At 71.7% G+C, this 109,523-nt stretch carries 113 protein-coding genes, 2 pseudogenes and 1 riboswitch (1 of these 116 running past the window's edge); of the genes and pseudogenes, 58 read left to right on the top strand and 57 right to left on the bottom strand.

The genetic code is table 11. The annotated features are described in order from the left end of the window. From ACWEVP_RS24025 to ACWEVP_RS23990, 8 genes are all read left to right on the top strand, one after another. Positions 1–1,300: the 3' portion of a penicillin-binding transpeptidase domain-containing protein gene (locus ACWEVP_RS24025; protein WP_452064806.1), read on the top strand. It extends 317 nt beyond the left edge of the window; the window shows 1,300 of its 1,617 coding nt (coding positions 318–1,617); the start codon falls outside the window, past its left edge; its stop codon occupies positions 1,298–1,300. A 43-nt stretch (positions 1,301–1,343) separates the two neighbouring features. Further along, entirely contained in the window at positions 1,344–2,090 is a 747-nt protein-coding gene (locus ACWEVP_RS24020; RefSeq protein WP_452064805.1) for an ArsR/SmtB family transcription factor, read from the top strand. Positions 2,091–2,185: 95 nt separating this feature from the next. Then, entirely contained in the window at positions 2,186–3,664 is a 1,479-nt protein-coding gene (locus tag ACWEVP_RS24015; protein ID WP_452064804.1) for a potassium/proton antiporter, read from the top strand. Between the two features lie 336 nt (positions 3,665–4,000). Further along, the gene (locus tag ACWEVP_RS24010; protein WP_452064803.1) at positions 4,001–4,597 is read left to right on the top strand and encodes a M23 family metallopeptidase; all 597 of its coding nucleotides are present in this window, start codon (positions 4,001–4,003) and stop codon (positions 4,595–4,597) included. Between the two features lie 82 nt (positions 4,598–4,679). Next, positions 4,680–4,794, top strand: a riboswitch (SAM riboswitch). Positions 4,795–4,831: 37 nt separating this feature from the next. Next, a complete protein-coding gene (locus ACWEVP_RS24005) occupies positions 4,832–6,178 on the top strand; it encodes an aminotransferase class V-fold PLP-dependent enzyme (protein WP_452064802.1) in 1,347 nt (448 codons plus the stop codon). A gap of 16 nt (positions 6,179–6,194) precedes the next feature. Next, a complete protein-coding gene (locus tag ACWEVP_RS24000) occupies positions 6,195–6,836 on the top strand; it encodes a hypothetical protein (protein ID WP_452064801.1) in 642 nt (213 codons plus the stop codon). Between the two features lie 74 nt (positions 6,837–6,910). Then, positions 6,911–7,498, top strand: a complete 588-nt coding sequence (gene lspA, locus ACWEVP_RS23995) for a signal peptidase II (RefSeq protein WP_452064975.1) — start codon at positions 6,911–6,913, stop codon at positions 7,496–7,498. After that, the gene (locus tag ACWEVP_RS23990) at positions 7,495–8,424 is read left to right on the top strand and encodes an RluA family pseudouridine synthase (protein ID WP_452064800.1); all 930 of its coding nucleotides are present in this window, start codon (positions 7,495–7,497) and stop codon (positions 8,422–8,424) included. Before lspA ends, ACWEVP_RS23990 begins: the two co-directional genes overlap by 4 nt. Here ACWEVP_RS23990 and ACWEVP_RS23985 read toward each other — a convergent pair. Beyond that, positions 8,421–9,374 (bottom strand): AsnC family protein, encoded by a 954-nt coding sequence (locus ACWEVP_RS23985; protein WP_452064799.1) that lies wholly within the window; start codon positions 9,372–9,374, stop codon positions 8,421–8,423. The two genes, ACWEVP_RS23990 and ACWEVP_RS23985, sit on opposite strands and share 4 nt — an antisense overlap. A 232-nt stretch (positions 9,375–9,606) precedes the next feature. Here ACWEVP_RS23985 and ACWEVP_RS23980 point away from each other — a divergent pair, with 232 nt between their 5' ends. The 6 genes from ACWEVP_RS23980 (at position 9,607) to ACWEVP_RS23955 (ending at position 19,509) form a co-directional block, all read left to right on the top strand. Next, positions 9,607–14,562, top strand: coding sequence for a DUF885 domain-containing protein (locus tag ACWEVP_RS23980; protein ID WP_452064798.1), 4,956 nt, complete (start codon positions 9,607–9,609; stop codon positions 14,560–14,562). A 64-nt stretch (positions 14,563–14,626) separates the two neighbouring features. Beyond that, a complete protein-coding gene (gene fahA, locus ACWEVP_RS23975; protein WP_452064797.1) occupies positions 14,627–15,832 on the top strand; it encodes a fumarylacetoacetase in 1,206 nt (401 codons plus the stop codon). Positions 15,833–15,914: 82 nt separating this feature from the next. After that, positions 15,915–16,832, top strand: coding sequence for a YhjD/YihY/BrkB family envelope integrity protein (locus ACWEVP_RS23970; RefSeq protein ID WP_452064796.1), 918 nt, complete (start codon positions 15,915–15,917; stop codon positions 16,830–16,832). An 84-nt stretch (positions 16,833–16,916) separates the two neighbouring features. After that, a complete protein-coding gene (locus tag ACWEVP_RS23965) occupies positions 16,917–17,360 on the top strand; it encodes a MerR family transcriptional regulator (protein WP_452064795.1) in 444 nt (147 codons plus the stop codon). Positions 17,361–17,380: 20 nt separating this feature from the next. Then, positions 17,381–18,442, top strand: a complete 1,062-nt coding sequence (locus tag ACWEVP_RS23960; RefSeq protein WP_452064794.1) for an SDR family oxidoreductase — start codon at positions 17,381–17,383, stop codon at positions 18,440–18,442. 26 nt (positions 18,443–18,468) lie between these two features. Further along, positions 18,469–19,509 carry an LLM class F420-dependent oxidoreductase gene (locus ACWEVP_RS23955; protein ID WP_452064793.1) on the top strand — a complete coding sequence of 347 codons (1,041 nt, stop codon included), beginning with the start codon at positions 18,469–18,471 and terminating at the stop codon, positions 19,507–19,509. A 48-nt stretch (positions 19,510–19,557) separates the two neighbouring features. Here ACWEVP_RS23955 and ACWEVP_RS23950 read toward each other — a convergent pair whose 3' ends face one another. Next, complete coding sequence (locus ACWEVP_RS23950; RefSeq protein WP_452064792.1) at positions 19,558–20,142, bottom strand: class F sortase; 585 nt, start codon at positions 20,140–20,142, stop codon at positions 19,558–19,560. 226 nt (positions 20,143–20,368) lie between these two features. On the opposite strand from ACWEVP_RS23950, the gene ACWEVP_RS23945 reads away from it, so the two are divergent. Both ACWEVP_RS23945 and ACWEVP_RS23940 read left to right on the top strand, forming a co-directional pair. Next, positions 20,369–21,313: a Ppx/GppA phosphatase family protein gene (locus ACWEVP_RS23945; protein WP_452064791.1), complete on the top strand. Its 945-nt coding sequence runs from the start codon at positions 20,369–20,371 to the stop codon at positions 21,311–21,313. A gap of 40 nt (positions 21,314–21,353) precedes the next feature. Continuing rightward, positions 21,354–21,536: a hypothetical protein gene (locus ACWEVP_RS23940; RefSeq protein WP_452064790.1), complete on the top strand. Its 183-nt coding sequence runs from the start codon at positions 21,354–21,356 to the stop codon at positions 21,534–21,536. 4 nt (positions 21,537–21,540) lie between these two features. On the opposite strand, the gene ACWEVP_RS23935 is transcribed toward ACWEVP_RS23940, so the two are convergent. The 3 genes from ACWEVP_RS23935 to ACWEVP_RS23925 are packed head-to-tail and all read right to left on the bottom strand — an operon-like array spanning position 21,541 to position 25,055. Beyond that, a complete protein-coding gene (locus ACWEVP_RS23935; protein WP_452064789.1) occupies positions 21,541–23,949 on the bottom strand; it encodes a glycoside hydrolase family 65 protein in 2,409 nt (802 codons plus the stop codon). Next, complete coding sequence (locus ACWEVP_RS23930) at positions 23,949–24,677, bottom strand: HAD family hydrolase (protein ID WP_452064788.1); 729 nt, start codon at positions 24,675–24,677, stop codon at positions 23,949–23,951. Before ACWEVP_RS23930 ends, ACWEVP_RS23935 begins: the two co-directional genes overlap by 1 nt. 9 nt (positions 24,678–24,686) lie before the next feature. Further along, on the bottom strand, positions 24,687–25,055 hold the full coding sequence (locus ACWEVP_RS23925) for an ArsR/SmtB family transcription factor (RefSeq protein WP_452064787.1): 369 nt from the start codon (positions 25,053–25,055) through the stop codon (positions 24,687–24,689). A gap of 123 nt (positions 25,056–25,178) precedes the next feature. Here ACWEVP_RS23925 and ACWEVP_RS23920 point away from each other — a divergent pair, with 123 nt between their 5' ends. Continuing rightward, positions 25,179–25,685: a PaaI family thioesterase gene (locus tag ACWEVP_RS23920; protein WP_452064786.1), complete on the top strand. Its 507-nt coding sequence runs from the start codon at positions 25,179–25,181 to the stop codon at positions 25,683–25,685. Here the strand turns inward: ACWEVP_RS23920 and ACWEVP_RS23915 are convergent. Together ACWEVP_RS23915 and ACWEVP_RS23910 are read right to left on the bottom strand one after the other, a co-directional pair. Further along, entirely contained in the window at positions 25,669–25,983 is a 315-nt protein-coding gene (locus ACWEVP_RS23915) for a nuclear transport factor 2 family protein (protein WP_452064785.1), read from the bottom strand. The genes ACWEVP_RS23920 and ACWEVP_RS23915 overlap by 17 nt on opposite strands. A 51-nt stretch (positions 25,984–26,034) precedes the next feature. Then, positions 26,035–26,511 (bottom strand): MarR family winged helix-turn-helix transcriptional regulator, encoded by a 477-nt coding sequence (locus tag ACWEVP_RS23910; RefSeq protein WP_452064784.1) that lies wholly within the window; start codon positions 26,509–26,511, stop codon positions 26,035–26,037. Between ACWEVP_RS23910 and ACWEVP_RS23905 the strand changes: the two genes are divergently transcribed. Then, entirely contained in the window at positions 26,510–26,974 is a 465-nt protein-coding gene (locus tag ACWEVP_RS23905; RefSeq protein WP_452064783.1) for a pyridoxamine 5'-phosphate oxidase family protein, read from the top strand. The genes ACWEVP_RS23910 and ACWEVP_RS23905 overlap by 2 nt on opposite strands. A gap of 10 nt (positions 26,975–26,984) precedes the next feature. Here the strand turns inward: ACWEVP_RS23905 and ACWEVP_RS23900 are convergent, their stop codons facing one another. After that, on the bottom strand, positions 26,985–27,320 hold the full coding sequence (locus tag ACWEVP_RS23900) for a hypothetical protein (RefSeq protein WP_452064782.1): 336 nt from the start codon (positions 27,318–27,320) through the stop codon (positions 26,985–26,987). A 203-nt stretch (positions 27,321–27,523) separates the two neighbouring features. After that, positions 27,524–28,681, bottom strand: coding sequence for an ROK family protein (locus ACWEVP_RS23895; protein ID WP_452064781.1), 1,158 nt, complete (start codon positions 28,679–28,681; stop codon positions 27,524–27,526). A gap of 142 nt (positions 28,682–28,823) precedes the next feature. On the opposite strand from ACWEVP_RS23895, the gene ACWEVP_RS23890 reads away from it, so the two are divergent. Continuing rightward, positions 28,824–29,564 carry a DUF427 domain-containing protein gene (locus tag ACWEVP_RS23890; protein WP_452064780.1) on the top strand — a complete coding sequence of 247 codons (741 nt, stop codon included), beginning with the start codon at positions 28,824–28,826 and terminating at the stop codon, positions 29,562–29,564. 4 nt (positions 29,565–29,568) lie between these two features. Here ACWEVP_RS23890 and ACWEVP_RS23885 read toward each other — a convergent pair whose 3' ends face one another. After that, positions 29,569–30,849 (bottom strand): carotenoid oxygenase family protein, encoded by a 1,281-nt coding sequence (locus ACWEVP_RS23885; RefSeq protein ID WP_452064779.1) that lies wholly within the window; start codon positions 30,847–30,849, stop codon positions 29,569–29,571. Continuing rightward, positions 30,846–31,406: a hypothetical protein gene (locus ACWEVP_RS23880; protein ID WP_452064778.1), complete on the bottom strand. Its 561-nt coding sequence runs from the start codon at positions 31,404–31,406 to the stop codon at positions 30,846–30,848. Before ACWEVP_RS23880 ends, ACWEVP_RS23885 begins: the two co-directional genes overlap by 4 nt. 90 nt (positions 31,407–31,496) lie before the next feature. Here ACWEVP_RS23880 and ACWEVP_RS23875 point away from each other — a divergent pair, with 90 nt between their 5' ends. Beyond that, on the top strand, positions 31,497–32,009 hold the full coding sequence (locus tag ACWEVP_RS23875; protein ID WP_452064777.1) for a PadR family transcriptional regulator: 513 nt from the start codon (positions 31,497–31,499) through the stop codon (positions 32,007–32,009). Between the two features lie 31 nt (positions 32,010–32,040). Here the strand turns inward: ACWEVP_RS23875 and ACWEVP_RS23870 are convergent, their stop codons facing one another. Together ACWEVP_RS23870 and ACWEVP_RS23865 are read right to left on the bottom strand one after the other, a co-directional pair. Beyond that, positions 32,041–32,490 (bottom strand): hypothetical protein, encoded by a 450-nt coding sequence (locus tag ACWEVP_RS23870; protein WP_452064776.1) that lies wholly within the window; start codon positions 32,488–32,490, stop codon positions 32,041–32,043. After that, entirely contained in the window at positions 32,466–32,795 is a 330-nt protein-coding gene (locus ACWEVP_RS23865) for a hypothetical protein (RefSeq protein WP_452064775.1), read from the bottom strand. The genes ACWEVP_RS23870 and ACWEVP_RS23865 overlap by 25 nt, the downstream gene beginning before the upstream one ends. On the opposite strand from ACWEVP_RS23865, the gene ACWEVP_RS23860 reads away from it, so the two are divergent. Further along, positions 32,794–33,345, top strand: a complete 552-nt coding sequence (locus ACWEVP_RS23860) for a sigma-70 family RNA polymerase sigma factor (RefSeq protein WP_452064774.1) — start codon at positions 32,794–32,796, stop codon at positions 33,343–33,345. The genes ACWEVP_RS23865 and ACWEVP_RS23860 overlap by 2 nt on opposite strands. On the opposite strand, the gene ACWEVP_RS23855 is transcribed toward ACWEVP_RS23860, so the two are convergent. Genes ACWEVP_RS23855 through mgrA form a run of 3 tightly spaced genes read right to left on the bottom strand, consistent with a single transcriptional unit; the run spans position 33,342 to position 35,556 of the window. Next, complete coding sequence (locus tag ACWEVP_RS23855; protein WP_452064773.1) at positions 33,342–33,617, bottom strand: cyclic-phosphate processing receiver domain-containing protein; 276 nt, start codon at positions 33,615–33,617, stop codon at positions 33,342–33,344. The two genes, ACWEVP_RS23860 and ACWEVP_RS23855, sit on opposite strands and share 4 nt — an antisense overlap. Further along, positions 33,614–34,477 carry an LLM class flavin-dependent oxidoreductase gene (locus tag ACWEVP_RS23850; RefSeq protein ID WP_452064772.1) on the bottom strand — a complete coding sequence of 288 codons (864 nt, stop codon included), beginning with the start codon at positions 34,475–34,477 and terminating at the stop codon, positions 33,614–33,616. Before ACWEVP_RS23850 ends, ACWEVP_RS23855 begins: the two co-directional genes overlap by 4 nt. A 50-nt stretch (positions 34,478–34,527) precedes the next feature. Next, complete coding sequence (gene mgrA, locus ACWEVP_RS23845; protein WP_452064771.1) at positions 34,528–35,556, bottom strand: L-glyceraldehyde 3-phosphate reductase; 1,029 nt, start codon at positions 35,554–35,556, stop codon at positions 34,528–34,530. A 63-nt stretch (positions 35,557–35,619) separates the two neighbouring features. Between mgrA and ACWEVP_RS23840 the strand changes: the two genes are divergently transcribed. Together ACWEVP_RS23840 and ACWEVP_RS23835 are read left to right on the top strand one after the other, a co-directional pair. Next, positions 35,620–36,501 carry an AAA family ATPase gene (locus ACWEVP_RS23840; protein ID WP_452064770.1) on the top strand — a complete coding sequence of 294 codons (882 nt, stop codon included), beginning with the start codon at positions 35,620–35,622 and terminating at the stop codon, positions 36,499–36,501. Continuing rightward, on the top strand, positions 36,498–37,862 hold the full coding sequence (locus ACWEVP_RS23835) for a vWA domain-containing protein (protein WP_452064769.1): 1,365 nt from the start codon (positions 36,498–36,500) through the stop codon (positions 37,860–37,862). Before ACWEVP_RS23840 ends, ACWEVP_RS23835 begins: the two co-directional genes overlap by 4 nt. Here ACWEVP_RS23835 and add read toward each other — a convergent pair. Next, positions 37,840–38,805 carry an adenosine deaminase gene (add, locus tag ACWEVP_RS23830; RefSeq protein WP_452064768.1) on the bottom strand — a complete coding sequence of 322 codons (966 nt, stop codon included), beginning with the start codon at positions 38,803–38,805 and terminating at the stop codon, positions 37,840–37,842. The genes ACWEVP_RS23835 and add overlap by 23 nt on opposite strands. 137 nt (positions 38,806–38,942) lie before the next feature. Between add and ACWEVP_RS23825 the strand changes: the two genes are divergently transcribed. After that, the gene (locus tag ACWEVP_RS23825; RefSeq protein ID WP_452064767.1) at positions 38,943–39,155 is read left to right on the top strand and encodes an antitoxin; all 213 of its coding nucleotides are present in this window, start codon (positions 38,943–38,945) and stop codon (positions 39,153–39,155) included. A 1-nt stretch (position 39,156) separates the two neighbouring features. Here ACWEVP_RS23825 and recQ read toward each other — a convergent pair whose 3' ends face one another. Beyond that, positions 39,157–40,992 carry a DNA helicase RecQ gene (gene recQ, locus ACWEVP_RS23820; protein WP_452064766.1) on the bottom strand — a complete coding sequence of 612 codons (1,836 nt, stop codon included), beginning with the start codon at positions 40,990–40,992 and terminating at the stop codon, positions 39,157–39,159. Between the two features lie 68 nt (positions 40,993–41,060). On the opposite strand from recQ, the gene ACWEVP_RS23815 reads away from it, so the two are divergent. Beyond that, on the top strand, positions 41,061–41,498 hold the full coding sequence (locus ACWEVP_RS23815) for a DUF6314 family protein (protein WP_452064765.1): 438 nt from the start codon (positions 41,061–41,063) through the stop codon (positions 41,496–41,498). On the opposite strand, the gene ACWEVP_RS23810 is transcribed toward ACWEVP_RS23815, so the two are convergent. Both ACWEVP_RS23810 and ACWEVP_RS23805 read right to left on the bottom strand, forming a co-directional pair. After that, complete coding sequence (locus ACWEVP_RS23810; RefSeq protein WP_452064764.1) at positions 41,479–42,366, bottom strand: SDR family oxidoreductase; 888 nt, start codon at positions 42,364–42,366, stop codon at positions 41,479–41,481. The two genes, ACWEVP_RS23815 and ACWEVP_RS23810, sit on opposite strands and share 20 nt — an antisense overlap. Positions 42,367–42,379: 13 nt before the next feature. Continuing rightward, a complete protein-coding gene (locus tag ACWEVP_RS23805) occupies positions 42,380–43,120 on the bottom strand; it encodes an SDR family oxidoreductase (RefSeq protein ID WP_452064763.1) in 741 nt (246 codons plus the stop codon). Positions 43,121–43,358: 238 nt separating this feature from the next. On the opposite strand from ACWEVP_RS23805, the gene ACWEVP_RS23800 reads away from it, so the two are divergent. The 3 genes from ACWEVP_RS23800 (at position 43,359) to ACWEVP_RS23790 (ending at position 45,231) form a co-directional block, all read left to right on the top strand. Next, positions 43,359–44,045 (top strand): hypothetical protein, encoded by a 687-nt coding sequence (locus tag ACWEVP_RS23800; RefSeq protein ID WP_452064762.1) that lies wholly within the window; start codon positions 43,359–43,361, stop codon positions 44,043–44,045. A gap of 2 nt (positions 44,046–44,047) precedes the next feature. Next, positions 44,048–44,635, top strand: coding sequence for a hypothetical protein (locus ACWEVP_RS23795; RefSeq protein WP_452064761.1), 588 nt, complete (start codon positions 44,048–44,050; stop codon positions 44,633–44,635). A gap of 86 nt (positions 44,636–44,721) precedes the next feature. Then, positions 44,722–45,231 carry a mycothiol transferase gene (locus ACWEVP_RS23790; protein ID WP_452064760.1) on the top strand — a complete coding sequence of 170 codons (510 nt, stop codon included), beginning with the start codon at positions 44,722–44,724 and terminating at the stop codon, positions 45,229–45,231. On the opposite strand, the gene soxR is transcribed toward ACWEVP_RS23790, so the two are convergent. Beyond that, positions 45,228–45,707, bottom strand: coding sequence for a redox-sensitive transcriptional activator SoxR (soxR, locus tag ACWEVP_RS23785; RefSeq protein WP_452064759.1), 480 nt, complete (start codon positions 45,705–45,707; stop codon positions 45,228–45,230). The two genes, ACWEVP_RS23790 and soxR, sit on opposite strands and share 4 nt — an antisense overlap. A 97-nt stretch (positions 45,708–45,804) precedes the next feature. Between soxR and ACWEVP_RS23780 the strand changes: the two genes are divergently transcribed. Beyond that, the gene (locus ACWEVP_RS23780; RefSeq protein WP_452064758.1) at positions 45,805–46,398 is read left to right on the top strand and encodes an NADPH-dependent FMN reductase; all 594 of its coding nucleotides are present in this window, start codon (positions 45,805–45,807) and stop codon (positions 46,396–46,398) included. A 107-nt stretch (positions 46,399–46,505) separates the two neighbouring features. Here ACWEVP_RS23780 and ACWEVP_RS23775 read toward each other — a convergent pair whose 3' ends face one another. The 3 genes from ACWEVP_RS23775 to ACWEVP_RS23765 all read right to left on the bottom strand — a co-directional run bounded on the left by ACWEVP_RS23775 (position 46,506) and on the right by ACWEVP_RS23765 (position 49,107). Then, positions 46,506–46,994, bottom strand: a complete 489-nt coding sequence (locus ACWEVP_RS23775; protein WP_452064757.1) for a hypothetical protein — start codon at positions 46,992–46,994, stop codon at positions 46,506–46,508. Beyond that, complete coding sequence (locus tag ACWEVP_RS23770) at positions 46,991–48,352, bottom strand: ATP-binding protein (RefSeq protein WP_452064974.1); 1,362 nt, start codon at positions 48,350–48,352, stop codon at positions 46,991–46,993. Before ACWEVP_RS23770 ends, ACWEVP_RS23775 begins: the two co-directional genes overlap by 4 nt. A gap of 65 nt (positions 48,353–48,417) precedes the next feature. Then, positions 48,418–49,107, bottom strand: a complete 690-nt coding sequence (locus ACWEVP_RS23765; RefSeq protein WP_452064756.1) for a response regulator — start codon at positions 49,105–49,107, stop codon at positions 48,418–48,420. A gap of 110 nt (positions 49,108–49,217) precedes the next feature. On the opposite strand from ACWEVP_RS23765, the gene ACWEVP_RS23760 reads away from it, so the two are divergent. Beyond that, on the top strand, positions 49,218–50,114 hold the full coding sequence (locus tag ACWEVP_RS23760; RefSeq protein ID WP_452064755.1) for a phosphatase PAP2 family protein: 897 nt from the start codon (positions 49,218–49,220) through the stop codon (positions 50,112–50,114). Between the two features lie 63 nt (positions 50,115–50,177). After that, on the top strand, positions 50,178–51,554 hold the full coding sequence (locus ACWEVP_RS23755) for a pyridoxal phosphate-dependent decarboxylase family protein (protein ID WP_452064754.1): 1,377 nt from the start codon (positions 50,178–50,180) through the stop codon (positions 51,552–51,554). On the opposite strand, the gene ACWEVP_RS23750 is transcribed toward ACWEVP_RS23755, so the two are convergent. Next, a complete protein-coding gene (locus tag ACWEVP_RS23750; RefSeq protein ID WP_452064753.1) occupies positions 51,551–53,182 on the bottom strand; it encodes a thiamine pyrophosphate-dependent enzyme in 1,632 nt (543 codons plus the stop codon). The two genes, ACWEVP_RS23755 and ACWEVP_RS23750, sit on opposite strands and share 4 nt — an antisense overlap. Before the next feature lie 41 nt (positions 53,183–53,223). Here ACWEVP_RS23750 and ACWEVP_RS23745 point away from each other — a divergent pair, with 41 nt between their 5' ends. Continuing rightward, positions 53,224–53,898 (top strand): GntR family transcriptional regulator, encoded by a 675-nt coding sequence (locus ACWEVP_RS23745; RefSeq protein WP_452064752.1) that lies wholly within the window; start codon positions 53,224–53,226, stop codon positions 53,896–53,898. 44 nt (positions 53,899–53,942) lie between these two features. Further along, on the top strand, positions 53,943–54,791 hold the full coding sequence (locus ACWEVP_RS23740) for an alpha/beta fold hydrolase (protein WP_452064751.1): 849 nt from the start codon (positions 53,943–53,945) through the stop codon (positions 54,789–54,791). On the opposite strand, the gene ACWEVP_RS23735 is transcribed toward ACWEVP_RS23740, so the two are convergent. The 3 genes from ACWEVP_RS23735 to ACWEVP_RS23725 form a co-directional block, all read right to left on the bottom strand. After that, positions 54,760–55,746: a pirin family protein gene (locus tag ACWEVP_RS23735; RefSeq protein WP_452064750.1), complete on the bottom strand. Its 987-nt coding sequence runs from the start codon at positions 55,744–55,746 to the stop codon at positions 54,760–54,762. The genes ACWEVP_RS23740 and ACWEVP_RS23735 overlap by 32 nt on opposite strands. A 462-nt stretch (positions 55,747–56,208) precedes the next feature. Next, complete coding sequence (locus ACWEVP_RS23730) at positions 56,209–56,502, bottom strand: hypothetical protein (RefSeq protein WP_452064749.1); 294 nt, start codon at positions 56,500–56,502, stop codon at positions 56,209–56,211. Positions 56,503–56,617: 115 nt separating this feature from the next. Beyond that, on the bottom strand, positions 56,618–57,061 hold the full coding sequence (locus tag ACWEVP_RS23725; RefSeq protein ID WP_452064748.1) for a single-stranded DNA-binding protein: 444 nt from the start codon (positions 57,059–57,061) through the stop codon (positions 56,618–56,620). A gap of 126 nt (positions 57,062–57,187) precedes the next feature. On the opposite strand from ACWEVP_RS23725, the gene ACWEVP_RS23720 reads away from it, so the two are divergent. Next, complete coding sequence (locus tag ACWEVP_RS23720; protein ID WP_452064747.1) at positions 57,188–57,799, top strand: PhoU domain-containing protein; 612 nt, start codon at positions 57,188–57,190, stop codon at positions 57,797–57,799. Between the two features lie 345 nt (positions 57,800–58,144). On the opposite strand, the gene ACWEVP_RS23715 is transcribed toward ACWEVP_RS23720, so the two are convergent. Next, positions 58,145–58,537, bottom strand: coding sequence for a zinc-ribbon domain-containing protein (locus tag ACWEVP_RS23715; RefSeq protein ID WP_452064746.1), 393 nt, complete (start codon positions 58,535–58,537; stop codon positions 58,145–58,147). Positions 58,538–58,638: 101 nt separating this feature from the next. Here ACWEVP_RS23715 and ACWEVP_RS23710 point away from each other — a divergent pair, with 101 nt between their 5' ends. After that, positions 58,639–59,064, top strand: coding sequence for a nitroreductase/quinone reductase family protein (locus ACWEVP_RS23710; protein ID WP_452064745.1), 426 nt, complete (start codon positions 58,639–58,641; stop codon positions 59,062–59,064). On the opposite strand, the gene ACWEVP_RS23705 is transcribed toward ACWEVP_RS23710, so the two are convergent. The 5 genes from ACWEVP_RS23705 to ACWEVP_RS23685 all read right to left on the bottom strand — a co-directional run bounded on the left by ACWEVP_RS23705 (position 59,061) and on the right by ACWEVP_RS23685 (position 63,624). After that, on the bottom strand, positions 59,061–61,175 hold the full coding sequence (locus ACWEVP_RS23705; RefSeq protein WP_452064744.1) for a transglycosylase domain-containing protein: 2,115 nt from the start codon (positions 61,173–61,175) through the stop codon (positions 59,061–59,063). The genes ACWEVP_RS23710 and ACWEVP_RS23705 overlap by 4 nt on opposite strands. 36 nt (positions 61,176–61,211) lie before the next feature. Then, positions 61,212–62,033 (bottom strand): ABC transporter permease, encoded by an 822-nt coding sequence (locus ACWEVP_RS23700; RefSeq protein WP_452064743.1) that lies wholly within the window; start codon positions 62,031–62,033, stop codon positions 61,212–61,214. Next, positions 61,993–62,796, bottom strand: a complete 804-nt coding sequence (locus ACWEVP_RS23695; protein ID WP_452064742.1) for an ABC transporter ATP-binding protein — start codon at positions 62,794–62,796, stop codon at positions 61,993–61,995. Before ACWEVP_RS23695 ends, ACWEVP_RS23700 begins: the two co-directional genes overlap by 41 nt. Beyond that, positions 62,793–63,233: a MarR family winged helix-turn-helix transcriptional regulator gene (locus tag ACWEVP_RS23690; RefSeq protein WP_452064741.1), complete on the bottom strand. Its 441-nt coding sequence runs from the start codon at positions 63,231–63,233 to the stop codon at positions 62,793–62,795. The genes ACWEVP_RS23695 and ACWEVP_RS23690 overlap by 4 nt, the downstream gene beginning before the upstream one ends. A gap of 70 nt (positions 63,234–63,303) precedes the next feature. Continuing rightward, on the bottom strand, positions 63,304–63,624 hold the full coding sequence (locus ACWEVP_RS23685) for an ArsR/SmtB family transcription factor (protein ID WP_452064740.1): 321 nt from the start codon (positions 63,622–63,624) through the stop codon (positions 63,304–63,306). A gap of 86 nt (positions 63,625–63,710) precedes the next feature. Here ACWEVP_RS23685 and ACWEVP_RS23680 point away from each other — a divergent pair, with 86 nt between their 5' ends. The 5 genes from ACWEVP_RS23680 to ACWEVP_RS23660 all read left to right on the top strand — a co-directional run bounded on the left by ACWEVP_RS23680 (position 63,711) and on the right by ACWEVP_RS23660 (position 67,399). Then, positions 63,711–64,700, top strand: coding sequence for a zinc-dependent alcohol dehydrogenase family protein (locus tag ACWEVP_RS23680; protein WP_452064739.1), 990 nt, complete (start codon positions 63,711–63,713; stop codon positions 64,698–64,700). 218 nt (positions 64,701–64,918) lie between these two features. After that, on the top strand, positions 64,919–65,476 hold the full coding sequence (gene pspAB, locus ACWEVP_RS23675) for a PspA-associated protein PspAB (protein WP_452064738.1): 558 nt from the start codon (positions 64,919–64,921) through the stop codon (positions 65,474–65,476). 71 nt (positions 65,477–65,547) lie between these two features. Continuing rightward, positions 65,548–65,961, top strand: coding sequence for a VOC family protein (locus ACWEVP_RS23670; RefSeq protein WP_452064737.1), 414 nt, complete (start codon positions 65,548–65,550; stop codon positions 65,959–65,961). Positions 65,962–66,036: 75 nt separating this feature from the next. After that, complete coding sequence (locus ACWEVP_RS23665; protein WP_452064736.1) at positions 66,037–66,660, top strand: hypothetical protein; 624 nt, start codon at positions 66,037–66,039, stop codon at positions 66,658–66,660. Positions 66,661–66,721: 61 nt separating this feature from the next. Next, positions 66,722–67,399, top strand: a complete 678-nt coding sequence (locus tag ACWEVP_RS23660) for a GNAT family N-acetyltransferase (protein WP_452064735.1) — start codon at positions 66,722–66,724, stop codon at positions 67,397–67,399. Here the strand turns inward: ACWEVP_RS23660 and ACWEVP_RS23655 are convergent. Continuing rightward, a complete protein-coding gene (locus ACWEVP_RS23655) occupies positions 67,396–67,821 on the bottom strand; it encodes a hypothetical protein (RefSeq protein ID WP_452064734.1) in 426 nt (141 codons plus the stop codon). The two genes, ACWEVP_RS23660 and ACWEVP_RS23655, sit on opposite strands and share 4 nt — an antisense overlap. 136 nt (positions 67,822–67,957) lie before the next feature. Between ACWEVP_RS23655 and ACWEVP_RS23650 the strand changes: the two genes are divergently transcribed. After that, positions 67,958–68,308 carry a hypothetical protein gene (locus ACWEVP_RS23650; protein WP_452064733.1) on the top strand — a complete coding sequence of 117 codons (351 nt, stop codon included), beginning with the start codon at positions 67,958–67,960 and terminating at the stop codon, positions 68,306–68,308. Here ACWEVP_RS23650 and ACWEVP_RS23645 read toward each other — a convergent pair. The 6 genes from ACWEVP_RS23645 to ACWEVP_RS23620 form a co-directional block, all read right to left on the bottom strand. Beyond that, positions 68,305–69,735, bottom strand: a complete 1,431-nt coding sequence (locus tag ACWEVP_RS23645) for an APC family permease (protein ID WP_452064732.1) — start codon at positions 69,733–69,735, stop codon at positions 68,305–68,307. The two genes, ACWEVP_RS23650 and ACWEVP_RS23645, sit on opposite strands and share 4 nt — an antisense overlap. A gap of 85 nt (positions 69,736–69,820) precedes the next feature. Beyond that, positions 69,821–71,098, bottom strand: coding sequence for a sensor histidine kinase (locus ACWEVP_RS23640; RefSeq protein WP_452064731.1), 1,278 nt, complete (start codon positions 71,096–71,098; stop codon positions 69,821–69,823). An 85-nt stretch (positions 71,099–71,183) separates the two neighbouring features. Further along, positions 71,184–72,614 (bottom strand): carboxylesterase/lipase family protein, encoded by a 1,431-nt coding sequence (locus ACWEVP_RS23635; protein ID WP_452064730.1) that lies wholly within the window; start codon positions 72,612–72,614, stop codon positions 71,184–71,186. A 178-nt stretch (positions 72,615–72,792) separates the two neighbouring features. Further along, entirely contained in the window at positions 72,793–74,964 is a 2,172-nt protein-coding gene (locus tag ACWEVP_RS23630) for a xanthine dehydrogenase family protein molybdopterin-binding subunit (RefSeq protein ID WP_452064729.1), read from the bottom strand. After that, positions 74,961–75,923, bottom strand: coding sequence for an FAD binding domain-containing protein (locus ACWEVP_RS23625; RefSeq protein ID WP_452064728.1), 963 nt, complete (start codon positions 75,921–75,923; stop codon positions 74,961–74,963). The genes ACWEVP_RS23630 and ACWEVP_RS23625 overlap by 4 nt, the downstream gene beginning before the upstream one ends. Beyond that, positions 75,910–76,362 carry a (2Fe-2S)-binding protein gene (locus tag ACWEVP_RS23620; protein ID WP_452064727.1) on the bottom strand — a complete coding sequence of 151 codons (453 nt, stop codon included), beginning with the start codon at positions 76,360–76,362 and terminating at the stop codon, positions 75,910–75,912. Before ACWEVP_RS23620 ends, ACWEVP_RS23625 begins: the two co-directional genes overlap by 14 nt. A 198-nt stretch (positions 76,363–76,560) precedes the next feature. Between ACWEVP_RS23620 and ACWEVP_RS23615 the strand changes: the two genes are divergently transcribed. Further along, a complete protein-coding gene (locus ACWEVP_RS23615) occupies positions 76,561–77,127 on the top strand; it encodes a TetR/AcrR family transcriptional regulator (protein ID WP_364458813.1) in 567 nt (188 codons plus the stop codon). Here ACWEVP_RS23615 and ACWEVP_RS23610 read toward each other — a convergent pair. From ACWEVP_RS23610 to ACWEVP_RS23600, 3 genes are all read right to left on the bottom strand, one after another. Continuing rightward, positions 77,124–77,483: a hypothetical protein gene (locus ACWEVP_RS23610; protein WP_452064726.1), complete on the bottom strand. Its 360-nt coding sequence runs from the start codon at positions 77,481–77,483 to the stop codon at positions 77,124–77,126. The genes ACWEVP_RS23615 and ACWEVP_RS23610 overlap by 4 nt on opposite strands. An 80-nt stretch (positions 77,484–77,563) precedes the next feature. Beyond that, entirely contained in the window at positions 77,564–79,048 is a 1,485-nt protein-coding gene (locus ACWEVP_RS23605; protein WP_452064725.1) for a CoA-acylating methylmalonate-semialdehyde dehydrogenase, read from the bottom strand. A 41-nt stretch (positions 79,049–79,089) separates the two neighbouring features. Then, complete coding sequence (locus ACWEVP_RS23600) at positions 79,090–79,959, bottom strand: Cgl0159 family (beta/alpha)8-fold protein (RefSeq protein WP_452064724.1); 870 nt, start codon at positions 79,957–79,959, stop codon at positions 79,090–79,092. Between the two features lie 118 nt (positions 79,960–80,077). Between ACWEVP_RS23600 and ACWEVP_RS23595 the strand changes: the two genes are divergently transcribed. The 4 genes from ACWEVP_RS23595 to ACWEVP_RS23580 all read left to right on the top strand — a co-directional run bounded on the left by ACWEVP_RS23595 (position 80,078) and on the right by ACWEVP_RS23580 (position 84,855). Further along, positions 80,078–80,878 carry a GntR family transcriptional regulator gene (locus ACWEVP_RS23595; RefSeq protein WP_452064723.1) on the top strand — a complete coding sequence of 267 codons (801 nt, stop codon included), beginning with the start codon at positions 80,078–80,080 and terminating at the stop codon, positions 80,876–80,878. A gap of 89 nt (positions 80,879–80,967) precedes the next feature. Next, positions 80,968–81,342: a hypothetical protein gene (locus ACWEVP_RS23590; protein WP_452064722.1), complete on the top strand. Its 375-nt coding sequence runs from the start codon at positions 80,968–80,970 to the stop codon at positions 81,340–81,342. A 10-nt stretch (positions 81,343–81,352) separates the two neighbouring features. Next, complete coding sequence (locus ACWEVP_RS23585) at positions 81,353–82,390, top strand: hypothetical protein (RefSeq protein WP_452064721.1); 1,038 nt, start codon at positions 81,353–81,355, stop codon at positions 82,388–82,390. Between the two features lie 92 nt (positions 82,391–82,482). Further along, the gene (locus ACWEVP_RS23580; RefSeq protein ID WP_452064720.1) at positions 82,483–84,855 is read left to right on the top strand and encodes a penicillin acylase family protein; all 2,373 of its coding nucleotides are present in this window, start codon (positions 82,483–82,485) and stop codon (positions 84,853–84,855) included. Here the strand turns inward: ACWEVP_RS23580 and ACWEVP_RS23575 are convergent. Continuing rightward, positions 84,842–85,453: a TetR/AcrR family transcriptional regulator gene (locus ACWEVP_RS23575; RefSeq protein WP_452064719.1), complete on the bottom strand. Its 612-nt coding sequence runs from the start codon at positions 85,451–85,453 to the stop codon at positions 84,842–84,844. The genes ACWEVP_RS23580 and ACWEVP_RS23575 overlap by 14 nt on opposite strands. A gap of 120 nt (positions 85,454–85,573) precedes the next feature. Between ACWEVP_RS23575 and ACWEVP_RS23570 the strand changes: the two genes are divergently transcribed. From ACWEVP_RS23570 to ACWEVP_RS23560, 3 genes are read left to right on the top strand one after another with little or no spacing between them, the layout of a single operon-like run. Continuing rightward, positions 85,574–86,170 carry an NADPH-dependent F420 reductase gene (locus ACWEVP_RS23570; RefSeq protein WP_452064718.1) on the top strand — a complete coding sequence of 199 codons (597 nt, stop codon included), beginning with the start codon at positions 85,574–85,576 and terminating at the stop codon, positions 86,168–86,170. Between the two features lie 4 nt (positions 86,171–86,174). Then, positions 86,175–87,182: a zinc-binding alcohol dehydrogenase family protein gene (locus ACWEVP_RS23565; protein ID WP_452064717.1), complete on the top strand. Its 1,008-nt coding sequence runs from the start codon at positions 86,175–86,177 to the stop codon at positions 87,180–87,182. Between the two features lies 1 nt (position 87,183). After that, on the top strand, positions 87,184–87,645 hold the full coding sequence (locus ACWEVP_RS23560) for a nitroreductase/quinone reductase family protein (protein ID WP_452064716.1): 462 nt from the start codon (positions 87,184–87,186) through the stop codon (positions 87,643–87,645). Here ACWEVP_RS23560 and ACWEVP_RS23555 read toward each other — a convergent pair. Beyond that, positions 87,635–88,141, bottom strand: a complete 507-nt coding sequence (locus tag ACWEVP_RS23555; RefSeq protein ID WP_452064715.1) for a MarR family winged helix-turn-helix transcriptional regulator — start codon at positions 88,139–88,141, stop codon at positions 87,635–87,637. The genes ACWEVP_RS23560 and ACWEVP_RS23555 overlap by 11 nt on opposite strands. 172 nt (positions 88,142–88,313) lie before the next feature. On the opposite strand from ACWEVP_RS23555, the gene ACWEVP_RS23550 reads away from it, so the two are divergent. Beyond that, positions 88,314–89,297 carry an amidohydrolase family protein gene (locus ACWEVP_RS23550; RefSeq protein WP_452064714.1) on the top strand — a complete coding sequence of 328 codons (984 nt, stop codon included), beginning with the start codon at positions 88,314–88,316 and terminating at the stop codon, positions 89,295–89,297. Positions 89,298–89,453: 156 nt separating this feature from the next. After that, the gene (locus ACWEVP_RS23545) at positions 89,454–90,296 is read left to right on the top strand and encodes an SDR family NAD(P)-dependent oxidoreductase (RefSeq protein WP_452064713.1); all 843 of its coding nucleotides are present in this window, start codon (positions 89,454–89,456) and stop codon (positions 90,294–90,296) included. Between the two features lie 16 nt (positions 90,297–90,312). Here the strand turns inward: ACWEVP_RS23545 and ACWEVP_RS23540 are convergent, their stop codons facing one another. Beyond that, positions 90,313–91,014 carry an SDR family NAD(P)-dependent oxidoreductase gene (locus tag ACWEVP_RS23540; protein WP_452064712.1) on the bottom strand — a complete coding sequence of 234 codons (702 nt, stop codon included), beginning with the start codon at positions 91,012–91,014 and terminating at the stop codon, positions 90,313–90,315. 149 nt (positions 91,015–91,163) lie between these two features. After that, complete coding sequence (locus ACWEVP_RS23535; RefSeq protein ID WP_452064711.1) at positions 91,164–91,811, bottom strand: TetR/AcrR family transcriptional regulator; 648 nt, start codon at positions 91,809–91,811, stop codon at positions 91,164–91,166. Between the two features lie 100 nt (positions 91,812–91,911). Here ACWEVP_RS23535 and ACWEVP_RS23530 point away from each other — a divergent pair, with 100 nt between their 5' ends. From ACWEVP_RS23530 to ACWEVP_RS23520, 3 genes are all read left to right on the top strand, one after another. After that, positions 91,912–92,208 carry a DUF1330 domain-containing protein gene (locus ACWEVP_RS23530; protein WP_452064710.1) on the top strand — a complete coding sequence of 99 codons (297 nt, stop codon included), beginning with the start codon at positions 91,912–91,914 and terminating at the stop codon, positions 92,206–92,208. A gap of 115 nt (positions 92,209–92,323) precedes the next feature. Then, positions 92,324–93,067, top strand: coding sequence for an SDR family NAD(P)-dependent oxidoreductase (locus ACWEVP_RS23525; protein WP_452064709.1), 744 nt, complete (start codon positions 92,324–92,326; stop codon positions 93,065–93,067). Between the two features lie 25 nt (positions 93,068–93,092). Further along, a complete protein-coding gene (locus tag ACWEVP_RS23520; RefSeq protein WP_452064708.1) occupies positions 93,093–93,950 on the top strand; it encodes an SDR family NAD(P)-dependent oxidoreductase in 858 nt (285 codons plus the stop codon). A gap of 112 nt (positions 93,951–94,062) precedes the next feature. On the opposite strand, the gene ACWEVP_RS23515 is transcribed toward ACWEVP_RS23520, so the two are convergent. Beyond that, on the bottom strand, positions 94,063–94,530 hold the full coding sequence (locus ACWEVP_RS23515; protein WP_452064707.1) for a DUF5980 family protein: 468 nt from the start codon (positions 94,528–94,530) through the stop codon (positions 94,063–94,065). A gap of 54 nt (positions 94,531–94,584) precedes the next feature. Between ACWEVP_RS23515 and ACWEVP_RS23510 the strand changes: the two genes are divergently transcribed. The 3 genes from ACWEVP_RS23510 (at position 94,585) to ACWEVP_RS23500 (ending at position 97,323) form a co-directional block, all read left to right on the top strand. Continuing rightward, positions 94,585–95,067: a PepSY domain-containing protein gene (locus ACWEVP_RS23510; RefSeq protein WP_452064706.1), complete on the top strand. Its 483-nt coding sequence runs from the start codon at positions 94,585–94,587 to the stop codon at positions 95,065–95,067. 366 nt (positions 95,068–95,433) lie between these two features. After that, positions 95,434–96,204, top strand: coding sequence for a DUF2637 domain-containing protein (locus ACWEVP_RS23505; RefSeq protein ID WP_452064705.1), 771 nt, complete (start codon positions 95,434–95,436; stop codon positions 96,202–96,204). A 567-nt stretch (positions 96,205–96,771) separates the two neighbouring features. After that, entirely contained in the window at positions 96,772–97,323 is a 552-nt protein-coding gene (locus ACWEVP_RS23500) for a hypothetical protein (protein WP_452064704.1), read from the top strand. Between the two features lie 199 nt (positions 97,324–97,522). On the opposite strand, the gene ACWEVP_RS23495 is transcribed toward ACWEVP_RS23500, so the two are convergent. The 8 genes and pseudogenes from ACWEVP_RS23495 to ACWEVP_RS23460 all read right to left on the bottom strand — a co-directional run. Continuing rightward, on the bottom strand, positions 97,523–98,539 hold the full coding sequence (locus ACWEVP_RS23495; protein ID WP_452064703.1) for a radical SAM protein: 1,017 nt from the start codon (positions 98,537–98,539) through the stop codon (positions 97,523–97,525). Positions 98,540–98,579: 40 nt separating this feature from the next. After that, positions 98,580–100,559: an SIR2 family protein gene (locus ACWEVP_RS23490; protein WP_452064702.1), complete on the bottom strand. Its 1,980-nt coding sequence runs from the start codon at positions 100,557–100,559 to the stop codon at positions 98,580–98,582. A gap of 132 nt (positions 100,560–100,691) precedes the next feature. Continuing rightward, positions 100,692–102,401, bottom strand: coding sequence for a P-loop NTPase fold protein (locus tag ACWEVP_RS23485; protein WP_452064701.1), 1,710 nt, complete (start codon positions 102,399–102,401; stop codon positions 100,692–100,694). Positions 102,402–103,124: 723 nt separating this feature from the next. Continuing rightward, the gene (locus ACWEVP_RS23480) at positions 103,125–103,937 is read right to left on the bottom strand and encodes an inositol monophosphatase family protein (RefSeq protein WP_452064700.1); all 813 of its coding nucleotides are present in this window, start codon (positions 103,935–103,937) and stop codon (positions 103,125–103,127) included. 110 nt (positions 103,938–104,047) lie between these two features. Beyond that, positions 104,048–106,387, bottom strand: a complete 2,340-nt coding sequence (locus ACWEVP_RS23475) for a CHAT domain-containing protein (protein ID WP_452064699.1) — start codon at positions 106,385–106,387, stop codon at positions 104,048–104,050. Position 106,388: 1 nt separating this feature from the next. Then, a pseudogene (locus ACWEVP_RS23470) lies at positions 106,389–107,054 on the bottom strand (DUF6338 family protein). 4 nt (positions 107,055–107,058) lie between these two features. Continuing rightward, on the bottom strand, positions 107,059–107,190 hold the full coding sequence (locus tag ACWEVP_RS23465) for a hypothetical protein (RefSeq protein ID WP_452064698.1): 132 nt from the start codon (positions 107,188–107,190) through the stop codon (positions 107,059–107,061). A gap of 517 nt (positions 107,191–107,707) precedes the next feature. After that, positions 107,708–108,475, bottom strand: a pseudogene (locus tag ACWEVP_RS23460) (IS110 family transposase); the annotation flags it as partial. 62 nt (positions 108,476–108,537) lie between these two features. On the opposite strand from ACWEVP_RS23460, the gene ACWEVP_RS23455 reads away from it, so the two are divergent. Beyond that, positions 108,538–109,431 (top strand): IS982 family transposase, encoded by an 894-nt coding sequence (locus ACWEVP_RS23455; RefSeq protein ID WP_452064697.1) that lies wholly within the window; start codon positions 108,538–108,540, stop codon positions 109,429–109,431. The last annotated feature ends 92 nt before the right edge of the window (positions 109,432–109,523 follow it).

The raw sequence follows: 109,523 nt of genomic DNA, 5'->3' as shown, positions 1-109,523 counted from the left end.
CCCGGCCGGGGCGAAGCGGACCGGCGGCACGTTCAGCGTGTCGTGGGCGTTGAAGCCGGGCAACTGGACCTACGACGTGCCGTTCGAGCTGACCCAGGCCGACGGGAAGTGGCTCGTGCACTGGGCGCCGTCGCTGCTGCACCCGAAGCTGGAGGCGGGCCAGCGGCTGGTGGTCAGCACCGCGGTGCAGGACACGACGGCGGTCGCCGACCGCGACGGCAAGCCGCTGCTGATCAACGGGGCCGGCGGCCTGCGCGTGGTCGACGGCGACCCGGCGCCGCTGCTGAAGTCGGCGCTCGGCGGGCAGGTCACGGCGGCGAGCGGGAGCGGCTTCGCCGTCCAGCGCGTCGACACCAGCGGGAAGAGCGTGGAGACGCTGTTCGGGAAGGCCGACGGCGAGGCGAAGGCGCTGACGTCGAGCCTGAGCCTGTCCGCGCAGAACTCCGCGCAGGCCGCGGTGGACAGCTTCAAGGGCTCGGCCATGATGGTCGCCATCGACACCGGCTCGGGCGACATCCTGGCCGTCGCGCAGAACTCGGCCGCCGGGAACCAGCCGAAGGCGCTGCACGGCTTGTACGAGCCCGGTTCGTCGTTCAAGATCGCGACTTCGGTCGCCGCGATCCAGCAGAGCGGCCTGAACGCGCAGTCGCCGGTCGACTGCCCCGGCGTCGCGACGGTCGGGACGCGGACGGTCAAGAACGAGGGCTTCGAGCTGGGCGCGACGAACCTGCAGACGGCGTTCGCGCGCTCCTGCAACACGACGTTCGGGCAGCTGGCGCTGGACCTGCCGGCCGACGGGCTGGTGAAGGCCGCGAACGAGCTGGGCCTCAACGCCGACTACGAGATCCCGGGGATCGACACCGAGCTGGGCAAGGTCGAGCCGGCGGCGAGCAAGGACGAGCAGGTCGAGGACGGGTTCGGCCAGGGCCGGATCCAGGCGAGCTGCCTCGGGGGAGCGGTGATGGCGGCGACGGTCGCGTCCGGCAAGGCCATCACGCCGCGCCTGTGGCACGACCTCGACACGACGGTCGTCAAGGGCTACTCGCCGCCGCCCGCGGCGGTGCTCGCCCAGGTGCGGAAGATGATGCGGGCCGTCGTGACCAGCGGGACCGGTCGCGGCGCCGGCGTCGCGGGGGAGGTCTACGGCAAGACCGGCACCGCGCAGTTCGGCGACGGCTCGGACGCCACGGGCTGGTTCGTCGGGTACCGGGGGAACGTGGCCTTCGCGGTGCTCCTGGAGGAGTCCAACGACTCGGGCCCGGCGGTCACCCTGGCGGCGAAGTTCCTGAAGGGCATCTGACGCTTCGGCCGCGGACGAAGTGCTGCCGCCGTAGCGTGGGGGCATGGAGACGATCGCCCTCGCCGAAGTCGCGGCGGTGCTCGCCGACCCGAGCCGGGCCACCATGTGCCTCGCCCTGCTCGACGGGCGCGCCTGGACCGTCGGCGAGCTGGCCAAAGCGGCCGGGATCGCGCTCTCCACGGCCAGTGAGCACGTCGCCCGGCTGGTCGACGCCGCGTTCGTCGTCCGGGTCAAGCAGGGCCGCGCCAGCTACGTCCGGATCGCCGACCCGCACGTGGCCGAGCTGATCGAGCACCTGGCCCAGCACGCGGTGACATCCGGGGCGCTGCCCCGGGCCGGGGGCTCCGCCACCCGGAGCCCCCGGCAAACCGTCGGGCACCGCCCAGTGACCGGGCTGAAGTCGTCTTTGCGGGTGAAGCGGCTCGGCTTCGCGCGGACCTGCTACGACCACCTCGCCGGCGTGCTCGGCGTCGCCGTCCGCGACGGCATGCTCGCCACCGGCCTGCTCGAAACCGCCGACGGGCTGGCGCTGACCGGCCGCGGCCGCGAGGTGCTGGCCGAGCTCGGCGTGCCCGTGGCCGCCGGGCGGCGGCCGCTGCTGCGCGACTGTCTGGATTGGACGGAACGCCGCGACCACCTCGCCGGCGCGCTGCCCGCGGCGCTGCTCGAGCGAGCGGTCGAGGCGGGCTGGGTGGGCCGCGACGGCCACCGCGCCGTGAAGGTGCATCCCAGTGCCGTCAAGCCGTTCGCGGCGCTCGGTGTCGATCTCGCTGCGCTCGGTAGGCCTTAACACACCGAGTGCCCGACCCGGGCCGGCGGTACACGAACGAGTTAACCCACCCGCTTCACTATTCTGAGTGCCCACGGCACTCGGAGGGAGGCGGCATGGACCAGCTCCCCGTGTTGCTCGGCGTCGGCGGCGTCGTGCTGCTCGCGTCCGTGCTCGCCGTGCGCGTCTCCATCCGGCTCGGCCTGCCCTCGCTGCTGCTGTACCTCGGGATCGGCGTGGTGCTCGGCGAAGCCGGCTTCGGCATCCGGTTCGACAACCCGGAGCTGACCCAGTCGCTCGGCCTCGCCGCGCTCGTCATGATCCTCGCCGAAGGCGGGCTGACCACGCGCTGGTCGGCGGTGAAACCCGCGCTGGGACTGGGAATCGTACTGTCCACAGTGGCCGTCGTGGTGAGCATCGCGGTCACCGGCGCGGCGCTGCACTTCCTGCTCGGCCTCGACTGGCGGTTCGCCCTGCTGTGGGGTGCGGTGCTCGCCTCGACCGACGCGGCGGCGGTCTTCTCGGTGCTGCGCACGGCCGGCATCGGCAAGCGCCTGGTCGGGGCGCTGGAGCTGGAGTCCGGCATCAACGACGCGCCGGCGTACATTGCGGTCGTCGTGCTGGCCGAAGGCACCACTGTGGACTGGACGCTGCCGCTGCTGGTGGTCTACGAACTGGGCGCGGGCCTGGCGATCGGGCTCGGCTTCGGCTGGCTCGGCGGGATCGCGCTGCGCCGGGCGGCGTTGCCGGCGACCGGGCTCTACCCGCTCGCGACGGTCGCGGTCTGCGTGGTGGCGTACTCGTCCGGGCAGCTGGCGCACGCGTCCGGGCTGCTCGCGACCTACGTCGCCGCGCTGGTGCTGGGCAATTCGCGGCTGCCGCACCGGTCGGACACGCTGTCGTTCGCCGAGGGGCTCGGCTGGCTGGCGCAGATCGGGCTGTTCGTGCTGCTCGGGCTGTTCGCGTCGCCGAGCCGGCTGTTCGAGACGCTGGTCCCGGGCCTGGTCGCCGGCGCCGTCGTGCTGTTGCTGGCCCGGCCGATCTCGGTGGTGCTGTCGGTGCTGCCGTTCCGGTTGCCGTGGCGGGAGCAGGCGTTCCTGTCGTGGGCCGGGCTGCGCGGCGCGGTGCCGATCGTGCTGGCGATGATCCCGCTGTCGCAGGGGCTGCCGGGCGCGCAACGGCTGGTCGACGCGGTGTTCGTGCTGGTGATCGTGCTGACGCTGGTCCAGGGCGCGACGCTCGGGCCCCTCGGGCGCAAGCTCGGGCTGGCGAAGAAGTCCGAGGCGCACGAGGTCGAGGTCGACTCCGCACCGCTGGACGAGCTGGGCGCCGAGCTGCTGCAGGTCCGCATCCAGCCGGGGTCGAAGCTGCACGGCGTGTACCTGTCGGAGCTGCGCCTCCCGACGGGCGCGACGGTCAGCTTGGTGGTCCGCGAGGGCGCCGGCTTCACCCCGCAGAAGACGAGCCGGCTGCAGGAGAACGACCAGCTGCTGGTGGTGACGACAACGACGGTCCGCGACGCGGTCGAGCGCCGGTTGCGCGCGGTGGACCGAGCCGGCCGGCTGGCCCGGTGGCGGGGCGAGTCGGGGCGGTAACCCGCTTCCGGCGGTGGCCGCGCGAGCCGGGCGGCAACCCGTTCGTGGTCGCGGCCGGTCCGATTCAACGGCAGCTCGGGGCGGGCGAGCGCCCTGCCTGTTCTCGAGTGCCCCACCTGCGCCGGCACTGTCGGCGCGCCCGGCAATCCCCGCCCGCAGCCGCCTGAACCCTGCGTTGTCCGGTCTCTGTCCACTCTCCGGGCCGACGTGGTGATCTTTTCTCGCCAGGGTGATCTTTCGCGTCCGGAACCTTCCCCGGGATCCGCCTTTTGGCCTACTCTGTGCCCGATCGAGTTAGTTCGAATGGGTGAGCATTAGGTCAAAGGGGTACGCACGGTGACAAAACTTCGCAGGACCGCCCTCGCCCTCGTGATGACCGTGGTCCTCGGCCTGCTCGCCACCCCGGCCGCGATCGCGGAAGTGGCACCGTTCCCGGCCCTCGCCCTCCCGTTCAAGGCCGGCCAGCAGGTCTACTCGGCCGGCATCCATTCCGACGACGGCAGCACCGGCGTCGAGAACGCCATCGACTTCAGCCCGGCCGACCGGACCGTGCGCGCGCCGCTGGCCGGGACCGTGCACCTGCGGCACTGCGCCGGCGGGGACTGGGTCACCGTCGACCACGCCGGCGGCTGGCGGACCGGCTACTATCACCTGGAGGCCATCGCGGTCACCGACGGTGAGCACGTCGACGCCGGAGCCGTCCTCGGTTCGACCGGCAACGCGCTCCCGTGCGGCGGCACCAGCACCGGCGCCCACGTGCACTTCACGCTCTGGACCGTGCGCGGGGATGTCCAATCCGCCGAGCCCGTCGACGGCAAGACCCTCGGCGGCTGGCGCTTCACCGCCGGAGCCGGGCAGTACGCGGGCACCGCGACCCACCTCGCGGACAACACCGTGACGCAGCTCCCCGGCCATTTCCGGGCGAAGCTCTGACCGCTCACGGTGTGTGAGCGGCGTCTCAGAATGTGAGGCGGGGGTTGGCCGCCGGCCGCGTTCTCGGTTACCTTCTGGCTCAGGTCATGAGTGCCAGCGCGAAGCCCCGGCTTGCTGGCCGGCAACCCTCCTACCGCGGTGGGGTGCCCCGGGTGAAGACCGGGCCGGTCGCGCCGTGCGACGGGCAAGCGCGGGCCCCTCGCCGGGGTCCCCCGGACCGCCGAGGAGGCACCGATGACTCTCGCCATCGACCGCACCAGCACGATCACCCCGCTCGAAACCGTTGCCGCGCAAGCCATCCCGACCGTCGCCGGCGCCGCGCTGCGCGTCCCGCTGGTCACCGGCGAGACCATCGGCTACGCCAACCTCGACCACGCCGCGAGCGCCCCCAGTCTCGACGCCGTCCGCGCGAAGGTCGACGAGTTCCTGCCCTGGTACGCCAGCGTCCACCGCGGTGCCGGCTTCGCGTCCCAGGTCTCCACCAAGCTCTACGAGCGCACCCGCGACGTCCTGCGCCGCTTCGTCGACGCCCGGCGGACCGACACCGTCGTGTTCACCCGCAACACCACCGATTCCTTCAACCTCCTCGCCCGCAGCCTGCCCCGGCACACCACGGTGATCGTCTTCGACACCGAGCACCACGCCGCGCTGCTGCCGTGGCAGGGCCCGAACGTCCGGCGGATCCCGACCCCGCGCACCCGCCTCGCCGCGGTGTCCGCTGTGGACGAAGCGCTCGCGGATGCCCCGCAGGGACCGCGATTGGTCGTCGTCACCGGAGCGTCCAATGTGACCGGTGAGCTGCTCCCCGTCGCCGAGATCGCGGCCGTCGCGCGCAAGCACGGCGCGCGCATCGCGCTCGACGCCGCCCAGCTCGCCCCGCACCGCCGCGTCTCGATCAAGGAACTGGACGTCGACTACGTCGCACTGTCCGGCCACAAGCTCTACGCGCCCTTCGGCGCCGGCGCGCTGATCGGCCGCGCCGACTGGCTGCGCGCCGCCCGGCCCTACCTCGCCGGTGGCGGCGCGACCAAGCTCGTCACCGAGGACGCCGTCGTCTGGAACACCGGGCCCGAGCGCCACGAAGCCGGTTCGCCCAACACCGTCGGCGTGTACGCGCTCGGCGTCGCGTGCGAAACCCTGTCCGAAAACTGGGCCGCGATCGCCCACCACGAGCAGGCCCTGCTGACCCGGCTGCGCAAGGGGCTCGAAGGCATCCCGGGCTGCGCCGAACTGCGACTGTTCGACGCGCCGGTCGACCGCGTCGGCACGGTCAGCTTCGTCGTCGACGGCTTCGACCCGGGCTGGCTCGCCGCGGTGCTGTCGGCCGAGTACGGCATCGGTGTCCGCGACGGCGCTTTCTGCGCCCACATCGCGGCCGAGCGCCTCATCGGCACCACGGGGGGCACCGGCCGGCAGGCGATCCGCGTCAGCCTCGGCCTGGGCAGCACCGAGGAGCACGTCGACCGGGTGGTCCGGGCGCTGCGCCAGATCGTCGCGCGCGGGGCCCGCTGGGAGTACGCGAAGGTGGACGGCCGCTGGGCCCCGGCCGGCGACCCGCGGGAGCTGCCGCCGTTCTGCTGAGCGCTAGCCTGGGCCGATGGGGAGACGGCGGCGTTCCTGGTTCCCGTTGGCCGCGCTGGGGTTCGCCCAGCTCGTGATGGTGGCGGTCGCGCTGGTCCCGGCGGACGGCATCGGCCGGTTCGCCGGCCTCCAGGCGCTGCCGATGACCCGCGAGAACCGGATGCTGGTGGGCACCGGTGGCCTCGGCGGCACGGGCCTGCCCGACAACCAGCTCTCGGGCGTCGCGATCGCCACCGCGACCGACGTGGTCCCGTCGGCGACGCTCGGCTGGCTCACCGGCCTCGCCTGCGTGGTGCTCGCCGTGGCCGGCTGGTACTGGCTGTCGCTGCGCCGGGCCGGCACGCCGCCGCGGCCCGTCCGGTTCGTGCTGGGCACCCTGGGCGCGCTGGTGGCCGTCCCGCTGCTCGACCTGGTCGGCGCCCTCGAGCTGCGGCTGCCCGGGGACGTGCGCGGTCCGCTCCTGGCCGCGCTGGGCCTGCTGGTGCTGGCCGCGTACGAGCGCAGCTGGTTCGTGGTGGCGGTCGCCGCGGTGTTCGTCCTGGTCACGGTGGTCTTTTCGACTGCGCCGGCCGGGGTTTTGGTGGCGGCGGGCGTGCTGTTCGCCGCCGCGTTCGCGGTGCTCCTGCGCGGGGCGGTCACCGCCGCCGACACGGCCTGACCAGCACCGTGGAGAATGGAGCGGTGAGCACCGAGCCCAGCCACTCCGAACCCGACACCGAAGCCGCCGCCGAGGTGGCGCCCGAGACCGTGCAGGAGACGCCGGAAGAGCCGGCGAAGCCGCTGCCGAAGCGCCGCGTGGGCTGGGTTTTCGCCGTCGCCGTCGTGTTCTGGGCGATCGACCTGGTGACGAAGAACCTGGTCGCCGCCAACCTCGAGGGCAAGGAGCCGGTCCGGATCCTCGGCGGGCTGATCTACCTGCAGGTGATCCGCAACCCGGGTGCCGCGTTCTCGATGGCCACCGGCATGACGTGGGTGCTCGCGCTGGTCGCCCTCGCCGTCGTCATCGCGATCATCTGGCTGTCCCGGCGGCTGCGCTCGATCGGCTGGGCCATCGGCCTCGGCCTCGTGCTCGCCGGCGCCACCGGCAACCTCACCGACCGCATCTTCCGCGCGCCCGGCGGGCTGCAGGGGCACGTCGTCGACTTCATCTCGGCGTTCGCCCCGAACGGCAAGGGCTTCGCGATCTTCAACATCGCCGACTCGGCCATCTGCGTCGGCGGCGCGCTGATCGTGCTGCTGTCCCTGCTGGGCAAGGACTACGACGGCACGTCCACCAAGGACAAGAAGAAGGCCGAAGCGCAGCAGGAGGAGCAGGCGTGAGCTCGCGGATGCTCCCGGTGCCCGACGGGCTCGACGGGATGCGGGTCGACGCCGGCCTCGCGAAACTGCTCGGCCTGTCGCGGACCGTCGTCGCGGAACTGGCCGAAGCCGGCGACGTGCTGCTCGACGGCCGTCCGGCGGGCAAGTCCGACCGGCTCTCCGGCGGCGGCCTCCTGGAGATCACCCTGCCGGAGCCGGCGAACCCCGTCGAGGTCGTCGCCGAGCCGGTCGAAGGCATGCAGATCCTCCACGACGACGACGACATCGTCGTGATCTCCAAGCCGGTCGGCGTCGCCGTGCACCCGAGCCCGGGCTGGACCGGCCCGACGGTCGTCGGCGGCCTCGCCGCGGCCGGCCTGCGCATCGCGACCTCGGGCGCGGCCGAGCGCCAGGGCGTCGTCCACCGGCTCGACGCGGGCACCACCGGCGTGATGGTCGTGGCCAAGAGCGAACACGCCTACACCGTGCTGAAGCGCGCGTTCAAGGAACGCACGGTCGACAAGGGCTACCACGCGATCGTCCAGGGCCACCCCGACCCGACGCGCGGCACGATCGACGCCCCGATCGACCGCCACCCGCGCCACGACTACAAGTTCGCGGTCGTCCAGGGCGGCCGCCCGAGCGTCACGCACTACGAGGTCGTCGAGGCGTTCCGGGCGGCGTCGCTGGCGCACATCAAGCTGGAAACCGGGCGGACGCACCAGATCCGCGTCCACTTCTCGGCGCTGCGCCACCCCTGCGTCGGCGACCTGACCTACGGCGCGGACCCGGTACTGGCCCGCCACCTCGGCCTGAGCCGCCAGTGGCTGCACGCGAAGACCCTCGCGTTCGCGCACCCGGCGGACGGCCGGTGGGTCGAGTTCGAGTCCGAGTACCCGGACGACCTGGCGAAGGCTCTCGAGATCCTGCGCGAGGAAAGCTACTAGTCCTCGATCGACCAGGTCAGCGTGCGCTCGTCCGGCTCCGGCCGCGGGCTCCAGCGGACCGAGACCACGCGCGTCGCGTCCGGCAGGACGTACACCGTGTGGCCGCCGAGGGTCTCGCCCGGCTTGACGCCGATCTTGTGCGGCGGCCGGGACGTCAGCGACACCGGCGCCTTGCCGACCGCGGTGCCGTCGGCGGCGAGCAGCTCGAGGTAGTTGTCCGGCAGCGACGCGAACGGGATCGACCCGCGGTTGGTGATCTCGGTGTGCACGACGACCGCACGTTCACCCGCCTCCAGGCGGTAGCCCGCCGCGCTGAACAGGTAGTCCGCCGGGTCCTGGACCTCCAGCAGCTGCACGGACAGCTGCTCGCCCTCCAGGCCCTGGGTCTCCATGACCTCGCCGAGCTTGCCCTGCTTGCCGGTGCCGGCCGGGCGGGCCGGCTCGTCGCCGCGGGCCCACGAGGCCGTCTGCGGCAGGCCCCACGTGCTCACGGCGGGGTCGAGCGGTACCGGCGGCGGGACGAACGGCGGCCGCTGCTGCGGCGGTGGTGGCGGGCCCGGGTACCGCCCGGACGGCGTGCCCTGGACGGTGTACGGCCCCGAGGGCGCGCCTTGCACGGTGTACGGCCCCGAGGGCGCGCCTTGCGGGCCGGGGCCGGGCGGCATCGGCGGGGCGGGCTGCTGGGGCACGGGGTGCGAGGGCGGCGCGAACTGCTGCGGCGGCCGGTTCGCCCATGACGGCGGCGCGCCCGCGATGGCCGCGCGCAGTCCTTGCGGGTCGCTCTCGACGCCGACGAGCAGCGGCAGCCCGCTGCCGGACAGCGCGACCAGCCGGTAGGCGACCTCGCGGGGATCCATGCCGACCTTGGCCGCCAGCTCGTGCACCGCGGTCTTGCCGAGGTCGGCGAGCGCGGCGAGCAGGCGGATGTCCACGGGATCGGTCACGGCCACCCGCAGAACGCTACCGCCTCGCGGATTCGCCCGCGCCGGCCCCGCCTCGCCGATCGGCCCGCGCCGGCCGTGCCTGGCGAGGCCGCCCCGCCGATCCGTGTGCGCCGCCCGCGCCCGATCGGCCCGCGCCCGATCCGGCTGCGTCCGCCCCGACCGGCGGCTCACCGTTCTTGTCGGGGATCTCCGTTAGGGTCGCCTCAGGAGCACAACACCGAAGCTGGGGGTCCTGCCCATGACCGCGGTCACCGAACTCGCCGACGAGTTCGTCGAAGCGCTGTTCGCCGCCGATCCGCTCACGCCTGCCCTGCTGGGCGTCCGGCCGGCCGAGCCCGGCCTGCCGGACCTGTCCGCCGAGGCCGAGCAGTCGTACCGGGCCACCCTCGTGGGCTTCGCCGAGCGGGCCCGCGCCCTGGACGCCGCGGCGCTGTCGGCCGAGGACCGCGTCACCCGCGACGTCCTCGTCGCCACGGCGGAAGACCGCGTCGCCGCGATCGACAGCCGGATGGCCGAGTTCACCGTCACCGACATCATGGTCGCGCCCGCCGCGTCCCTGCTGATGGTGCTGCCGATGACGACCGTGACCGCAGGCGAGGCCGCGGAGGCCCAGCTCGGCCGGCTGGCCGCCGTCCCGGAGTACCTGCGCCAGGCCGCCCGGCGGCACGCCGAGGGCATCGCCGCCGGGCGCACCCCGGTGGCGCACCTGGTCGAGGCCGCCATCGCGCACCTCGACCGCTACCTCGCCGCCCCCGACGCGGATCCGCTGCGCCGCCAGCCCGCGCCCGACGAGGAGTTCGGCCGGCGCCGGGACGAGCTGCTGGCCGAGGTCGTCCGCCCGGCCTTCGCCGAGTACCGCGCGTTCCTCGACACCGAGGTGCGGCCGCACGGCCGGCCCGCCGACCGGCCCGGCGTGAAGTGGCTGCCCGGCGGCGAAGAGGCGTACGCGCGGTTGGCGAAGGTGCACACGACCACCGACCGCACGCCCGAGGAACTGCACCGGACCGGCCTCGACGTCATCGACTCCCTCTCCGCCGAGTACCGCGAGCTGGGGCAGAAGGTGTTCGGCACCGACGACCTGGCCGAGATCTTCGAGCGGCTGCGCACCGACCCGGCCCTGCGCTGGAACGACGCCGAAGAACTGCTGGAAACCGCGCGCACGGCGGTCGCCCGCGCGACCGCCGAGGCACCGAAGTGGTTCGGCACCGTGCCGTCGCAGCCCTGCCTGGTCGAGGCGGTGCCGGAGGAGGCCGCGCCCGGCGCGCCCCCGGCGTACTACCTGCGCCCGGCCGCCGACGGCTCCCGTCCGGGCATCTACTTCGCGAACACCTACGAAGCCACCGAGCGCTTCCGCCACTCCGCCGAGTCGGTCGCCTTCCACGAAGCCGTGCCGGGCCACCACTTCCAGCTGAGCGTCGCGACGGGCCTGACGGATCTGCCGCTGCTGCGCCGCATCGGCACCTTCACCGCCTACACCGAAGGCTGGGGCCTCTACAGCGAGCGCCTCGCCGAAGAGATGGGCCTGTACTTCGACGACGTCGCGCGGCTGGGCATGCTGACCGCCGACTCGATGCGGGCGGGCCGGCTGGTCGTCGACACGGGCCTGCACGCCCTCGGCTGGAGCCGGCAGCAGGCCGTCGACTACCTGGCCGACAACACGCCGATGGCCAGGGTGGAGATCGAGGCCGAGGTCGACCGGTACATCGCGTGGCCCGGCCAGGCGCTGGCGTACATGGTGGGGCGGCTGGAGATCCAGCGGATCCGCGCGCGTGCCGAGGAGCGGCTCGGGTCCCGGTTCGATGTCCGCGCGTTCCACGACCTCGTGCTCGCCGGCGGTGCGCTGCCGCTCTCGGCGCTCGCGTCCGTGGTCGACGACTGGGTGGCCGGCCACGGCGACACCGTCAACGGCCTGGCCGCCGAGCTGGTCGAGCTGACCTTCGAGCACGAGCCGCTGTACCCGTCGGTCTTCGGGCTGCCCGGCGACCACGACCGGCTCGCCGACCAGAGCCGGGCCGCGCAGGAGCGGTTCCGCACCGCCTACCGGGAGCTCGCCGCCCGCGCCCGCGCGCTGCCCGGCGAGGGGCTGAGCGCGGAAGAGGCCGTGACACGCGAAGTCGTGATCGCCTCCGCCGAGGGCGAGGCCGACAAGCTCGGCGCGCGCAGCGCCGACATCGCGGTCAGCGACGGGCTGACCGCCCCCGCGCTGGGGCTGCTGCTGTACCTGCCGTACTACAAGCTGGACGACGAGAAGAAGGCGCGCGGCTACCTGGCCCGGCTCGCGGCGAGCGCGACGTTCCTCGAGCAGCTGACCGAGCGGCAGCGCGAAAGCCTGGCCGACGGGCTCGTGCCGGCGGCCTACCTCGCGCGTGTCGGCGTCGAGTACATCGAGCGGTACCTGGCGGCGCCGGAGTCCGACCCGCTGAAGGTGGGCACGACGGCGGAGGTCGAGGGTTTCGAGGCCGAGCGCGACCGGTTGCTCGCCGAGGTCGTGCACCCGGCGTACGCCCGCTACCGCGACTTCCTGCGCACCGAGGTCGAGCCGGCCGGGCGGCCCGACACCGCGCCCGGGATCGGCCACGTGCCGGGCGGCGCGGAGCGGTACGCGGCGCTGATCCGCGCGGAGACGACGACCGAGCGCACGGCCCAGGACCTGCACGACACCGGGCTGGCGCTGATCGCGCAGCTCGCGGACGAGTACCGCGAGCTGGGGCAGAAGGTGTTCGGCACCACCGAGCTCACCGAGATCTTCGAGCGGCTGCGCACCGATCCGGCGCTGCGCTGGCGCGACGGCGAGGAGCTGCTGGCCGCGGCCCGCGACGCCATCGCCCGCGCGGAAGCCGTGGCACCGCGGTGGTTCTCGACCATCCCGGCGGAGAAGTGCGAAGTGGCACCGGTGCCGGAGGCGGACGCGGCGAGCGGCACGATCGCGTACTACCTGCAGCCGTCGCTGGACGGCACGCGGCCGGGGACCTACTACGCCAACACCTACGAAGCCGACAAGCGCCCGCGCTTCACGAGCGAGGCGATCGCGTTCCACGAAGCCGTGCCGGGGCACCACTTCCAGCTCAGCCTGGCCCAGGAGCTGACCGACCTGCCGCTGCTGCGGCGGATCGGCATGTTCAACGCCTACGCCGAGGGCTGGGGGCTCTACGCGGAGCGGCTGGCCGACGAGATGGGCCTCTACTCCGACGACGTGGCCCGGCTGGGCATGCTGACGCAGGACTCGATGCGGGCGGGCCGGCTCGTGGTCGACACCGGGATGCACGCGCTGGGCTGGAGCCGGCAGCAGGCGATCGACTACCTCGTCGACAACACCCCGATGGCGCGGCTGGAGATCGAGGCGGAGATCGACCGGTACGCCGGCTGGCCGGCCCAGGCCCTCGGGTACATGGTGGGGCGGCTGGAGATCCAGCGGCTGCGGGCCGAGGCCGAGGCGGCGCTCGGCGACCGCTTCGACATCCGCGCGTTCCACGAAGTCGTGCTGGGCCACGGCATGCTGCCGCTGCCGGCGCTGGCCAAGGTCGTCACGGACTGGGTCGCGGCCCAGTGCGACACCGCCGACGGGCTGGCCGATGAGTGCCTGGAGCTGATGTTCGAGGCGCAGCCGCTGCTGCCGTCGCTCTACGGGCTGCCGGGCACGCACGACAAGCTCGCCGACCAGTCCGCCGAAGCGATCGCCCGGCAGCGCGCCGGGTTCGCCGCCCTGATCGAGCGGGCCGAGGCGCTCGGCGAGCTGCCGCCCGCCGAGCGCGTCACGAGGGACGTCGTGGTCTGGCAGGCCCGCACGCTGATCGACACGCTGGACTCGGGCCGCGCGGACATCGCGGTCAGCGACGGGCTGGCCGCCCCGGCGCTGGAACTGCTGATGATGCTGCCGCAGACGGTCCTCGACGACGAGGCCAAGGCCCGCGGCTACCTGAGCCGGCTCGGCGCGATCGGCACGTACCTGGACCAGCTGATCGAGCGGCAGCGGGCCGCGCTCGCCGAGGGGCTGACACCGCCGCAGTTCCTGGCGCGCATCGGCGTCGGCTACGTCGAGCGGTACCTCGCCGCCCCGGACAGCGATCCGCTGAAGGTGCCGGTCCACGGGCTCGAGGCCGAGCGCGACCGCCTGCTGGAAGAGATCGTGCGGCCCGCGTACGCGCGCTACCGCGACTTCCTGGCCGGCGAGGTGGTCCCGGCCGCGCGGCCGGAGACGTCGCCGGGCATCGGCGACCTGCCGGGCGGTGCCGAGCGGTACGCGGCGCTGATCCGCGCGGAGACGACGACCGAGCGCACGGCGCAGGACCTGCACGACACCGGGCTGGCGATCATCGAGCGGCTGGCGGGGGAGTACCGCGAGCTGGGTGAGAAGGTCTTCGGCACCACGGACCTCGCGCAGATCTTCGACCGGATCCGCACGGACCCGGCGCTGCGCTGGCGCGACGGCGACGAGCTGCTGAACGCGGCGCGGGAGACGATCGCGCGGGCGGAAGCCGTGGCGCCGCAGTGGTTCCTGCGGGTGCCGGAGCAGAAGTGCGAGGTCGCGCCGGTGCCGCCCGCCGAGGCCGAAAGCGGCTCGATCGCGTACTACATCGACGCGTCGCTGGACGGCTCGCGCCCGGGCACCTACTACGCGAACACGCACGAGGCCGACCAGCGGCAGCGGACGCTCGGGGAGGCGGTGGCGTTCCACGAAGCCGTGCCGGGGCACCACTTCCAGCTGACGCTCGCGCAACAGCTGACCGGAGTCCCGCTCCTGCGCCGGATCGGCATGTTCAACGCCTACGCCGAGGGCTGGGGGCTGTACGCGGAACGGCTGGCCGACGAAATGGGCCTGTACTCGGACGACGTGGCCCGGATCGGCCTGCTGACGCAGGATTCCATGCGCGCGGCGCGCCTGGTGGTCGACACCGGCCTGCACGCGCTGGGCTGGAGCCGGCAGCGGGCGGTGGACTACCTGGTCGAGAACACGCCGATGGCGCGGATCGAGATCGAGGCGGAGATCGACCGCTACGCGGGCCACCCGGGCCAGGCGCTGGGCTACATGGTGGGCCGCCTGGAGATCGAGCGGCTGCGGGCCGAGGCGGAGCAGGCCCTGGGCGACCGGTTCGACATCCGCGAGTTCCACGACACGGTGCTGGGCAGCGGAACGGTCCCGCTCCCGGTGCTGGCGGACGTGGTGGCGGAGTGGGTGGCGACGCGCAAGAAGTGAGGGCGGCCGGGCCCGGCGGCGGTGACCCGTCGCCGGGCCCGGTCCACCGACCCGAGGAGTACACGTGACCTGGCTCGACCTCGCCGAAGACACCCCGTTCGGCCTGGACAACCTGCCCTACGGCGCCTTTTCCGTCGGCGGCGCGCCCGAGCGGCGGATCGGCGTCGCCGTCGGTGAGCACGTCCTCGACCTGACCGCCGCGGCCGAAGAGACCGCCGCCTCCTTCGCTCCGCTGCTCGGCGACGGCGTCCTCAACCCCCTGCTCGCCGCCGGGCCGGGCACCTGGCGGGAAGTCCGGGAAACCCTCGGGCACTGGCTCACCGAGCCCCGCTACGCCGACCAGCTGCGGCCGCACCTGCACCCGCTGACCGAGGTCGCCACGCACCTCGCCTTCGAGGTCGCCGACTACGTCGACTTCTACTCCAGCGAGCAGCACGCGCTCAACGCCGGGCGGATCTTCCAGCCCGGCCTCGCCGAGCTGCCGCCCAACTGGAAGCACCTGCCCATCGCCTACCACGGCCGGGCGGGCACCGTCTTCGCGTCCGGCACGCCGGTCGTCCGCCCGCACGGGCAGCGCAAGCCGCGCAACGCCGAGGCCCCGTCCTTCGGGCCGTCGCGGCTCCTCGACATCGAAGCGGAAGTCGGGTTCGTGGTCGGCACCCCGTCGGCGCCGGGCACGCGGGTGTCCACTTCGGACTTCGCCGGGCACGTCTTCGGCGTCTGCCTGGTCAACGACTGGTCGGCCCGCGACATCCAGGGCTGGGAAATGCAGCCGCTGGGCCCGTTCCTCGGCAAGTCGTTCGCGACGTCGGTCTCGCCGTGGATCGTCCCGCTCGCCGCGCTCGAGCACGCACGCGTCGACGGCCCGCCGCAGGACCCGGAACCGTTCGACTACCTGCGCACCACCGAAAAGTGGGGGCTCGACCTGGCCATCGAGATCCGGCTCAACGGCCACCTCGTGTCGAGCCCGCCGTTCGCGACGCAGTACTGGACCGCGCCCCAGCAGCTCGCGCACCTGACCGTCAACGGCGCGAGCCTGCGCACCGGCGACCTGTTCGCCTCGGGCACCGTCACCGGCCCGGAGCGCGACCAGCGCGGCTCGTTCCTCGAACTGTCCTGGGGCGGCCGGGAACCGCTCGAGCTCCCCGGCGGTCGGACCCGCACGTTCCTGGAGGACGGCGACGAGGTCGTGATCAGCGCGACGGCCCCCGGGCCGGGCGGCACGCGGATCGGCTTCGGGGAGGTGCGCGGCACGGTCGTCCCCGGCTGACGCGTGCGGATCCCCCTGCCACCGGGTCCGTACTGCGGAACACAGGTGCGGATGAGAGGGTCGGCCGGTGGGCAAAGCCGTCGTGAGGAAACCGCTGCGGCGGGTCGGGGCGACGCTCGCCCGGTACCGCGAACGCGACGGCGACCACTACGCCGCCGCGGTCACCTTCTTCAGCCTGCTCGCGCTCGTGCCGCTGGTCATGGTCGCCGTCTCGGTGGCCGGGTTCGTGCTGGCCGGCGACCAGCTGCTGGCCACCGAGCTCGACCGCGTCATCGACGGCGCGCTGCCGCCCGAGATCGCCGGACGGGTCAACGACGTCGTGCACACCGTCGTCGGGGAACGCGGGCGGATCGGGCTGCTCGCGCTGACCGTCGCCGCCTACTCCGGCTGGAGCTGGATCAGCAATGTCCGCGACGCCGTCACCGCGATGCTCGGCCAGGAGCGCACCGCGCGGCCGCTGCTGCGCGGGATCGCCGCGGACGTCCTGGCGCTGATCGGCGTGGGCCTCGCGATGGCCGTGTCCTTCGGGCTGGCGGCGCTCACCGGCGCGGCCGGGACGTGGCTGCTCGGCCTGACCGGGCTGACCGGCGGGTTCGCGCACTTCGTCCTCGTCGCGGGCTCGCTGCTGCTCGGCCTGGCGGCGAACTGGCTGGTCATCGCCTGGTGCCTGGCCCGCCTGCCGCGCCGTCCGCTGCCGCTGCGTTCGACGCTGCGCCCGGCCGGGGCCGCCGCCGTCGGGCTCGCCGCGCTCCAGCAGGCCGGCGGCCTGTACCTGCACCTGCTCGGCCGGTCGCCCGCGGTCGCGGCGTTCGGCACTCTGGTCGGCGTGCTGTTGTTCGTCTACCTGGTGGTCCGCTGGCTGCTGATGGTGACGGTGTGGCTCACGGTCCGCGACGAGCCGCCGCCCGGCACGCTCGCCGCCGACGTCCGCTACGCCGGGACGACGCTGGGCGCCGGGGCGTCGGCGGAGCTGGTGGTCCGCACCCTGACCGGCCGCTGACCGGCGGTGCCCGATCGGGTGTGATCCGGGCCACCGGCCGTTCGCGTTGACTTCAAGTGCTTGAAGTTCTGCATGCTTGCGCCCATGGCGACCGGAGTCGAGCAGGTGTGGCTGACGATCCTCGAGGCGTCCCGGCGCAGCGGGCTCAGCGAGCCGACGTTGCGCTACTACGAGCAGATCGGGCTGATCGGCCCGGTGCCGCGGGACCCGAGCAGCGGGCACCGCAGGTACGACGCGGCGACGATGGACGTCCTGGATTCGCTCGGGTGCCTGCGTTCGGCCGGGATGCGGGTCGAGGACCTGCGGAAGTACCTCGGCCTGCTGGCCCGGGGCGACGCGGCCGCCGCCGAGCAGCGTGACCTGTTCGACCACCACGCCGACCGGCTGGAAGCCGAGATCGAGCGGTTGCGGCTGCGGCTGGAGTACCTCCGGCTCAAGGCGCGCCTCTGGGACGCCCGCGACCGCGGCGACACCGGCGCGGCGCGGCGGCTCGTGCCGCGGCTCCGGGCGCTGATCGACCGATTCTGACTATCCACAAAGGACTCACAGTGAACGACGAACGAGCGCTCGTCCTGGTCACCGGTGGCACCGGGTACCTCGGCGGCCACACCATCCGGCGGCTGCTTGCCGACGGCCACCGGGTCCGCACCACCGTCCGCGATGCGGGCCGGACCGCCGAAGTCCGCGCCGTCGCCGGGGCCGGCGAGCTGGAGGTGGTGGTCGCCGATCTCGGCGCCGACGCCGGCTGGGCGGCGGCGGTCGAGGGGGTGGACCACGTCCTCCACGTCGCCTCCCCGTTCCCGCCCGCCGCGCCCGAAAACGACGACGACGTGATCCGCCCGGCCCGCGACGGCGCCGTGCGGGTCCTGGCCGCGGCCCGCGAAGCCGGTGTCCGGCGGGTCGTGCTGACGTCGTCGTTCGCCGCGGTCGGGTACAGCGCGACGCCGCGCGAGGAGTACACCGAAGCCGACTGGACGGACCTCGCCGATCCGAACAGCGCCTACGTCCGGTCGAAGGTCGTCGCCGAACGCGCCGCGTGGGAGCAGGTGCGGGCGGCGGGCGGCCCGGAGCTGGCGGTGGTCAACCCGGCCGGCATCTTCGGCCCGGTCCTCGGCGGGCGCCTGTCGTCGTCGGTCGCGCTGGTGCGGGCGATGCTCGACGGGGCGATGCCGGTGGTGCCGCCGCTGTACTTCGGCGTGGCCGACGTCCGCGACGTCGCCGATCTGCACGTGCAGGCGATGACCCATCCGCGGGCCGCGGGGGAGCGGTTCCTCGCCGCGGCCGGGGAGTCGATCAGTTTCCTGGACATCGCGCGGATCCTGACCGAGCGCGGGCACGACGTCACCACGACCGAGCTGACCGCGGAGCAGGTGCGGGCCGCGGCCGAAACCGATCCGGCGATGCGGGAAGCGGCGGCTCGCCTCGGCCGCGTGCCCGTCATCCGCACCGAGAAGGCGAGGACGGTACTCGGCTGGCGGACCCGCCCGATCGAGGAAACACTGGCCGACACCGCCCGCACCCTCCTGGCCGTCGAACCGGCGGGCCGCCGAGTGGCGGCGCGCACATCGTCCCGGCACGGGCAGCCCGGTCCCGTTAGGATCCGCGACTAAGCGCTTGCTCAGCAACGGAGGTGGCCATGCGGATCGGGACCGCGATCAACTACGCCGGAGGTTTCGCCGACAGCGTCGCGGACATCGTCGAGCTGGAGAAGGTGGGGCTCGACGTCGCGTTCGTTCCCGAGGCCTACTCCTTCGACGCCGTCAGCCAGCTCGGCTACCTGGCGGCGAAGACCGAGCGCGTCCAGCTCGCGTCGGGCATCTTCCAGATCTACACGCGCACGCCGACGCTGACCGCGATGACCGCCGCCGGGCTCGACTTCGTCTCCGACGGGCGGTTCATCCTCGGGCTCGGCGCCTCCGGGCCGCAGGTCATCGAGGGCTTCCACGGTGTGAAGTACGACGCGCCGCTGGCCCGCACCCGCGAGATCGTCGAGATCTGCCGCCAGGTGTGGCGCCGCGAACGCGTGGTCCACGACGGCAAGCACTACACGATCCCGCTGCCGCCGGAGCAGGGCACCGGCCTCGGCAAGCCGCTCAAGCTGATCAACCACCCGGTGCGCGAGCGCATCCCGGTGCTGCTGGCCTCGCTCGGGCCGAAGAACGTCGCGCTCACCGCGGAAATCGCCGAGGGCTGGCAGCCGATCTTCTTCCACCCGGAGAAGGCGGCCGACGTCTGGGGCGAGTCCCTGGCGGCGGGCAAGGCGAAGCGCGACCCGGCGCTGGGCGAGCTGGACACCTTCGTCAGCGCGGCGCTGGCGATCGGCGACGACATCGAGCCGCTGCTCGACCACCTGCGCCCGATCGTGGCGCTCTACGTCGGCGGCATGGGCGCGCGGGGCAAGAACTTCTACAACGACCTCGCCTGCCGCTACGGCTACGAGGCCGAGGCGAAGCTGATCCAGGACCTGTACCTCGACGGCAAGAAGGAGGAGGCCGCGGCGGCGGTGCCGGTCGAGCTGCTGCGCTCGATCTCGCTGGTCGGCCCGGCGGGGTACGTGCAGGAGCGGCTGGCCGCGTTCGAGGAAGCGGGCGCGACGACGCTGGTGGTCAACCCGCTGCTGCCGGGCCGCGAGGCGCGCGTGGCCGCGGTGTCCCAGCTGCGCGAACTGATCGGCTGAGCCGCCCCGGTCGTGAGTGGTGGTTCGGGGTGGAACCCGGCACCGGTGTCACACCGGGGTGGCGTACACCGCCACGCGCGGCGTGTCCTCGCCGGCGAAGTCGTGGGTCCCGTCGCTCGTGATGAGCCGCAGCTCCGGGCCCGCGCCCTCCGGGGCGACCAGCGAGCTGTCCGGCTCGTCCGGCGCGAACGTCTCCGTCCGGCGGACCGTGAACCGGGCCTCGCGGCCGTCGTCGTCGCGGACCAGCACCGCCGCGCCCGGCTGCAGCGTGCCGAGCCGGGCGAACGCGCCCCGCGAGAACCCGAACCCCGCGTGGCCGGACAGCACCGCGACGCCGGGGGCGCCCGGTGCCGGCCCGTCGGCGAACCAGCCGACGCCCAGGGCCGTGCCGGGCTGCTCGCGGCGGCCGGCGATGTGGCCCAGCTCGACGAGGTGGCTCACGGCGAGACCCAGGTCGGGGATCACCAGCGCGGTGGGCACGACACCGGTCGCGGGCCGCTCCTCGGCCGCCGCGCCGGCGGTCATCGAGGCGCCCGGCGCGAGCACTGTCGTGACGCCGAGCAGGACACAACCGAGCCCGGCCACCACCGCGAGCACGGCGGCGGCCGGCCCGACGAGCTTCCCCTGCCGCACGCCGGTAAGTCGGGAAGGCCGGAGCGTGCGTTACCGAATCGTGTCCAGACGTGGCGGGGTTCACTCAATCGGGTTATCTCACTGTGACCTTCGCGTCAACAAAGCACATCCGGACGAGGTAAATCCGACAATTCCCGGCGAACGGCCGCGAACTCCGGTTAAATTGCCGGTTTCGGACTGTCGAACTGGGGTTATCCACCGGGGCGGAAGTGAGGTGCGCCGAGTCGTGCGAAAAATCGAAGAACCCGCGGTGGGCGTACTGGACGTCGGATCGTTCAGCGCCCGCCTGGTCGTGGTCCCGGTGGACGGCTCGCCGCGCGAGCCCGTGCTGAACCACCAGACCCGGCTGCGCCTCGACCGCGCGCTCGACGACCGCGGCCGGCTCACCGAACGCGGCATCGCCGAGGTCACGACCGCCGTCGCCGCGGGCATGACGGCCGCCTACCGCCACGGCGTCACCGACGTCTTCCCGTTCGCGACGTCCTCGATCCGCGACGCCGCCAACGCGGCCGCCGTCGTCCGGCACGTCGCCGGCGAAACCGGCGTCGAGCTGAAGTTCCTCTCCGGCCGCCGCGAAGCCGAGCTGACCTACCTGGCCACCCGCCGCTGGTACGGCGCCGAAGCCGGCCCGCTGCTGGTGCTCGACATCGGCGGCGGCACGGTCGAGCTCGCCGCCGGCCGCGGCGACCGGGCCACCTTCGCGCGGTCGTTGCCGCTGGGAGCGCGGTCGATGACCCGCGACTGGCTGCCCGGCGAGCGCGTTTCGGCCAAGCGGGTCAAGGCGCTGCGCGCGCACGCCCTCGACGTCGTGACCACCACGCTCGGCGCCGCCGACGTCGAAGACCCGACGGTCGTCGGCTGCTCGAAGGTGCTGCAGCAGCTGGCGCGGCTGGCCGGGGTCCGGCCCACCAAGTGCAAGGAGCTGCGGCTCGAGGACCTGCGCGCCTGGATCCCGCGGCTGGCCGCGCTGCCGCCGTCGAAGCGCGCGAAGCTGCCCGGCATTTCCCGCAGCCGGGCGCACCAGGCTCTCGCGGGCGCGATCGTGGCGGAGGCGCTGCTGACGGTCGCCGGTGGCAAGGTGGCGATCTGCCCCTGGTCGACCCGCGACGGCCTGCTGCTCACGCTGCAGGACCGCGCGCGGGAGAAGGCGGCCGACGGCGTCGCCGCCTGACCCCTGGCCGTGGCCGGGAAAACCGGGTATTCCGGAAAGCATGAGCGAGCAGCAGCGCATCCACGCCCTGGACGACGAAGACGACGAACTCCCGAAGCTGCCCACGCCCGGCCAGCTGACGCACGACGTGCCGACCGCGCCCGATCCCGACGTCAACCCGGGTGGGACCGAAGAGATCCCGGCCCCACCCGGGCGGGAGGCCGCGAACGACCTCCCGCAGTGACGGCTCAGCCGTAGTAGACCTCGCTGATCGGGTTCGCCGGTTCCGCGTACTGGCGCACCTTCTCCGAGTCGCGCCGCATGGGCGCGCGGCCCGGCGGCTGCACCGGCGGGTCGCCCGCGTCGATCTTCGGGATCGCGAAGCGCTGCAGCTCCGCGGTGAGCGTGATGCGCTCGCCGTGGTGCAGCACTTCCAGCGGGTCGCCGTCCAGCACGTGGTAGGTCGCCTGGTCGCGGTCGATCTCGACCTGGAACCGCGTGCCGCGGAACATCAGCCGGAAGGTGATCCGGTCCAGCTGCGCCGGCAGCCGCGGCGCAAACGCCAGCGTCCCGCCGTGGTCACGCAGGCCGCCGAACCCGGCCACCGCGCCCTGCCAGGCCCCGGCCAGCGACGCCATGTGCAGCCCGTTGCGCACGTTGTTGTGCACGTCGTGCAGGTCGGTCAGCGCCGCTTCGGCGAGGTAGTCGTAGGCCAGGTCGAGGTGCCCGACCTCGGCCGCGACCACCGCCTGCGTCCCCGCCGACAGCGAGGAGTCGCGCACGGTCCTCGCTTCGTAGTAGGCGAAGTCGCGGGCCTTCTCCTCGGGGCTGAACGAGTCGCCGCACAGGTGCAGCGCCAGCACCAGGTCCGCCTGCTTCACGACCTGTTTGCGGTAGAGGTCGAAGTACGGGAAGTGCAGCAGCAGCGGGTAGTGCGCCAGGTCGGTGTTCTCGTAGTCCCACTCGTCGTGGTCGAGGAACCCCTCCGACTGCGGGTGCACGCCGAGTTCTTCGTCGTAGGGCAGGTACATCGCCGCGGCGGCCGCGCGCCACGAGTCCAGCTCGACAGTGTCGACGCCGAAGCGCGCCGCCACCTCCGGGTGCCGTTCGCACGACTCCGCGGCCGCCAGCAGGTTCCGGCGCGCCATCAGGTTCGTGTAGACGTTGTTGTCCGCCACGGCGGAGTACTCGTCGGGCCCGGTGACGCCGTCGATGCGGAAGTCGCCGTGCCGGTCGTGGTGCCCCAGCGATGCCCACAGCCGCGCGGTTTCCAGCAGCAGCTCGGTGCCGTAGTCGCGTTCGAACTCCTCGTCGCCGGTCGCGTTGAGGTACCGCAGGACGGCGTCGGCGATGTCCGCGCTGACGTGGAACGCGGCCGTGCCCGCCGGCCAGTACGCCGAGCACTCGGCGCCGTTGATCGACCGCCACGGGAACGCCGCGCCGCGCAACCCCAGCTGGTGCGCGCGTTCCCGCGCTTTGTCCATTGTGGAATGACGCCAGCGCAGGGCGTCGCGCGCCGCGTCCGGCATCGTGTAGGTCAGCACCGGCAGGACGAACGATTCGGTGTCCCAGAAGGCGTGCCCGTCGTAGCCCGGGCCGGTCAGGCCCTTGCCGGCGATCGCGCGGCTTTCGCCGCGGGCCCCGGCCTGCAGGAGGTGGAACAGCGCGAAGCGGACCGCTTGCTGCAGCTCGGGATCGCCCTCGATCTCGATGTCCGAGGTGGCCCAGAAGTCGTCGAGGAACTGGCGCTGCTCGGTGACCAGGCCCTTCCAGCCGGTCTGGCGCGCGCCCGCGAGCGCGGCTTCGACCTGCGACCGCAGGGCGGGCACCGAGCGCTGCGCGGACCAGCCGTAGGCGAGGAACTTGGTGATGCGCAGCCGGCCGCCCTTCGGTACGTCGACCGCGACGGTGAGCCGCGCGAGGTCCTCCTCGGAGTGGATACGGGCGCGGATCCCGTCGTCCACCTCGATCTTGTGGTCCATCGCCGCGGCCATCCGCAGCCCGGAGCGGCGGGTCTGGTGCACCAGCACGGCGTTGTAGTCCGACGCGCGGTGGAATTCGCCGACCAGCGGCGAGTTCAGCGCGGCGGCCACCCGCGGGTCGCTGGTGTCGGACTCGATCGGCTCGTTGGCCAGCAGGTCGGACTGGACGACCAGCTGCAGGTCCTCGTCGAGCGGCTCGACCTCGTACCGGATCGCGGCGATCGCGCGCTGGGTGAACGACACCAGCCGCTCGGTGCGCACGCGCACGCGCCGCCCGGTCGGCGACGACCACTCGGTGGTCCGGCTCAGCGTGCCCTTGCGGAAGTCGAGCACGCGGTCGTGCGCCGTGGCCGCGCCGTAGCGCATGTCCAGCGGCTCGTCCTCGACCAGCAGCCGGATGATCTTGCCGTCGGTCACGTTGACGACGGTCTGGCCTTCTTCGGGGTAGCCGTAGCCGGCTTCGGCGTACGGGAGTTCGTGCTGCTCGTAGAAGCCGTTGAGGTAAGTGCCGGGCAGCCCGCGCGGCTCGGCTTCCTCGAGCGTGCCGCGCAGCCCGATGTGCCCGTTCGACACCGCGAACGCGGACTCGGTGCGCTGCAGCGCGTCGACGTCCATGCCGCGCCAGCGCAGCTCCCACGGCGAGCACTCGTAGCCGCGGGGTTCTTCTTCGGTCATCAATCCTCCAGCAGGTCGGCGAGGTCGTCGACGACGATGTCGGCCCCGTGCGCCTTCAGCTCGGCGGCCTGGTCGGCCCGGTTCACGCCCACGACGTACCCGAAGTGGCCGGCCTTGCCGGCCTGGACGCCGGACTGGGCGTCCTCGAACACCGCCGCGTGCGCGGGTTCGACGCCGAGCGCCGCGGCGCCGGCCAGGAACGAGTCCGGCGCGGGCTTGCCCTTGAGCCCGCGTTCGCGGATGACGAGCCCGTCGACGCGGGCTTCGACGTACTTGCTCAGGTCACCGGCGTCGAGCACCTTCGCGCCGTTCGCGGACGACGTCACGACGGCGATCCGCAGGCCCGCGGCCTTGACCGCCTCGAGGTAGCGGATCGAGCCGGGGTAGGGGCTGACGCCCCGCTCGTCGATGATCTTCAGGACGAGTTCGTTCTTGCGGTTGCCGACGCCGTTGACGGTCGGGGCGTCCGGCGGGTCGTCGGGGGTGCCTTCCGGCAGCTCGATCCCGCGCGAGCGCAGGAATTCGCGGACTCCGTCGGCGCGCGGGCGCCCATCCACGTAGGTCGCGTAGTCCTGCGCGGTGAACTCGCGGAAGTCTTCGCCGTCGCGGGCGCGCAGAAACTCGTCGAAAGTCCGTTTCCAGGCTTCGCTGTGGAGTACGGCCGTACCGGTGAGCACTCCGTCGAGATCGAACAGGCAGGCGGTGATGGTCTCGGGCAATCCCGTCATGCGAGCACGCTACCGGTCACCCTGATCGGGCGAGGACTCCTGGGGGTGCGGGCGCACCCGATGGATGAGTTCGTGCACGGTCGCGTCGGCGAGCCGGTAGCGCACGACGCGCCCGCTTCGCTGCGTGGTGACCAGTCCGTGCGCGCGCAGCAGCCGCAGAGCCTGCGAAACCGCGGTGTCGGTCATCCCGGTGACCGCGGCGAGGTCGGTGACGCTGATTTCGCGGGCGTAGTGGATCGAGACCAGCAGCGCCAGCCGGGACGGGTCGGCGACGACGGAGAAGCGCTGGGCCCATTCGTCGATGACGGCGCGGTCGCCCAGCCCGTCGACCGCGGCCGCGACGCGTTCCGGGTCGATCAGCTTGCGGTCGGTGCTCACCCCCGGATGATTCCACCCGCTCCGCGGGCGGACCACCGGTGGCCTGGGTCACGCGCGGCTTGACGGCGGCGGGCGCGCGGGTGAAGCTGCGATTAAGACAGTTGTCATAATCGAGGAGCCGGGATGACCGACGTCGAAGCGCAGGTCCGTTCGAAGACCATCACGTGGCAGGACCCCCTGGCGACGGCCCGGCTCGGCGCCACCATGTCGGGGTTCGACTACCTGACGGCCGTCGCCGAGGGGCGCGTCCCGGGCCCGCCGATCGCCGCGCACTTCGGGCTGCGCTGGGAGCACATCGGCCACGGTGAGGTCGTCGCGGTGGCCGAGCCGGACGAGTCGCTGTACAACCCGATCGGGATGGTCCACGGCGGTGTCGCGGCGACGATGCTGGACTCGGTGGTCGGCTGCGCGGTGCACACGACGCTGCCGGTCGGCGTCGGCTACTCGTCGGTGGAGCTGAAGGTGAGCTACCTGCGCGCCATCCACGCGGGCCGCGGCGAAATCCGCGCGACCGGCCGCGTCGTGAAGGAGGGTTCGCGGATCGCGTTCGCCGAAGGGGAGATCCGCGACGCCGAGGGCAAGCTGCTGGCCACGGCGTCGGGGACCTGCGTGATCACCCGGGCTGCTTGACGTCCCAGTGCTCGACGAGCAGGCCGTCCTCGACGCGCAGGATGTCGACGACCGCGGTCCCGGCGACGTCCAGGTGCACCATGACGAGGTCACCCTCGGCGGCGATGTGCCGGATCTCGGCGGTGGCACCGGCGAGCGGCGAGTTCCTGACGGCGTCGGCGAAGGCGTCGCGGCCGTCGGGCAGGCCCGGGCTGTGGGTGACGAACCCGGGGTGCAGGGCGGCCTTGGCGGCGTCGAAGTCCTTGTGCACGAAGAGGTTTTCCAGGCAGCCGACGACGATCTTCCGGTTCTCGTTCATGGGGTTCATGGTCGGCGGCGCGGGCGCTGCGGTCGATTACGCGCGAGGTAATCACCGCGGCGGCCGAACCCGTCGCCCGCGGATCGCGTCATCGCCGCCGAAGCGGCTGATGATCGCCGCGAGCAAGGCTTGCGCGTCCTCGACCCGGCTCGCGCCGAACTCCGCCTCCAGTTCGTCCTGGAGTGCTTTTCTGAGCGTCCGGGTGGCTTCGACCGCGCGGTGAGCGTGCGGAGTGAGGTGCAGCAGCTTGGTGCGCGCGTCCTCCGGGTCGGGTTCGCGGCTCAGCAGCCCCCGGCGTTCGAGGTCGGCGACGGCCTTCGACGCGGCCTGCTGGGTCACGCCCATCCGCTCGGCCAGCGCGGTGATCGACAGCGGCGCGGCCAGGACGTGCTGGATCACGACGCCGTCGTTGAACCGGAGGTCGCCGAAGCCGTGGCCGGTGAGCCGCCGCTGGACCTCGTCGGTCATCGCCCAGCCCGCGAAGAGCGCGGTGAGGGAGAGGTCGAGGGTGCTAGGATGCACAACCATGGTTGTGGAATCTAGCAGGGTGCCGGCCGAGCTGGCCGGAGCGTTCGTCCGCGTGGCGCACCGGATCGTCTGGTGCACGCTGGTGACCGTCGACGGCCGGGGCCGGCCGCGGTCGCGGGTGGTCCACCCGATCTGGGACCACGGCCCGGACGGGCTGACGGGGTGGCTGTTCACCCGCCCGACGCCGCTGAAGGTGGCGCACCTGGCGGCGTCGCCGTACGTGTCGTGCTCGTATTGGGACCCGCGGCACGAGGTGGCGGTGGCGGAGTGCCGGGCGGAGTTCGCCGACGACGAGCCGGCGCGGAAGTACCTGTGGGAGCTGTTCGCGTCGACGCCGGAGCCGCTGGGCTACGACCCGAAGATCCTGGGCGGCGAAGACTTCCGGGACCCGAAGATCACGGTGCTGAAGCTGACCCCGTGGCGGATCTCGACGGGCGGCGAAGCCTGGCGCGCGGCGGCTTAGAACAGGCGGCTCAGAACAAGCGCAGCTGTCCCGGGGGAGGCAGCGCCCTGGCGGCGCGGGCCGCGCACCGGCCGCAAGTCACCTCGTCTTCGGTCGGCTGGAGCCCGCGGTAGTCCCAGCTGTTCAAGCCGGTCCCGCAGGCGGGCAGCCACTCGCCGGTGACGAGGTGCACCGTTCCCGCGGCGGTGCGGCCCCGCTCGCCGGCGTGGGCCTGACGCCAAGCCGGTGGCGGCCCCGGAGGGCCGTCGGCGGGGCGGTGGTGGGTGAGGCGGCTTCGGAACGCCCCCAACGGTTCGCGCCGCGCGGGCGGCGCGAACAGCGCGGGCGGATCGGCCTCCGGATCCATGACCTCCACGGTCGCAGGCGGCCTCGCCGATCGGCTACCGCCATCCCGGGCACCGCGGCCGGCGGTGCGGCCCGGCGGGGCGAGGTCCCGCTCGGCGGCGAGCCGGCCGGCGAGGCGGCGAGGTCGCTTGGGCGGCGGAGCACGGCCACGGCGTCGTCCGGCGGCGCGTCGATTGCGCGCTGGGGAGCGGTCGCCCGCGCGGCCTAAGCCGCTCCGACCCGGCGGTCGAAGACCAGCCCTTCGGCCGCCCGCAGCCCCACGCTGATCGCCCCCGTCAGCACCGCGTCCTCGCCCAGCTCGCCCTGGACCACCTTCGGCACCAACGGCGTGAACGCCCGCAGCGCCCGGTCCAGCGGCTCCAGCAGCAGATCCGCCGCCGTCCCCATCCCGCCGCCCAGGACGATCAGCTCCGGGTCGATCACCGCCGCCACCGAGGCCACCGTGTACGCCAGCCGGTCCGCTTCCGCCTCCAGCGCCTGCTTCGCCAGTTCGTCGCCCTCGCGGGCCAGGCGGAACACCTCGCGGGCCGATTTCGCCGTGCCCAGGCCGAGTTCGCGGGCGCCGCGGACCACCGACTGGGCCGCCGTCGCCTCCTCCAGGTGGCCGCGGGCCGGTGGCGCGCCGTCCTCGGACGACGACCGGGTGCGGCCGTACGGGAGGTAGCCGATCTCGCCCGCCGCGCCCGTCGCGCCGCGGAACACCCGGCCGTCGACCATCATGCCCATGCCGACGCCCGTGCCGATCGTGATGCAGCCGAACACCGACGCCCCGCGCGCGGCGCCGCTCTCGCCCTCGCCGACCGCCGTCAGGTTCGCGTCGTTCTCCACCATCAGATCCGGGCCCAGCGCGGCCTCGAGGTCGTCGATCAGCCCGGGCCGGCCCCAGCCCGGCAGGTTGGGCGCGTGCCGGAAGCAGCGCTTCTCCGGGTCGGCGACCCCGGGGGAGCCGACCACGCGGACAACGATGTCGGAGGCCGACAGCCGAGCTTCCGCGACCGCCGAAGCCGCGATCTTGCCGACCGCCGTCACCAGCGCCGCGCCGGAACGGGCGCTGTTGCGCTCGTCGCGGCGGGCCACGATCGTGCGGCCCAGGTCCGACACCGCGACGCGGATGTGCTCGCGCCCGATGTCGACGCCGAGCACGTACCCCGCGGTCGGATCGGCCTCGTACAGCACGGCCGAGCGGCCGGTGCCGGTCGACGTCTGCCCGGTCGGGCGCGCCAGCCCGGCGGCTTCGAGCGCCAGCAGGGCCTGGCTCACCGTCGGCTTCGACAGCCCGGTTTCCTTCGCCACCTGCGGCCGGGTCGCGGCCCCGCTGCGCCGCAGCAGGTCCAGCACCGCCCGCTGGTTGATCTTGCGCATCCCGGCGGGGGTCCCGACCGTTGGAGCATCTACGCCGGCCACCCGTGCCCGCCTCCACTCGTCCTCGTGCTTCCTGCCACGCTAGCCGCCCGGCCCCCGGTTTCGCCGGAATACGCCCGCTTCGGGACCCGTTGACCGGGGCATGAGCACTCCGGTACGCGGCCGGGTCCGCGTGGCACAAGGCGCGAAGCGGGTGCGGGTGTTCCTCGGCGGGCAGGTCGTCGCGGACACGGTGCACCCCCTTCTGGTGTGGGAAGTTCCCTACTACCCCACGTACTACATCCCGCGCGCGGACGTCGTGAGCGGCGTTCTCGCCCCCTCCGGCCGGACGTCGCACTCGCCCAGCCGCGGAGAAGGTGTTCTGTCGACGATAAAGGTCGGCCGGGCCGAGGCGGTGGACGGCGCGCTGGAATACCCGGATTCGCCGATCGAACAGCTGCGGGACCACGTCCGCTTCGAGTTCGGCGCCTTCGACTGGTTCGAAGAGGACGAACAGATCTTCACGCACCCGCGCGACCCCGGCGTCCGGGTCGACATCCTGCCCAGCTCGCGCCACGTCCGGATCGAGGTCGACGGCGTCACCGTCGCCGACACCGTGCGGCCGCACCTGCTGTTCGAGACCGGCCTGCCGACGCGCTACTACCTGCCCCGCGTGGACGTCCGGATGGACCTGCTGGAGAAGATCGACACGGTGACGCACTGCCCGTACAAGGGCGCCGCGGAACACTTCGACGTGAACGGGCACGCCGATCTCGCGTGGAGCTACCCGACGCCGCTGCCGGAAAGCACCCGCGCGGCCGGTCTGGTGGCGTTCCTCGACGAGAAGGTCGACGTGTACGTCGACGACGTCCGGCAGGAGCGGCCGAAGACGAAGTTCGCCTGAGCCTTCAGGCGTCCGGCAGCCAGTTCCCGTGGAAGCCCGCGGGAACGCGGTGCGGGAGGTGGACGGTGGCGACCGGTGCCGCGGCGACGGTGCCGGCGTCGAGCACGACGAGGTCGCTGCGGTCTTCCGCCGCGTCGTAGACGTAGGTGAGCAGCCAGCCTTCGCCGTGCTCCGCCGGGACGAACACCGCTTCGCCGGGAACGCGGCCGGCCCCGAAGACGTGCTCGGCCGAGGTGCCCGCGTGCAGGTCGTGGCGACGCAGGACTCCGCGGCCGGTGACGTGGCCGAAGCGCGTGTCGGACCCGGTGAGCCGGTCGTCGATGCGGGGGAACTCGCCCGGCCGGTCGTCGAGCCGGTCTTCGGTCACCGTGCCGGCGGCGAGGTCGAGGGTCCACCGGTGGAGGAACGCCGGCGGGTCTTCGTGGCCGGGCCACCACTGGTGGTCGTAGCGCAGGACGTGCACGACGATTCGCCCGTCCGCGGTGTCGAACGCGTTGAGTGTGTGGAAGACGTAGCACGGCTCGACCGCCAGCCAGCGCACGCCGGCGCCGGGCCGGTCGCGGCGCAGCACGCCGAGCCGGGCGCCGTAGCCGGCGTCCCAGCGGTAGGGCATGCCCTGGCCGACCGACGCCCGGTCGAACACGACGGGCAGGTCGTAGAACACCGCGTGCTCGTTCGTCAGCGCGAAGTCGTGCATCATCGTCAGCCCCGGCACGTCGATCGGCTGCTGGGCGACGAGCTTCCCGGCCGCGTCGGCGCGGTAGTAGCTGACGTGCGGCGCGGTGATGCTGCCGTAGCCGAAGAAGTGCAGCTCCCCGGTCACCGGGCAGATCTTCGGGTGCGCGGTCATCGAGTCGGCCAGCTCGCCGCCGAAGTCGTAGGCGCCGACGGTCTCGAGGTCCGTCGTGATCTCGTACGGCAGCGACGACTCGACGAGCGCGAGCGTGCGGCCGGCGTGGTTGACGACGTGGGTGTTCGCGACGCTCGCGTGCAGGTTCCGCGTGCCGTTTTCGTCGTACAGCTCGAGATCCGGGTCCGCGAAGCTGTCGGTGCGCACCCACCGGTTGCGGTACCAGGCGGCCCGGCCGGCTTCGAGGCGGACGCCGTGGACCATGCCGTCGCCGGTGAACCAGTGCTTGCTGTCCCCGCGCGGGTTGGGTCCGTTGCGCAGGTACCAGCCGGTCAGCTCGGGCGGCAGCGCGCCGGTCACCGGGAGGTCGAACGTGGTCAGCTCGTCGTGGACGGGTGCGTAGGCGCCGGTGAGGTGGAACGCGGAGGTCGTCATGCGGCTTCCTGGGCGCGGGCGCGCAGGCTGCGCGGGTAGCGGATGGTGAAGGCGACGGGGGCCGCGAAGCAGACGACCTTGAGCGCGATCAATGCCGCCGTCGCGTGCGGCGCGTAGTTCAGCAGCGCGATGCCGGCCAGGCCGCCGACGGTGAAGCTGATCGCCCAGACGAGCGTGATGATCACGTTGACCCGCTTGAAGATCGGGTTGTCCCAGAACTTCTCCGGCGTCGTCGTGCGGGCGATGCCGAGGGTGAACGGCTGTCCGATGGCGAGCGAGCCCCAGGCGGTGAGCGCCAGCCAGGCATCGGTGAGCGCGCCGGTGTAGGTCTTCAGCGGCGACGACGGGAAGGCGAACGCGACCGCGGTGAGCAGCGCGAAGAAGGTGAGGCCGCTCCACTCGAGGATCAGCGTGTCGGCTTTGCGGCCGTCGCGGCGGGCCAGCAGCAAGAGAGCGGCGGAGATCGCCAGGCCGGTGAGCCCGGACCAGCGCCAGTCGAACTGCGTCGCGACCACGGCGAACGCTATCCACGGCAGCAGGCTTTTCAGGTAGTTCACGGCGGGATCCTTCCGGCATTCCAACTTTGACATGTCGAAACTAGAAGCTGCGGAGTCGACATGTCAAGAGTGGAATGTCATGATGGTGGCATGAGCCTTCGACACGCGGTGCTCGGAATGCTGGCCGACGAGCCGGGAAGCGGCTACGACCTGCTGAAACGCTTCGAGCGGGCGATGGCCAGCGTCTGGCCGGCGACGCAGAGCCAGCTCTACGGCGAGCTCGGCAAGCTGGAGAGCGCCGGCATGATCCGCGTCCAGGCCGAGGGCCCGCGCGGGCGCAAGGAGTACGAGATCACCGACGCCGGGCTCGCCGAGCTGCGGCACTGGCTGATCGAGGTCGGACCGGGCGGCCCGCCGCGCAGTGCCGCCCTGCTGCGCGTGTACTTCCTCGGCTCGGTCTCACCGGAGCAGGCCCGCGGCTACGTGGCGACGATGGGCGAGGCGGGGAGCGAGCGCGAGAAGCGGCTGGAGGAGCTGGAGGGCTCGATCGACTGGGGGGACGACAACCAGTCGGTCTACGGCCGGCTCGTCCTGGAGTGGGGCAAGCGCTTCTCGGTCATGCAGAAGGAGTGGGCGGAGTGGGCCGTCAAGCAGATCGAGTGACCGGCGTATAACGTCCTATTCGGCGATTCTCTCAGGCCGCGTGCCGGCCGTGGGCCTGGCGGCGGAAGGGCCGCGGCCGCGGCCGTCCGGCCGGGGTGTCCACAGTGGATCCGGAGACCGTCGGACCGCCGTCGTCGGCCGTTGCCGCCGGAAGTGGTGCGCCGCCGTGGTCGCGGTGACCGCGGTGCACCACCCACAGCAGCACCAGTCCCAAGACCACCAGGACGTGGGTCGCGAGCCGGGCGAGCGTCACCTGGCCCGCCGCCAGGTCGCCCGCCGACAGCACCAGCAGCACCCCGACGAACCCGGCCAGCACCGGCAGCTGGCCGCCCGCCGTCTTCGGGCGGAGGACCGCGGTCAGCAGGCCGATGCCCACCGCCAGGTTCCACGCGCCGCTCTCGTGGCCGAGGTGGGCGACGCCGTGCCCGCCGTCGGTGCCCAGCAGCTGCGCGAACGCTAGGCCGAGCTGCCCGATGGCCACGAGGGCCAGCGCGATCCGCGGCCCCAGCCCTCGCCGGACGGCGCCGGCGTCCGCTCGAGGATCGCCGCCGTGAGGTCCGGGACCGGCGGCGCCGGGCGCAGCACCATCGCCCGGCGCAGACCGGCCGCGGCCGCGAACCACTCGCGGCACGCCGCGCAGCCGTCCAGGTGCCGGTCGACGCCCGCCGGCTCGTCCTCGCCGTCCAGCCGCGCCGAAAGCCCTTCGCGGCACTCCTCGCACTTCACCTCCCAGTAGTCGGACGGCGGGTCCCGGAGGTTCCCGGTGACTGCTAGGTTCCGGACCATGACCCGCGGTGAGGACGACGAACGCGTCACCAGCCTGGCCATGGCCGCCGGCCGCGGCGACCGGCGCGCCCTCGACGAGTGGGTCCGCGCGACGCAGGCCGACGTCTGGCGCTTCCTCGCCCACCTCACCGACCCCGCTGCGGCCGACGACCTGACGCAGGAGACCTACCTCCGCGCGTTCGGCAGCCTCCGCCGCTTCGCCGGGCGCTCGTCGTCCCGGACGTGGCTGCTGTCGATCGCGCGCCGGGTGGTCGTCGACCAGATCCGCGCCGCCGGTGCCCGCCCCAAGATCGCCGACACCGACTGGGAAGCCGCCGCCGAGCGCACCCGCGACCCCGCGGCCGGCTTCGAGGAGCTCGTCGAGCTGGGCCTGCTGCTCGACGGCCTCGAGCCGGAGCGGCGCGAAGTCCTCGTCCTGACCCAGGTCCTCGGCCTGTCCTACGCCGAGGCCGCCGACGTCTGCGGCTGCCCGGTCGGCACGGTCCGCTCCCGCGTCGCCCGCGCCCGCGACGACCTGATCCAGGCCCGGCGCGCCCGCGGCGCCGGTTAGCGGACGCCCGGCCCGTAGCGGCGCGCCATCCCGACGAGCCACTCCCGGCCCACCGGGTTCGCGGTGTGGACCCGCACTTCCGGCGGCCAGCGGTCGTTTTCGCACAGCCACAAGACCACCGGGCGGGTCGTGTCGTCGCCGCCCAGGTCGTGGTCGAGGGAGATCGCGGTGAACTCCTCGCGGCCGAGGAGCTCGATCGCCGCCGCGCTCGTCTTCGCCCACGTCCAGCCCGGCGGGGCCGGCCGCAGGTCGTCCACCCAGAGGCCGGTCACGGCGCCGGCAGTTCGCGGGTGCGGGCCTGGCCGGTCACCACCCGCCGGCCGGTGCCGAGCGCCGGCACCACGAACTCGCCGATCGCCCGCGGGCCGGCCCACGTCGTGATCACGCCGTCGGCCAGCTCGCCCGCCGCCGTCAGGGAATCGCCGTGGACGTCCGCCTTATCCCCGCGCAGCAACGGGTTCAGGGCTTCGAGGTACTCGCGCAGGCGCCGCAGCGGGCGGTCGTAGGAGTACCCGAACTCCCGCTCGACGATGTACCGGTGGCTCAGCCCGACGCCGAGGTGGACCGGAACGCCGGTCGCGGGCAACGCCGTGAGCGCGTCCCAGCCGCCGCGTTGCTTCCGGTCGAGCGCGGCGGATTCGGTGAAGAGCGCGACCACCCGCGGCGCGATCGCCCGCAGCCGCATCGTCGAGACGGCGACCGGCTCGAAGGCGTGCGCGACGGTGTCGGCGATCAGGGCGGGCGGCGGCGGGGGAGTCCCGACGAGGAACCCGTGCAGCACCGCCCGGTAGGCGACGGCGAGGTCCCGGGCGGGCCGGTCGGTGCGCAGCAGGTCGTTCGCCGCCAGCAGTTCGAGGTACTCGACGAACGCCTCGTCGTGGCGCGGGTCGAGCTTGGCGTGCAGCTTCGGCAGGAGCTTCCCGAGCGTGCCGGCGTCGTCGGCGTGCCCCGCGCGCAGCAGCGGCCGCCCCAGCACGTTGGCGTACTGGAGCTCGGTCAGCGTCGACAGCCGCGCGGCGAGCGGATCGGCGTCGACCGCCCGGACGAGGTCCTCGATGCCGCGCACGGACTCCCGGAGCAGGACGGCGAGGAACAGCTCCTCGCGGTTCTTCCAGTGCAGGTAGACGGTCAAACGTCAGGCCGAGAAACGGCGGGACGCGCGCCGCGTCCCGCCGCCGGGTCTCAGGCGTCCGAGGACCGCTTCCAGAGGTTGATGTCCGCGTCGGTGGCGTGGCCGTCGATCTCGGTCAGCTCCTCGGACGAGAACTCCAGGTTGCCGAGCGCGCCGACGTTGTCCTCCAGCTGCTTGACGCTGCTGGCGCCGATCAGCACCGACGTCACGCGGCTGTCGCGCAACGCCCACGCCAGCGCCAGCTGCGCCAGCGACTGGCCGCGGCGGCCCGCGATGTCGTTGAGCGCGCGGACGCGGTTCAGGCGGTTCTCGTCCAGGGTGTCCGGGTCGAGCGACTTCCCCTGCGCCGCCCGCGAATCCGCCGGGACGCCCTTCAGGTACTTGTCGGTCAGCAGCCCCTGCGCGAGCGGCGAGAACGCGATGCAGCCCGCGCCCGCCTCCTCGAGGGTGTCGAGGAGCCCGTCCTCTTCGATCCAGCGGTTCAGCATCGAGTACGACGGCTGGTGGATCAGCAGCGGCGTGCCGAGCTCGCGCAGCAGCCGCGCGGCCTCGGCGGTCCGCTCCGAGCTGTACGACGAAATCCCGACGTAAAGCGCTTTCCCGGCGCGGACGGCGGAGTCGAGCGCGCCGACCGTCTCCTCCAGGGGAGTCTCGGGGTCGAACCGGTGGGAGTAGAAGATGTCGACGTAGTCCAGGCCCATCCGCCCGAGCGACTGGTCCAGTGAGGACAGCAGGTACTTGCGGGAGCCCCACTCGCCGTACGGGCCGGGCCACATGTCGTAGCCGGCCTTGGTCGAGATCACCAGCTCGTCGCGGTAGGGCTTGAAGTCGGTGGCCAGCAGCCGCCCGAAGTTCTCCTCCGCCGAGCCGTAGGGCGGGCCGTAGTTGTTGGCCAGGTCGAAGTGCGTGATGCCGAGGTCGAACGCGCGGCGGGTGATGTCGCGCTGGGTCTGCAGCGGCCGGTCGTGGCCGAAGTTGTGCCACAGCCCGAGCGAGATCGCGGGCAGCTTGAGCCCGGAACGCCCGCAGCGGCGGTAGGGGATCGTTTCGTATCGGCCGGAAGCGGCAACGTAGGTCACGCGGCCGATGCTAGCCCGCTCGTCGGGTACGCTCCTGGTGAGCGACCGCTTAGGAGGCACGTGGTGGGCACCGGATTCTTCACCTCCGTCGACGACGTGTCGGCCAAGCTGGCCGAAGCCGGTTACCTGGCGTCGACGGCCGTGGCGACCACGGTGTTCCTCGCCGACCGGCTCGGCAAGCCGCTGCTGGTCGAGGGCCCAGCCGGCGTCGGCAAGACCGAGCTCGCCAAGGCCGTCGCGCAGGTCAGCGGCTCGCGGCTGGTGCGCCTGCAGTGCTACGAAGGCATCGACGAGGCCCGCGCGCTGTACGAGTGGAACCACGCGAAGCAGCTGCTGCGGATCACCGCCGGCCGCGACGAGACGTGGGAGGCCGCGCGCACCGACATCTTCGGCGAGGAGTTCCTGCTGCGCCGCCCGCTGCTGACGGCGATCTCGTCGGACGAGCCGACCGTGCTGCTGATCGACGAGACCGACAAGGCCGACATGGAGGTCGAGGGCCTGTTGCTGGAGGTGCTCGGCGACTTCCAGGTCACCGTGCCGGAGCTGGGCACGATCACCGCCACGCGCGCGCCGTTCGCCGTGCTGACCTCCAACGCGACGCGCGAGCTGTCCGAGGCCCTGCGCCGCCGCTGCCTGTTCCTGCACATCGACTTCCCGGACGAAGAGCTCGAGCGGGACATCGTCCGGCTCAAGGTGCCCGGCATCGACGCCGCGCTCGCGGATTCCGTCGTCCGGGTGATCGCCGCCCTGCGCGCGATGGACCTGCGCAAGCTGCCTTCGGTCGCCGAGACCATCGACTGGGCGCGCACGCTCCTCGCGCTGGGCGCCTCGGCCCTCGACGAGCACGTCGTGCGGGAGAGCCTCGGCGTCGTCCTGAAGCACCAGGACGACATCGCGAAGGCCGGCGCCGGCCTGAAGCTCGAACAGGTCCTGGACGCGTCGTGACCGGCGGCGTGCCGGAGCGGCTCGCGTCGTTCGTGCGGGCCCTGCGGGCCCAGGGCATCCCGGCCGGCCCCGCCGAGACGGTCGACGCCGCGGCCGCGCTGGAAGTCCTCGGCATGGACGACCGTTCGCTGGTCCGGGAGGGCCTGGCCGCGGCGCTGGTCCGGCGCGGCGGGCAGCGCGCGGTCTTCGACGCCGCGTTCGACCTGTACTTCCCGGCCGGGGTCGGCGCGCCCGAGCGGGCCCGCGAAGAGCCGTCGACGCTGGAAGAACTGCGCGAAGAGCTGGCCGCCGCGCTGGCGGACGGCGACCAGCAGGCGCTGGCCCAGCTCGCCGGGCTCGCGGTCGACATGCTGGGCCAGTACGGCTCGGCGTCCGGACCCGGCGGCGGCTTTTCGGCCCACCAGACGCTGGAGCGGCTCCAGCCCCAGACGCTCATCGCGCGGGTGCTGGCCGCGGTGCGCGGCGGGGGCGCGCGCGGCGAGTTCACCGACCGGCTCGACCGCGACGAGATCCGCCGCCGCGTCGAAGGCTTCCGCGGCCGGGTCCGCACCGAGGCCCGCCGCCGCGCGGCCGAGGTCCGCGGCCGCGAGCGCGTCGCCAAGCACGCGATCGCGCCGTCGCCGGACCGCGTCGACTTCCTCATCGCCAGCCGCACCCAGCTCGCCGAGCTGCGGCGCACGATCCAGCCGCTGTCCCGCAAGCTGGCGACCCGGTTGGCCGCGCGCCGCCGCCGGATGACGCGCGGGCAGATCGACCTGCGCCGCACGCTGCGGCGGTCGCTGTCGACCGGTGGGGTCCCGGTGCGCCCGGCCTACCGCCACCGGCGGCCCGGCCGGCCGGAGATCGTGCTGCTGTGCGACCTGTCCGGCTCGGTGGCCGGGTTCGCGAACTTCACGATGCTGCTGGTGCAGGCGCTGCGCGACCAGTTCAGCAAAATCCGCGTGTTCGCGTTCGTCGACAGCGCGGACGAGGTCACCCACCTGGTCACGACCGGCGCGGCCGACCCCGAGCACCTGGGCGCGCGCATGCTGTCCGAAGCGGCGCTGGTGCGCTGGGACGGCCACAGCGACTACGGCGGTTCCCTGCGTCAGTTCACCGCGAACTGGCTCGACGCGGTCGGCCCGCGCACGTCGGTGCTGATCCTCGGCGACGCCCGCACCAACGGCGGTGACCCCAACCTCGGCGCCGTACGCGAGATCAAGGCCCGTGCCCGGCACGTCTACTGGCTGAACCCCGAGCGGCGCTCGCTGTGGTCGACCGGCGACTCGGCGGCGCTGGAGTACGCCGAGGTCGTCGAGATGCACGAGTGCCGCACGGTGCACCAGCTCGGCACGCTGGTCACCCGCCTGCTGCCGGTGTGAGCCACGCGTCGATGTCCCGCAGCATCCGCTCCTTCGTCGCTTCGGGTGCGAAGGACGCGTTGACGCTCGCCCTCGCGAAGCCGGCCATCGCGGCGTCGTCGTAACCGAAGGCGTCGCGGACGCGCGCGTACTCCGTGGCCAGGTTCGCGCCGGTGACCGACGGGACGTCGGTGTTGAGCGTGACCGGCAGACCCGCTTCGACAAGCCGGGGGAGCGGGTGCTCGCGCAGGGACGGGACCAGCCCGAGCGTCACGTTCGACGACGGGCAGACCTCCAGGGCCAGGCCGCGGTCGCGCACCTCCCGGACGAGCGCGGGGTCGTCGAGGACGCGGATGCCGTGGCCGAGCCGCTCGGTGCGGCCGACTTCGAGGGCTTCGCGGATGCTGTCCGGGCCGGCGTCCTCGCCGGTGTGGTGCAGCAGGTGGATGCCGGCCGCGCGGGCGCGCTCGAAGATCGTCGCGAAAGGACGGAGCGAGTGGTTTTCCTCGCCCGCCATGCCGATCGCGAAGACTTCGTCGTACTTCAGGGCGAGGTCGAGGGTGCGCTCGGCGCGCTCGACCGAGCGCCGCCGGGAGTGGTCCAGCACGAGCCGGGTTTCGAGCCCGGACAGTCCCTTGAGGACGGACTCCAGCGGCATTTCGAGGTCGCCCAATCGTTCCCCGTGCGAGGCCGCGGTGAACGTGACTTCGGCGTAGCGCGTGCCTTGGGCGAGCTCGTCTTCGCAGTACTCGCGGGCGATGCGCTCGAAGTCCCCGGGCTGCTGGAGGCAGGCCCGGACGAGCGCGTTGTAGTCGGCGAACGCGCGAAAGCCGTCGAACTCCGGCGGTTCGGCCGGGACGGCGACGCCGTTCGCCTCGCCTAGTTCGCGGAGCGTGCCCGGCCGGATCGTGCTCTCGAGGTGGACGTGCAGGTGGGCCTTCGGCAAGGCCGCCAGGTCGCGCATGAGCCCGACCCTAGAGGCCGCCGGGGCCCGCTCGCGCGGCAATTTGTTTGGCCGCCGTCACACGGGGAACCTTCGGGTGGTTCGTCCGCGTTGTCAGGATGACCGAAACCCGATGAGGGAGGACCACCGTGCCGTTGATGCGCAGACTGACCATGTTGGCCGGGGCCGCGGGCGCGGCCCGTGCCTACGCCAAGAAGAACCCCGAAAAGGTGAACCAGTACGTCGGCAAGGCCGCCAAGTTCGTCGACGACAAGACCAAGGGGAAGTACCACGACCGGATCGCCGGCGCGGTCCGCAAGGTCAATTCCGTGACCGGGCCGGACGGACGGCCGGGACCGGCCGCCCGGTAGGTCACTCCGCCGTCAGCACCTCGAGGACGCCTTCGCCGTACTTGGCGAGCTTGTTCTCGCCGACGCCGCTGACCGTGCCCAGCGCGGCCAGCGACGACGGTCGTTGCGTCGCGATCTGACGCAGGGTCGCGTCGTGGAAGATGACGTACGCGGGCACGCCCTGCTCTTTCGCGACGCTCGCCCGCCAGGCACGCAGGCGCTCGAACAGCGGGGCCGCCTCCGCCGGCATGTCCGCCGTGGGGGCGGCCTTCCGCGTGCTGCGGACCCGGGCGGCCGCGGCGCGCTCGGGCTCGCGGCGCAGCAGCACTTCGCGGTCACCGCCCAGCACCTCGGCACTGGCTTCGGTGAGCACCAGCGAGCCGTAGTCGCCTTCGACGGCCAGCAGCCCCTGGGCCAGCAGCTGCCGGACCACCGCCCGCCACTCCGGCTCGCGCAGCTCGGTGCCGATGCCGAACGTCTTGAGCGTGTCGTGCTGGAACTGCGTGACCTTCGGTGTCGACTTGCCGAGCAGGATGTCGATCACCTGGCCCGCGCCGAACTTCTGCCGCCGCTCGTTGCGCAGCCGCACGACCGTCGAGAGCAGTTTCTGCGCCGGGATCGTGCCGTCCCACTTCTCCGGCGGGTTCAGGCACGTGTCGCAGTTGCCGCAGGGCTCGGCCTTCTGGCCGAAGTAGTTGAGGATCTGCACGCGCCGGCATTCGACCGTCTCGCACAGCGCGAGCATCGCGTTCAGGTTCGCGGCCTGCCGCCGCCGGTGCGCCTCGTCGCCCTCGGACGTGTCGATCATCTTGCGCTGCTGCACGACGTCCTGCAGCCCGTACGCCAGCCACGCGGTGGACGGCAGCCCGTCCCGGCCCGCGCGCCCGGTCTCCTGGTAGTAGCCCTCGACGGACTTCGGCAGGTCGAGGTGCGCCACGAACCGGACGTCCGGTTTGTCGATGCCCATCCCGAACGCGATCGTCGCGACCACGGTCAGGCCGTCCTCGCGCAGGAACCGCGACTGGTGCTTCGCGCGGGTGCGCGCGTCGAGGCCCGCGTGGTACGGCACCGCCGGGATCCCGTTCTGCACCAGGAACTCCGCGGTCTTCTCGACCGAGTTCCGGGACAGGCAGTAGACGATCCCCGCGTCGCCCTTGTGCTCGGTCTGCAGCAGTTCGAGCAGCTGCCGCTGCGGCGAGTTCTTGCCGACGATCCGGTACTGGATGTTCGGCCGGTCGAAGCTGGCGACGAAGTGGCGGGCTTCGTCGAGCTTCAGCCGCGCCGAGATCTCCTGGTGGGTGGCTTCGGTCGCCGTCGCGGTCAGCGCGATCCGCGGCACGTCCGGCCAGCGTTCGTGCAGTGAGGACAGCGCCAGGTACTCCGGCCGGAAGTCGTGGCCCCACTGGGAGACGCAGTGCGCTTCGTCGATCGCGAACAGGGCGATCTTCCCGCGGTCGAACAGCCGCGCGGTGGACTCCATCGACAGCCGTTCCGGCGCCAGGTAGAGCAGGTCGAGCTCGCCGGCGAGGAACGCCGCCTCGGTCTCCTGGCGGGCCGCGTAGTCCTGCGTGGAGTTGAGGAACCCGGCGCGGACGCCGGCGTTGCGCAGCGCGTCGACCTGGTCCTGCATCAGCGCGATCAGCGGCGAGACCACCACGCCGACCCCCGGCCGCACCAGCGCGGGAATCTGGTAGCACAACGACTTCCCGCCACCGGTGGGCATCAGCACGAGCGCGTCGCCGCCGGCGACCACGTGCTCGACGATCGCCGCCTGGTCGCCGCGGAAGCTGTCGTAGCCGAACACGCGCCGGAGGGTCTCCAGCGCGTCGGACACGGTCGCGAGATCGGTGTCTGCCACCCGGCCGACTATAGAGCGGGGGTCCGACAGTTCCGGCCCGGCCCGCCGCGGGGTGGCAGACTGGGGGCGTGGAGTACTACCCGGTTCCCGACCTGGCCGCGCATTTCGCCGGTGCGTGGCGCCTGGACCGGGAAATCCGCACCGCCGACGGCGACCCGGCGGGGGAGGTCACCGGCACCGCCACCTTCACCGAAGAGGACGGCGTCCTCGTCTACCGCGAAGCGGGCGAGATGCGCCTCGGTGCGTACACCGGGCCCGTGACCCGCGAGCTGCACTACCGGCCCACCGCGCCCGGCCGCGCCGACGTCCACTTCGACCACGGCGGGTTCTTCCACACCGTCGACCTGCGCGCCGGGCGGTGGGACGCGGACCACCCCTGCCGCGACGACTTCTACCGCGGGAGCTACCGCGTGCTCGACGCGCGCCGCTGGCGGCAGGAGTGGGCGGTCCGCGGCCCGGCGAAGGACCACGTGATCGTGACCCGGTTCAGCCGGCCGCCGGGCTGAGCAGATCGCCGAGGCCGATCCGGCGCAGGAACTCGGCGCGGATCCGGTCGCCGACCTCGGCGACCAGCCACCCGCCGTCGTCGGCCGGGTCGACGTGCACCCGGAACGGCCGTTTCCCCTTGGGCAGGCCGACCACGCGCGCCAGCTCTTCGGCGACGACGGCGACGTCCGCGTCCGCCGGGGTGATCTCGGCCAGCTTCGCCGCGACGTGGTCGGTCAGGCCCGCGTAGTGCTCTTCGTAGGCCTTCGCGACCGCCGTGTCGGCCGGGTGCCCGGAGTTCGGGAAGTGGTTGGTGCCGGCGGTGAACGCGCCGGGCACGACGATCGTGGTGTCGATGCCGAAGCGCGCCACCTCGGCGGCGTAGGAAACCGCGAGGCTGTCCATCGCCGCCTTCGCGGCGAAGTACGGCGCCAGGTAGGGCGGGGTGCCACCGCGGACGCTGCTGCTCGACACCCACACCAGCAGCCCGTCGCCCTGCGCGCGCAGGTGGGGGAGGGCGGCGCGGTTGACGCGCTGGGTGCCGACCGCGTTGGTGTCGTAGAGCTGCGCGAGCTGCTCCGGCGTGAACGCCTCGGCCGGGCCCAGCACCATGTGCCCGGCGTTGTGCACGACGACGTCCAGCCGTCCCTGTTCGGCGACGATCCGCTCGACGGCGGCGTCGGCCGAATCCTGGCTCGCGACGTCGAGTTCGACGCTCCGCAGGTCGACGCCGTGTTCCCGCGCGTACGCGGCGGCGGCTTCGACCTGGGGCGCGTTGCGGCCGCCGGTGGCGCGCATGCCCGCGTAGACGGTGTGCCCGGCACGGGCGAGTGCCCGGGCGGAGAGGGCGCCGATCCCGCTGGAGGCGCCGGTGACGACGATGATCATGGTGTGTCCCTCCTCAGACGATTCCGCCGTTGGCGCGCAGCACCTGGCCGTTGACCCAGCGGGCCGGACCGGCGAGGAACGCGACGACCTCCGCGATGTCCCCGGGCTCGCCGAGCCGCTCGAGCGGCGGCTGCTTGGCCATCCGTTCGATCGTCTCCTCGTCCTTGCCGTCGAGGAACAGCGCGGTCGCCGTCGGGCCGGGCGCGACCGTGTTGACGGTGATGTCGCGGCCGCGCAGCTCGCGCGCCAGGATCATGGTGATCGCCTCGACCGCGCCCTTGGTCGCGTTGTAGACGCCGTAGCCGGGCAGGTTCAGGCCGAGGACCGAGGTCGACGTCGTGATGATCGCGCCGCCCTCGCGCACCCGACGCGCGGCCTGCTGGGCCACCGCGAACGTGCCGCGGATGTTGGTGCGGTGCACCCGGTCGAGGACCTCGAAGTCGGTGTCGGCGATCGGCGTCGGCGGGTTCATCACGCCGGCCAGGTGGGCGACGACGTCGACGCCGCCGAACGTGGCCTCCGCGGTGTCGAACAGCTCCGCGACCTGGGCGGGTTCGGCCACGTCGGCGCGGACGGCGATCGCCCGGCCACCGCGTCCGGTGATGGCGTCGACCGCGGCCTGGGCCTCCTTCTCGTTGCCGGCGTAGTTGACGACGACGGCCGTGCCGTCGGCGGCCAGCCGTTCGGCGACCTGGCGGCCGATGCCGCGCGAGCCGCCGGTCACGATCGCGACGCGGGTTTCCGTGGTGCTCATCGCTGCCTTCCTTCTGCTCGTTAACGTTGCTCCCGTCTTGCTGTTACCGACGATAGCACTCGGCTGGTAACGATGCTAGTCATTGTTTGTTATCGTCGTTACACCGCCGGCGGGACCCCGGCATCCGGCGGTATCCGCGCGGCCGGTCGGCCGAATCGCGGGAAAACGCGGTTTTCGGCTCTCCGGTTCCGGGCACACCGGTCGCATCGGGGGCGACATCCGTGAAGGAGTTTGCGCAATGCCCACATGGCTGATCGTCGTGATCGTCGTAGTGGCCGTCGCGGTGCTCGGCGCCGTGATTTGGCTTGTGACACAGGAGATGCAGCGGAAACGGCTGCAACAGCGGTTCGGCCCGGAGTACGAGCGGGTCGTCAAGGAGAGCGACAACCCCCGTGCGGCGCAACGGGAACTCGCCGAGCGGGAACGCCGGCACAAGGAGCTCGACATCCGCCCGCTGTCGGCCTCGGCGCGCGAGCGCTACGCCCGGGAATGGGCGCAGGTGCAGGAAAAGTTCGTCGACCAGCCGGCCGAGGCGGTCAGCGAGGCCGACCGGCTCCTCGTGTCGCTGATGGGCGAGCGCGGGTACCCGACCGAGGGTTACGAGCAGCAGGTGACCGATCTTTCCGTGCGGCACGCCAAGACGCTGGAGCACTACCGCGCCGCGCACACGACGCAGCAGAAGCGTGACGGAGCGTCCACTGAGGACCTGCGCGACGCGATGGTCCGCTACCGGACGGTTTTCGAGGACCTGCTGACCGACGGTGCCGATGACGAGCACCGCGACCGCGATCACGATCGCGACCGGCACGACCACCACGACCGCCGCAACGGCCACGACCACGACCGCGCGGACCGCGGCGACACCGCCAAGCAAGAGCACCAGGCGTCCGCGCAGCCGCGGACCGAGTGGAACGGAGGACGCTGACCATGACCGAGCACCTGACGCGACACAGCACCGACCACGACGACGACTACGCCCGTGACGACGTGTCCCGCGACGACACCCGTGACGACACCGCGGAAGTCCCCGACCAGGAGCGGACCGAGTTCCGCGAGCCGGGCACCGGCGAGGACCGCGGCACCGGCCTGGACCACGGGACCGACACCGACCGCGGCACCGACGCCGACCGCGGCACCGGCGAGGAGCAGAACCTGAGCACCGCCGACCTGGCTTCGGCGTCGGCCGGCCCGGACACCGCCGGCTCCGCCACGGACACCGGTCCCGCGCGGTCGGGCGGCGACGTGGAGGCCCCGCCGCTGATCGACGAGGACAAGGTCACCGGGTTCCGCGACCGCTGGCAGAACGTGCAGACCGGCTTCGTCGACGACCCGAAGCAGGCGGTGCAGCAGGCCGACGAACTCGTCGCCGCCGTGATCAGCGCGCTGGCCACGACCTTCGCCGAGCACAAGGGCGAGCTGGAAGCCCAGTGGCAGCAAGGGGAACCGGCCACCGAAGAGCTGCGGATCGCGCTGCGCCGCTACCGCTCGTTCTTCGACCAGCTGCTGCCGCGCTGAGGGCTGCCGAAGTGGCCGGACCCGTTTGCCGGCGGGCATGATCGGGTAGCACGCCGGTGAACGGGTTCAGCAACGGGAGGCAGCCGATGAATGTGGCCGATCTGCTCGTCGACGGGTTCGGCCGGGTCCGGGGGACGGTGCACGCGGCGGTGGAAGGACTCACCGCCGAGCAGCTCCGGACCCGGCTGGACGACGGGGCCAACTCGATCGCCTGGCTGGTGTGGCACCTGACCCGGGTTCAGGACGACCACGTCGCGGACGTGGCCGGGACCGAGCAGGTGTGGACCGGCCAGGACTGGCTTTCGCGTTTCGGCCTCCCGTTCCCCGCCGGCGACACCGGCTACGGGCACCGCCCGGCCGACGTCGAAGCGGTCCGGGTCGACGATCCCGGCCTGCTCACCGGCTACTACGACGCGGTGCACGAGCAGACCGTCCGGTTCGTCGAGAACCTCGACGACAAGGCGCTCGACCGGATCGTCGACGAGGCGTGGGACCCGCCGGTGTCCCTGGGCGTGCGGCTGGTCAGCGTCCTCGACGACGACATCCAGCACGCCGGGCAGGCGATGTTCGTCCGCGGTGTGCTGGACCGCCGCTAGTCCTCGTAGCCGTCGGCGCGGTGGTCGGGCAGGCGCTGCGGGCCGGGCCCGTCGGCGCCGAGCCGGTCGCCGGGGTTGGCGAGCCGGCACTTGGCCAGCGACATGCACCCGCAGCCGATGCAGTCGATGAGCTGGTCGCGCAGCTGTTCCATCTGGCGGATCCGCGCGGTCAGGTCCTCCTGCCAGCACCGGGAGATCCGCGCCCAGTCGGCCCGGGTCGGCGTCCGGTCGTCGGGCAGGAGCGCGAGCACCTCCCGGATCGCCGACAGCGGCATGCCGACCCGCTGCGACATCCGGATGAAGGTCACCCGCCGCAGCGTGTCGCGGCAGTAGCGGCGCTGGTTGCCGGCGGTGCGGCGGCTGCGGATGAGGCCTTCGTCCTCGTAGAACCGCAGGGCCGACGCGGGCACCCCGCTGCGTCGCGAGAGCTCGCCGACGCTCAGGTCGGGCAGCGGCCGGGCTGTGGCGTTCACCATGGTTCCCAGCCAACCACAGGCGCGTGCTTGACTTCAAGCGAGCTTGAAGTCTGATCCTGGCCCGACGGCAACAACGCCGCTGTGCCAAGGAGGAAGTGTGTCCGAAGCTCCCGTGCGGGTCGCGGTGATCGTGGGAAGTGTCCGGGAAGGACGGTTCGGCCCGGTGGTCGCGGACTGGCTGGCCGGCGTCGCCGGCGAGCACGGCGGGTTCGCGGTCGACGTGGTCGACCTGGCCGAGCCCGACCTGCCGATGGTGCTGCCCGCGTTCGGCGCGACGCCTCCGCCGTCGGTGGTCGCCGAGGTGGCGAAGGTGACGCCGCGGCTCGAAGCGGCCGACGCGTTCGTGGTGGTGACCCCGGAGTACAACCACAGCTACCCGGCCTCGTTGAAGAACGCGATCGACTGGCACCGGAGCGAATGGGCGGCCAAGCCGGTCGCGTTCGTCTCCTACGGCGGGATGTCCGGCGGCCTGCGCGCGGTCGAGCACCTGCGGGCGGTCTTCGCCGAGCTCCACGCGGTCACGATCCGCGAGACGGTCAGCTTCCACGGCGCCCACGCGCGCTTCGGCCCCGACGGCACCCCGACCGACGACGCCGCGGCGATCGCGGCGAAGACGCTGCTCGACCAGCTGGGCTGGTGGGCGCGGTCGCTGAGGGAGGCACGCGCGGCCCGGCCCTACCCCGCAGCTTGACTTCACGTGCGCTTGAAGGCCGACGGTGGCGGGCATGACACCGGAGCCGGACCTGCCGGCGCCCCTCTTCGTCGCCTCCGCCACCGTGAGTCCACAGTAGACAGTGGTCAGGACGCCTGGCACGTCTGGTACGGCAGCTGGACATCGGGCCCGGACACGGCGATCGTGCCCTCCAGCGAGTACCGGCCGTCGGCCGCCAGCGCCGCGAACGCCGTGCAGACCAGCTGGTTGACCCCGACCGCGCCGAGGGGCTTCAGCGGGAACGGGACGGTGATCGTCGCCGGCGGGCCGGGAACCAGCGCGATCGATCCCGCCCGGCGCGGCAGGGCCGACACGTACCCGTCGGCCCGCTCGGCCTCGGAAGGTCCGTCCAGCAGCATCGACAACACCGCTTGGACACCCACGTCGGTGCCGATCGGACGCGTCACCGGGACCGCCCGCCCGTCGAGGACGAAGTAGAGGATCACCTCCGCGTCTCGCCCCGGGCTGCCCGGGTTGCGCACCGTCGGTGCCGGTCCGGCCGCGACGACGCCGGTCGGCTTGACACCGCACGCGCTCACCAGCAGTAGCACGGCCAGGACGAAGAACTTCTTCACCGCACCTCCCCGAACGGGGCTGTACGGGGCAGGCGCAGCTCGAAGCGGGCACCGGTGCCGGTGTTGGCCGCCACGATGTCGCCGCCGTGCAGCCGCGCGTTCTCGCGCGCGATGGACAGCCCGAGCCCGCTGCCCTCGGATCGCGCCCGGGACGTGTCCGCCTTGGCGAAGCGGTCGAAGACCCGGGGGAGCACCTCGTCGGGGATCCCCGGCCCGCGGTCGGTGACGGTCAGCACGACCGTCCCCGCGTCGGCGCGCAGCACCACCTCGACCGGCGGCGCGCCGTGCCGCAGCGCGTTGCCGACGAGGTTGGCCACGACGATGTCCAGCCGCCGCCGGTCGAGCGCGGCCGTGATCCCCGCCGGCAGGTCGGCGACGACGTCGGGGTTTTCGGCCCCGGGTGCCCAGCCCCGCGCGGTGAGGCTGTCGGTGACCGCGGCGGCGACGTCCAGGTCCTCCCGGCGCAGTTCGGCCCGGCCGGCGTCGAACCGGGAGATCTCGATCAGGTCCTGCACGAGCCGCGTCAGCCGTTTCGTCTCCGCCGAAACCAGCCGTGCGGCCACCGCGGTGTCCTCCGGCAGCTGGCCCGCGTCCTCGTCCAGGACGTCGGTGACCGCGTTCATCGCCGCCAGCGGCGTCCGCAGCTCGTGCGAGACGTCGGCGACGAACCGCCGCGCGTCGGCCTCCATCGCGCGCAGCGTGCCGACCGTGCGCTCCAGCTCCGCGGCGGTGTTGTTGAAGGTCGTGACCAGCTGCGCGAGCTCATCGGAACCCTTGACGCGCAGCCGCACGTCGAGCCGGCCGCGGCCGAGCTGGTCCGCCGCGGTGTTCAGCGCGCGCACCGGCCGCAGCACCTGCCGAGCCGCCAGCAGCGCCACCGCCACCGCGAACGGCAGGGCGAGCGCGGCCGTCTGCCACGCCGTCCGGGACAGGTCGTCGATCGCGGCCTGCTGCTGGCCCAGCGCCGTCCCCGCGTAGACCTCGAGGCCGCTCGTCCGGCCCGACGAGGTCTGCACCGGGATCCCGACGAAGAACATCGGGAACCCCTGCATGTCGACCCGCTGGAACTGGATGTTGGTGCTGGTCGCCACGGCCTCGCGCAGCGCACCGGGCACGTCCTGCGGCGCCATGCCCGACGACGAGTGCAGGTCGTGGTAGACGACCAGCGCGCCGCTGGGCTTGAGCGCGGCCGCGAACGCGTCGAGCGTGGCCTGGGTCGGCGGCAGCGTGATGGTCGGCAGGTACGCGACGATCTGGTCGCGCAGCTTCAGCATCGTCTGGTCCTGGATGCCCTCCAGGATGGCGTTGCGCGCGGACACGTAGCTCGCGCCGGCCGCGGCGGTGGCGCCGAAGATCATGATGACCGCGAACGCGGCGACCAGCCGGGGCCGCAGCCCGGCGAGCCACGAGCGGACCTGCCGGATCACGACCGGCCGAACCGGTAGCCGAACCCCCGGACCGTCTGCACGTACTCCGGCTTCGCCGGCACGTCTTCGATCTTCGCGCGCAGCCGCTGCACACACGCGTCGACGAGCCGCGAGTCCCCGAGGTAGTCGTGGTCCCAGACGGCGGAGAGGATCTGCTGGCGGCTGTACACCTGCCCGGGCGTGCGCGAGAGCTCCAGCAGCAGCTTCAGCTCGGTCGGGGTCAGCGACACCGGGGCGCCGCGCTTGCTCACCTCGAGCCCGGCCCGGTCGATCACCAGGTCACCGTGGCGTTCCTCGGGTTCCGGCGGTTCGCCGGGCCGCTCGGCGGCGCCCCGCCGCAGCACGGCCCGGATCCGCGCGTCCAGCACCCGCGGTTCGACCGGCTTGGCGACGTAGTCGTCCGCGCCCGCTTCGAGCCCGGCCACGACGTCGAAGTCGTCGCTGCGCGCGGTGAGCATGATGATCGGGATCGGCCCGGACGCCCGCATCCGGCGGCAGGTCTCGAAGCCGTCCATGCCGGGCAGCATCAGGTCGAGCACGACGATGTCGGGCCGCTGCCGCACCAGCACCTCGATGCCGAGCTCGCCCGATTCCGCGGTGTGCACCACATGCCCCTGCCGGCGCAGGGCCAGTTGCAGTCCTTCCCGCACCGCCGCGTCGTCCTCTACCACCAGTACCTCGGCCACGGCGCCATTATTCGGAAAAGCGCACGTCGTGGCGACCCGGGCGGATCTTGTAGCAAAACCATGACATCACGCTGACGGGATCCCGAAACGGCGTCCCCACACTCGGGGACATGGCAGTGACTATCTCCGAGACGCGACCCGCTCCCGTCCGCCACGCGCTCGTGACCAGTGCCGTGTCCCGCAGCGCCGTGCTCGCGGCGAGCGCGGCCGGATTCGCCTTCGCCTTCGTCGCGGCCTACGTGCTCTTCGTCCGCACCGAGGCCGGGCGCAGCGTCGAGAACGGCGTCGTCCGCAGTGCGCAGTCCGCGGGGAACTCGCTGGACTGGGCGGCCCCGTTGCGGGAGGCCGACCAGGTCGCCCTGCTCGGCGGGGTGGCGGTGCTGCTGGTGGTGATTGCCCTGGTGCGGCGCCGGTTCGCGCTCGGGGTGACGGCGCTGTTCCTGCTCACCGCGCCATTGGTGGTGGCCCAGCTGCTCAAGCTGTACGTCCTGGACCGGCCGGGCACGGGCGACCGGTTCGGCGTCGCGAGCCACAACAGCTTCCCGAGCGGGCACGTCAGCGCGGCGATGGCCGTGCTGGTCGCGCTCGCGATCGTCCTGCCGCGCCGCTACCGGCCACAGGTCCTGGTGCTCGGCGGCGTCGGCGTCGCCTGGGTCTCGGCCGCGACGGTGGCATTGGGCTGGCACCGGTTGAGCGACACCGTCGGCGGCTGCCTCCTCGTCGCCGCGGTCACCTGCGCCGGGGCGGCGGTGGTGTCCGCCCGCCGCCCCGACGGTGACCGGGTGCCGCCGCTGCCCGTGCTGTGCGGGCTGCTCGCCCCGGTCGCCCTGGTGCTGGTCGGCTACCTGGTGCTCGGCACGGCGACGTCCGGGGCCGCCCAGTTCGTCGCCGCGATGGTGCTCGCCGCGCTGTCGGCGATGGCGGTGGTGGTGCTGCTGGTCGGGCCGTTGCGGCGGGTGGCGTTCGACCCGGCCGAGGCCCGCGTCCGCCGGCTCCCGCGCCGCTGAGCCGGGCCAGTTTCGGCGGATTGGCCCGCGACAGCGTGCTCCGCGGCGCTTAGCGTCGGGGACGTGCACCCGAGGCTTGCCGAAGACCTGAACTCCCTGCCCGATTTGCTCGACGCCGCGCGGAAACTCGCCGGCGAAGCGCTGGCCGGCCTGCCCGACCGGCCGGCCGCCGTCCCGCCCGGGGACGTCACCCGGGCGCCGCTGCCCCTCGAAGGTGCCGGAGCGCGCGGCGCGCTGGAGGAGTTCTCGCAGCGCTGGGAAGCCGGCTTCGCGGGCAGCGCCGGGCCGCGCTACCTCGGGTTCGTCACCGGTGGGACGACCCCGGCGGCACTCGCCGGGGACTGGCTCACCACCACCTACGACCAGAACCCCGCCGGCGGCCTGGATTCCGGCGCGGCCGACCTCGAGCGCGAGACCGTCGGCTGGCTGGCCGAGCTGTTCGGGCTCGGCCCGGAGTTCTCCGGCGCGTTCGTCACCGGGGCCACGATGTCCACGGTCACCGGGCTCGCCATCGCCCGCGAATGGCTCGGTGAACGCGCCGGGGTTTCGGTGTCCGAAGACGGCGCCGCCGCGCTCGGACCGGTCACCGTGTTGTCCGGTTCGGCGCACTCGAGCGTCCTGAAGGCGTTGTCCTTCCTCGGGATGGGCCGTTCGGCGCTGCGGAAGGTGCCGGTGCTGCCGGGCCGCGAAGCCGTCGACGTCGGCAAGCTGGCGGAGGCGCTCGAAACGCTCGACGGGCCGGCCGTCGTCGTCGCGAACGCGGGCACCGTGAACACCGTCGACTTCGACGACCTGCGCGCGATCGCCGCCCTCAAGCGGCGGTACGGCTTCTGGCTGCACGTCGACGCCGCGTTCGGCGGGTTCGCCGCGTTGTCGCCGGCGCACGCGGCGCTGACCGCGGGCCTCGACCAGGCCGACTCGGTGGTCGTCGACCTGCACAAGTGGCTCAACGTGCCCTACGACTCCGCCGTGCAGTTCACCCGCCGCCGCGACCTGCAGCTGCGCGTGTTCGGCAACCACGCGGCCTACCTCGGCGAGATCGGCGAGACACCGGACTTCCTGCACCTCACGCCGGAGAACTCCCGCCGGTTGCGCGCGCTCCCGGCCTGGTTCTCGCTCGTGGCCTACGGCCGGGACGGGCACCGCGAGATCGTCGAGCGCTGCGTGACGCTCGCCCGGGACCTCGGTGCTCGGCTCGACGGCTCGCCGAACTGGCGGCTGCTGGCGCCCGTGCGGCTCAACGTCGTCTGCTTCGCCCCGGCCGTCGACCGGGACATCGACGCCCTCGTGCGCGCCATCGCCGAGGACGGGACCACGTTCCTGACCCCGACGGTCTACGACGGCCGCCCGGCCTTGCGCGCCGCCTTCAGCAACTGGCGGACGACCGCGGCCGACGTCGATCGCGTCTTCGCCGCGCTCGAGCGCGTGGCGGCCGGCTAGCTGCGGTCCGACTTCGGCATCAGGTACTTCCACGGCGAGGCGCCCACGCCCAGCTCGCACGGCACGTGCACCAGGGCGGGCCGGCCCGCGGCGAACGCCTTGTCCAGCGCGCCGCGCAGGTCGTCCGGCGTGCGCGCGGTCAGGCCGAGCGCGCCGAAGGTTTCGGCCAGCCGGGCGAAGTCCGGGTTGTGCAGCTGCCCGCCCAACGCGCGGCCCTCGAACAGCCGCTCCTGGTCGAGGTGGACGTTGCCGTAGTAGCCGTTGTCGAACACGACCGCCACCACGTTCAGTCCATAGTGGACTGCCGTGGCCAGCTCCTGCGCGGCGAACATGAACCCGCCGTCCCCGGCCACCGACACCACTGGCCGGTCCGGGAACGCCGCCTGCACGCCGAGCGCCGTCGGGTAGCCGAAGCCGAGCGTGCCCTGGTGGCCGCACGTGACGAAGGTGCGCGGCGAGTAGACCTCGAAGCCGAAGTAGGACGCGAAGCCGACCTGGCAGATCTCCTCGACGAAGAATCCGTCGCGCGGCAGCACGTCCCGGATCGCCCGCAGGTACTCCAGTTCCGGGCCGACGTCGGCGAACCGCTCGGCCACGGCCGCCTTCACCGCGGCGAACTCCGCGGTCCGGTCCGTCCTCTGTGGACCGGCGGCCGCGGTCAGCGCGGCCGTCGCATCGGCGGCGTCGGCGACGATCGCGACGTCCGCTTCGAGCCGGGTCGCCTGCCGCGGGTCGATGTCGAGCAGGATCGTCTTCAGGCCGGCGGGCTTGTCGGGCCAGCGGAACCAGGACAGCTCCATCCGCGAGCCGATGCCGATCACGACGTCGGTCTCCGCCCACCGCTCGAAGCCGGAGACGCAGGTGAAGCCCAGCGGGTGGTCGTCGCCGACGATGCCCCGCCCGCCGCGGAACGGCACCACCGGCGCCTGCAGCCGTTCGGCCAGCACCCGGACCTCGGCGGCCGCGTGCCGGGCACCGCCGCCCACCATGATCATCGGGTTCCGCGCGCCGGCCAGGAGGTCCGCGGCCCGCTCCACGGCGACCGGGTCGACGACCGGGCGCGGGAGCGGCCGCGGACCGACGGGTTCGGCCGGGGCCCGCAGGCCCAGCACGTCCCACGGCACCGCCAGCGAAACCGGCCGCGGCCGCCCGCCCGCGGCTTCCCGGAAGGCGGTCGCCAGCGCGTCCGGGATCTCGGCCGGGTGCTCGACCAGCGCCGACCACTTGGTCATCGTCCGCAGGGTGGCCAGCTGGTCGGGCATTTCGTGCAGGTGCCCGAGCCCGCGGCCGAGGTAGGCGCGGGGGATCTCGCCGGTCAGGCACACGACCGGGGCGCCGGCGCCGTGCGCCGAAAGCAGCGCGGCCGAGGAGTTCAGGACGCCGGGGCCGGGCACGACGGTGTAGACGCCGGTGCGCCCGCTCGCCTGCGCGTAGCCGAAGGCCATGTAGGCCACGGTCTGCTCGTGCCGGGCGCCGATCACCCGGATGTCCTCGCCGGCGCGGGCGAGGCTGTCGAACAGGTCGTAGGTCTGCACGCCGGGCAGCCCGAAGACGGTGTCGACGCCGTGGGCCCGCAGACCGTCGACGATCAGGTCGGCCGCGGTGGGGGCGGGCGGGGAACTCGGCATCGGCGCGGCCTCCTGGGCGTCATCCGTCGACGGGACCATATATGGTTTCCTACATGATCAGCGCGTCCTCGGGAAGACCGGTCACGAAGTCCCAGCTGGCCTACGAGACGATCAAGGCCAGGATCCTCGACGGCCGCTACGGGCCCGGGTACCGGCTGGTGCTCGACCAGATCGGCCGCGAGCTCGAGGTCAGCGCGGTGCCGGTCCGCGAGGCCCTGCGCCGGCTGGAGGCCGAGGAACTGATCGAGTTCGAGCGGAACGTCGGGGCCCGGGTGGTCGCCATCGACCCCACGGAGTACCGGCACGCGATGCAGACGGTGGCGATCGTCGAGGGCGCCGCGACCGGCCTCGCCGCACCGTTGCTGACGCCGGCGGACCTGGCGCGCGCCCGTGCGCTGAACGAGCGGATGCGCCGGAGCCTGGCCGAGTTCGACCCGCTGACGTTCACGGCGTTGAACGCGGAGTTCCACGAAGTGCTCTTCAGCGCGTGCCCGAACCCCAACCTGGTGGATCTGGTGCAGCGGTGCTGGACGCGGCTCGCGGCAGTGCGGGACAGCACGTTCGCCTCGGTGCCGGGCCGGGCACCGGCGTCGGTCGAGGAGCACGAACGGTTGCTGGCGCTGATCGAGGGTGGCGGTCAGCCTGCCGAGGTCGAGCAGTGCGCGCGGGAGCATCGGCTGGCGACCCTGGACGCCTACCTCGCGCGGGAGCGCTGACCGGCAGGGTTGCCCGAGCCGTCGCCGGAGTGCCAGGGTCGGGAATGCCGATCTTCTCCGCGCCCGACGGGACCGCGCTCTCCTTCCGCCTCCTCGGTTCCGGTGGCGAGCCCGTGGTCTGCCTGCCCGGTGGACCCATGCGCGCCGGGGCGTACCTCGGGGACCTCGGTGGGCTCGGCGCCCGGCTGGCCGTGCTCGATCTGCGGGGAACCGGGGACTCCGAGGCGCCCGCCGACCCCGGTACCTACCGGTGCGACCGGCAGGTCGAAGACGTCGAGGCGCTGCGCAAGCACCTCGGCCTCGACCGGATCGACCTGCTCGGGCACTCGGCCGGGGCCGGCCTCGCCGTCCTCTACGCCGCCCAGTACCCCGGCCGGCTGCGGCGGCTGGCGCTGGTCGCGCCGAGCCCGCGGGCCGTCGGGCTGCAGCTTTCCGTCGACGACCGGCGGCGGATCATGGCCCGGCGGGCCGGCGAGCCCTGGTTCGACGACGCCGCCGCGGCCTACGACGCCATCGCCGCGCGGCGGGCGACCAGCGCCGACTGGGCCGCCGTCGCGCCGATGTACTACGGCCGCTGGGACGACGCCGCCCGCCGCCACCAGGCCACCGAGCCGGGCCAGCGCAACGGCGCCGCCGCGCGCGCCTACAACTCCGACGGCGCTTTCGAGCCCGACGTCACCCGGGCCGCCCTCGGGGCCGTCGGCGCTCCGGTGCTCGTGGTCGCCGGCGAACTGGACTGGATCGCCAGCCCGGCCGTCGCCGGTGAGTTCGCCGGGCTCTTCCCGGACGGCCGGGTAGTCGTCTTGCCCGGCGCCGCGCACTACCCGTGGCTGGACGACCCGTCCGGGTTCGGATCCGCCGTCAGGAGTTTCCTGGGTTGCGGCGCGGCTTGATGCGGACCGCGGGCAGCGGGGGCGCCGGCAGCCGTTGCGGCGTGCCCGGGTAACCGGTGACGGTGCCGAACTGGTCGGATTCCGCCTCCCACGCCTCGCGGAAGGCCGCGATCTCCTCGTGGGTCCGGCCGACGAAGTTCCACCACATCAGGATTTCTTCGTCGAACGGGGTGCCGCCGAGCAGGAGGAATCGGGTCGATTCGGCGCCGCGGTTGCTCAACGTCAGCGAGCGCACGCCGGTGCCGACGTACCCCAGCTCCGCCGCGCGGACGCGGGTGCCCGCGACGACGACGTCGCCCGTGTCGACCAGGACGCCGTGCTCGAAGCGGGGGTCGACGCCGAGGGACATGTGGGCGTCCGGGCCCAGCACGATCTCCGCGCCCAGCAGCGGGGTGTAGGTCGGGATCGGGGAGGTGCGCCCGGCCAGAGACCCCAGGAACACCCGGATTTCCGCGCCCTCGATGCGGTTCACCGAAGGCACGTAGTGGTCGAACGCGCGGGGCGTGTGCCGGTGGCGTTCGGGCAGCGCGACCCAGAGCTGGACGCCGTGCAGCGTCTTCGCCGCCGGGGTCGAGACCTCCGAGTGGCAGATGCCGTGCCCGCCGGTCATCAGGTTGAGCTCGCCGGGGCGGACGAGCTCGTGCGTGCCCAGGCTGTCGCGGTGCTCGATCTCGCCGGCGAACAGCCAGCTCACGGTCTGCAGGCCGGTGTGCGGGTGCGGGGCGACGTCCATCGCGCCGGTGACCTCGGTCGGGCCGTAGTGGTCGGCGAAGCACCAGGCGCCGATCAGCGACCGGGACCGCTGGGGGAGCGTCCGCCGGACCCGCATCGCGCGCGGGCCGCCCAGGGGGACTTCGCGCGGGGTGAGGATCTCGACGGCCGGGTGCTCGGGGTCGGCGGCCGTGGGCCGGTCGCCACAGGCGAGCTCGGCGGGGGCGGCCTCGGTGTTGCTCATGTCCGCCACGGTAGTCGCGTCGTCCGGCGGGGCTCGGGTGCCGGCCGGGTCCTGCCACGGCGGACGGGCCGGCCGGAGCCGGAGCGAACCGACGGCGCGTGCGCCGCCGAGCCCAGCAGCGCACGCGCGGTCGCCGTGGGCGCCCAGGGCGGATCCGGCCGGTCGGGTGAGCTCCCGTGGGCGGGGACCCCGCCGGGTCAGCCGGCATCCGGGCCAGGTGGAACTCCGGTGGCTCGGTGTTGCCCGCCGGTGGCCGGGCGGGCCTGGGCAGGTGCTGGCTCGTGGCGGCGTGGTGGCCGGGCGGGCCTGGGCGGGTGCCGGCTCGGTGCTGCCCGCCGGTGGCCGGGCGGGTGCGGGCTCGGTGTTGCCCGCCGGTGGCCGGGCGGGCCTGGGCGGGTGCCGGCTCGTGGCGGCGTGGTGGCCGCTTTGCTCTCTGGAGTTGTCAAGCTTCGCGTCGCCCTTTCAGGCGGCGTGGTGCTGGTGGCGCGCCGCGACCGTCGCCTGGCCGTCCGCGGTCAGGATCGCCGGGACCAGCTCGCCCGGCAGGCCCGGCCGGGCCGCGCGGAGCAGGCCCAGGTGGGCCAGCGCGTGGGCCGCGAACTGGTCGCCGCAGGAGACTCCGTCGATGAACAAGTCCGGCTCGCTGCTGCACGACACCCGGCCGCGGCCTGCCGCCACCGCTCGCAGCATCGCCAGCATCCGGTGGTTCACCAGGGGGCGCACGGCCGGTGTTCCGGTCTGTTCGTTCCCGTTCATCGCGGTCCCTCCCGCTCGTGGTTCGACCTCGTCCACCCATGCGTCGAACCAGCTGCCGGGATTTCGACAGAAGTTTCGGCTCATCCTCACCGCCGGCGGTCGAGCCCGGATCGACTCAGAACGGAGGGTCCACCCCGGCGGCCACCGGCACCGGCTCCGGGGTCCACGAACTGGCCGCCTCGCCGCTCGCCGCCCGGCTCAACCTGGTCACCTTGGCCGTGGCGTACCGCAGGGCGGGGCCGACCTCGTCGACGTCCAGCTCCACCACCGTGCGCTTCTCGCCTTCCTTCGTGTCGAACGACCGCTGTCTCAGCCGGCCGTGCACGATCACCCGGGCTCCGCGCCGCAGCGACTCCGCGACGTTCTCCGCGTACTGCCGCCACACGTTGCAGCGCAGGAACATCGCGTCGCCGTCGCGCCAGTCGCCGGTCTCGCGGTCTAACGTGCGCGGCGTCGACGCGACCGTGAAGTTCGCGACCGCGGCGCCGGACGGGGTGAACCGCAGCTCGGGGTCGCTCGTCAGGTTGCCGACCACGGTCACCAGCGTTTCGCCTGCCATCGGGCTCCTCCTTCTCCTCCGGGTGCGGGGTGCACCGCTCTCGCCGATGAGGAGAGCACGGGGGTCCGACAGTTCCGGGGCGGGCGACGAGATGCCGGCACCCGTCCGGGCTGGTTTCCTGCCGCCATGCCGACCGCGTTTCAGAAGGAGCTGGGCACGCTCGCCCAGCGGCTGGCGGACCTCTGCGCGCTGGTCGCGATCGCCTTCGAAGAGGCCACGCGCTGCGCCCTGGAAAGTGACCGCACGCTGGGCGGACGCGTGCGGGAAGACGCCGCCGCGGTCGCCGCGCTCGGGGCCGCGTGCGAGGACCACGTGGGGGCGCTGCTGGTCCTGCACGCGCCGCGGGAGGAGGACGTGAGGGCGGTCGTCGCGGCCGTTCACGTCGCCGCGGATCTCACTCGGATGGGTGGTCTTGCGCGGGAGGTCGCGGAACCGCGGTGGCGGGTGCCGGTGGAGCTGCGGCCCGCGCTCGGGCGGTTGGGCGGGCACGCCGTGACCGCCGCGCGGGCGCTTCGGGGGCAGCTAGCCGGCGAGAGCGGGTCCGGGGTGGCCGCCGCGGTCGCGCTGGCCCGCGCCGCGGAGCGGGAACTGCGGGAGGAGACGGCCGGGATCGCCTGGCCGCACGGGGCCGCCGCCGCGGCCGATGTGGTGTTGCTCGCCGCCGCCCAGGGGCGGTTCGCCGCCACCGCGGCCTCCATCGCGGACCGGGCGGCGAGGTTCGTGCCTGTTGGCACCTGAATGTCCGAAAAGGACACGGGAGGTGCGCCGGCGGGCGGCCGGACTCCGGGGCGACACGCTGGGGCTGTGGGGTCTCGGCGGGTTGAGCGCGGGGTGAGCGGCGCGCTTGGGCGGTCGGGCTGCGGTCGCCTGGGCCTGGTGGAGTGAGCGCGGCTGGGTGGCGTACTTCGGTCACTGGGCTCGGGGAGCGAGTGGTTGGCGCGCTTGGGTGGCCGAGCTTCGGCGGGCCGAGCGCCGTGGGGTTTCGGCGAGCCTGGCGCGGGTCACCGACACGCCCGCCGCCTGGATACTCGGCGGGACCAGCCGACCGACTACGGGAACCGGCCCGCTGGGACTACCGCCGGCTCAGCTGCCCTGCTGGGGGAACTGACCCTGCTGCGGGTACTGCTGCTGCGACGGGTGCTGCGGCTGCGGGAACCCTTGCGGCTGCGAAGGGTGCGGCGACTGGAACCCCTGCGAAGGCGGCTGCTGCGGGTAACCCGGCTGCCCACCCTGCTGCTGCCCCTCCTCCTGCGCCTGCAGGCGGACGGCGTCCTCCTTCGGGATCCGGTTCTCGATCCCGCAGAACGTGCACTGCGCCGAGTACTTCACGCTGATCGGGAAGAGCGGGATGAAGAACAGGGTGAACTTCGTGACCGCCTTGCGCACCGCGTGCGAGGCGGGGTTGCCGCACCGGCCGCACAGGAAGGTCGTCATCGCCAGCACGTAGATCCGCGTCCGCCAGCCCCAGATCAGCATCGGTACTTCTTTCTCCCGAAATCTTCGTTCGGCGGGCAGCCTTGCACACCGGTGCGCCGCCGCGTGGCGGTTTCGCCGAACTCGGGGACTAGATTGTGATCATGCCGAGCGACTTCGCCCTGAAGACCATGAACGCCGTGCACCGCGGCCTGATCAAGCTCACCGGTGGCCGGGTGGGCTGGCAGGCGGGGATGCCGGTGCTGGAGCTGACCACCACCGGGCGCAAGAGCGGGCAGCCGCGCACCGTGCTGCTGACCTCGCCGCACCAGGACGGGGACACGCTGGTCGTCGTGGCGTCGCGCGGCGGGGACGACACGCACCCCGCGTGGTTCCTCAACCTGCGCGACAACCCCGAGGTCGAGGTGTCGCTCAAGGGCGCGCCGAAGCGGCCGATGCACGCTCGGGTCGCCGACGCCGGTGAACGCGCGAAGCTGTGGCCGAAGATCTCCGGGCAGTTCAAGAACTACGCCGGCTACCAGACCAAGACCGAGCGCGAGATCCCGCTCGTCTTCCTCGAACCGCGCTAGTTCCGCGCCGTCAGGTACGCCGGGTCCGGGCCGGGGATCGGCTGGTCGGGCACGCCCGCCAGCAACTGGCTCATCGCGTGGAAGTACGGCGGCGCGGCGACCGTGCCGCCGAACGCGCCGTGCCCGCAGGTGCCCAGGTGCACCGGCGTGCCCGGGCAGATCTCGCGCGGGCGCGGCCCGTCGGCGAAGACCATGGACGACACCGCGTAGCCGTCGACGCCGCCGACGAACGCGACGGACTCGCTCTGCTGCGTCGTGCCCGTCTTGCCGATGTCGGGCCGCGTCCAGCCCGCCGCGTGGGCGGCCTGCGCCGACGTGCCGTCCGTGGTGTCCTTGCTCAGGCCCGCTTCGAGGGTGTTCGCCACCCCCGTGGGGATGACCTGCTCGCACGCCTGCCGCGCCACCGGCACGGCGTTCCCGTTCCGGTCGGTCACCGACAGGATCGGGTCCGGCGGGCACCAGACGCCGCCGCTCATCAGCGTCGCCGACACGTTCGCCATCTCCAGCGGGCTCACCGGGCTGTTGCCCAGGGTGAACGACAGCAGGTTCTGGAAGTACTTCGACTGCGGCTCGCTGTACTGCGGGTTGCCGGACGCGGGGTTCGGCGCGGCCCCGGCGTCGTTGGTCGCGAGGGTGTTGCGCAACCCCAGCTTGTAGGCCATGTCGAGCACGGCGGGCATCCCGACCTGGCTCTCGAGCCCGACGAACGCGACGTTCGGCGACGTCGCCAGGCCGTCGGCGAGGCTGATCGGGTCCGCGTAGTGGCCGTCGTTGTGGACGGTGTAGCACGCCGAACGCGAGTCCGGCACCGGGAAGCACTGGCTGTCCGGGTTGGGCAGCGGCGTCTCCAGGCCCGCCTTGCCGGTGACGAGCGCCGCGGCCGAGGTGAAGATCTTGAACGACGAGCCGGCGCCGAACTCGTTGCTCGCGTCCGCGACGATGTCCGTCGACGTCTCGCCCTGCGCGGGATCGGTGCCGTAGTTCCGGTTGGCGACCATGGCGAGCACCTGGTGGCCCGCCGAACCCGGCTGCACGACGGCGAAGGTGTTCGCGACGCCGTCCTGGGTGGTCGGCACGTTCGCGTCGACGGCGTCCTTCGTCACCTGGGAGACCCGGGGGTCGAGCGTCGTCTTGACCGTGTAGCCGCCGGTGGCCAGCTGGTCCACGGTGAACCCGGCGTGGACCAGATAGCTTTCGGCGTAGGCGCAGAAGAACCCGGCGTCCGGCGCCGCGCCCATGCAGGTCGAGGGCGGCGCCACCGGCCCGTTCGGCAGCACGCCGAGCGGCGCCGCTTTGGCTGTCGCGGCGTAGGACGCGGGGATCGACCCGTTGGTGACCATGTCGTCGATGACGAGATTGCGGCGCTGCAGCGCCTTGTCCGCGTGCGTGTACGGGTTGTAGACGCTCGGGTTGTTCACCATTCCGGCGAGCAGCGCGGCCTGCGGAACGGTCAGTTTGTCCGCTGTCGTCCCGAAGTAGGCTTTCGCCGCGGAACCGACCCCGTACACGGTTCCACTGAATTCCACAACGTTCAGGTAATCGGCCAGAATGTCGTCCTTGCTCACGGTGTCGTTGAGCTGGACGGCCATTTTCGCTTCCCGCAGCTTGCGCGCGAGGGAGTCCTCGCGATCGGCCGCCTGGGCCACCGGGTCGGTCCGGTCGACGACGTTGATGAGGTAGTTCTTGACGTACTGCTGGCTGATCGTCGACGCGCCCTGCAGCGCGCCGCCGGTGCTGTCGTTGACCGCCGCGCGGAGCATTCCCTGCAGGTCGACACCGCCTTCGGTGTAGAAGCGGCGGTCCTCGACCGCGATGATCGCGGCCTTCATCGTGGTCGCGATCCCGGCCGCGGTGACCGGCAGCCGGTACTGGGCGTAGAGCGTCGCGATCGGGGTGCCGTCGCGGTCGGTCACCGTCGTGGTCAGCGGCGGGTCGGCCGCGGCGAGCTGCGCCGAAATGGCGTCCACCGAATCGCTGACCTGATTCGACAGCAATCCGGCACCGATGGCGGCGGGCGCCATCGTGCCGGCCACCAGAATTCCGGCGAGAACGCACAAACCGGCAAAAGAGAACACGCCAGGACGACCATTCACGGAACCGAGATTAGCCATCGCGGAATGAAGCTTCCGTTCGGTGAGACATGTGCCTCACCGGGCCAACCTGCCCAGCAGGGCCGAAGCGACGGCGATCGCGGCGACCGTCGCCGCGGCCAGCACGCCGAAGTCGAGCCCGAGGTGGGCGGGCGTGCCGATCAGCAGCCCGCGCAGCGCGTCGACCTGGTAGCTCAGCGGGTTGACGTGGCTGAGCACCCTGAGCCACGACGGCATCAGGTCCACCGGGTACAGCGCGTTCGAGCCGAAGAACAGCGGCATCGTGATCGCCTGCCCGATGCCCATCAGCCGTTCACGCGACAGCACGATCCCGGCGATCACGATGGACAGGCAGCAGAAGAACGCCGACCCGAGCACGAGCACGACCGCCATCGCCAGCAGCTTCAGCGGGTTCACGGTCAGCCCGACGCCGAGGATCGCCGCCAGTACCAGCACCATCAGGGCCTGGACGAGCGCGCGGACGCCGGCGGCGAACGCCTTCCCGGCGACGAGCGCGGCCCGCGGGGTCGGCGTCACCAGCAGTTTGGCGAGCACGCCCGCGTCGCGTTCCCAGATGATCTGGATGCCGTAGAAGATCGAGATGAACAGCGCGGACTGCGCGAGGATGCCCGGCGCGAGGTAGTCGAGGTAGGGCGTCGAGCCGGTCGGGATCGCGCGCAGCCGCGTGAACGTCTCGCCGAAGATCAGCAGCCACAGCGCGGGCTGGATCGCCCGGGTGAGCAGCTCGGTCTGGTCGCGACGCAGCTTTTGCAGCTCCACCAGGCACATCGCGCCGACGCGGGCGGCCAGGATGCGCGCTTGGCGCAGCGGGCCGGGGTCAGCCGAGACGGTGGGCGGTGCGGCGAGCGGCACGGACACTGCGGATCCCTCCTTCGTCGGATTCGAGGCGGTCACCGGTGACCGCGCGGAACACGTCGTCCAATGTGGACCCCGGACCGAGGTCGGTCTCCAGCTCGGCGGGGGTGCCCAGCGCCCGGATCCGGCCGGTGTGCATCAGCGCGACGCGGTCGCAGTACTGCTCGGCCTCGTCCATGTAGTGCGTGGTGACGAGCACGGTCATGCCGGTGTCGGCGCGGATCCGCGTGATCCGCTCCCACACCGCGGAGCGGGCGACGGGGTCGAGCCCGATCGTCGGCTCGTCGAGGATCAGCAGCCGCGGCGAGCTGACCAGGGCCTGGGCGAGTTCCAGGCGGCGGATCATGCCGCCCGAATAGCCCTTCGCGACGCGGTCGGCGTCGTCGGCCAGCCCGACGAGGTCCAGCGCCCGGCGCACTTCGTCGGCGCGCCGCGCCCGGGGGACGTCGAAGAGCCGCGCGAACAGCGCGACGTTCTCGCGGCCGGTCAGCGCGCCGTCGGCGGACAGCTGCTGCGGGACGTAGCCGATCAGCCGCCGCACGGCCATCCGGCGGCGCGCGACGTCGACGCCGAAGACGGTGATGCGCTCCGGCGCGGTCGGCAGCAGCGTCGTGATCATCCGCAGCGTCGTGGTCTTGCCGGCGCCGTTCGGGCCGAGCAGGCCGAACACCTCGCCCGGCGCGATCTCCAGGTCGACGCCGTCGACCGCGCGCGTCGTCCCGAACGAGTGACTCAGCCCGGTGCACCGCACCGCGGGTTCGGTCATGGCTGCTCCTTCAGGATGCCCATGAGCTTTTCGAGGGCGGGCAACGCCTGCTCGATCGCCGCGGTGTCCTCTTCGGACAGCCCGGCGAGCGCGTCGGCGACGAGCCCGGTGCGGGCGCGCCGCCAGGCGGCCATCCGCTCGCGCGCCGCGCCGGTGATCTCCAGCCGCGTGGCGCGCCGGTCGGCCGGGTCGGGTTCGCGGCGCAGCAGCCCGGCTTCGACGAGCTGGTTGACCAGCGTGCTGACGGAGTTGGCGGCCAGGTGCAGTTCGCGCGCGGCCGCGGCGACGCCCACGCCGGGCCGGTCGGCCACCACCCGCAGGACCTCGACCTGTGCTCCGGGCAGGGGCGTGCCCGGCACGTCGGCGCGCACCCGGCGGCGCACCACGCGGCGGATCCCCTGGACTGCGCCCAGGAGGCGGTCGGCGAGTTCGGTCATGCCGGCAAGGTAGCTCTGACTCAGAACTATTAGCAACGCTAAATGTCTGGTTGGCGAGGAAGATCCCGGATCAGCGGGCGGCTTCGGCGAGGGCCAGGGCGAGCAGGCCGGGGAAGCGGGCGTCGAACTCCTCACGGCGCAACGCGTTGAGCCGCTGGGTGCCGCTGTCCCACTGCTTCAGCAACCCGGCGGCGCGCAGGATCTTGAAGTGCCGTGACGCCGCGGGCTTGCTGACCGGCGGCATGATCGCGCCGCACGACTGGCCGGGTTCGCGGGCGAGGGCGGCGACCATGGCCAGCCGGTGCGGGTCGCGCAGGGCTTCCAGGGCCGCGGCGAACGAGACGTCCGCGAGGTCCGGGTGCGCCAAGGGGGTCGCGGTGCGGCTGGCCATGGTCCGAGTATCCCTCGGTTGCCGGACCCCGGGTGGCTGTGCCATGGTCGATGTTAGCCATTTGGTTAACATGAGGGAGGTCGGCAGTGCGCGTCCACCGCCGGGGAGCCGGCAACCTAGTCCGGCGCGAAGAGCCCGTCCCCGAGCCGCAGCGCGGGGAGGTGCTCGTCCGCGTGCGGGCGACCTCGCTCAACTACCGGGACCTGCTCATCCTCGACGGCGACCACTTCACCAACGGCCCCGGGGATCTCATCCCGCTCTCCGACGCCGCGGGCGAGGTCGCCGCGGTCGGCGAAGGTGTCACGCGCTTCGCGACCGGCGACCGCGTGCTCAACGCCTTCCACTCGAACTGGATCGCCGGCCGGCTGCCGGACGTGCTGTCCGGCTACGGGAACGGCCAGGACGGCTGGCTCGCCGACTACCGCGCCGTCCCGGAGCACGCGCTCGTCGCGCTGCCGGACTCGCTCACCTTCGAACAAGGTGCGACGCTGCCGTGCGCCGCCGTCACCGCGTGGACGTCGCTGGCCGGGGTGCGGCCGGGCGAGGTCGTGCTCACCCTCGGCACCGGCGGGGTGTCGCTGTTCGCCCTGCAGCTGGCCAAGGTGCTGGGCGCGCGGGTGGTCGCGACGACGTCCAGCCCGGAGAAGGCGGCGAAGCTGGCCGGGCTCGGCGCGGACACCGTGATCGACTACCGGGCGACCCCGGAGTGGGGCAAAGCGGTCCTCGACGCCACCGGTGGCCGGGGCGCGGACCGGATCGTCGAGGTCGGCGGGCCCGGCACGTTCGCGCAGTCGCTCGTCGCCGCCGGGACGCACCACGCGGAAATCGCGCTCGTCGGGTTCGTCGGCGCCGAAGGGCCGCCGATCGAGTTCATGGACCTGTTCCGCAGCGGCGCGACCGTGCGGAAGATCTGGGTCGGCAGCCGGGAGGACACCGAGGACCTCGTGCGCCGGCTCGCGGTCCGCCCGATCGAGCCGGTGGTCGACAGCGTCTTCGCGTTCGACGACGCTCCGGCGGCGATCGAGCGGTTCCGGAGCCGCGAGAACTTCGGCAAGGTCGTGATCACTACCGCGTGAGGCGAAAGGGATACCGCTGATCGGCTGAACCTGACCCGGAGTGACCGTTCGGCGGCGAAGTGCTGCCGCTCGCCGCGTGATCGCGTGGTTCTCGCCGGGAAGCGGGGGTCGCGGGCGCATGCTGTCCTTTCCGACCCCGCGTCCCCGCGCCTGACGTCCACAGTGGACATTGCCAGTGCGCCCGGTCCGGCGGTCTTCCGCAACCGGAGACAGGACACATGACTCTGCTGGACAGCAAGCTCGTCCGGTGCTGGACCTCCCGCCCGCACCTGCAATCCCTCTACACCCTCGCCGCGGCCGCCCCGCGGATGCGCGCCGCGCTCGGACTGGCGCCCACCGGCGGCGGCACGGTCGGCTTCAGGGTGGACGGGGACGCACTGGCCCGCACCGAGGCGGAGCTGATCGCCGCGACGTCGGCCCGGCTGCCGGTGCACCCGCTGGTGACGCAGGACCTGCACGGCCGCTCGACGGTCCGGTGCTGGCGCCGCGACCGCGACCTGCGCGTGCTGACCGGCGACCTGGTCGACGTCGCCGACCGGCTGGCGCGGGCGGGCTACGGCGGCTGCCTGCGGTCGGCGACGGTCGAGTTCGCCGAGCAGACCGGGCGCCGCGAGCGCAAGCTCGCGCTGGTGTACCTGTTCGACCGCGGCACCTTCCACACCGCCGCGGCGGCCGGGTCCGCGCCCCTCGACCGCGCACTGGAGCTGCGTGCCCGCGCCGCACTGCACGGCGCGCTGCCGTTGGAACCGCACGCCGACCGCCGGTTCGTCGTCTGAAATTCCCGCGTTTGTCGAGGTCACGGGCTTCTGCGAGGATGCTGCTCTCGTTCGAGGAGTAGGAGATCGCAGTGGCTTCTGTGCTCAACCCGTACCTGAGCTTCCGCGCCGAGGCCCGACAGGCCATGGAGTTCTACCAGAGCGTCTTCGGCGGCACCCTGAAGATGAACACGTTCGGGGAATTCGGCTCACCCGAAGGAGCGGACGCGGACAAGATCATGCACGCCCAGCTGGAAACCGACCAGGGCTACACGCTCATGGCGTCCGACACCCCGGCCGGGATGGAGTACAACCCGGGCACCAACATCACGGTCAGCCTCAGCGGCGACGACGCCGACATCCTGCGCGGCTACTGGGACGAGCTGAGCGACGGCGGCACCGTGACGGTTCCGTTCGAAAAGCAGATGTGGGGCGACGAATTCGGTGCCTGCGTCGACCGGTTCGGCATCCCGTGGATGGTGAACGTGGTCCACCAGGCCCAGTAGCGCGTTGCAGCGCGCGGCCGCGTCGGTGACGATGAAGTGGCCGGCGTGGTCCCGCGCCGGGGCGAAGGAGGCCCGATGGCGGGTTCCCCGTGGACGTGCGCGCAGTGCGGTTCGGTCAACGACCCCGCCGCCGGCCGGTGCGGCACGTGCGCGAGCCTGGCACCGGGCCGGGCCCGCGCGCGGGCGCTGTGGGTGCTGCTGACGCTCATGCTCGTCGCCGGCGTCGCGGTCGGCGGAGTCCTGCTGTTCACCGGGCGCTCGAAGCCGTCGCCGGACGCGGCCGGGCCGTTCCCGTCGTACACCACGCCCGCCGTGCCCACCACGAAGACCGTCGTCACGACCGCGCAGGCCCTGACCCCGCCGCCGCCGACGACTTCCACGACACCGGCCGGGAAGCCGTGCCCGGGCGACGCGGCCCGCTACCTGCCGGGAGGCCAGGGCACCGCGCTGCTGGTCGCGCAGACGCCGAAGTCGCTGATCACGATCTGCCAGGTGCCGGACGGCCGGATCTTCTACGACGGCCAGGCCCGCGGGCAGGCGGCCTCGGACGACACGCACATCGTGCTGCCGGCGCAGGCTTCGGGCGACGGTTTCGTCGCGAAGAACGGCGACTACACATACCAGGTGGGTGGCGGCAGGCTGGTCGTGTCGGCCGGGTCCGGCGTGCTCTCGGACGAGGAGCTGACGACGGTCGGCTGAGCGCTTGCTCATGATGTGGGAGCACAGCCGTCCGGCCGGCCGTTTTCCGCATGCTGGACGCATGGCTTCTCCGCTGGACAACCCGACGTGGACGTCCCTGAACGGTCCGCACGCCCGCTTCGCCGAACGGCGCGGGCGCGTGCTGCGCTACCCCGAGGACGTCGCTCCCTTCCTCGGGCTGCCCGACGACCCGGGCGAGCAGGACTGGCGGGACGTCGCCGCGCTCGGCGGCCCGGGCGCGGTCGTCGTGCTCGCCGCGACCGCCGCCCGGCCGCCGGCGGGCTGGGAAGTGCTCGACGCGCTCCCGGGGATCCAGCTGGTCGACGAGGGCGTCGCGGCCGCGCCGGACCCCGAAGCCGTGCGGCTGGGGCTCGCGGACGTGCCGGAGATGCTCGACCTCGTCGAGCGGACGAAGCCGGGGCCGTTCCGCAAGCGGACCGTCGAGCTCGGCACCTACCTCGGGATCCGGCGCGAAGGCGCGCTGGTCGCGATGGCGGGGGAGCGGCTGCACCCACCCGGCTACACCGAGATCAGCGCGGTCTGCACCGACCCGGCCCACCGCGGGCACGGCCTCGCGACGCGATTGGTGCTGGCCGTGGCGGCGGGCATCCGCGAGCGCGGCGAGACGCCGATGATGCACGCCGCCGCGAGCAACACCTCGGCGATCCGCCTCTACCTCTCACTCGGGTTCGCCGTGCGGCACCGGCCGGACTTCGTCGCGGTGCGCGTGCCGGGCTAGGCGCCGGTCGAGGAGCCCGGCCGGACGATCATCAGCACCGTCACCGCCGCCCACAGCAGGTTGAACACCCCGGTGACCATCGCGAGCCTGCCCAGTGTGCCGGAAGCGGGCTCGTCGGCCAGGAACCGCTTCTGCCGCGGCAGCACCAGCAGTGCGAGCACGGCGGCCGCGACGGCGGTCAGCCCGATCGAAGCAAGCAGCCACGGGTCGCCCATCACGTGCATCGTGCCGGCGACGCCGAACCCGAACACGGGGACCGCGATGGCGGCGTAGGCGTACACGCGGCAGATCCGGTGCAGCATCGTCGCGACCTTGACGTCGCCCTTCCGGATGGCGGCGGGGAACATGCTGGCCGCGACGGCGACCGGGCCGACGGCGAGCACCGCCGCCAGGACGTGGACCGAGAGCAGGATTTTCGACACGCGCCGAAACTAGCGGCCCGCACGCGGCCCGCGGGAGTGGCTGGAATGCCACAAACCGCCGGGTTCCGGCCAACTGTGTCCGGATGTCGAATCCGCGCGCTCCGGTTCGACGAACGGGTAGGGAAAGGGGAACGCGATGACCACCACGACTCGCAGCCGGGTCCGCAGCCTGCCGGTCCTGCTCGCCACCGAAGACGACGCCGAGGACATGGGCCTGCTGGCGCCGGACGACCGCCTGACCTGCCACGTGCACGGCCGGTGGATCCACCAATGCGTCGCCTCGCCCGCGCACGTCAGCCCGGTCACGCGGCACCGCTGGTGCCGCGGCTGCCGCACCGAGCTGTGCGTCGCCGTCGACGAGCTGACGCGGCGGGTCGCGATGACCTGCCCGCGCTGCGGCCACGGCGGCAGCGCCGCCACCACCCGGCTGACCGCGGCCTGCCGCGCGAGCCTGGCCGCCGAGCGCGACGCCCGGCGCGCGGCCTAGAGTTTCGCGGGCTCGGCGTCGAGACCGAGGTCGTCCAGTCCCGCGTAGACGTCCGGACGGCGGCCGCGCAGCCAGGCCGCGAGCCCGAGCCCGCCGGCCGCCGCGACGGCCAGCAGCCACGGCAGCAGCGCGATCGCCGGCGCGTCGGACCCGGCGAGGGTGGGGAAGTTCAGGAAAGCCAGCGTCGTCACGGCGATCAGGCCGAGCCCGCCGAGGCCGGGGGCGACCGCGGTGCGCCAGAGCCGGGGGTCGCGCCGGCGGCGGAAGAAGGCGACGACCGCGACTCCGGCCAGCGCCTGCAGGGCGATCACGCCGAGCGTGCCGATGCCGGTCATGCTGGCCGTGAGGTCGGCGAGCGGGTCCAGCCCGGCCAGCGCGTAGCCCGCCGCGATCAGCGTCGCCACCCCGATCTGGGTCCCGCTGGCGACGTACGGCGCGCCGTTGCCCGCGTTCGTCCGGCCGAGGACCGCGGGCAGCACCCGGGCCCGGCCGAGCGCGAACAGGTAGCGCGTCGCCGAGTTGTGCAGCGCCAGCAAGGCCGCGAAGAGGCTGACGACCAGCAGCAGCATCATCACGTCGGTGAGGAACGAGCCCAGGTACGTCCGGCTGATCGAGAACACGAGGTCCCCGGTGGCGAGGTGGTCCTGCGCGGTCTTCCCGGCCTCGGCGACGCTCGTCGCGCTGACGATCGCCCAGGTCGTGACCGCGGCGAAGACGCCGATGAGGACGATCGCGGTGTAGGTCGCGCGGGAGATCGTGCGGTGCGGGTCGCGGGCCTCCTCGCTGAACAACCCGGTCGCCTCGAAGCCGACGAAAGCGTTGAAGGCGAACAGGAACGCGATCCCGACCGAGCCGGTGAAGACGACGCCGGGAGCGAACGCGTGGACGTCCAGCCCGGTCCGGACGGCGACCGCGACGTCGAGGACGAGCAGGATCGACACCTCCAGCACCAGCGAAACGCCGAGCACCTTCGCGCTGACGTCGACCCCGCGGCGCCCGAGCGCGAACACCGCCGCGGCGGACAGCAGGCTCCACAGCTGCCACGGCGTGTGCCACCCGAAGACCTGCTCGACGACGTTCGCGGTGAAGAACCCGCTCGTCCCGACCGCGCCGGCGACGAAACAGTTGTAGCCCAGCAGCGCGATCAGCGCGGCGACCAGGCCCATCGGGCGGCCCAGCCCCTTGGTGACGTAGACGTAGAACCCGCCCGCGCCGGTGACGACCTTGCTCATCTGCGCGTAGCCGACGCCGAAGAGCACCAGGATCACGGCGGCGAGCAGGAACGCGCCGGGCATGCCGCCGCCGTCGCCCAGTGCGATGCCCAGCGCGGCGATGACGACGATTCCGGTCAGGGGCGCGACGGCGGCCAGCACGAGGAAGACGACACCCGGCGTGCCCAGCGCGTCGCGGCGCAGTGCGTCGGACATGGGATTTCTCCTCCCGCGTGGGTTGTCCGGGCATGGTGCGCCGCCGGGGAGGCCGCGGTCTTGGACTCGAGCGCACGCCCGTTGCCTAGCCCGGCACCCACATCGTCACGCGGGTGCCGCGGCCCGGCTGGGAGTCCACTGTGCCGTGCCCGCCGACCTCGGCCAGGCGGGCCACGATCGACTGGGTGATGCCGAAGCCCGGCGGCCGCTCGCGGACGTCGAAGCCCTGGCCCTGGTCGCGGGCCACCACCGCGATCCCGCCGTCGCGTTCCTCCACACGCAGCACGACCTGCTTCGTCCCCGAATGCTTGACGGTGTTGCGCAACGCCTCCCGCACCGCTTCGCACATCGCCGTGCGGCGGTCCTGGGACAGCTTGTGGTCGTCGGCGAAGTCCGCGGCGACGAGCTGGGTGCGCAGGCCGTCGCGCGCCATCTCGGTCGCGACGTCGGCGAGCTCGACGGCGAACCCGCGGGTCGTCCCGGTCGGCACCGGCTCGGTGATCCGGCGGCGGATCTCGGCGGCCTCCGCTTTGGCCACCGCGCGCACCTCCGACAGCCGGCTCGCGGCGTGCGTGTCGTCGCCCGGCGCCGTGATGGCGAGCGCCTCCAGCGTCTGCAGCACGTGGTCGTGCATGAGCCGGCGGGTCCGGCGGCGCTCGGCCTCGCGCCCGCGCCGGATCCCGATGTCGACGGCGAACCGGGTGCCGGCGCCGAGCAGGATGAGGATGCCGGCGGCGATCACGATGGCCACCGCCAGCGCGACCATGCAGCCGATCGAGCGGGTCACCGAGAGCTGGTCGGTCAGCGGCAGGCCGCCGGCCAGCGTGAGCAGCGCCCGCAGCGGGGCGGCGGCGACCAGCAGCCAGAGCGCCGAGGGCAGCCCGGACGTGCCCGCCCACATGGCGACCGCGCCGACCAGCCACGTCCACGCCACGTCGACCGCGAACGGCTGCACCGGCGCCGGGGCCGTCGCGGCGACGGCGAAGTTGAGCACCACTCCCACGGCGAGGTCGAGGGCCAGCGCCCGGCCGGTGACGCGGTGGCGCAGGCCGCCCGCGCGCAGCACCCACGCCACCGCGGCGGTGTTGGCCGCGACGGCGAACACGGTAGCGGCGAGCACCGGGCCGAGCCCGAGCCTGCCGTTGGCCGCGGCGAACCCGATGAACACCTTGACGAACGCCGCGATCCGGTAGGTCAGCGGCACGACGACCCAGTAGCGCGCGGCACGGGCGAGCGTCGCGTCGCCGACGGCGGCGAGGTCGCTGTTCTCGTCCGGCGGCTCGGCGGGTTCCGGGGGTGTGCCGCTGCGCAGCAGCGTGCGAACGAGCGCGCGCGGCGGTGCGGCGGAGCCCGCCTCGGGCATCGGTGGTCCCCATTTCGTCCGGCCGTCCGGGCGGTCTGAGCCTGGCAGCGCGGCGGGGGAGTCGTCAACCGCTTGCGGGGTGGGGTCAGTAGGTGTGGAACAGGGTGTCTTCGCCCGTGTACTCCGGCCAGCCGGGCGACCCGGTGGCGGCGAAGCGGTACCACGCGCCGTTGAGGTCGCGGGCCAGCTCGCGCGGTGCGTGCTCGCCCAGCAGGCCCCGCGGCCCGGACAGCGGGCCGAGCGCGTCGAACACGAAGGGCAGTTCGAGCCCGTGGCACGCGCCCAGCGCGCCGTCGTGCAGTGGTGAGCCCCATTCGAACTCGTACCGGAAGGTCCGGCCGCCGTGGTTTTCCGCGAGGTCACGCACGCCGTCGCGGAAGACGAGGTCGGTCAGGGCCGCCACGAGGACGTCGCCCGCCCGTTCGCCGGAGCCGAGACCGTACCGCGTGAGCACCCCGGCCGGATCGGGGTGCGACACCGCCAGCGACGCCACGGCCTGGTCGTCGGTCACGGCGTCGAGCGCGCCGGTGGGCACCAGGTAGAGCCGCATCTCCTCGCTGCAGCTGCCGACGACCAGGTCGACGTCGCGGCCGGCGCCTGCCTTGATCGCCTTGGCCGGGTGCTGCGGCAGGACGTCGTCGCCGACCACCGGGAGGAACGGGCTGAGCCCGTACCCGCGGTCGTAGCCGAGCGCGTCGCGCAGGTCGGGGGCGCCGCCCGGGCGCAGGACGGCGTCCTGGGCGTCGAGCAGCTGCTCGGTCGACACCTTCCGGAACGCCTCGGCGGTAGGTTCGGACTTGAGCTCGTCGGCGATCACCCGTGCCAGCCGGCGGGCCTGGACGCCGTCGCGCACCATGTCCGGGTGTCCACTTTGGACTATGGCGCGGTGGAACAGCCCCTGCGAGAGCGGGGAAGCGAGCAGGCACGCGACGCTCACCGCGCCGGAGGCCGCGCCGAAGAAGGTCACGTTGCCGGGGTCGCCGCCGAACGCGGTGATGTTCTCCCGGACCCAGCGCAGGGCCGCGAGCTGGTCGCGCAGCCCGAGGTTCGTGGCGCCGCCCTCCAGCGGCAGGAAGCCGTCGACGCCGAGCCGGTACTGGACGGTCACCAGCACCGCGCCGGCGTGGTTGAACGAGGTGCCGTCGTAGACCGGCGCCGACCCGGTGCCGCCGAGGAACGCGCCGCCGTGCGCGAACACCAGCACGGGCAGGCCGGCCGCGCCGAGCCGCGGCGTCCAGACGTCGACGGTCAGGTATTCGGGGCCCGGCCGCCAGCCGGTCCCGGTGAGGGGCGAGAGGTCGAGCCCTGGCACGTCGTGCCGGCGCTGTGGCGCGGTCGGCCCGGGTCTTCTCGCGTCGCGCACGTCCTCCCACGGCGGGGCCGGGACGGGGTCGGCGAAGCGCAGGTCGCCCTCGGGCGCGGCGGCGTACGGGATGCCGCGGAACAGCGCGAAGCCGGCGGCGGTGACCTGACCGCGCACCGCGCCGGACGTGGTGGGGACGACGGGGTCGGTCATGCCGGGTGGTCCCTTCGGGGAAGATCGGGGAGAGTGCCCGACAGCCTAGGACCGGGGACGGACCGCCGTCATGGGCGAACCGTCCCGGGAATTGTCGCGGATGGATAACAAGCCCGGCCCGTTGCGCCAGGTGGCCGAACGCCGGGGCGGGACACGCGCGCGTGCCCCGCCCCGGCGTTCAGTCTTCGAGCAGATCTTCGATGGTGATCGGGATGTGCCGGACCCGGATGCCGGTGGCGTTGTGCACGGCGTTGGCGACCGCCGCGGCCATGCCGACCGTGCCGATCTCGCCGAGCCCGCGCGCGCCGACCGCGTTGTGCAGCGTGTCCGGGTACTCGACGAACTGGACGTCGACCTCCGGGATGTCGGCGTTCACCGGGAGCAGGTAGCTCGCGAAGTCGCCGTTGGCGAGCCGTCCGTTCGCCTCGATCTCCAGGCCCTCGTGCAGCGCGGCCGAGATGCCCCAGATCATGCCGCCCATGAGCTGGCTGCGGGCCGCCTTGTCGTTGATGATCCGGCCCGCGTCGAAGACGCCGAGCATCCGCGACACGCGGGCCTCGCGCGTCCACTTGTGCACCCGGACCTCTACGAACTGGGCGCCCCACGAGCTGAACGAGTGCTTCGTCAGCTCCTCGCCGGGCGCCGACGAGCCGGTGACCTCGAGCTTCTCGCGGCCCACGGCGCGCAGCAGCTCGCCGAACGTCATGTTCTGCCCGTTCGCGAAGACGCGCCCGTCGGCGTAGGTGACTTCGGCGCCTTCGAACGGCGCGCCCGGGTCGGACGCCAGGGCGACGAGCTCGTCGATCGCCTTGGTCGCGGCGATCATGATCGCCGTGCCCGCGCTCGCCGTCGCCGTCGAGCCGCCGGAAAGCCCGCCCGGCGGGAGGGCCGAGTCGCCGAGCTTCGGCGTGATCCGCTCCGCCGGGATGTCCAGCGACTCGGCGCCGATCAGCGACAGCACGGTCAGCAGTCCGGTGCCGGGGTCCGCGCCGCTCGTCCCGACCACGGCGGTGTCGTCGGCGTTGAGCGTGATGCCGACGGTGGCCGGGAAGCGCAGGGCGGGGAACATCGCGGTGGCCGCGCCCATGCCGACGAGCCAGTCGCCGTCGGTGTGCCCGCCCGGCCGGCGGTGCTGCCAGCCGAACCGGGCCGCGCCGACGCGGAAGCACTCGTCGAGGTGCTTGCTCGCCCACTGCAGGTCCTTGCCCGGCGGGGCGATCGAGTTGTTCTTGATCCGCAGCTCGACCGGGTCCATGCCGAGCGCCTCGGCGAGCTCGTCCATCGCGCTTTCCAGGGCGAACGAGCCGGGAGCCTCGCCGGGGGCGCGCATGAACGTCGTCGGCGGGATGTTCAGCGGCACGATTTTCTGGCTGATGGCCAGGTTCCGGGTGGTGTACCACTCGCGCGACGTGCCGTGCGAGGTCGGTTCGACGAACGACCGCGCGGTGTCCGTGCTGCACCACGAGTCGTGGCTCAGCGCGATCAGCGAGCCGTCGCGGTCCGCGCCGAGCTTGATGGTCTGGACCGTCGCGGCCCGGCCGGCGGTCGCGGTGAAGACCTGCTCGCGGGCGAGCGTGGACTTCACCGGGCGGCCGAGGTCGCGCGCCGCGGCGGCGGCCAGGAACGCCGGCGCCGACGTCTGTCCCTTGCCGCCGAAGGCGCCGCCGACGAAGGGGTTCACGGCGTGCACGGCTTCGACCGGCACGTCGAGGGCCTGGGCCAGGTCCGACGCCTGCATGTTGGAAGCCTGGTTCCCGCTGTGCACGGTCAGCTCGCCGCCGTCCCACACCGCGACCGCGGAGTGCGGTTCCATCGCGGCGTGGTTCTGGGTCGCGGTCGTGTAGGTCGCCTCGACGACCACCGGGCTCGCGGCGAAGGCGTCGTCGATGGACTCGACGCCGTCCTCGAGGACCTCCAGCCGCGGCGGGGCGCCGTCGCGGGCCGGCGGCGCGTCCTCGGCGGTGGCCAGGCCGTCCGCGAGCGACGTCCTGGCCGGGAGCTCGCGGTAGGCGACGGTCACCAGCGCCGCCGCGTCGCGCGCCTGCTCGAACGTCTCCGCGACCACGAAACCGATCGGCTGGCCGTAGTAGGTGACTTCCTTGTCCTGCAACGGGACCCAGGTCCGGCCGAGCATCGACTGCGGCGTGTGCAGGGTCAGCGATTCGAATGGCGAGTACACGGCGACGACCCCCGGGGCTTCCCGCGCCGTGGAGAAGTCCATGGCCTCGATCTCGCCGTGGGCGATCGTGCTGAGCACGACGTAGCCGTAGACCATGCCGGGGTAGGTGTGGTCGGCGCCGTACTTGGCTTCGCCGGTGACCTTCAGCGGCGCGTCCAGCCGGGTGATCATCGGGAGCTCCCCTCGGTGAGTTCGAGCAGCGCGCGGACGAGGGTCCGCTTGAGCAGCGGCACCTTGAACGCGTTGTCCGCCAGAGGACGGGCGCCGTCGGCGGCGACGGCCGCGGCGGCCTCGAACGAGGCCTGCGTCGCCGGGGCGCCGCGCAAGGCGTCCTCGACGGCGGGCAGGTGCCACGGGACGGTGCCGACCCCGCCGGCCGCGATCCGCGCGTCGGCGATGACGCCGTCGCGGACGTCCAGCGCGACGGCCGCCGAGCACAGCGCGAACTCGTAGGACTGCCGGTCGCGCACCTTGACGTAGGTGGAGTTCGCCGCCCAGTCCAGCCGCGGGACGACCACCTCGGTGATCAGCTCGCCGGGCCGCAGGTCGTTTTCCAGCGCCGGGGTGTCGCCGGGCAGCTGGTAGAAGTCGCGCAGGGCGACTTCGCGGGTGCCGTCGGCGTCGGCCAGCTTCACGCGGGCGTCGAGCGCGACGAGGGCGACGGCGACGTCACTGGGGTGCGTCGCGACGCAGGAGTCGCTGGTGCCGAGGATGGCGTGCATCCGGTTGGCGCCTTCGATCGCGGAGCAGCCGCTGCCGGGCTCGCGCTTGTTGCACGGCATCGCGACGTCGCGGAAGTACGAGCAGCGGGTGCGCTGCAGCAGGTTTCCGCCGATGCTGGCCATGTTCCGGATCTGCTGGGACGCGCTCAGCAGCAGGGCGCGCGAGATCGCCGGGTACACCTGCGGGTGCGCGGCGATGGCGCTCATCCGCTCCAGCGCGCCGAAGCGCAGGCCGTCGCTCGTGTCGATGCCGCGCAGCGGGACCTGGTTGATGTCCAGGACGTGCCGCGGGGTGAGGACGTCGAGCTTCATGAGGTCGACGAGGGTGGTGCCGCCGGCCAGGAACGTGCCGGGCGTCGCGAGGGCGGCTTCGACGGTGGTGGGCGCGGTCAGCTCAAACGGACGCATCGGCCCGCCTCGCCTGGTCGACCGCCTTGACGATGTTCGGGTAGGCCGAGCACCGGCAGAGGTTGCCGGACATGAACTCCCGCACGTCTTCGACGTCCTGCTCGACGGCCGCGACCGCCGACATGATCTGCCCGGCGGTGCAGAACCCGCACTGCAGGGCGTCCTGGTCCACGAAGGCCTGCTGCACCGGGTGCAGCTTGTCCTCTGTGGACAGTCCTTCGACGGTGGTCACCGGCTCCCGCACGGTGGCGGCGAGCGTGAGGCACGAGAGGACCGGCCGGCCGCCGACGTGCACGGTGCAGGCGCCGCACTGGCCGCGGTCGCAGCCCTTCTTCGGGCCGGTGACGTCCAGGCGTTCACGCAGCGCGTCGAGGAGGGTGACGCCGGGATCGACGTCCAGGTGTTCGGTACTGCCGTTCACTTCGAGTGAGATTTCCACTGGTCTCTTTCCGCAGCTCGTCCGGATCGGTGCCTGACGGTGGTGGTGGCGGCGAACAAGGGGAGCGGATAGTCATCCGCTTCACCCGTTCGCGAGGCTAGCGGATTACAATCCGCTTCGCAACGAACCGGTCACGCTGGAGTCGCTCCAGGTCTGGGTTAGATTCGGCGGACGGTACTTCGGTGGACGGGAGGGACGATGACGACGGGTTCGGTCAGTCCCCGGCGCGCGGACACCCGGCGCAACCACGAGCGCATCCTCGTCGCGGCCGGGGAGTCGCTGGCCCGGACGGGCGAGGTCTCGTTCAACGCGATCGCGAAGCAGGCCGAGGTCGGCGTCGGCACGGTGTACCGGCACTTCCCGACGCCCGAGTCGCTGATCCTCGCGGTCTACCAGCGCGAGGTGCGGCACATCGTGGACATCGTCCCGGTGCTGCTGGACAAGCACGGCCCGGCCGAGGCGTTCCGGGTGTGGGTGACCGACCACCTGGCGCACTACATGATGACGAAGAAGGGGCTCGCCGACGCCTTGCGCCGCGCGACGGCCTCCCGCGGCGAGCTGCCGGCGAGCGCCTACGAAGCGATGATCGGCGCGATGGCCGAGCTGCTCGAAGCGAACGCGGCGGCCGGCACGGTGCGGCCGGACCTCGACCCGGTCGTGGTGCTGCGCGGCCTGGCGGGCCTGCTGCTGCTCGACCCGGGCGGGGACTGGCGCGGCGAAGCGGCGAGCCTGGCCGATCTGCTCTGGCACGGGATGGCCCGCTAGGCGGGTTCGTCCAGCCGGACGGTCACCGTGACGCGGCCCTTTTCGTCGCGCCGGGCGACGGCGTGGCCGGTGCGTTCGGTGTCGTCGAGCTCGAGGGACAGCGGGCCGCCGTCGCCGGTGAAGTTGCGCCACCACGACTTCGCGTCCGGCAGCCGGACCCCGATGGTCACGACGTCGCCGGCCCGCCGGTAGCCGACGGGGGTGCGGAAGGTGCGGCCCGACCGCCGGCCCGTGTAGGTGACCTGGGTGAGGTGCCGGCGGACCAGCCGTCCCCACCGCGGCGACGTCCGGAGCGAGCCGACGCAGGTGTTGACGCGGTCGACCGCGCCCTTCGGGAGCGGACCTCGGTAACCCATGGCGGCCTCCTTCGCCGGTGCTGCCGCCACGGTACCGGAAACCGGAGAGAGGTGTTCCGGTTCCAGGTGCCCGTCGCGGGTCAGTTCGACGTCGGGAAGGTGAAGGCGGCCTCGCTGGGGGGCCAGCGTGTCGTGACCACCTTCGCGCGGGTGTAGAAGCGGACGCCCGCGGGGCCGTGGATGGGGCTGTCGCCGATGAGGGAGTCCTTCCAGCCGCCGAACGAGTAGTACGACATCGGGACCGGGATCGGCACGTTGACGCCGATCATGCCGACCTTGACCTCGCGCTGGAACTTCCGCGCAGCCTCGCCGCTGCCGGTGAAGATGGCGGTGCCGTTGCCGTACGGGTTGGCGTTGATGATGGAGATGGCCTCGTCCACGGTCTCCGCCCGGACGATCGCCAGCACCGGGCCGAAGATCTCCTCCCGGTAGGCGGCCATCTCGGTCGTGACGTCGTCCAGCAGGGACGGCCCGACGAAGAAGCCCTCCTCGTGCCCGTCGACCCGCAGGCCGCGGCCGTCGACCACGACCGAGGCGCCCTGCTCGGCACCGACGGCGACGGCGTTCACCACGCGCTCGCGGGCGGCCGCGGTGACGACCGGGCCCATGTCGCTGGCCGGGTCCGAGCCGGGACCGACCCGCACCTCGCGGGCCTTGCGCGCGAGGATCTCGACGAGCTTGTCGCCCGCCGCGCCGACGGCCACGCCGACCGAGACCGCCATGCAGCGTTGTCCGGCCGAGCCGAACGCGGCCGCCGTCAGGTGGTTCGCCGCGTACTCCAGGTCGGCGTCGGGCAGCACGACCGCGTGGTTCTTCGCCCCGCCGAGGGCCTGGACGCGCTTGCCGGCCGCCGTCCCGCGCTCGTGCACGTACCGGGCGATCGGGGTCGAGCCGACGAACGACACCGCCGCGACGTCCGGGTGGTCCAGGAGCGCGTCGACCGCGGTCTTGTCGCCGTGCACGACGTTGAACACACCGTCGGGCAGGCCGGCCTCGGCGTACAGCCGCGCGACGAAGTTCGACGCGGACGGGTCGCGCTCGCTCGGCTTGAGCACGAAGGTGTTGCCGGTGGCGATGGCGATCGGGTGCATCCACAGCGGCACCATGATCGGGAAGTTGAACGGCGTGATCCCGGCGACCACACCGAGCGGTTGCCGGAAGTCGTGCACGTCGACGTCGCGGGAGACCTGGTCGGAGAAGCTGCCCTTGAGCGCGTCGGCGATGCCGCAGGCGTACTCGACGACCTCGCGGCCCCGCACGATCTCGCCCCGGGCGTCCTCGATGACCTTGCCGTGTTCGCTGGAGATGATCCGCGCCAGTTCGTCCTCGTGCTTCACCAGCAGCTCGCGGAAAGCGAACATCACCTTGATGCGCTGGGACAGCGAGGAGTCGCCCCACGACTCGAAGGCCTTGCCCGCGGCCGCGACCGCGGCGTCCACATCGGACGCTCCGGCGAGGAGAACCGCGGCCTGCTGCCGGCCGGTCGCCGGGTCGAAGACCGGCGCCGTGCGGGTGGAGCCCGCGGCCGTGGCGGTGCCGTTGATCCAGTGGTCGATGGTGTTCACGGTGCTCCTCCAGGTGGTGGCGCCGAGCTGCGGTGCGGGGTTCACAGCAGCCCTACGGCGGTGTCGACGGCCTTGGCGACGTCGCCGTCGTGCGGGTAGAGCAAGGACCGCCCGACGACCAGCCCCTGCACGGTCGGCTGGGTCAGAGCGCGCTGCCAGGCGGCGAACGCCGCGTCGGGATCCTTGACCTCGCCGCCGAGCAGCACCGCCGGCAACGTCGAGGAGGCGAGCACGCGTTCCATCTCGTCGACCACGGGCAGCTTGAGCCACGTGTAGGCCGAGGACCGGCCGAGCCCGGCGGCGATCGTGATCGACTTGACGACGGCGTCGGGGGAGAGGTCGTTCCGGATCCGCCCCTCGGTCCAGACCGACAGGAACGGCTCGACCATCGCGATCAGCTTCCGGTCGGCCAGCTCGTTGATCGCCTTGGCGGTGTTCTCCAGGACACTCGGCGTGACCGGGTCGTCGAGGCAGATCCGGGTGAGGGTTTTGCCGCCGTCGAATCCCATCTTCGCGATCGCTTCGGCGTCGTAGCAGGCGAACCGGTCGTCGATCTCGAAGCTCGACCCGGCCAGCCCGGTCCGGTTCATCGACCCGAGCACGGTTTTGCCGTCCAGCACGCCGAGCAGCAGCAGGTCGTCGATGACGTCCGCGGTCGCCAGCACGCCGGTGACGCCGGGGCGTTCCAGTGCGAGGCACAGCCGTTCGAGGAGTTCTCCCCGGTCGGCCATCGCCGAGGGGTTGCCGCCGACCGCGTTGGCGCCGCGGGCGGGGTGGTCCGCGGCGATGATCATCGTCCGGCCCCTGTCGTTGAAGGGCGACTCGGCCCGGACCCGGTTCGCGGCCGCTTCGGCGATCGCTTCCGGGTCGTGCACCCGTTGGGCGACCAGGCGCCGCACCACGTCGTTCACAGTTCCCCTCCTCTTCGGCCGGTCGGGATCGACACTGCCAGCGCCGATGCGACTTTGTCAAGACATATGGACATCAGGTCATCCCTACCGGTGACCCGATGGCGGTAGGCTGCCGGTGATGAACACCCCGCCGCAGCCGTCGTCCGACGTGGACGTCACGTTCCCGCCCGCCTGGGATCCCGGGCGGGAGATCGTGCTGGACCCGGGCAGTCCCGAGCCGCTGTACTTCCAGGTCTCCCGGCAGCTGCAGCACGCGATCGAGGACGGCAGGCTCCCGGCGGGGGCCCGGCTGGGCAACGAGGTGGATCTGGCGGCGAGCCTGCGGTTGTCGCGGCCGACCGTCCGGCAGGCGATCCAGTCGCTGGTCAACCAGGGCCTGCTCGTGCGGCGCCGCGGCGTCGGCACGCAGGTCGTCCGGACCAAGGTGGCGCGCCCGCTGCGGCTGAGCAGCCTGTTCGACGACCTCGCGGGGCTCGGCGGCAAGCCGGAGTCGGTGGTGCTGGCCAACGGCGTCGAGGAGGCGGACGCCGAGGTGGCCGAGCTGCTGGAGGCCCCGGGCCTGACCCACGTGCGGCGGCTGAGCCGCATCCGCTCCACCGACGGCGAGCCGCTGGCGCTGATGAACAACTACCTCCCCGACGGCGTCATCGACCCGACCGACGGCGAGCTGCGCGAAAAGGGTCTCTACCAGCTGTTGCGCTCGGCGGGAGTGCGCCTGCACGCGGCGGAGCAGACCATCGGCGCCCGGCTGGCGACCGAAGCGGACGCGGAGCTGCTGGCCGAGGAGCCGGGAGCGGCCCTGCTGACGATGCAGCGCACGACGTACGACGATTCGGGCCGCGTGGTCGAGTACGGCTGGCACGTCTACCGGGCGTCGCGCTATTCGTTCAACCTGTCGCTGACGAACGGTCCGCATTAGCGATCGATCGGGCGAAAACGGTGCGAAACGCCCATCCGGGAGTTAGCCTGCTGATTCGGGGGAATCGCGTGCGGGCGGAGGGGGCTCTCGTGGATCTTGTCGTGGACATGCCGGAATTGCGCAGGTTCGGCACGGTCGTGCTCGGGGGAAACGGCGCCGGCGGCGGGGTGATCGACTACCTGCGGCAAGGGCACAGCCTGCTGCGGGACGTCGCCATCGAAGCCGAGCAGGGCGTGCTGCAGGGCGGGTGGGGCAAAACCGGGCAGTTCCAGGAGAACCTGCTCCGGTTCGCGCACGAATTCGCGCTCAAGATGACGGACTTCGTCAACGAAGAGGGCGAATTCATCCAGTTCCTCAGCGGGCTGCGCGACCGGATGCTCCAATCCGCCGACGCGTACGAAGGAGCCGAGGCGCAGAACGTGCAGTCCCTCAACGCGATCGCCGACAAGCTGAACGTGGACTAGGGGGAACGACATGGCTCAGCGGTGGTACGAAGCCGACGACGGCGGCCCGGTCGCCGATCTCGATCCGGTCTTCCGCAACGGGTACGCGCCGGCGCTGCACGGGATGCTCAAGGCGCTGAGCGTGGTCGACACGGACGGGCCGCCGTGGGGGCCGCGGTGGGCGCAGTTCGAAGACCCGCTCGTCGAACCGACGGAACTGCGTTCGGCCACCAACAACGTCGGTATCTCGACCGCGTACAACACCCTCTACCCGATCATGCAGGGGTCCATCCACGGCGACGGCAGCCGGGATCTCGGCGTGGCCGAGTTCTTCAGCCACGCGGAGATCCTCAGCGGCCAGGACGTCGGCAAGGTCAAGGGCAACGCCGGCCGGCACAACCCCGAAGCGCTCAGGCTCCAGGACGGCGGCTGGATCGAGCACGCGGGCAACGCGCTCGAAAACGCCCGCGCTTCCGGCGAGGCGCTGATCGAGTACGGCAGGCTCGAATCACTGCAGCTGGGCAACGGCTGGTGGGCCCAGCACTGGAGCGGGCCGCCCGGGTCGGTCCCGCACGACGCTCAGGCGCGCTGTTCGACCATCAACGAGTGGTACGAGCACTTCCGGTCGTCGGCGCTGACCGTGCTGGCGGAGTCGCTCACCCGGTTCGGCGCGATCATCCACGGCGCGCGGTTCAACCTGAACAGCCTGATGGGCGCGTGCGTGGACCAGCTCGAGAAGTTCGACGCCGAGGGCGAAGTGGCCGCGGGCCTGTCCACCGGGTGGAAAACCTACCGGGGCATCGTCGACCTGGCGACGTCCGGCCCGATGGCCCCGTTCGCGATCGCCGACAAGATGGTGGAGGTGCTCAGCGACAACGGCACCGAGAGCCTCGACGCCGGCGGTTTCTACGGCACGCTCTACAGCTTCCTCCAGCAGGCGGACGAGCTGATGCGCCGCACGACCGACGAGGTCGACGCGCTCATCGACGAGCTGCGGAGGAAGTTCGTCGTCGCGGACAAGGACCTGGGCGCGCCGTCCTGGACGGGGACGGCGCCGGAGATCGCCTGAGCGCACCCCTTAGGGGCTCGTGAACCTGCGCCGGCGGCGGGTAGAACTCGAACGGCCACCTCGATCCCGAGTCCCGAACGAGGAGATCACCCATGGCCACACGCCGGCCGTCCGTCCGCGGCCTGATCCTCGCCCTGGTCGTGCTCTGCCTGGCGCCGGTTCCGGCCGCGGCGGCGGTGACCGGCCCGAAGTACGCGGCCGCCGGCCTGCACCGGCCGGCCGAGCTGCTCGTCGACAAGTGGGGCGTGCCGCACATCTACGCGGCCGACACCAGCGACCTGTTCTTCGCGCAGGGCTTCAACATCGCCCGCGACCGGCTGTTCCAGATCGACACCTGGCGCCGGCGCGGCCTGGGCACGCTCAGCGAGGTGCTCGGTCCGTCCTATGTGGAGCAGGACCGGGCCGCCCGGCTGTTCCTCTACCGCGGCGACATGGCCGCCGAGTGGGCGTCCTACGGCCCGGAGGGCAGGCTGGCCGCGACCCGGTTCGCCGAGGGCATCAACTCCTACCTCGACTGGCTCGGCCGCAACCCTTCTGCGGTCCCGCCGGAGTTCGGCAAGCTCGGCTACCAGCCCGCCCGCTGGCGCCCGCAGGACGTGGTGCGGATCCGCACGCACGCCATCGGCGAGAACCTGATGTGGGAGGTCGCCCGCGCGAAGCTGGTCTGCCTGGCCGGTCCCGGCGCGAGCCGCTACCTCCGCGCTCTCTACCCGGCACACGAAGCCGAGGTGCCCGCCGGGCTCGACCCGTGCTCGGTGCCGGACGACGTGCTCAAGGTGTACAACCTCGCGACCGCCGCGGTGTCCTTCACCGGCAGCGGTTTCCAGGCCAAGGACATCGCCGACGCGACGTCGGGCAGCAACGCGTGGACGATCGGCCCGGCCCGGACCGCGTCCGGACGGCCGATCCTGGCCAACGACCCGCACCGCGGCGCGGACGCCCTGCCCTCGGGCCGGTACGTCGCGCAGCTGTCGGCGCCCGGGCTGAACCTCGCCGGCGCGGGTGAGCCGTGGAACCCCGGGATCGCCATCGGGCACAACGAAAGCATCGCGTTCGGCCTGACCAACCTGCCGATCGACCAGACCGACCTCTACGTCTACGAACTCGACCCGAACGACCCCACCCGCTACCGCTACGGCACCGGCTGGGAAAAGATGACGACGGTGAACGAGCCCATTCCGGTGCGCGGCGGAGCGCCGGTCACGGGGGAGCTGTCCTTCACCCGGCACGGCCCCGTCGTCAAGGTCGACGCGGCGGCGCACCGGGCGTTCGCGGTCCGCACGGCGTGGACGCAGCCGGGCAGTTCGGCGTACCTGGGCAGCCTGAACTACCAGCGCGCGACCAACTTCGGCGAGTTCACCGCGGGGATGCGGAACTGGGGCACGCCGGGCTCGAACCTGGCCTACGCCGACGTGCGTGGCAACATCGGTTACGTCCCGGCGGGCCTGACGCCGCGCCGCACCGGCGCCGGCTACGACGGCCTGCTGCCCGTCCCCGGTGACGGGCGCTACGACTGGAACGGCTTCTACGCCAACAGCGAGCTGCCGGGGCAGTACAACCCGCCGTCCGGCTTCTTCGCCTCGGCCAACGACTTCAACATCCCGCCGGGCTGGCCGGTGGTGTCCAACTACGAATGGCAGCTGCCCTACCGCAAGCAGCGCATCGACGAGCTGATCAAGTCCACCCCGGGCGCGACGGTCGCCGATTCGCTGGCGCTGCAGAAGGACGAGAAGTCGCTGGTGGCGACCCAGATCCTCGACTTCGTGCGCGGTCTGTCCTCTTCGGACCCGGACACCGCGAAGGCGCTTTCGCTCCTTCGAGGCTATGACGGCGTGGCGTCGGTCGATTCGCCGGGAGCGGCGCTGTTCGAGACGTGGATCATGAAGTACCTGCACTGGGCGTGGGCGCACGCGGTGCTGCCGCAGGCCGCGGCGGACGCGCTGGTGAAGACGATCAACCCGGACTTCAGCCTGGTGATCGCCTCGTTCAAGGACCCGGCGGGCTGGCTCGGCCCGGACGGCGCGGCGGTGCGCGACAAGCTGATCCTGGACACGCTGCCACTGGCGTTCCAGGACGTGGCCGCCAAGCTCGGCACCGACACGTCGACGTGGCACTGGGGGTCGCTGCACCACCAGGAGTTCGTCCACCCCCTGGGCGGCCCGAACGTCGGCCCCACCCCGGTCGGCGGCTCGTACCACACGATCCACCCGTCGTTCTTCCACCCGCTGACCTACCAGCAGATCATCGGGGCGACGTTCAAGATGGCCTTGGACGTGGGCAACTGGAACGGCTCGGCGGCGATCAACGCGCCCGGTCAGTCGGGTGATCCGCGGAGTCCGCACTACAGCGATCTGAACGGTCTCTGGGCTTCGGGTGGTTCGTTCCCGTTGCTGTACAGCCGGAGTGAGGTCGAGCGGAACCTCGACGTCCGGATCCGGCTGGAACCGGCCTTCAGCACTTCTTGAGCTGTTTCCGGTTGACCGCCAGGACTTCGTTCGACAGAGCGGGGGCGGCATCGGCGACGGCCCGGGACAGGGTCAGGGCCCCGACCATCTGGCTGAACAGTGCCACCGCGCGTTCGCGGGCTTCCGCGGGCGCGAGGTCGGTGCCGGACTGGCGTGCGCGGTCGAGCAGCATGTCCGTGATCGTGGCGAAGTAGCCGTCGAGGCCGCGCCGGTACTCGGCCTGAGCGGCCGTGCCGTGGCGGCCGGCGTCGGTGACGAGTGCCGCCGAGGCGCAGCCGGCCTCGGGGTGGTCGCGGTGCTCGGCGCTGACGTAGGTGTCGACCATGTCGTGGAGGGCCGCACGCGCCGAGCGTGGATGTGCCTCGCGGATGGCGTCGAGCGCCGCGAGCGAGTCGGTGAAGCCCTGGTGCAGGACTTCCACGGCGAGGTCGTCCTTCGAGGCGAAGTGGTTGTAGAACCCGCCGTGCGTCATACCGGCAGACTTCATCACCTCTTCGAGGCCGATGCCGTCGATGCCGCGCAGCCGGAACCCCTCGCCGGCCGCGGTGACGATCTTCTCGCGGTTGAGCCGCTTCTGCTCTTGCGTGATGCGGGGCACGTCGACCACCTTCCCGGACGGGCTTGCCAGCACCTCCGATGGTACGGCTTGACAGCCAATGATGTCGATGACCATCATTAATTTTGATGTCAGACGTCATCAAAGACGGGAGGGGTGGTCGTGCACTTCGGAACCATCGGCGCCGGGACGGTCGCGCAGGCCATCGCCGGCCACCTCGTGGCGGCCGGCCACAAGGTCGCCCTCGGCAACAGCCGCGGCCCGGACACGCTGCTCGACGTCGTGGCCCGGCTGGGCCCGCTCGCGAGCGCGGCCACGGTCGAGGAAGCCGCCGCGGCCGACGTGGTGTTTCTCGCCGTGAGGTGGCCGCAGGTCGGCGCCGCGCTGGCCGGGCTGCCCGCGTGGGACGGCCGCATCCTGGTCGACACCACCAACAACCTGGATTCGATGCGGCCGACCGTCGCCGATCCCGGGGTCGAGACGGCGAGCGAGTTCGTCGCGAGCAGGGCGCCGGGTGCGCGCGTGGTCAAGGCTTTCAACACCCTCTACGCGAAATTCATCGCGGCTGATCCCCGGCACCCCGCAGGACGGCAGCTGCTCTTCTACGCCGGCGACGACGCCGCGGCCAAAGCCACGTTCCACGAGGTCGCCGACGAGATCGGCTTCGCCCCGGTCGACGCCGGGATGCTGCGTGAGGGCGGCCGCCTGATGCAGATCGGCGGTCCGCTCTCGGCTCTGCACGCCCTGAAGCAGGACTGAAGCCGTGAAAGCACTCTCCTACGGGAAAGCACACCCGCTCGACGCGTTCGCCATCGAACTGACCGACGTCGCCGAACCCCGGCTACGCGACGGTGACCTGCTGGTCGAGGTCCACGCGATCGGCGTCAACCCGGGCGAAGCCGCGATCCGCCGGACCCGCAGCGCCGAACCCGGCGGCCGGGTCGTCCTCGGCTGGGAGTTCGCCGGAGTCGTCGCCGCGGCCGGGCCCGCGGCCACCGGCTTCGCGGCCGGGGACCGGGTGATGGGTACCGGCGACATCACCCGCGACGGCTGCTGGGCCGAACGCGTCGCGATCGACCACCGGGTCGTCGCCAAGATCCCGGACCGGCTGGCGTTCACCGATGCGGCGTCGCTTCCCATCGGTGTCCTCACCGCGTGGGAAGCGCTGTTCCGCGACCAGGACGCCCTGCCGCCCGGGGTCGGCCGCGTGCTCGTGATCGGCAGCGCCGGCGGCGTCGGGTCGATGGCCACGCAGCTGCTCAAGGCCGCGACGCCGGCGTTCGTGATCGGCACGGCCTCCCGGCCCGAGTCCCGGGAGTGGGCGACCGAGATGGGCGCCGACCTGGTCCTCGATCACCGCGGCGAGCTGGCCGGGCAGCTGCGCGCCGCCGGGATCGGCCACGTCGACCTGGTGTTCTCGACGTCGGGCACCTTCGGCCATCTGGGCGCGATCGTCGAGGTGCTGCGGCCCTTCGGTCACTTGGCCGCCATCGACGTCGCCGGCCCGTTCGATCCGGGCGCCATCACGGGGAAGTCGTTGTCGCTGCACACCGAAATGGTGTTCAGCAGGATAACGGCCGGCGGAGACGTCGCCGAGCAGGGCCGGATCCTGGCCCGGGTGGCCGACGACGTCACGGCGGGCCGCCTGCGCCCGATCGTCACCACCACGCTGGACGGCCTGACCGCCGACACGATGAAGACGGCGCACGCGCTCGCCGAAAGCGGCCGGACCATCGGGAAGACCGTCATCCAAGTGAAAGGAAGTCCCTGAAGTGACAAAGGATCTGCTCGAGGGCGAGTACGCCCCGAGTGCCGACGCGACTACCCGCGACCAGGTCGAGCTCTACGAGCGCACCGACGGCCGGGACGGCGCGACGATGGCGGGCGCGCCCGTGGTCGTGCTGACCATGCGGGGCGCCCGCTCGGGCAAGCTGCGCAAGGTCGCGCTGATGCGCATCGAGCGCGACGGCGTCTACGCCGTCGGCGCCTCGGCCGGCGGCCAGGCCCGCAACCCGAGCTGGTTCCACAACCTCGTGGCGCACCCGACGGTCCAGCTGCAGGACGGTCCCGATCGCCGGCTGATGGCCGCCCGCGTCGCGGAAGGCGCCGAGCGGGACAGCTGGGTGGCCTACGCCGACGAGCTCTACCCGTTCTTCCCCGACATGCGCGCCCGGGCCATCGAGACCGGCAACCGCGAGGTTCCGTTGATCCTGCTCGAACCCGTCAAGGGCTGACCCGCTCCGCCGTCGGCCCGCTGTCGATGCGGTCGAGCACCTTCCCGGAGATCCGGTGCAGGGTCCGCAGCTCGTGCGGGGAGAGAACGTCGACGAACAGGGTGAGCACCCGCTCCACGTGGGCGGGCGCCGCGCCGGCGAGGTGGGCGTGGCCCGCCTCGGTCAGCACGGCCAGCGTGAAGCGCCCGTTTCCGGGGTCCGGCTCGCGGCGGACGAAGCCGCGGTTCTCCAGCCGGCCGATCAGGTGGGAGAGGCGGGACAGCTCCGTGGTGGCCAGGGTGGCGAGCTCGCTCAGCCGCAGGCGGCGTCCGGGCTGGTCGGAAAGGTGCGCCAGGACGTGGTACTCGAGCAGGCTGAGCTTCGAGTCCTGGTGGAGCTGTGCTTCCAGCGCCGCGGGCAGTCGCTGCAGAAGTTTCATGAACCCGCGCCACGCCGCCAGCTGGTCGTCGGTGAGCCACCGCGGCTCGTCCACGTCGGGGTCCCTCGAGGCAGGCATGGGGGGAGTGTAATGACACTTGAAAGTTCAAGCGAACCGCCGTAGGTTGACTTGAAGATTCAAGTCCCGCAGATCCGGAGGCGGCACCATGAGCGACCCGCTCGACCACCCCCTGCCCCACCTGGACGCTCCCGGGCCGGCGCCGTCAAGACCGTCCGGAGCTGATTCCGCGATGAAGCTGTACGCGCTGGAAGAACACTTCCTCACCGCCGAGGTGGCCGCGGCCTGGCACCGGCACGATCCGCGGCTCGCCGAGCCGATGATGAAGCGGGCGCTGGACACTCCCGCGCTGCTCGACGTCGGCGAGGGGCGGATCGCCGCCTTGGACGACGCCGGGATCGACACGGCGGTGCTGTCCCTGACCACCCCCGGCCTGCAGAACCTGCCCGTCGCGGAGGCGGTCGCCCTGCAGGTGCCGGTGAACGACGGTATCGCGGAGGCGGTCCGCCGCCATCCCGGTCGCCTGCAGGGGTTCGCGGCGCTGGCCACCCCGGCGCCGCCGGCCGCGGCCGACGAACTGCGGCGCGCGGTCACCGAACTCGGGTTCGCGGGAACGCTGGTGAACGCGCACTCGGGTGGCCGTGCCCTGGACGCACCGGAGTTCTGGGACATCTACGAAGCCGCCGAGGACCTGCGTGCGCCGGTCTACCTGCACCCCCGCGCGCCGGTGCCCGGCGTCGCCGACGCGTACTACCGCGGGTTCGGCGAGCCGGTGGACGGCATGCTGGCCACCGGCACCTTCGGCTGGCACTACGACGCCGGCCTGACCGTCCTGCGGATGATCATCGCGGGTGTCTTCGACCGGTTTCCCGGCTTGCAGGTGATCATGGGGCACTGGGGCGAGGTGGTGCTGTTCTACCTCGACCGCGTCGCCGCCATGGACCCGCTTGTGAAGCTGCGGCGGCCGATCGCGGAGTACTTCCGCAGCAACGTCTTCATCACCCCGGGCGGGATCGCCAGCCACAAGTACCTGCGGTGGAGCCTGGAAACGGTCGGCGCGGAGCGGATCATGTACGCCTCCGACTACCCGTTCAACCGGGAACGCGCCGGGTCGGCACGGGCCTTCGTGGACGCCGCACCCGTCACCGATGCCGAACGCGAGCTCATCGCGTACCGGAACTGGGAGACGCTCGTCGCCGGGATCCGGCGGCGCTGAAGGGAACTCTGCTCCGGCCACGGAAGACCCACCTGTTGTCATGTCAACATGAACTGACTACAGTGGACGGCGTGACCGGGCTGTCGGATGCCGGCGAAATGGCGCTCCGGCACGCGTGGAAACCCTTGCCGCGCAAGGCTGATCGATGGAGTCGAGATGCCGAAGGTCTGGTTCGTCACGGGAAGCTCCCGGGGTCTTGGCCGCCACCTGGTACGGGCCGCGGCCGCGGCGGGGGAGCTCGTCGTCGCCACCGCGCGCCGGACCGAGGCGCTGGCCGACCTGGTCGAGGAGGGGGCCGGGCGAGTCGCCGCCGTGTCGCTGGACGTCACCGACGCGGAGCAGGCGCGGGCCGCCGTCGCCGCGGGGGTCGAGCGATTCGGGCGGCTGGACGTCGTGGTCAACAACGCCGGCCAGGCGGATCTCGGTTCGGTGCAGGACACCCCGGACGCCGCGTTCTGGTCCCAGCACGCAATCACCTACGGCGGGCTGGTCAACGTCACCCGGGCGGCGCTGCCGGTTTTCCGTGCGCAGGGCGACGGTCATTTCATCCAGATCTCCTCGCTCGGCGCGCGCATCGGCACGCCGGGGTTGGCGTCCTACCAGGCGGCGAAGGCCGCGGCGACCGTCTTCTCGCTCTCCCTCGCCGCCGAGCTCGGCCCGCTCGGCATCCGGGTCACGGTCGCGGAACCGGGAAACCTGCGGACGGACATGATTTCGCCCCGTTCCATGTCGGTCCTGCCGGTCGGTGCGGGGTACGAGCCGACGGTCGGCGCGATCGCGCGGCGGCTCGCGGCCGAGGACGGCAGGCAGCCCGGCGACCCGGCGAAGGCGGCCGAGGTGATCGTGGCGACCACCCGCCTGGCCGAGCCCCCGCTGCGGTTCCCCCTCGGCGCCGATGCCGTCGAGATGGCGGCGACCGCGGCGCAACGCCTGGCGCACGAGGACGATCGCTGGTCCACCCTCAGCGCGTCGATCGGGTTCGAGGACGCGGAAGCCTGAATGCCCGCATCGCCGGTCAGGACGGGTACACGACCTCCACGGTGTTCTGCTCGGTCACCATGCGCCAGTACACGTCCGCGAGCTCGGCCGGATCGACCACCGGCCCGCCGAGTGCCGGGTCCGCCGTGGCGGCCGCCTGGTGCCCCGCGCTGCCGTCGATCCACGCGGACACCGTCAGCACGCCCGCGTAGACGCCCTTCGGGGCGAGTTCGGCGTGCAGCGAGTGCAGCCAATGGCGTGCCGCGGCCATCACCGCTCCGACACCGCTCGCGCCGGGTGCCGGCACCAGCGCGGACTGGCCTTCCGCGAGCAGGAACGCACCGGCGCCGCGCTCGATCATGCCGGGCACCACCCGGTGGGCCAGTTCGACCGGAGTCTGCAGGAACAGCCCCGCCAGCTCGCCCACCTTCGTGGCGGTCAGGTCCACGGCAGGCAGGAACGGGGCCCGCGCGGGGATCGGGGCGTATTCGACCACGCCGATCGGGCCGAACCAGCCCTCGATCTCGCCCAGCAGCGTGGGTACCACGGCCGGATCGGACAGGTCGGCCGGGAACGCCTTCGCGTCGATCCCGTCGCCGGCGAGTTCGGCTGCCAGCTTGTCCAGTGGCTCGGGCCTGCGCGCGATCAACGCGACCCGGTAGCCCTCGCGGCCGAACCGCCGCGCGGTCGCCGCGCCCAGTCCCGTGCCCGCGCCGAACACCGCGATGGTCTTGACCATGCCGCACCTCAGTTCGTTGATTCGGAGTCAACGAAAGCGTAGCGCGTCATTCGTGCGGAGGCGAACCAGGGAAACAGCGGGTGCGAGCCGTGCCCTCGCTGCACAGACCTCGTCGCCGCGGGCTTCCGCGGACGGCGAACCGCGGTGATTCAGCGCCGGTTCAGCGCCCGGACCGTCGTGTCAGGCAGGCACGCCGGATCGATCCGGCCCGCCGCGCGCAAGGCGCCTTGGAGCAGGGCCACGATGGCCTCGACCAGGTCGTCGGTGTCGGCGTCGAGCTCTCCCGCCAGCCAGCTGCGGACGAGTTCGTCGACCGAGCCGGCGTAGGCGCGCATCGTCGCCCGCAGCGCGGGGCGGTCCAGGTCGATGCCCAGGATCGCCGCGGTCTTCTCGAGCCCGGCCTGCTGCGATCGCGTGAACTCCTCGGCGCCGGGTCCGGACCGGGCGAGGATCACGCGCGTCGCGACCTCGCGGTGACCGGCCATGAAGTCCAGGTGGGCCCGGAGGCTGCGGCGAACCCGCAAGCCGGTGGGAGCGCCGGTGTCCTCGTCGTGCAGGCTCGCGAGCCGGTCGCGGTACTCGGCGAGCACGGCCAGGTACAGCTCACGCTTGCTGCCGAAGTGGTGAAAGACCAGGCCGTGGGCGACGCCCGCCCGCTCGGCGATCTCACCGACCTTGACCTGCTCGTACGAGCAGGACGCGAACACCTCCTTGGCGGCCTCGAGCACCTTGGCCTTGCTCTCCGCCGCCGACAGCTGCCGGAGGTTCGGTGCGGACCGTCGTCGCGTGGCACCCACCTGCGCATCACCCTTCCGGCTCGACCGCAGCGTATCCCGCGGTTCTCGGGCCGTGGACCTGAGTATGTTCCGATCATCGATCTCGGACACAGGAGGAATCGTGGCCAAGGGCTACTGGGTCAGCGTCTACCCCGCCATCGCGGATCCCGGGCAGCTTGATGCCTACAACGAACTGGCCCGGTCAGCCGTCAAGGCCGCGGGCGGGCGGGTCCTCGCGCGCGGTGGCAGCCGGGTCGTCGCACACGAGGCCGGGATCGCCGAGCGCGTCGTCCTGATCGAGTTCGACAGCTTCGAACAGGCAGTCGCCGCCCGCGAGAGTGCGGCCTACCAGGAGGCGCTGGCCGAACTCCCCGACGGTTTCGAGCGCGACTTCCGCATCGTCGAAGGCCTCGGCTGACGACCCCAGGTCGAAGCCGGGCGAGAGCTGCCTCGCTCCCGCCGACGTCACGGCGTCCGCCTATGACGTGGCTCACAGGTGGTCACAGCTGCGCCGGAGACGGTGTCTGGTGGCCATGACGAACACGGAACAGACCACGGTGCTGATCACCGGAGGCAACAAGGGACTCGGTCTCGAGGCGGCCCGCAGGCTCGGCGAGCTGGGCTGGACGATCTTTCTCGGCTCGCGCGACGAAGGTCGCGGACAGGCGGCGGCCGACAAGCTGGCCGCCGACGGCACGCAGGTGGTCCTGGTCCCGCTGGACGTGACCTCGGACGAGTCGGTGGCCGACGCCGTACGGCTGGTTCGAAAGCACACCGACCGGCTGGACGTGCTGATCAACAACGCCGGCGCGCCGGGCCGGGCCGTCCACCCTGCGGAGGCCACGGCCGACGAGATCCACTCCGTCTACGACACCAACGTGTACGGGCCGGTCCGGGTCACGCACGCGTTCCTGCCCCTGCTGCAGGCGGCCGACCGGCCGCGGGTGGTGATGGTGTCCAGCGGCGTAGGTTCCTTCGCGGTCGTGACCGACCCGAACCAGGCCGCTTCGAAGATGCACGAGCTCGCCTACAGCTCGTCCAAGGCGGCGCTGAACATGCTCACCGTCCGGTACGCCCAGGCGTTCCCGGACATCAAGTTCAACGCCGTCACGCCCGGCGAGGTCGCCAACCGCAAGTTCGCCGCCACGGACATGAACAACCACACGGGCCAGTTGACGGTCACCGAGGGCACCGACCCGTTCATCGAGCTCGCGACGCTCGGCGCCGACGGACCGACCGGGATCTTCATCGACCGCCTCGGCCCCGTGGCCTGGTGACCACCTCCACTGAAAGGGGAAAGACATGACCAGCAAGGTTTGGTTCGTCACCGGTTCGTCCCGCGGTCTCGGTCGCGAGTTCGTCGAGGCCGCCTTGGCCCGCGGTGACAAGGTGGCCGCGACCGCCCGAAAGGCCGGCAGCCTGGACGACCTCGTCGCCGAGTACGGCGAGGCGGTGCTCCCGCTCGAGATGGACGTGATCGACAAGGCCGCGGTCTTCGAGAGCGTGCGGCGGGCCAAGGACCACTTCGGCCGGCTGGACGTCGTCGTGAACAACGCCGGCTACGCCCAGGTCGGTGCGATCGAGGAGCTGACCGAGCGGGAGATGCGGGACCAGCTGGAGACCAACCTGTTCGGTGCGCTGTGGGTCATCCAGGCCGCGCTGCCCTGCCTGCGTGAGCAGGGCGCGGGGCACATCATCCAGCTGTCCTCGGCGGCCGGGCTCATCGCGGTACCGCTGGGTGGCGCGTACCACGTCTCCAAGTGGGCGGTGGAAGCCCTCAACGAGGCCCTCGCCGGTGAGGTCGCCGGCTTCGGCATCAAGGTGACCATCATCGAGCCCGGCGGTTTCGCCACGCGGGACGGCAAGAACCCGAACCCGCTGGACAACGGTCACCTGGCCCGGATGAACCCCGCCTACGACGACGTCCGCCGGCAGCTGGCCCGCTTCACGAACAAGCAGCCCTCCGGCGACCCGGCCGCCGCCGCCCAGACGCTCCTCGAGATCGTCGACCTGGCCGACCCGCCGCTTCGAGTCCTTTTCGGACAAGGCTTCTACCCCATGATCCAGCAGGCCTACGCCGACCGCCTCAAGACATGGGCCGACGGGCAGGACCTTTCGGTGGCGGCCCACGGCAGGCTCGCCCGGGACGTCGCCGGGTGATGAACCTGTTGCCGGCATCGCGACGGCACTGTCCTGTGTGGACCGCTCCGGTGGGGGCGACCCGCTCCGGCCAGGACAGTGCCGCCGCGCTGCGGCGCCCAGTGCCGGGGATTCACGCCCGGTTCATGCAGTCCACCCAGGACTCGGTGGTGACGACGATGTCGGTCGGCAGGGTTTCGGTCACGGTCCCGTCCGACACCCGGATGTGCGCGTGGTAGGTCGCCACCGGCACCGACGCGGGTCCTCCCACGCCGACGAACCCGTTGACGGTGATCGAGCCGTCGGGGTTGCGGAAGTTGGAGCCCGGTGGGAGGTAGTGCTCGGTGGCGGTCCAGCCGGGAGGCAGGTCACGCATCCCGAACTCGAGGTCGGTGGCCCACGTCCCGCTCACCACGAAGATGAAGTAAGAGGCGTGGGTACTCCCGTCCGGACCGTGCTGGACGCACATCCGGCTGGTCCGGTCGAACTGCTCCAGACGCCACGTCCGCGTCTGTGACGCCGACGCGACGACGGATGTGCCGACCAGGGACAACAGGAGCACCGAGGCGAAGACGAGCACCGATCTGGCGGTCCGGAACATCACTCTCACTGAATCCCTCCTGAATCCGGCGCGAATACGCATCGGTGCACGCTAGTGACCGGATCTCAGAGCTCTCTGAGAAGAACCGGGCTCGCGGCCGGGGCGAAGCTCGGTGCGCTGGGCACGCAGTTCCACACCGGCACCCTGTTCGGGCTCGCGAACCAGATCGTCCTCGCGCTGGTGGCGGTCGCCACGCTCGTCCTGCACGCGCTCGGGTACCGCATGTGGTGGATTCACAACCCGTACCGGGGCCGGTGGGCGTCGTTGCCGCGTCCGGCGTGGCGCCGGCTGGCCGCCGGGCCGCTGATCGTGGCCCTGCTCGGAATCGCGGTGCTGGCGTGGGTGCTGCCGATGGCCGGCGCGAGCCTGATGGTGTTCCTGGCGATCCGGCTGGACGTTTTGTTCCTCGCTCGGCCGCGGTTCCGGGAAGTACGCTTATCGAAATACCTCAGGTTGCGGGTCGATTTTGATCGGTTCTGGGATGGGGGTGGTGGCCTGGCGGGTCTGCGAGTATGCCTGCGTCGGTCACTTGAATAGTGGAGTCACCTATTTGTCCTGAGCCGGGTTCCGCACTTCGTTCGACGAAGGGTGCAGTGCAGGCGGCGGTGGCTGTAAGCGCGGGTTGAGGCCGTCGTGGGGCGAGTCGGCGGCCCACGACCGCGTCGAGAAGGTGCTCGGCTGGCGGGGGAGCGCGGGAGCGTAGGCGGCCGAACAGCCCGGACACCGCCGAAGCGGACGAGATCAGCTCCTGACCGGATAACGCCTGGTCAGAGGGAGATCTCTGCTGGTCGACATGAGTGCCCCCGGCGCGGTGCGCATAGCAACCTCACGGGCTCGAAGGCGTCGTGAGCTGCAGATTTGCGGTTCGGTCGTGGTTGAGCGGCATCGTCGTGGCGGTGCTTCATGATGTCGTCAAACTCGGAGAGTGGCAACGTGTCACTGTGGGTGCAGTGCGCTTGCACGACGTTGGTGGCGTTGGGGGCGGCGTACGCGTCGTACCGGCATGGTCGTGAGTTCGCGCTGCGCTTCGGTGCTGACGAGTCGACCGCGGCGATCTGGCCGTTGATCGTTGACGGTTTGTTGACGACGGCGACGGTGGAGCTGTGGAAGCCGAGCGATGGCCGGCGTGGTGGTGGGCGGTGGGCTGCCTGGACGGCGTTCGGGTTCGGGATCTCGCTGTCGTTGTGCGCGAACGTCGGGTCAACTCCGGAGCTGACGGTGTTCTCGGTCGTGGTTGCGGCTTGCCCGCCACTGGCCCTGCTGCTGGCTGTCGAGCTACTGAACAGGGCCTTGAAGAGGCATCGGAGCGGTGCACGGATTGATCTTGAGCCGGACGGAGCCGAGTGGACCCCTCCAGGAGTCGTCCGACCGCTTGTCGTTGAGCAGACCTCCACCGAGGTGCGGCCTACGACTGCGGAGTCTGCTGAGGCGCGGATGTGGGCGTTCTACGTCGCGGAGCGTGCCGCGGGGCGGAGTCCGACCGGCGCCGACCTCGCTCGAGTTGCCGGTACGAATAACTACGGTCGTCGCGTTCTGCGGCGCTGGCGTACTTCTGGCCGCAACGTCGGGTGCGACGCTGATGCCGTGTCCACCGACCGTGACCACGAGCGGCCGGCCGGGGCTGGTGGTGCCATGGCACACGCGCGTCCGGAGAAACTGCAACCCGCTGTTTAAAGTCCCCACCCGACTGTGTCGTACGGTGCTGAGTGAGGCCGGACAAGGTCGTTTCCCTCGCGCGGCCGGGCGGCGGTGGTGTCGGCCTATGTCGGGGTCTGCCGTCACGTCGATGTGCTCTCGGGCTCTCCTCGGGCTCGCAACTGCCGAGTTGTGTCGCCTGGTCCAAGGCTCCTTGTCGCCGCTACGCGATCGGTCCGGCGGCTACGTTCGGTAAGCAGCGGAACCGGAGAGCAAGGCGTGCGGACAGGAGGCAGCTCGGAAGCCAGCTTGCTCAGAATTTGCCCTGTCAGTGCAGTGACCGTGTACCGGCTGGTTGCATTCGGTGCGGCGTACGCCTCGTATCGCACGGATGCGAGTTCGCACTCTGCTTCGGCGCGGATGGCGTGACCGCATCGATCTGGCCGCTGCGAGTGGACGGTCTGCTGACGATCGCGACGGTCGAGCCGTGGAAGCCCCATCGCTGCGGCCGCCAGGCGGGGCGACGGATGGCCTGGTTGGAGTTCGTGCCCGGCATCTGCCCGTCGCGTCGCTGGTGGTGAACATCTGCTCGGCGCTGGCTTGAGCGTGTTGCAGGTGACGGTGGCGGCCTGCACACCGCTGGTCTTACTGCTGGCGGTCGAACTGTTGAACGACGCGTTAAAGCAGCGGTCTCGCGAGACTGGCTCCGAGACCGCCGGCGTCGGCAGCGAGACGCATGGTACGGCTGTGGACGCGACCGTCCGAAGCAGTCAGGCGTCGAACGAACTGATTGCAGTCGAGTTCGGCGAGGATCTGGCTGATCTCGACCTGTTGTTCCACGGCGGCCCGCTCAGCGACGAAACGGAGCACATCCTGGTGATCGAGGACCCGTACCTGGTGATGGCGTCTTCCGGAGAGCTGCCGGCCGACCGGTGTCTGCGGGGAAGCTGGCCGGGAGGGCGTGGTGGGTGGCTTGGCCGGGAACCGGTGACCAGCCCAGATTGGAGAAGACCCTCGCGGACGCGGGCGCGCAGCCGCGCATTGTGTTCCGGTCGGCGGGCAGCGAGACGATCGTGTCGATGGTTCGCTCCGGGACGGGGCTCGCCGTTCTACCCTGACTGGCGATTCACCACGGTGCCTGCTGCTCCTGTGGCGTGATCCACGGGCCGGAAGGTGGCCGGATCTGCTCGTCCACGAGCTCGTCCCCCACGCCCACTCGCGCGATCCACCTTTACCGGACGCCCGGACACTGCGGTCGGTCACTGCTCGCTGCCCGTCGTCGTAGTTCGCGTGAGCTCGGCAGGCTCCGCCGGTCCGGTCCTGACCCGGGTTATCGGTGACGATTCCCGCGTACCCACTACACCTTCAGGCGGTTGTAGATGCACAGTGGAGTGAGTCCGTCGTCCGTCGTCCGCAGCGGGCAGCCATGGCATTCCGCCTTCGTCTCGACTAGTTCAGATGCCCCTTGGCGGGCGAGCAGGACACCGTCACGCCAGAGGTATCCACTGCGATCCTCTTCTTCCACCAACATGCCACACGAGAAGACGGCGCCGGAGGGGAAGAACTGGAGGTTGGTCCGTGACCGGGTCGCACAGGAATAGGCGTCTTCGCCGGGCAAATCGTACGCGTAGCCGAGTTCGCAGTCCACGACGAAGTCGGGGCGCGGCGGCCGGTAGGACCGAACTGGTTCCAAGACCCGATCTCGCCATTCGCGGGCCGGGACCACCTCGTCGGCGGCGTGGTGTTTGGCGCGTCCCACCAGGGAGAACCAGTGCATGTTGAGTCGCGTGGCCCCGAGGGACTCCGCGAATTCGATCATCCGTTTCACATCGCCGACCGTCGACCTCAGCACCGTGAAATTGATTTCGAACGGTCGCCCCAGCTGACGCAGCAGCTCGATCGTCGCCATGACGTCGGCGAATGCGCGTGGCCCTCGCATCTTGTCAAACACGGCCGGTTCGGTCGCGTCCAGGCTGACGGCCACCCGTCCCAGACCGGAATCTTGGCCGAGCCCGGCCAAGACGTCGCGAAACCGGCGACTGCCGTTGGTCACCGTTCTGGCGCTCAGACCGGCAGCCCCGATCAGGTCGATCACCTCGCGGAACCCGGGGTGCAGAGCGGGTTCACCGCCGAGCAGCGTGACCTCCTGGATCGTGCCGCTCGTGGCGGCCCAGGCGACGATGCTCCGCACCATGTCGACCGACATCCGGGTCTTGCTGTCCAGGAACTCGTCCGAGAGGAAGCAGTACGTGCACCTCCGGTTGCACACCGAGGTCAGGTAGAGGTCAACGCTGTCGACCTTGAAGTCGCCCGCAGGCAGGCCTCCGCGGGGATCCGGCGTCACCTGGTGACCGCCCGGTAGGACCAGAGTCATCGTGCCTGCTCTCTTTTATTCCCAAGTGGACTGACGCATGCTACGCCGGACCGATCGGAGATGCTTGGAACCATGTCGCAACGGCACGGGCCATGGCCGCGGTCGCAGCTGCCGGGTCCGACCGCAGGGCGGCCTGCATACCTTCCCATGAATCGATGGTCCGGCCGTTCACCGTTACGGCGACCTCGTCGACCGACACGGTCGACGCCAGTTTCACCGCAACGATGTACACCCATTCGAGCAGCTGGCTCCCCGCCGTCGACCTGGTCTGCATCCGGCGCAAGAACCTGGCTAGGTCGTGCTGACCATACGCTGTGTCACGGCGCAGTTCCTCGTAGCGCCAGAGGTCCGTCCCTTCGGCCGGTGCTTCGAGATAAGGCACGTACACGCTGGCGACTGGCGGAACTTCGCTCCGCTTCCGCCAGAGATCCCACATCTTCTGTTCGTCGCGGCCGCCCAAAGTGACAGCTCGTCCGCTCGCCGGCTTCATGAGACCGCGTCGCTCCAAGGCCACTTCCAGGGCAAGCCAGGTGTACAGGGGTCGTAGCAGGCGCTGCGCCTCCGACGGAGGGACTGCGACGAGATCTTCGTCGGTCTCGATGACCTTTGCCGCCGCGAGCGCATCGAACGCGGTATTCTCTTTCGAGTAGAACGCCTTGGCGATGCCCCACAGGCGAGCCGCCGAATCGGTCCTATCCATTGAGGAAAGGGTCTTGCTGAAGCGACGCACTATGGGCATGTCGGGGACGCCGCAGGCCGCGAACCACTGGCGCACTGCCTCGACGAACTCTGCTGCCAGAAAATCGGCACGCTGTTCCGGTATTCCGATGTCATCGAGGTGCAGCTCGACCGGGAGGCCGATCTTGCCGAAGCGAATCGCGGTCAGGGCGTGCACCGCGTGGATGAGGTGCGGTTCCCGAAGGCGGTGCGGCCAGAAGACGATTCTGGTCCGGACTGCTTGGTTGACCGGGGTGTGACCGAACTTGTACTCCTTGAGTTTCCGGACTTCTTCGTCGAAGGAGGAATCAGTCGTCCGGATCCGCGTTGTCGAATCGCGGCGCACGACCTCTTCCAGCTCCTGGAACAGGCGGTCACCGTCGATCCCGTAGTACGGGTCGACCCGCTGCGGGTTCGCCCGGAAGAAGTCGGCGAGCGTGGAGTTGATATGGCCGTGCTCACGCTCATTTTCGTACACCGCCCAAAGGACCTCCGCCGCCGGATTGCGGTCTGCCGAGATCGCATCGTCGGAGTCGACGCGGAGCACGTGCCTGATTGTGTCGTCCCAGCCGCTGTAGCCGACCACCAAAAGCACCTTGTCGCGCAGGTGGTCGCGCAGCCAGGATTCCAGTCTCGGGCGCGAACCGCGCACTTCCGCTGGTGAGTGCAGAGTGCTGCTCCGGCAGTCGCCGTGCAGGTGTACCACCGCACGGGTGCCGGGTGTGAGTTCGCCTTGCGGTGCCGCGTCGTACCCGGGGACGAGGGTTTCGACGTTGGGTGACGTGCCGCGGAGCGCAAGCTGGAGCAAACCGTCGAAGTTGGTGGTCAGGAGGTGCTGGCAGATCCGAGTGTCGAAGGTGCGGATGACGGATGCCAGCGAGCGGAGGCCGAACGGGGTGTTCCAGCCGGTCATGTCGGCTTCGACGGCGTGGAACTCATCCTGGGACAGTGCACGCTCGGGGAAATCGCTGGGCAGATCGCCGTCGTAGGGTTCCAACGCGGCTTGCTGCAGGAACGCCCGCAACCGGGGGGCTCCGTGCTCGCGCCTGAGCAACCCCAGTGCCTCGGAGTACCGGCTGATCCGGTCGGACTGCACGGTGGTCGGCAACACGATCGGTCCACTGCTTCGCACCAGATCACCGCCGGCGTTCTCGTCCAGGAACTGCAGAGCTCGGCGCGTCAGTTCGGGCACCTCCGGCACCGAATGTGTCGTGACACCCGCACCCAGGAGGATGCACAGCTGCCGACCGTTGCCCGGTGAAGTCAGGATCTCCTGCAACCGTGCGACGAGCTTCTGCGTCATGTCCGAAGGCAAGCCGCCCCCTCCCTTTGACACGGCCAGCGGAGCCGATCGGTTCAGTGCGTTCAGCCGTCTAGTCGCGCTGAGGAGCCTGGATGTTTCGGCCGGTGGCCGGTCGCAGCAAGATGGGAGTGGTCACGCCCGCCGGGATTTCGAGCGGAGCGTGGAGACCAGGGTGTCCATGCCTTCGGCGGTCACGCCCGTCCGGAAGTCCAGCCACTGCCGGGCGCGGACGAGGGCGGGCAGATCCTTCGTGTCCGCGCCGGGCAGGAGCACCGGAATCACCGCCATCTCGGGACGTTCTCGGAGGAAATCGGCGAGCTCACCCGCCTGCCCGGCGATGTGGTTGGTCGTCCGGCCGACGCAGTAAAGCAGGCTGTTGGAAGCGTCGAGCTTGTCGTCGAGAACCTCTTGCCACCGTTCACCGGGTGCGGTGTGGCCGTCGAAGAACACGCGAATCCCCGCATCGGAGAGGCCCTGAACGATCTGGATGACCTCCGGGCGATTCTCGTCCGAGAACGCGATGTATGCGTCATAGCGGACGATCACCTCGGAAGTGTCGAGCCGGGAGAAGCGCTGCCGGGCGATCAGGAAACTGACGCTTGCATGCCGCAAGGCGTGATCGGTCAGCCAGTCACGAGCCGGCGGGCTGGCGAGGAGCTGCCGCAGCTCGGGCTCCGAGAGGAGCTTGGTGGCCAGCAGTGCCTCTGTGCCGGAGCCATCTGCCTTGGCCGCGTACATGTCGGGTGTCCACCTCGCGACGCTCGCCGCGAGCTCGTCGAACGCGGTCAACGCGGCGAAGACCTCCGGCCAGCGGTGTTCGAGGCACCGCGAAACGGCGAAGAAGCGGATCGGGATACCGCCCGCTTGCCCGTTGGCCAGGCCCCGGCCGATCGCGAAGTCGATCAGGATGTTGTTGATGAACCGGATCACGGCCCGCGGGTTCCCGCCCAGCGCGTCGGCCACGGCCGGCAGCACGGGCTGGAGCTCGGCCACGAGTTCTCCCGGTTGGTCGGCGAGGAGGCCGCGGCAGAACTCGTCCATGCGGTCGGTGGACGGCGGGATGTGGAATGGCAGCTGGACGATCTTGTCCAGGTACAGCTCACCCTTGAAGTCCGCGATTCCGTACTCCGACGCATACCGGTGCTGGAGGTAGCCTTCGATCACCTTGCGCGCCACTCCGAGGACGAAGATGAATCCCGGCTGGGCGAGGACGAGCTTGATGCTCTCCAACAGCCTGATGGCCTTGTCCGGGAAGCACCGGTCGAGGTCGTCGATGAGGACGACGACCCGAACGTCTCGACCCAGCTCCACGCCGTCGAGGCTGCTGAACGCCCCGAAGTACAGGCTGCGGTCCAGCAACGGGTCCGGAGTCAGGCTGGCATCCCGCTCGATCATGTCCTTCGCCACGAACGAAGCTTCGAACTCGGCGAATCCCGGGACCTGAACCTTGGCTTTCGCGGAAAACCCGTAGGCGACGGCCCGGAGGGACCGGATGAGTTTCTGTCCGGCGGCACCGAAGCGCTGCTTGAAGTTCTTGTGCTTCTCGAGGGCCTGGACGATCGTGCCCACGAGCGGGACGATCGGGTGTTCCTCCTGCTCGTAGCGCCAGGCGTTGAACCACACCGTGACTACGTTCTCTTCCTCGGCGAGCTGTCGTTCGACCAGCCGCATGAGGCTCGTCTTGCCGGTTCCCCATTCCCCGAAGACGCCCATCGTGAACGGCCCGCGGGTATCGGTCGCTGCTGCGGCGAGAATTCGCGCGTAGGCATCGAAGCCGAGTCCGTCGAAATCGCGTCGCTGGGTCTCGCCGATCGCCTGGTCGGCGATGAGGCTGATCTTCATGGGAGCTCGCTCCGGATCTCGTTCCTGGCGTGTGTCCCCGCCCTAATCGCTCGAAGGCGCCAGAATGATACAGGACCAGTGCTGGACCGCCTCGGCGTCTCGGGTAACGACGTGATCCGTCAGCTGGATTGTCAGTGTTGGCCTACGGCTGCCGAGCTGTGTCGAACTCGATCACTTGGCGACCTGGAACGGGTTGTAGATCACCCCAGCTGCACCGGAGTTTGCAAGCAGCAAACAAGCCGCAGCCCGAAATGGATGGCGCCGGGACGGCTGGTCTACGTAGGTGAGCGGGTCAACCGCTAGTGTTTCAGGATTTGCCATGCCATGGAGGGGTTGAGGCCGGGCAGATTGACCGATGTGGGCCGGTCCGCAGAGGCCGGTCACGCGGACCTTGATCAACCGTTGCTCTGCCCGCGACGGCGTGCATTCTGGCTGGCGGCACTGGGCGGCACGGTCGGTGACGCCGGCTTCGCGGTGGTGACCGGGCCGTCGGCAGCAGTGGAGGCCGACACCTGGAGCCGTTCTTGCAGTCGGTCCAGAAGCCAGTGTTCATCGAGGAGACGACGGACCATGCGGAGTTTGCAACCGGGATGCGAAGCGTGGGCTACGAGGACCTCCGGGTGGCTGGTGTCGAGGTCGCATCCACTCCGCAACCGGAGGCCTCCTCGCACGTCAACGTCATCCGATCACGTGTCATCACAGTCGTGGCCCCGGGCGGAACGCTCAGCCAGCCGGCTGGGCGCCAAGAAGAGCGTTGTGCACGAGTTGAGCGCAGGCATGGCTCGGCGCGGCGATGAGCGGAAGTGCGTTTCCACCTCCTAGGGCGAACACTGATCCGTCGAAGGTTGTGGAGGTCCCGCCTGCCTCCTGCAGGAGCAGCAAGCCGGCGGCGTGGTCCCAAACCGACTCCCAGGTCAGCAGCAGGACACAGCGTTGGCCGAGCACGACGTCTAGGTAGCTGAGGCCAGCGGTGTCAAAGTGTGACAAGTTGGCGCCCGCAGTCCGCAGATTTTCTGCCAGCTCCCTGAAAGGATCAGGCCACCAGTGCGGTTGTGGTGCTGCGATGTCAATGAAACCCAGTCGGGGGACGGGCGGGTTAACCTGCACGCGCTTACCATTGACGTACGCGCCGCGACCGACGATGGCGATCGCCATCGTCTTCAAGATGGGGGTGTAGGTCCATGAGCAAGCGGGCTGCCCCTCCACCACCAATGTCACCAAAGTTGCGAAACGGGGGCTCCCCGAAGTAAAATTTTGCGTCCCGTCGAGCGGATCGATGATCCAAAGCGGTTCGCTGGTTGTGAGGCGTTGCGAGAGCCTGGCGCCAGAGCTGTCGGCCTCCTCTCCAACAATCTGCGAATTCGGGATCAGCTCAACAAACTTCTCGGCAAGGGCTGCTTCTGTTTCTATGTCGGCGATCGTAACTATGTCTCCAGGAGACTTCTCCCTGATATCGCTTGAATCTAGCTTGCCGAAATAAGGTAGTATATGATTTTTGGACGCTAGTCGGATCGCATTCTCGACCTCAGTGATCAAAGAATCGTCTATGATCGGTAACGTTGTCACTGTCCACAACCTCGCATCTGGCTGTTCTGGTGCGCTGCTTCCTTTATCTGTGTCCGAGCGGTCCCGTCACGGTGTGCGGGTCAGGGGAAGTCGCAGTTGGTGAGGGCCGTCAGCCCGGCCCAGGTGTACGGCAATGAATCGTGCTCGGCGCGCCACCGTTGCTGTGCTCGGCGAAGCGCCCAGGCGGGCCGGGCGCCTTGGGCGTGCAGGGCGTAGAAGAGGCTGAGGATCGTCGCCGTAGCGTGTCCAGTGCGGGGGCCGTCCGGCAGGGGGAAGAGGCCGCCGATCACGGTGCCAGCGCCCCGGCAGAGCATGACCGAGGGGATGCCGAGGGGTTCTGTTCCGCCCCGGTTGTCCATGCTTCCGGAGAAGCAGGCACCGACGATGACGGTTTCGGGAAAGCTCAGCGACATCATCCGAGCCGCCGAGAGTTTCGTCTTCCGGACCGGGTCGAGCAGGAGTGAGTGAGCGAGGCCGGGCCGGTTGTCGCCGTGCACGGACATCGTGAGAAGTGAGTAGGCGCTCGTGTCGGCCAGTGCGTCCACGAGAGCCGCGGCGTCGGCGGCTTCGTCGACCGGCCCCGGCCAGGACTCGGTCAGCGACGTCCGTTCGATCGACAGGCCCGCATCGTCGACGCCGTGGAGGTAACTGAGGGCCCGGGAACCGGTCCTACGCGCGGTGGGCTCGTCCCGCAGCAGGGATGACGACGGCAGGAGCGCGACTGCGGCCCGGTCGCCCAGCAGCACGCCGTCACAGTCAATGGCCAACGCGGCCCACGGCAGCCCCCACAAGGCGTTGTCGGGGGAGAAAACGATCAGCGGTACGGCATCGTCGTCGGCGTTGGGCGGCACGTTACGGACGAATTCGAGCAGTTCCTGTGGCAGCAAGGACGAGGTGAGCGACCGCCATCGGTTGTCTTGGCCGGTCAGGGCGGCATACTGCATGGACGCTGCCCAGCCTTGGGTGGATGCACGTGCCTCCTCGGATCGCTGCTGCCCTGCTGCGGGAGGTCTGCGGCGGTCGGCGGCACCGGTGACCGCGTGCAGGGCCTCGACCTGGTCGGCCGACAACGCCTCGGTGAACAGCACCGCCGCGCGATCTGGGCCTTCCCAGCTCCCGTACAACGTGAACGAACTGGAGTCGTCCGCGATCAGCCGGGTCTGCACGTAGTGGCACCTCGGGGTCACCCGCTCACGGAGAGTTCTCGATCCCTGCACCGCTTGCCGGAACCGTGCTGACACCGCGGTCTCCAGCCGTTCGTACAGCGGTGCCGGCGACCTCGAGACCGGCGTATCGGGATCTTCGACTTCGGCGTGCCGCCGGAAGAGACCGACCGTGACCGTGGAGAGTCCGGACTCCGTGCCGTTGTCGGACGCCATGACTCCGGCACGGAGCACGTTGGCGATCTCGCTTTCCCGGAGTGAGCCCAGCGTGTTGAGGAACACCGCCGCCGCTTGCGGATCACCCTGTTCGGCCAGAGCGTAGGAGGCGTCGAGGGTTTGCTGCTCCAGCTCGGCGAACTGCTGGATCGTCTCGGCCTGGTCCTGTCGCCACCCGCGACCGGCCTTGATGGCGGCGACAATGCCGAGCAGTGCGCCACCCACCGCGACCTGCGTCTGGAGATCGCCTTCCTCCGCCGCGATCCCGGCCCGTACCGACAGGTTGTGCGCGCGGATCCCGAGGGGCGCGTCAGCGCGCAAGTGCGTGGCGGCCGTGTCCAGGATGCGTTTGCAACCCTCGTAGTCGCCGGCCGATCCCCGGGCGATGGCCTGGAAGTCGATCGCCTCGACGGCGTGGTCGGCCATGCCCCACTTGTGCGCCAGTTCGAACCCTTTGCCCGCGTGCGCGTACGCTTTGTCGAACTCGTCGATCTGGACGTACAAGCGGGCCAGCTCGATCTCCGTCCGCACAACGGTCTGCCGGAACGCACCCCGGCGGCTCACGCGCTGGATTTCCTCGAATGCGGCGATCGCGCCGGTCGTGTCCCCCTTGCGGAGGCGGATCTGGGCCACGATCTGCAGCGCCTCGCCGAGGTTGGACGCGTTGGAGGCGCTACGGAACCGCTGGTACGCCTGCCGGTAGAACGCCACCGCCGCGGTGCCGGAGGTGAGCGCGGGGTCGTAACGCATGAGGGTGCTGGCGACCCTCGCTCGGTTGAGGTGGATCTGAGCGGCGAGCGCGGGCATCTCCGCCAGTTCGGGGCGTTGGGTCAGTTCGTCGAGGACAAGCATCGCCTGACCGACTTCACCGGCGGTGATCAGCTGGTCGACCTCGATCATCCGCTTCATGAACGCGTCCGCGCGCTGAAGCATGGCCGGACTCGCCTTCACGCCGAACCCGGCCCTCATCCACTGGTTGAACACCGCGCGGGCCGGCACCACCACCGCCGTGGTCACGATCAGCCAAGCCCACCAAGGCATGTCAGCCCTCCTTCTCCGGCTCCGGCCGTTTGGTGAGCCGGTACGATCCGTGCACGGCTTTGATCGCCGACCGTGGGATCAGGACGAAGTCCTCGTCCACGTCGACCCGCTCGCTGCTGCCTGCCGGACAGATGCGGATCGGCCTGCGCAGCGCCAACGCGTCCCGCGCGGGTTCCTCGGCGACCGACACCGACCGGAAGACGCCTTCCAGCAACCGGCCGTCGTCGAGTTCCACCGACAAGTAGGCAGGCTTGCCGTCCTGCTTGCGGGCGAGGACGCCCGCCCACGCCGAACCTTCTATGAGCTGTCCCCGCTGACCCGCCGACCGGCTGGCCCAGAACCGCCCTGCTGCCGCTGCCAGCCCGAAACTGATCACGAGTACCAGCGCTGAAGATCCGACAACGCTTCACGCGTGCGTCCGCAACGCCGCCGGGTTGCTGGCAACGTTGTTCAGGGTGAGCAACCCAGGAATGATCTCGCCGACAGCCAAGACGGCGACGAGAGCCACGATCGAGGTCAGCGCTCCCGCGGTGGCGAACTCGACCACCTCGACGACCGCGCTCCTGGAATCGCGTGGTCGGTACCGCGCGACGGCTCGGTGGTAGAGGAAGCCGGGCGACAGGGCGGCGAACAGGAAGAGGACGCCGACCGCGCCGGTGGGCAGCACCGCCCTACTTTGTTTCCTGCTCGGGCGGCGTGGGAAGCGGAAGCGCGAACGGGTCCGGCGCCAGGTACTCGTCGACGTCCTCGTCGTCGACGTACGACCGCCACTCCTGCTCGGGAACCTCTGCTCCGCTGTTCATGGACAAAGGATCGCGGCCGCCGTCCATCGCGTTACGGTGCCGGCGAGACGATCATGGCTTCGAAGCGGCCGCCGTCCACGCCGTCGGCGGCGATCACCGAGCAGGCCCGATCCCACCCCGGCGGCGTCGCCGAGACCGACGCCGGACGGCGCGGTCCGACAATGTGCCTTCCGGCGTGGATGAGGGGTGCACTCCGACAGGATCGGCCAGCGGCTCGGGCTGGAACTACGCCGGATGTGTTCGGTCGCCGACTCGGACGACGATTCGGACGCGCGGGACAAGGTGACGGGTCTCCTGAGGACCTTGGTCGACCAGCTGCCGGTGGACCTGGGATTGTATTTCGTCGTTGCATTCGGGCTGGAGCCCGGCGTTCGAGTTCCTTTTACCAGCAACGGCTCGAGTGGGTGGCGGCCCGGTTGTCCAGGAGGTCCGGACAGTCCGGCGCCGGGTGGACCAGAGCATCGACCGCGCGGCCGAAACGGTCCATCGCTTCACGGGGGGTGTCCCTATGTGGTTGTCAAGCCGCGGCGGGAGCGGGTTGGCGGTAGTGGGTGCCGTTGCGGAGCATGGCGTAGAGGACGTCGCAGCGGCGGCGGGCCAGGCAGATGAGGGCGGCGTTGTGCTTCTTGCCCTCGGCTCGCTTGCGGTCGTAGTAGGCCCGGCTGGTCGGATCCGACAGGGCAGCGAAGGCGGCGAGGAAGAACGCCCGTTTCAACTGCCGGTTGCCGGTCCGGGCGGGGTGCTCCCCCTTGATGCTGGTGCCGGAGCTGCGGGTGACCGGCGCGATGCCGGCGTAGGCAGCCAGATGCGCCGAGGATGCAAAGTTGGAGGCGTCGCCGACCTCGAGCAGGATGCGGGCGGCGGTCCTGACCCCGATGCCGGGCATCGAGGTCAGGACCCCGGCAAGAGGGTGCGCATCAAGTATCCCCTCGACCTGCTCAGCAACCTGCTTCCGCTGCAGGAGAACCGCTTTCAAGCTGTCGGCCAACCGCGGCAAGACCGTGTCCGCAGCGGCGGTGCCCGGGACGGTGACCGTCTGCTCGGCGAGGGCGGCCATGATCGCCTCGACCAGTTTGTCGCCGAGGCGGGGCGCGTGGACCTTGGCGATGGCGGTGAGTTTGCGGCGGCCGGCTTTGGCGATGCCGGTCGGTCCGCCGCAGCGGGAGAGGATCTCCAGCACCGCCGGATACGAGATCCGCGGTCCGATCGCGTGCTCGAGAGCTGGGTGGATGCCGGTGAGCAGGCCGCGGATGCGGTTGCCGATGCGGGTGGCTTCGCCGGCTAGACGAGTAATGCGTAAGTCTGGGTGTTGACCGGAGATGGACGAAGGGTGTCCAAGATCCGTTTGTGACGACAGACCTGAACACCCTTCTCACCGCACTCTACGTCAAGATCGACGACCACCTCACCGGCCGGCGCCGGACAGGCAGGCCACCGAAGCTGACCGACGCCGAGCTGGTCACCCTGGCCGTGGCCCAGGCGTTGCTGGGGTTCACCTCCGAGACCCGCTGGCTGCGGTTCCTGCCCGCCCGGATGCCCGGCGCATTCCGCTACCTGCCCGGCCAGTCCGGCTACAACCGCCGCCTGCGCGCGGCCTTACCACTGGTCAAGCAGGTGATGCGCTGGCTGGCCGCGGACACCGACCTGTGGACCGACACCACCTGGATCGTCGACTCCACCCCGGTCGAATGCGGCCGATCCCGGCCCACGGTGAAACGCTCGGAGCTGGCCGGCTGGGCCAAGTACGGCTTCTGCCGCTCCCACTCCCGCTGGTTCTGGGGACTGCGGCTGCACCTGGTCTGCACCCCGGCCGGACTCCCCATCGCCTGGGCGCTGGCCGATCCGAAGATCGACGAGCGGCAGGTGCTCATGGCCATCTGCGACCACGAACCCCACCTGCTCACCGAACGACCCGGCCTGCTGATCATCGCCGACAAGGGCTACGTCTCCGCCGAACTGGACCGCTTCCTGGCCGAGCGCAGGGTCCGGCTGATCCGCCCGTCCTACCGCAACCGCCGACCGCATCCCGGTGAGCCGCTGCTCAAATCCATCCGCCAGCTCATCGAGTCGGTCAACGACACCCTCAAAGGCCAGCTCAACCTCGAACAGCACGGCGGCCGCACCATCGACGGCGTCGGCGTCCGCGTCGCCCAACGCCTCCTGGCACTGACCGCCGCCATCTGGCACAACCGCGCCACCGGCCAACCCATCACCCGATCCCTGACCGCCTACGACCACTAGGGCGTGTATCGAAGTCGGTCAGAGCCATTCGTCGATAGCTGCGATGTGGATGGTGGCTTCGTAGCGGACGGCGAGTTTGTCGTAGCGGGTGG

The sequence above is a fragment of the Amycolatopsis sp. NPDC003865 genome (genome assembly GCF_053605345.1).
The sequence above is the reverse complement of the archived record's forward strand: the minus strand, read 5'-3'. Positions and strand labels throughout refer to the sequence as shown.

Bases quoted from the DNA above. Each gene is read 5' to 3' on its own strand.
- ACWEVP_RS23540 (WP_452064712.1), bottom strand. From the start codon at position 91,014: ATGGTCAAGACCATCGCGGTGTTCGGCGCGGGCACGGGACTGGGCGCG.
- ACWEVP_RS23745 (WP_452064752.1), top strand. From the start codon at position 53,224: ATGGTTTCCTACATGATCAGCGCGTCCTCGGGAAGACCGGTCACGAAG.
- ACWEVP_RS23800 (WP_452064762.1), top strand. From the start codon at position 43,359: ATGCCCACATGGCTGATCGTCGTGATCGTCGTAGTGGCCGTCGCGGTG.
- ACWEVP_RS23525 (WP_452064709.1), top strand. From the start codon at position 92,324: ATGACGAACACGGAACAGACCACGGTGCTGATCACCGGAGGCAACAAG.
- ACWEVP_RS23580 (WP_452064720.1), top strand. From the start codon at position 82,483: ATGGCCACACGCCGGCCGTCCGTCCGCGGCCTGATCCTCGCCCTGGTC.
- ACWEVP_RS23725 (WP_452064748.1), bottom strand. From the start codon at position 57,061: ATGGCAGGCGAAACGCTGGTGACCGTGGTCGGCAACCTGACGAGCGAC.
- ACWEVP_RS23930 (WP_452064788.1), bottom strand. From the start codon at position 24,677: ATGACGGGATTGCCCGAGACCATCACCGCCTGCCTGTTCGATCTCGAC.
- ACWEVP_RS23905 (WP_452064783.1), top strand. From the start codon at position 26,510: ATGGTTGTGGAATCTAGCAGGGTGCCGGCCGAGCTGGCCGGAGCGTTC.
- ACWEVP_RS23545 (WP_452064713.1), top strand. From the start codon at position 89,454: ATGCCGAAGGTCTGGTTCGTCACGGGAAGCTCCCGGGGTCTTGGCCGC.
- ACWEVP_RS23650 (WP_452064733.1), top strand. From the start codon at position 67,958: ATGACCACCACGACTCGCAGCCGGGTCCGCAGCCTGCCGGTCCTGCTC.
- ACWEVP_RS23555 (WP_452064715.1), bottom strand. From the start codon at position 88,141: ATGCCTGCCTCGAGGGACCCCGACGTGGACGAGCCGCGGTGGCTCACC.
- ACWEVP_RS23735 (WP_452064750.1), bottom strand. From the start codon at position 55,746: ATGAGCAACACCGAGGCCGCCCCCGCCGAGCTCGCCTGTGGCGACCGG.
- ACWEVP_RS23515 (WP_452064707.1), bottom strand. From the start codon at position 94,530: ATGTTCCGGACCGCCAGATCGGTGCTCGTCTTCGCCTCGGTGCTCCTG.
- ACWEVP_RS24000 (WP_452064801.1), top strand. From the start codon at position 6,195: ATGGGGAGACGGCGGCGTTCCTGGTTCCCGTTGGCCGCGCTGGGGTTC.
- ACWEVP_RS23825 (WP_452064767.1), top strand. From the start codon at position 38,943: ATGCGCAGACTGACCATGTTGGCCGGGGCCGCGGGCGCGGCCCGTGCC.
- ACWEVP_RS23685 (WP_452064740.1), bottom strand. From the start codon at position 63,624: ATGGCCAGCCGCACCGCGACCCCCTTGGCGCACCCGGACCTCGCGGAC.
- ACWEVP_RS23490 (WP_452064702.1), bottom strand. From the start codon at position 100,559: ATGACGCAGAAGCTCGTCGCACGGTTGCAGGAGATCCTGACTTCACCG.
- ACWEVP_RS23505 (WP_452064705.1), top strand. From the start codon at position 95,434: ATGATGTCGTCAAACTCGGAGAGTGGCAACGTGTCACTGTGGGTGCAG.
- ACWEVP_RS23935 (WP_452064789.1), bottom strand. From the start codon at position 23,949: ATGACCGAAGAAGAACCCCGCGGCTACGAGTGCTCGCCGTGGGAGCTG.
- ACWEVP_RS23625 (WP_452064728.1), bottom strand. From the start codon at position 75,923: ATGCGTCCGTTTGAGCTGACCGCGCCCACCACCGTCGAAGCCGCCCTC.
- ACWEVP_RS23520 (WP_452064708.1), top strand. From the start codon at position 93,093: ATGACCAGCAAGGTTTGGTTCGTCACCGGTTCGTCCCGCGGTCTCGGT.
- ACWEVP_RS23645 (WP_452064732.1), bottom strand. From the start codon at position 69,735: ATGTCCGACGCACTGCGCCGCGACGCGCTGGGCACGCCGGGTGTCGTC.
- ACWEVP_RS23610 (WP_452064726.1), bottom strand. From the start codon at position 77,483: ATGGGTTACCGAGGTCCGCTCCCGAAGGGCGCGGTCGACCGCGTCAAC.
- ACWEVP_RS23710 (WP_452064745.1), top strand. From the start codon at position 58,639: ATGCCGAGCGACTTCGCCCTGAAGACCATGAACGCCGTGCACCGCGGC.
- ACWEVP_RS23920 (WP_452064786.1), top strand. From the start codon at position 25,179: ATGACCGACGTCGAAGCGCAGGTCCGTTCGAAGACCATCACGTGGCAG.
- ACWEVP_RS23585 (WP_452064721.1), top strand. From the start codon at position 81,353: ATGGCTCAGCGGTGGTACGAAGCCGACGACGGCGGCCCGGTCGCCGAT.
- ACWEVP_RS23865 (WP_452064775.1), bottom strand. From the start codon at position 32,795: ATGGTCCGGAACCTAGCAGTCACCGGGAACCTCCGGGACCCGCCGTCC.
- ACWEVP_RS23875 (WP_452064777.1), top strand. From the start codon at position 31,497: ATGAGCCTTCGACACGCGGTGCTCGGAATGCTGGCCGACGAGCCGGGA.
- ACWEVP_RS23705 (WP_452064744.1), bottom strand. From the start codon at position 61,175: ATGGCTAATCTCGGTTCCGTGAATGGTCGTCCTGGCGTGTTCTCTTTT.
- ACWEVP_RS23955 (WP_452064793.1), top strand. From the start codon at position 18,469: ATGCGGATCGGGACCGCGATCAACTACGCCGGAGGTTTCGCCGACAGC.
- ACWEVP_RS23475 (WP_452064699.1), bottom strand. From the start codon at position 106,387: ATGCCTTGGTGGGCTTGGCTGATCGTGACCACGGCGGTGGTGGTGCCG.
- ACWEVP_RS23690 (WP_452064741.1), bottom strand. From the start codon at position 63,233: ATGACCGAACTCGCCGACCGCCTCCTGGGCGCAGTCCAGGGGATCCGC.
- ACWEVP_RS23630 (WP_452064729.1), bottom strand. From the start codon at position 74,964: ATGATCACCCGGCTGGACGCGCCGCTGAAGGTCACCGGCGAAGCCAAG.
- ACWEVP_RS23695 (WP_452064742.1), bottom strand. From the start codon at position 62,796: ATGACCGAACCCGCGGTGCGGTGCACCGGGCTGAGTCACTCGTTCGGG.
- ACWEVP_RS23980 (WP_452064798.1), top strand. From the start codon at position 9,607: ATGACCGCGGTCACCGAACTCGCCGACGAGTTCGTCGAAGCGCTGTTC.
- ACWEVP_RS23915 (WP_452064785.1), bottom strand. From the start codon at position 25,983: ATGAACGAGAACCGGAAGATCGTCGTCGGCTGCCTGGAAAACCTCTTC.
- ACWEVP_RS23740 (WP_452064751.1), top strand. From the start codon at position 53,943: ATGCCGATCTTCTCCGCGCCCGACGGGACCGCGCTCTCCTTCCGCCTC.
- ACWEVP_RS23465 (WP_452064698.1), bottom strand. From the start codon at position 107,190: ATGAACAGCGGAGCAGAGGTTCCCGAGCAGGAGTGGCGGTCGTACGTC.
- ACWEVP_RS23860 (WP_452064774.1), top strand. From the start codon at position 32,794: ATGACCCGCGGTGAGGACGACGAACGCGTCACCAGCCTGGCCATGGCC.
- ACWEVP_RS23485 (WP_452064701.1), bottom strand. From the start codon at position 102,401: ATGAAGATCAGCCTCATCGCCGACCAGGCGATCGGCGAGACCCAGCGA.
- ACWEVP_RS23885 (WP_452064779.1), bottom strand. From the start codon at position 30,849: ATGACGACCTCCGCGTTCCACCTCACCGGCGCCTACGCACCCGTCCAC.
- ACWEVP_RS23895 (WP_452064781.1), bottom strand. From the start codon at position 28,681: ATGCGCAAGATCAACCAGCGGGCGGTGCTGGACCTGCTGCGGCGCAGC.
- ACWEVP_RS23790 (WP_452064760.1), top strand. From the start codon at position 44,722: ATGAATGTGGCCGATCTGCTCGTCGACGGGTTCGGCCGGGTCCGGGGG.
- ACWEVP_RS23720 (WP_452064747.1), top strand. From the start codon at position 57,188: ATGCCGACCGCGTTTCAGAAGGAGCTGGGCACGCTCGCCCAGCGGCTG.
- ACWEVP_RS23910 (WP_452064784.1), bottom strand. From the start codon at position 26,511: ATGGTTGTGCATCCTAGCACCCTCGACCTCTCCCTCACCGCGCTCTTC.
- add (WP_452064768.1), bottom strand. From the start codon at position 38,805: ATGCGCGACCTGGCGGCCTTGCCGAAGGCCCACCTGCACGTCCACCTC.
- ACWEVP_RS23770 (WP_452064974.1), bottom strand. From the start codon at position 48,352: ATGATCTTCGGCGCCACCGCCGCGGCCGGCGCGAGCTACGTGTCCGCG.
- ACWEVP_RS23730 (WP_452064749.1), bottom strand. From the start codon at position 56,502: ATGAACGGGAACGAACAGACCGGAACACCGGCCGTGCGCCCCCTGGTG.
- ACWEVP_RS23810 (WP_452064764.1), bottom strand. From the start codon at position 42,366: ATGATCATCGTCGTCACCGGCGCCTCCAGCGGGATCGGCGCCCTCTCC.
- ACWEVP_RS23760 (WP_452064755.1), top strand. From the start codon at position 49,218: ATGGCAGTGACTATCTCCGAGACGCGACCCGCTCCCGTCCGCCACGCG.
- ACWEVP_RS23615 (WP_364458813.1), top strand. From the start codon at position 76,561: ATGACGACGGGTTCGGTCAGTCCCCGGCGCGCGGACACCCGGCGCAAC.
- pspAB (WP_452064738.1), top strand. From the start codon at position 64,919: ATGACTCTGCTGGACAGCAAGCTCGTCCGGTGCTGGACCTCCCGCCCG.
- ACWEVP_RS23715 (WP_452064746.1), bottom strand. From the start codon at position 58,537: ATGCTGATCTGGGGCTGGCGGACGCGGATCTACGTGCTGGCGATGACG.
- ACWEVP_RS23940 (WP_452064790.1), top strand. From the start codon at position 21,354: ATGAGCGAGCAGCAGCGCATCCACGCCCTGGACGACGAAGACGACGAA.
- ACWEVP_RS23665 (WP_452064736.1), top strand. From the start codon at position 66,037: ATGGCGGGTTCCCCGTGGACGTGCGCGCAGTGCGGTTCGGTCAACGAC.
- ACWEVP_RS23965 (WP_452064795.1), top strand. From the start codon at position 16,917: ATGGCGACCGGAGTCGAGCAGGTGTGGCTGACGATCCTCGAGGCGTCC.
- ACWEVP_RS23495 (WP_452064703.1), bottom strand. From the start codon at position 98,539: ATGACTCTGGTCCTACCGGGCGGTCACCAGGTGACGCCGGATCCCCGC.
- ACWEVP_RS23890 (WP_452064780.1), top strand. From the start codon at position 28,824: ATGAGCACTCCGGTACGCGGCCGGGTCCGCGTGGCACAAGGCGCGAAG.
- ACWEVP_RS23640 (WP_452064731.1), bottom strand. From the start codon at position 71,098: ATGCCCGAGGCGGGCTCCGCCGCACCGCCGCGCGCGCTCGTTCGCACG.
- ACWEVP_RS23750 (WP_452064753.1), bottom strand. From the start codon at position 53,182: ATGCCGAGTTCCCCGCCCGCCCCCACCGCGGCCGACCTGATCGTCGAC.
- ACWEVP_RS23805 (WP_452064763.1), bottom strand. From the start codon at position 43,120: ATGAGCACCACGGAAACCCGCGTCGCGATCGTGACCGGCGGCTCGCGC.
- soxR (WP_452064759.1), bottom strand. From the start codon at position 45,707: ATGGTGAACGCCACAGCCCGGCCGCTGCCCGACCTGAGCGTCGGCGAG.
- ACWEVP_RS23660 (WP_452064735.1), top strand. From the start codon at position 66,722: ATGGCTTCTCCGCTGGACAACCCGACGTGGACGTCCCTGAACGGTCCG.
- ACWEVP_RS23635 (WP_452064730.1), bottom strand. From the start codon at position 72,614: ATGACCGACCCCGTCGTCCCCACCACGTCCGGCGCGGTGCGCGGTCAG.
- ACWEVP_RS23595 (WP_452064723.1), top strand. From the start codon at position 80,078: ATGAACACCCCGCCGCAGCCGTCGTCCGACGTGGACGTCACGTTCCCG.
- ACWEVP_RS23795 (WP_452064761.1), top strand. From the start codon at position 44,048: ATGACCGAGCACCTGACGCGACACAGCACCGACCACGACGACGACTAC.
- ACWEVP_RS23550 (WP_452064714.1), top strand. From the start codon at position 88,314: ATGAAGCTGTACGCGCTGGAAGAACACTTCCTCACCGCCGAGGTGGCC.
- ACWEVP_RS24015 (WP_452064804.1), top strand. From the start codon at position 2,186: ATGGACCAGCTCCCCGTGTTGCTCGGCGTCGGCGGCGTCGTGCTGCTC.
- ACWEVP_RS24005 (WP_452064802.1), top strand. From the start codon at position 4,832: ATGACTCTCGCCATCGACCGCACCAGCACGATCACCCCGCTCGAAACC.
- ACWEVP_RS23900 (WP_452064782.1), bottom strand. From the start codon at position 27,320: ATGGATCCGGAGGCCGATCCGCCCGCGCTGTTCGCGCCGCCCGCGCGG.
- ACWEVP_RS24020 (WP_452064805.1), top strand. From the start codon at position 1,344: ATGGAGACGATCGCCCTCGCCGAAGTCGCGGCGGTGCTCGCCGACCCG.